We start from the raw sequence: 110,422 nt of genomic DNA, 5'->3' as shown, positions 1-110,422 counted from the left end.
GGTCGTCGGCGGCCGCGGCCGGTGCGGCGCCCAGAGCGATCAGGGCGACGGCACCGAACGCGCCCGCGCTCTGGCGCAGTGCACGGGGGCCGGGGGAGCTGAAGGGCATGGAATCCTCTGACGGGAGCGACGGCGGTGGACGAACTGACATGCGGGGAACGTGAGTTCCCCGCTCTGTGAGACGTCTGTGCCACCCGGACGGTTGTACCGGACATCCGTCGGCTTCCATGCCGTGCCACGCGGGCCGCCGGGAGGGCGACCCGCCGTGCCTCAGCCGGCCGGGTTGTCGGTGCGCAGGCGCACCTGTTCCTCCAGCCGGCGCAGGCTGCCCTCCAGCGCCTCGCTGACCGCGCGTTCGCCCGGGTCGTGGCCTTCGTCGAAGAAGGACAGGTGGACGGTCACCTCGCTGGCGCCGCTGCCGATGCCCGCCACCTGGAGCCAGCCGGCGTACTCGCCCTGCTCGCGGGTGCCCCACTCCAGACGCATCTGGTCGGGCTCGGCCCGCAGCAGGGCCGCGGTGTCCTGGTCGGTGCCGGCCTCGTGCACGGTGACGGCGGGCGGCTCCTCGGGGGCCACGTGCAGGGCGTCCGGGAGCCAGGTGTCCAGCTGGGTGACGTTGGCCGCCTGGTCGAAGACGTGCTCGGGCTGCGCGGGCATCGTGCGGGAACGTTCGTACTCGGCCATGGTGGCATCGCCCCTCCGGTCGGAAGTCGTACCCCCGTCGCGTGCCCCTTCCACGGCGGCCGAAAAGCGTCTTCCGCGTCGCCTTACGAGACGGCCTCGCGGGCGGTGCGCTCCACCAGGGAGACGCCCGCGTCCATGGAGGCGCTGCCGTCGGAGAGGACGGCGACGAGGCAGCGGTGGCCGTCGACGGTGACCGCGCCGACGCTGTTGACGTCCCACAGGCGGGTGGCGCTCCGCTCCAGCCAGCCGTTCTTCAGCTTCGTCCCGGCTCCGGACGCGTCCACCGCCGAGACGCCCCAGGACTGCTCGGGCAGCACCTCGCCCATCAGGGTGCGGATGTACGCCCGGGAGGCGGGGGTGAGCGCGGAGGGGGCGGTGTCGTCGAAGACCGCGCGCAGCAGCCGTATCTGATCGGTCGCGGTCGTGCGGGTCAGGCCCCACCTGCCGCCGGAGCCGCCCGTGGTCGAGGTCAGCCCGAGGCGCTTGTTGGCCGCCGCCAGACCGGGGGCGCGGCCGATCTCCCGCCACAGGGCGTCGGCCGAGGCGTTGTCGCTGCGCCGGATCATCGGCTCGGCGTGGCCGCGCTCCTCGTCGGTGAGGGAGCGGTGGGCGTCCTGGGCCTGGAGCAGCAGCGTGGCGAGGATGTCGACCTTGACGATGCTGGCGGTGTCGTAGGCGCGGTCCGGACCGTGTACCACGGGCGAGTCGCCGCCCGCGTCGAGGTCGAGGACCGCCGCCGTGGCGTGGGGGTCGGGCACCGGGGCGGGCGGCTCGGAAGGCTTGGGCGCCGGGTCGGCCGCCGGGGCGGCCTGCGACGGCGTGGGCTGGGACTGCTCGGTCTCGGACGTGGCCGGGGACGGCTTGGGCTGAGGCGTGGGCCGGGACGGCTTGGGCTGGGACGGCTTGGGTGCCGGAGCCGGGGTGGCGGCGGTCGCCGCCGGAACACCGGCGGCGAGCAGGGCGGTCACCGTGGCGAGGAGGACTCCGGCCGTGCGGCGTGCGGTGCGGGGCGGATGCGAGGACATGGTTCGTGAACGTAGACAAAATCCGACCGGAGCGAAGTGGCTGCCGTCACGCGCAGCCCCGTTTCGCCCGAATTGTGAGAAGAGCCACCGTGTCGGGTGCCGTGTGGCGCACGCGGCGGCGTGGGTGCGCGGCCGGGTCGTGGTCCTCGCATATCGTCGGCGAACCCGACATCCGGAGTGCTCATGGAGAAAACGGATGAACCGGTCGGTGTACGGGAGGGTGTGGCGGCCGTCCCCTTCCCCCCGGCCGTGCGCCGCGTCCGGCCCTGGCCGCTCGTCACGGCCGCGCTGGCGGCGGGCGTCGCGGTGGTGCTGCTGTTCGGCGGCGTCCGGTGGCCGGAGCAGCCCGCCGTTCAGGCCTGGCGCACCGTCTGTCTGGCCATCACCGTCCAGGCGCTCCCCTTCCTGATCCTCGGCACCGTGCTGTCCGGTGCGATCAACGCCTTCGTGCCCCCCGACCTGTTCACCCGGGTGCTGCCCAAGCGGCCCGCGCTCGCCGTGCCGGTCGCGGGCGTGGCCGGCGCGGTGCTGCCGGGCTGCGAGTGCGCCTCCGTGCCCGTCGCCAACAGCCTGATCCGCCGGGGCGTCACCCCCGCCGCCGCGTTCGCCTTCCTGCTCTCCGCGCCCGCCATCAACCCCGTGGTGCTCACCGCCACCGCGGTCGCCTTCCCGGGCGATCCCGCGATGGTCGCCGCCCGGCTGCTCGCCTCCCTCGGCACGGCCGCCGCGATGGGCTGGCTGTGGCTCTGGCGGGGCGACGAGAAGTGGCTGCGCCCCGTCCTGCGCCGCCGGCACACCGGACATGCGCACGGCCATGAGCACGGCCACGGCCGCTGGACCGAGTTCCGGCTCGGCTTCCAGCACGACTTCCTGCACGCCGGCGGCTTCCTCGTGCTGGGCGCCATGGCCGCCGCCACCTTCAACGTCGCCGTACCGCGCGCCGTCCTCGACGCCTTCTCCGGCACGCCCTGGCTGTCGGTGCTCTTCCTGGCCGCCCTCGCCGTGCTGCTCGCGGTCTGCTCGGAGGCCGACGCGTTCGTGGCCGCCTCGCTGACCGGGTTCCCGCCGACCGCCCGGCTCGTGTTCATGGTGGTCGGCCCCATGGTCGACCTGAAGCTGATCGCCCTCCAGGCGGGCACCTTCGGCCGCGCCTTCGCCTGGCGGTTCTGCACGGCGACCATGGTCGTGGCCGTCGCCGCCGGGGCCCTGATCGGAGGCGCCCTGCTGTGAGACGGCCCGTCCAGACCCTGCTGCCCGCCCTGACCGGCGCCGGACTGCTGCACATCACCCTGTTCACCGACACCTACCTGCGCTACGTCAAGGCCGGGCTGCGCCCCCTGCTCCTCGCCTCCGGCGCGGTCCTGCTGCTGCTCGGGCTCGTGGCGGCGCTCTCCCGGGACCCCGGCCAAGGGCACCACGGCCACGACCACCCCGGACCGCCGAGGATCGCCTGGCTGCTCCTGCTCCCGGCGCTGAGCCTGCTGCTGTGGACCCCGCCCGCACTCGGCGCCTACACCGCCGCCCGTTCCGACGCCCAGCCGCTCGCCGCCCGCAAGAAGGGGTTCGCGCCACTGCCCGCGACCTCCCCGCTGCCGCTGACCCTCACGGAGTTCACCAGACGGGTGCAGCAGGACGACAGCGGGGCCATCCGGGGCCGCACCGTCCGGCTGACCGGCTTCGTCACCCCGGCCCCGGCGGGCGACGGCTGGTATCTGACCCGCATCGTCTTCACGTGCTGCGCGGCCGATTCGCAGACCGTGAAGGTCCGCGTCCACGGCACACCGGCACCGCCCGCCGACACCTGGCTCGCCGTCATCGGCACCTGGCACCCCGGCGGCACCCTCGGCACCAGGACCGCGCCGGCCGCGCTCGACGTCCGCCGGACCAGCCGCATCGCCCCGCCGGTCAACGCCTACACCGACGACCTCCCGATCACCCCCGGCTGAGCGGCCTGACGCGAAAGCCGATCGCCCACCGTCCCGGCGGTGTCTAGGGTGGCCGGGTACGGGTGAGGGAGGGATCGTGATCGACCGGGTGGAAGTCAACGGTGCCGAAGCGGACGGCGAGGACCTGAAGGTGCTCGCGCGGGCGACCTACGCGCACTTCTCGTCGATGCAGGCGCGGGGCGGGGCGGTCCGGGGACTGGATCTGCATCTGAAGCGGCTGGCGGACAACACGCGGGAGCTGTTCGGAACGGGCCTGGACGCCGATCGGGTGCGGTCCTTCGTCCGGCACGCGCTGCGCGCCCGCCCGGACGCGGCGTCGGTGCGCGTGACCGTCTTCAGCCGCCGGCAGGACGCCGTGCTGCGCGGCGAGGAGGTGGCGCCGGACGTGGCCGTGACGACCGGCGATCCCCTCCCGGCGCGGACCGCGCCCGTGCGGTTGCGGACCGTGGCGTACGAGCGGGACCTCGCCCACGTCAAGCACGCGGGGACCTTCGGACTCGGTCTCCACCGGCGCCGGGCGGTGCTCGCCGGGTACGACGACGCGCTGTTCGTCGACCGCGACGGCCGGATCGGCGAAGCCTCGGTCTCGAACATCGGCTTCTTCGACGGCGAGCGGGTCGTCTGGCCCCGGGCCGCCGTGCTGCCGGGGATCACGATGCAGCTGCTGGAGCGAGGACTGGCGGCGAAGGGCGTTCCGTCCGAGCGGCGGGAGGTCCATCTGCGGGACCTCGGGACCTGGGCGGCCGGCACCCCGGGCCTCGCGGCCTTCCTCTCGAACTCCATCTCGCCGGCCGTCCCGGTCGCGGGCGTCGACGAGACGGCGCTGGCCGTCGATCCCGCCGTGACCGACCTGCTGGTCGGCTGCTACGAGACCAACCCCTGGCAGCCCGTGTAGGCATGTCGCGCCGCGACACCGACAAGGTCCCAAGGACAGGCGCCTATCCGAACAGGCCGCGCACCCGGATCGTCTCCACCCGCCGCCAGGTGCCGCCGGGCAGCAGCAGCCACTGGTTGCCGGCGCCGTGACCGCGCCAGTGCCCGGCGCCCGGGGTGCCGTGGGCGGTGCGGGGGCGGGCGCCGCGGCGGGCGGGCAGCGGGGCCCCGCAGTCGCGGCCGGCCCGGTTCTTGCCGTTCTTCTTGGTCCGACGTGCCATCCCTGGCTCACCTCCCGGTCCTCTTCTCGCAGGATGCACCCGCGGGGCGCCCGGCGGCAGGGCCGAACGGACGCTCTTTTCTGGCGCCCCGGCGGCGCGTCGCGCAGCGTGGAGGACAGGGGGCACGCAGAGAGGTGGACAGATGGACCAGGACGTTTCCAAGCCCCGGGTCGTGGTGGGGGTCGACGGCTCGCCGTCCTCCTTCGAAGCGGTGCGCTGGGCCGTACGTTACGCCGGTTTCGTCGGTGGCGCCGTGGAGGCCGTCGCGGCCTGGGAAGTGCCGCTGTACGGCTGGTCCGCGCCCGCCGTGGACATGTACATCGACGAGGAGGCCACCCGTGAGCAGATGCGGCAGGAGCTGACGGAGGTGCTCGGCGCCGAGGAGGCCGCCAAGGTGTCCACCCGCATGGCGCACGGCAACCCCGCCGAGGTCCTGCTGCGGGCCGCCGAGGGCGCGGAGGTGCTGGTCGTCGGCAACCGGGGCCGGGGCGGCTTCGCCCGCGTCATGCTGGGTTCGGTCAGCCAGCGGGTGGCGGCCCACGCGGCCTGCCCGGTGGTGATCGTCCGTACCGAGGAGACCTGAGCTGTCGGCCTACGGTGGTCCGGGCGGCTCGCGCAGCACGCTCCAGGCGACCGGCCCGAGCAGGTCGGCCAGCCGCCGGAAGACGTCCAGCAGCAGGTCGTCCAGCGTCAGCACGCCCACCGGCCGCCCGCCGTCCAGAACGGGCAGCCGGCGCACCCCGGTGCGGCGGAAGGCGCGGTAGGCAGCGTGGAGCTCGTCGCCCGCGTCGAGCGTGACCACCCGCGGCGACATCACCGCGTCGACGCGGCTGTCGAGCGGCAGACCCTCGCCCAGCCCGCGCAGCGCCAGATCGCGGTCGGTGACGATCCCGCGCAGCGCGCCGTCCTCGACGACGAGCAGGGAACCGACGGCGGCCTCGGCCATCCGCCGGGTGGCCTCCGCCAGGGAGACGTCCGGGGTGACGGTCACGGGCGGCGCGGACATCAGCCGGCCGACGCTCACCGGGCCTTCGGACGGCGGGACACGGGTCATGAGTGGCCTCCTTCGCACACCGGCAGGGGGCATCGGCACCGGGGACCGCGCCGGGCGCCGCCCCTCGGCCCGCGCCGGACGGGCCGCCGCCGGGCAGGGGCCGCCCGGTTCCGCAGGGGAGCCGGATGCCCCGGCAAGAGGACCGTGTACCCCTCCGTAGCCGGTCCGGCGGTGCGGCGTGGAACCGGACCCGTCGGCCGCGCGCCGCTCGCGCGGCCGAGGAAAGGCAGGTGAGGACGATGCCTCTGCCCCTGGTCGTGGGGGTCGACGGCTCCGAGGACGGTCTGCTGGCGGTGGACTGGGCGGCCGACGAGGCGGTCCGGCTCGGGCTGCCGCTGAGGATCGTGCACGCCTCGCTCTGGGAGCGGTACGAGGGCCGGCTTCCGTCGCCCGGCGGCGAGCGGCCCGCCCCGCGGGTGAGGGCCGAGCACATCGTGGCCTCGGCGGCCGAACGGGCGGGGCGGCGCGCCCCGGACCTCGAGATCCATGCCGCCGTCCTGGCCGAGGACCCGGTGGCCGCGTTGCTCGCGGAGGGCGACAACGCCACCGCGGTGGTCACCGGAAGCCGGGGCCGGGGCGGGCTGAAGAGCCTGCTCCTCGGGTCGGTCGCGCTGGCCGTGGCAGGGCGGGCCAACGGGCCGGTGATCGTGGTCCGCGGCGACACGGCCGGGATCGAGGGCGCGCACGACCGGGTGCTGCTCGGTGTCGGCGAGCCCGGCGCCGCCGCGACGGCCGCCCGCTTCGCGCTGCGCGAGGCCGCCGCCCGCCGGTGCGTCCTCGACGCCGTGCGCGCCTGGCGCCGGCCCGGGGCACCCGCGGCGGTGGGACGCGACGACGAGGACGAGGCCGCCGCGGCGATCGACGAACTGCTCCGCCCGGCGCTGGCCGAGCACCCGGACGCGCGGGTCTCCCGCACCGTCCTGGAGGGACCGCCCGGCAAGGTGCTGCTGCACCGGTCGGCCGCCGCCGACCTGCTGGTCCTCGGGGTGCGCCGGGACCACCGCCGCCACGGGCTCCGGCTGGGCCGCGTCACCCACCTGCTGCTGCACCACGCCCTGTGCCCGGTGGCCGTCGTCCCCCGACTTCCGTGACCGGACGGGGAGCGGGTCAGCGCGCGGAGCGTTCCTTCGGGTCCCGCGGCTCCAGGTGGGAGGCGAGCACGGCGGCCTGGACGCGGCGCTGCACCCCGAGCTTGGCCAGCAGCCGCGAGATGTGGTTCTTGACCGTCTTCTCCGACAGGTACAGCTTCCGGCCGATCTCACGGTTGGTCAGGCCGTCCCCGATCAGTGCCAGGATGTCCCGCTCCCGCGGCGACAGGCTCGCCAGCTCCGGCGGCAGCGACGGCGTCTCCTCGGGGTCGGCCCGCAGCGAACGCATCAGCCGGGCCGTCGTCTCCGGGTCCAGCATCGACTGGCCGGAGGCGACCGTGCGCACCGCGGAGACCAGGTCGGAGCCCTTGATCTGCTTGAGCACATAGCCGGAGGCACCGGCCATGATCGCGTCCAGCAGGGCGTCCTCGTCGTCGAACGAGGTCAGCATCAGACACGCCAGCTCCGGCATCCGGTCGCGCAGCTCGCGGCAGACCGAGATGCCGTCGCCGTCGGGCAGCCGGACGTCGAGCACGGCGACGTGCGGGCGCAGGGCGGGGCCCCGGACCAGTGCGTGCGCGGCGGTGTCGGCGTCGCCGACGACGGAGATGTCCGGTTCGGCGTCGAGCAGGTCGGCCAGGCCGCGCCGGACCACCTCGTGGTCGTCCAGGAGGAACACCCGGATCGGGTCCTGTGCCGTGAAGGTGCGTGTCTCGGTCATCCCGACCTCTCGTTGCGGAAGCGGCCGTGCTGCGGCCTGTCACCCGGCCGATCATCGTCGCAGGTGACCGCGGGCACCAGGGCCGATCGGCCCCATTTCGCACGGATGCGCCGACCTGGACCTGCCCGGCCCTCAAGGGGGCTCGCCCGGCCACTCCCGGGAGCGGCCCAGCCGTCAGGCGTGCGCCGCCCGCTGACCGGCCGCCAGGTCGAAGCGCACGTCCACGACCCCCTCGACCGCGCGCACCAGCCGGGCGGCCACGGGCACCAGAGAGGTGTCCCGGACCCGGCCGAGCACCGTCACCACACCGTCCTCCACCCGCAGCTCCACCGCCGAGTCCGGTGGCGGGAAGAGCGGCGCCACGATCTCGCGCCGTACCTCCTCCTGGATCTCCCGGTCCCCGCGCAGAAAGACCTTCAGCAGGTCGGCGCGGCTCACCACGCCCTCCAGCATGCCGTTCTCGTCCACCACGGGCAGCCGCTTGACCCGCGCCCGGGCCATGGTCCGCGCGGCCTCGGCGAGCGTCGCGTCCGCCCGGACGGTGACCGCGGGGGAGGACATCAGGTCTCCGGCGGTGATCGCCTCGCCCTTCGCCAGGTCGGACGGGGGCCGCAGCCGCCGGTAGTCGTCCGCCGGGTCGTCCCGCAGCTCCTCCTTGGGCAGCAGATCGGCCTCGGAGACCACCCCGACCACCCGCCCCTCGCCCTCGATCACGGGCACGGCGCTGACCTGCCAGTCCTGCATCATCTCCACGAGTTCCTTGAAGGGGGCCCGCCGTCCGACGGCGGCGACGGTGGTCGTCATGACATCGCTGACGGTGTGCGGGGTGCCGTACATGGTGACTCCGTGGCTGCTCGACGGACGTCCCGGCGGGACTCTCTGTCCCCAGCGTGCGCCGGACGCCGCCGGTCGGCACAGGGGCCGCCCGGCCCCGCGGCCGGCCGCTCGCGCGGGCCGGTCGGTCCCGGCCCCGGGACCAGCGGCCCCTGATCGGCTCGCCGTCCGCGCACAACGCTGGAATCGTCGCTCTTGTCCCCGAGCGGCGCGGCCCCGGCAGGCGGAGGACACCGCAGGTGGTGGACACCCCCCGGGGCGACAGGCGAGAGGTGGAGAGACATGACCCGAACCGTCACCGCGGGCCTCGACGGCTCACCCGAGAGCCGGGCCGCCGTCGAATGGGCGGCGCGCGAGGCGGCGCTGTGCGACCTGCCGTTGAAGATCCTGCACGTGCGGGAGCCGGAGACCGGCGCCGACGCGGACGAGCGCGCGGCCGCCGAGGCGTGGGCGCGGACCGTGCGCGACTCCGCGGAGGGCCTGCGGCTGCGCCACCCCGGCATCGAGGTGGTCACCGACCAGGTCACCGGCGAGCCGGCCCGCGCCCTGGCCGAGGCCGCCGACGGTTCGGAACTGCTGGCGCTGGGCTCCCGCGGCCTCGGCCGGTTCGGCGGCTTCCTGATCGGCTCGGCCGGACTGTCCGTCATCGCCCACACCATGCGCCCGGTGGTCCTGGTCCGAGCGGGTGAACAGGCCGCCGACGAGCACCGGCCGGACCCCTCGGGCGTCCCGTCCGCCGCGACCCCCTTCCTGCCGGTCGTCCTCGGCCTCGACATCGACGACCCCGAGGGCCCCGGCCGGCCGCTGCTGGAGTTCGCCTTCGACGCCGCCGCGCGCCGCGGTGCCGCGGTGCGGGTCGTGCACGCCTGGACCCCGCCGCCGTACGCCGCGTACGGCATCCCCGCCGAACCGCCCGTGGTGCCCTCCTACGGACGCCGGGCCTCGGCCCTGCTCACCGAGGTGCTGCGGCCCTGGCGGCAGAAGTACCCGGACGTCGAGGTGAGCGAGGCGAGCCGGGCCGGCAACGCCGCGCCGGTCCTGGTCGAGGCCGCCCGCGAGGCCTCCCTCGTGGTCGTCGGCCGTCGGGTGCGCGCCAGCCCCTTCGGCATCCACATCGGCCATGTCACCCACGCCGTCCTGCACCACGTCGGCGCCCCCGTGGCCGTCGTCGCGCACGCCTGACCGGCCCGAACACCCCGGGAGGCCCGCATGGGCGAGAAGCAGGCCGTACGGCTCGCATCCGCTTGCGACCGCGCCGACGATGGCCAGAGGTGTCGGGTGCGGGCCCGCCGCGTCGTCGGCCTACGCCAGGAAGGGTGAACACGATGGACCTGCCCGTCGTCGCCGGCGTGGACGGCTCCGAGGAGAGTCTGCGCGCCGTGGACCGGTCGGCCGACGAGGCCGCCCTGCGCGGGGCGCCGCTCCGCCTGGTCTACGCCTCGCTCTGGGAGCGCTACGAGGGTTCCCTGATCGCCCAGGAGGTCGGCAGACCCGTCGAGGAGGTGATCGCCCGGGACGTGATGGGCGCCGCCGAACGCCGGGCCCACCAGCGCCGGCCGGGGCTCGTGGTCACCGCCGCCGTGCTCGCCGAGGAGCCGGAGGTCGCACTGGTGAACGAGAGCAGCCTGGCCCGCCTGGTGGTCCTCGGCTGCCGGGGCCGCGGCGGTGTCGCCGAACTGCTGCTCGGCTCCGTCAGCCTGTCGGTCGCCGCGCACGCCCACTGCCCGGTCATCGTGCTGCGCGGCAGGCCCGAGGAACCGGCGGCCCCCGGACGCGTCGTCCTCGGCGTCACCGAGAAGGGGGCGTGCCCGGCCGCCGTGCGGTTCGCGGCCGAGGAGGCCGCGCTGCGGGGCGTGCCCCTGGAGGCCGTACGGGCCTGGCGGCGCCCCGCGCACACCACTGCCGGGCATCCACCGCTCTCCGGTGCACCCGTCCCGGCCCAGGAGGAGGCCGCCGAGGCGCTGGAGGAGGCACTGCGGGACCTCCCGGACGGCCTCCGGGCGCAGCGGCGCGCCGCCGAGGGGCCCGCCCGGGACGTCCTCGTCGGCGCCTCCGGGGACGCCGGGCTGCTGGTCGTCGGAGTCCGGCGCCGCAGCGGCCGCTTCGGCTCCCGGCTCGGCCGGGTCGCCCACGGAGTGCTGCACCACGCCCGCTGCCCGGTGGCCGTCGTACCGGAACCCGTCTGACACCCACCCGACGATGATCGGAGCCCCCATGACCCAGGACGCCGCAGGCCCCCTGACCGACGAGGAGCTGCGCACCCTGGACGCGCACTGGCGCGCCGCCAACTACCTGGCCGCCGGCCAGATCTATCTCATGGCCAACCCGCTGCTGACCGAGCCGCTGCGCCCCGAGCACATCAAGCCGCGGCTGCTCGGCCACTGGGGCACCTCGCCCGGACTCAACCTCGTCTACACCCACCTCAACCGCGTGATCAAGGCGCGCGACCTGGACGCGCTGTGCGTGTGGGGCCCCGGCCACGGCGGTCCCGCGGTCCTCGCGGGCTCCTGGCTGGAGGGCAGCTACAGCGAGACCTACCCGGACATCGGCCGGGACGCCCTCGGCATGGAGCGGCTGTTCAAGCAGTTCTCCTTCCCCGGCGGCGTGCCCAGCCACGTGGCCCCCGAGACACCCGGCTCGATCCACGAGGGCGGCGAACTCGGCTACTCCCTCGCCCACGCCTACGGCGCCGCCTTCGACAACCCCGGCCTGCTGGTGGCCTGCGTGGTCGGCGACGGCGAGGCGGAGACCGGGCCGCTCGCCACCTCCTGGCACTCCGACAAGTTCCTCGACCCGGTGCACGACGGGGCCGTGCTCCCGATCCTGCACCTCAACGGCTACAAGATCGCCAACCCCACCGTGCTCGCCCGGCTCCCCGAGGCCGAACTGGACGAACTGCTGCGCGGATACGGCCACGAACCCCTGTACGTCGGCGGTGACGACCCGGCCGAGGTGCACCGCGCCCTGGCCGCGGCGATGGACGACGCCCTGGACCGCATCGCACGGGCGCAGCGCGGTGCCCGCGAGGACGGGAGCACCGAGCGGGTGCACTGGCCGATGATCGTCCTGCGCACTCCCAAGGGCTGGACCGGCCCCGCCGAGGTGGACGGCGAACCCGTCGAGGGCACCTGGCGCGCCCACCAGGTCCCGCTGCCCGGCGTCCGCGAGAACCCCGCGCACCTGCGGCAACTGGAGCAGTGGCTGCGCTCGTACCGGCCCGGGGAGCTGTTCGGCGCGGACGGGCGGCCGTCCGCCGACGTCCTCGCCTGCGTCCCCGAGGGCACCCGGCGCCTCGGCTCGAACCCGCACGCCAACGGCGGCCTGCTGCTACGGGAACTGCCGTTGCCGCCCCTCGACACCTTCGCCGTCTCGGTGGAGAAGCCGGGCGCCGCACTGCACGAGCCCACCCGGGTCCTCGGCGACCTCCTGGCGAAGGTCATGGAGGACACCCGGGACCGCCGGGACTTCCGCCTCGTCGGCCCGGACGAGACCGCCTCCAACCGGCTCCAGGCCGTCTACTCGGCCAGCGGCAAGGCATGGCAGGCCGGGGTGCTCCCGGTGGACGAACACCTCGACCGGCACGGCCGCGTGCTGGAGGTCCTCTCCGAACACCTCTGCCAGGGCTGGCTCGAAGGCTATCTGCTCACCGGCCGGCACGGGCTGTTCTCCTGCTACGAGGCGTTCGTGCACATCGTCGACTCGATGGTCAACCAGCACATCAAGTGGCTGAAGACCTCCCGGCGGCTGGCCTGGCGGGCCCCCGTCGCCTCCCTCAACTACCTGCTCACCTCCCACGTCTGGCGCCAGGACCACAACGGGTTCTCGCATCAGGACCCCGGGTTCGTGGACCACGTCCTCAACAAGAGCCCCGAAGTGGTCCGCGTCTACCTGCCGCCGGACGCCAACACCCTGCTGTCGGTGGCCGACCACGTGCTGCGCAGCCGCGACTACGTCAATGTCGTCGTGGCCGGCAAGCAGCCCTGCTTCGACTGGCTGACCATGGAGCAGGCCAGCGCCCACTGCGCGCGCGGCGCCGGGATCTGGGAGTGGGCCGGCACCGAGAACGGCGGCGAACCCGATGTGGTGCTCGCCTGCGCCGGCGACGTGCCCACCCAGGAGGTGCTGGCCGCCGCCCAGTTGCTCCGCCGGCACCTGCCCGAGCTCGGGGTGCGGGTGGTCAACGTGGTCGACATGACCCGGCTGCTGCCCCACGACGAACACCCGCACGGCATGCCCGACTTCGAGTACGACGGCCTGTTCACCACCGACAAACCGGTGATCTTCGCCTACCACGGCTACCCCTGGCTGATCCACCGGCTCGCCTACCGGCGCACCGGGCACCAGAATCTGCATGTGCGCGGCTACAAGGAGTCGGGCACCACGACCACGCCGTTCGATATGGTCGTGCGCAACGACCTGGACCGCTACCGCCTGGTGATGGACGTCATCGACCGCGTCCCCGGCCTCGCCGTCCGCGCCGCGGGCGTCCGCCAGGCCATGGCCGACGCCCGCTCCCGCCACCACGACTGGATCCGCGAACACGGCACCGACCTGCCGGAGGTCGCGGAGTGGTCCTGGGGAGGGTGAGGTCCGGCCGGGACCCGGGGGCGCACGGCCCGAGCACGTCGGGGCATCCGGCCGGGGCCGGTCGGTCCCCGAAGATCCGGCCCGGGCACCCACCACCGCCCGGCAACCACGGCGCCTCGGCGCGATCGAGGCCGGCTCGGCGGCGGGGGGACCGCGTGAACGGAGCGACACCGCGGGGGATCGGTGCCGCTCCTGGTTCCAGTGTCCCACCCGGCCACGATCCCCGGCAGTGCCGTTCGGACCCCGCCCCGGGGCCGTACGGCCCGCGCGCCGCCGGTCCGCCCCGCGGAGGCGGACCGCGCCCTCCACGACCGCGCCGCGGCCGTCCGTGCGGCATGCGTCAGGGGCGCGAGGAGGTTTCGTGTCGCACGCGTGAAGGTCACGTGTCCCTCCCGACCTGCGAGCGGATACCGTGTCCTGAGAACCCGTCGGTTCGCCGGCATGTGCCGATGGGGAGTGGAGGGCGTGGTGACCGGAACGGAGGAGCCCGGCGTGCGGCTGCCGCAGCTGAAGCTGGACGAGCTGCTGGAGGAACTGCAGGCCAGGATCGACGCGGCCCGCGGTACCCGGGACCGGGTGCACAGCCTGCTGGAGGCGGTCCTCTCCGTCGGCCGCGAGCTGGAGCTGGAGCAGGTCCTGCACTCCATCGTGGAGGCGGCGGCCGCCCTGGTGGACGCCGAGTACGCGGCGCTCGGCGTCATCGGCCCGGACGGCACGACCCTCGCCGCGTTCCACACCGTCGGCCTGTCCGAGGAGCGGATCCACCGGATCGGCCCCTACCCGGAGGGCCACGGCATCCTCGGCGAACTGATCCGCCACCCCGAGCCGCTGCGCCTGCCGAAGATATCCGAGCACCCCGCCTCGTACGGCTTCCCGCCCGGGCACCCGCCGATGAACACCTTCCTCGGCGTCCCGATCCGCGTCCGCGACCAGGTCTTCGGCAATCTGTACCTCACCGAGAAGCGCGGCGGACTCGACTTCGACGAGGAGGACGAGTCGGTCCTCGCCACCCTCGCCGTCGCGGCTGGCGTCGCCATCGACAACGCCCGCCTGTACGAGGACTCCCGGCTGCGCGAGCGCTGGCTGCTGGCGAACGCGGAGATCAGCCACAGTCTGATGTCCGGCAGCGAGCGCGCCGAGGCGCTGGACCTGATCGCGGAACGGGCCCGGGAGAACACCGGATCGGCCCTCGCCGCGGTCGCGATGCCCATGCCGGACACCGAGTCGCTCGGCGTGGAGATCGCCGTGGGCGCCCAGGCGGAGGCCCACCGCGGCCTGGTACTGCCCCTGCACAACAGCCTCATGGGCCTGGCCTTCACCGCCGCCGCCCCCGTCACCAGCGACGACGTCGCCCATGACGAACGGATCTCGCAGCAGCCGCCGCGCTTCGACGGTCTCGGCCCCGCCGTCGCCGTACCCATCGGCACCGGCGAGGGCGGCGCCCGGGGCGTGGTGCTGCTGGCGCGGGAGAGCGACCAGCCGGTGTTCTCCGACAAGGAGACCGAGATGCTGCGGGGCTTCGCGGCGCAGGCCGCGATCGCCATGGAGCTGGCCCAGCGCCGGCAGGCCGCCCAGCAGATCGCGCTCCTCGAGGACCGCGACCGCATCGCCCGGGACCTGCACGACCTGGCCATCCAGCGGCTGTTCGCCACCGGCATGACGCTCCAGAGCGCGGGCCGCTTCATCGAGCATCCGGAGGCCTCCGAGCGGGTCCTGCGGGCCGTGGACGACCTGGACGAGACCATAAAGATCATCAGATCGACCATCTTCGGGCTGCGGGCCCGCGAGGGCGCCGCGGCCGGCGGACTGCGCGCCCGCGTGGTCAGGGTGGCCGGCGAGGCCTCCCCGGTGCTGGGCTTCGCGCCCAGCGTCCGCATGGAGGGCCTGCTCGACACCGACGTACCGGGCGAGGTCGCGGACCATGTGGTGGCCGTCCTCTCCGAGGCCCTCACCAACATCGCCCGGCACGCCCACGCCGACCGGGCCGAGGTGCTGCTGGTCGCCGACGGCCGCGAAGTGCGGCTCACGGTCCGGGACAACGGCGTCGGCATCCCCGACGGCGGGCGCCGCAGCGGGCTGCGCAACATGGCCGAGCGCGCCCAGCGGCTCGGCGGCCGGCTCGAAGTGGGCGAGGGGGAGCCGGGCGGGGCCACACTGGAATGGCGGGTTCCACTGCCCGGGGCATGACGGGGCGTCGGCACGGGCGCCGCGTGCGGGCGGGGGGACCGGTGGGCACCCGGAAGTGCCCGGTCGGCCCATGACACCGGCCGGCCGGCGACACACGCTGAAGGTGCCGCGCCGAGGCGGCAGAGTCCCCTGGAGGAAGCCATGGACGGCACCCCGACCGTCGTCGGCGACGTGATGACCCGCAGGGTGTTGGCCCTGCGCACGGGCGCCGGCTTCAAGGACATCGTGCAGGCCATGCGGGACTGGCGGGTCGGCGCGGTGCCGGTGCTGGACGACGCCGGGCAGGTCGTCGGTGTCGTCTCCGAGGCGGATCTGCTGCCCAAGGAGGAGTACCGCGACAGCGGCCTCGACCGGTACGCCCGGATGCGGCACCTCGCCGAGCTGACGAAGGCCGAGGCGGCGACCGCGGAACGGCTGATGACGACCCCGGCGGTCACCGTGGCGCCGGACGCCACCCTCGGCCAGGCCGCGCGCGTCATGGCGCGGGCCCAAATCAAACAGCTCCCGGTCGTCGGTCCGGACGGCACCCTGCTGGGCATCGTCAGCCGCTCGGACCTGCTGAAGGTGTTCCTGCGCGGCGACGCGGAGATCGCCGACGAGGTCCGCCGCGACGTCGTCGTGCATCTCTTCGGCCCCGAAGGGGCCGGGATCCGGGTGGAGGTGCACGATGGTGTCGTGACGCTCGGCGGCCGGGTCCGCGAGACCTCCCTGGTGCCCCTCGCAGCCCGCCTCGTCAGGGCCGTGCCCGGCGTGGTGGACGTGCGGTGCGCGCTGGCCGGGCCGCCGCGCCAACCCGACCTCGACCCGGACCTGCCGGACGCCGCATCGGCCCGCACCCGCTGACCACGGGCCGCCGGCGCACGAGAGGAGGCGGTGACGATGACACGGACACCTGCCGCGACGGTCAGCCGGGTACGGCTGTGGCGCTGGCGGCGCAATCCGCTGCGGCGGCACAGCGACGTGGTCGAGGCCTGGATCGTCCTCGCCACCTGGATCCTCGTCCTGGTCTGCGGTGTCGTCGCCGGCCTCCTGGCGGCCCGGGCCTCCGCCGCGTCGTACGCCGACCGGCTGGCGCGGGTCCACCCGGTCACGGCGGTGCTCACCGGCCCCGCGGCCCCGGCCCCGGCCGCCGGGACCGGCTACGACGACGGGCGGGTGTGGGCCACCGTGCGCTGGACGGACCCGGACGGCTCGGTGCACACCGATCGAGCCAAGGTCATGCCCGGCGCCCCCGCCGGAAGCAGCGTGACGGTCTGGGCCAACCGGGCGGACCGTGTCGTCGCCCCGCCGGTCACCGGCGCCTCGGCCGACCTCCAGGCCGCCCTCACCGGCGTGCTCGTCGGCCCCTCGGCCGGTGCGGCCGTGTGGTGCGCGGGGTGGCTGGTGCGCGGTCGGCTCATCCGGCGCCGCATGGCCGAGTGGGACGAGGAGTGGAAGCAGATAGGTCCCCGCTGGGGCAACCTCAGCGGCGGCCGCGGCTGATCCGCGCGGACCGCACGCGGCTCACGCCCCGGTCAGGTGGCAGTCCAGCCCCACCACGCCCTCGACCCCCCGGATCATCCGCACCGCCAGCGGGATCCGCGTGGCGTCCGGCACCTTCCCGGTCAGCGTCACCACGCCGTCGACCACCACCACGTGCAACGGCTCGACCGGCGCCGGGAACAGCACGTCCAGCACGTCGCGGCGGATCTCGTCGGCCAGTTCGGCGTCCTCGCGCAGGAACACCTTCAGCAGGTCACCGCGGCTGACCACGCCCTCCAGCACCCCCTCCGCGGTCACCACCGGCAGCCGCTTGACGCGCCCCAGCGCCATGATCCGCGCGGCCTCGGCGAGCGTGGCGTCGGCGTGCACGGTGACGGCGGGCGTGCTCATCACCTCCTCGGCGCTCACCGCCCCGGCCTTGGCCAGGTCCGCGAGCCGGCGCCGCTGGGTCATCCGGTCCGGGTCGCTGTCCCGGAACTCCTCCTTGGGCAGCAGATCCGCCTCGGAGACCACCCCGACCACCCGGCCGTCGCCCTCCAGCACCGGCAGCGCGCTGACCTTCCACCGCTCCATGCGTTCGACGATGTCCTTGAACCGGGTCGTACGCCCGACCGCCACGACCGCGCGCGTCATCACGTCGCTCACCCGGCTGGGGCCGCCGGGCCCCCGTTCCGGCGCCGTCACCGCGCGCTCCCGCTGCCGTAGGGGGCGTAGAGGTCGAGCAGCCGGACCCGGGAGGCGTGCAGCCGCTGGGCCACCACGCGGCCGACCCACACCGCGACGGCCCGCCCGAACTCCGGGTCGTCGTCGCACAGCGCGCGCACGGACGCGGCGTCGAACTCCCAGGCCCGCACCGGGCTCGTCGCCTCGCCGCCCAACTGCCAGATGTACGGCGGGAAGTGCCAGGACCAGCCGACCAGTTCGCCGTGGCCCAGGGTCTCGATGACGGCCGGCCGGCGGCCGGGCACCCGCAGGTCGAGGGCGACGGTGCCGGTACGCACGATCCAGAAGCGGTCGGCGTGCCGCCCCTCCTCGAACAGCCGCGTGCCGACCGTGAAGGAGACCTCGCGGGCGAGGCTCGTCAGCCGATCGCGCTGTGCGGGGGCGAGCGCCGTGGTCATGGTGGTGGCGGAGGTCATCGCACCGGCTCCCTTCCTGGGGTCGTGTTCCCAGCGTGCGGGCGCCCGCCCGGTGCCGCCACAGGTCGCCCGGACCCGGGCGGGGGCCCTTCGGCCCACGGCGCGGGCCGCCACGGCACCGGGGGTGAGGCGCGCTGCGGTACGGGACGGGGGAGCGGGAGGGAGGGCGGGGCGGGAAGGGCCATCCGCTTCTCGCGGATCCGGATTGCGCGGTGCGCGGCCGCCGGCCGCTTCCCCGCGTCTGCACGTCCTTCCCGCCGCTACCAGCACAGCACGAGAACCGCCGGCGCACCAGTGCCGCAGGGCACCGACGCGGCCCGCACCGGGGCCGTACGGCCCCACCCGCTCCGCGTCGCGCCGGGGCACCATGGGAGAAAGACAACACTGGACATACAACCCCAAACCCCTGCGAGGGGGCGGATACCCGAGAAGAGAGGCTGAGAGCATGGTCTGGGCATCATGGACCACCCCCGGGGTCTTCACCGGCCGGGGCGGCGCCCGCACCGTCGAGGCGGGCATCCTCACGGGCGACCTCACCGTCCACACCACCTGGGACGGCCGGGTGGCCGACGTGGCGGTGCAGTACAGCGGCACCTCCCAGTGGTACACGCTCAGCGGCAGCCCGGTGCCCTGTCGCAGCGAGCGGGGCAGCCGGGAGCTGCACCAGGCGGTGGTCGAGTCGATCAGGGAGGACGGCGAGGTCACCGTCCCCCTCACGCACTCCACCGCCGCGTCGTAGCTCAGGCGTCCAACGCGGCCCGCACGCTCGGGTAACAGGCGAGCAGACCGGTGAGGCCGACCATCTCCAGGGTGCGCAGCACGGGCCTGCGCACCCCGGCCAGCCGCAGCCAGCCGCCGGCCTCGTGCGCCTGATGGGCGGCTATCAGGACGTTGATGCCGCTGGAGTCCATGAACCCCACCCCGGACAGGTCGGCGACCGTGCGCGGTGCCGGGCCGGGATCCGCGGGCATCAGCGCGCGCCGGAGCGTACCCGCGGTCCGGTGGTCGACCTCGCCGGCCACCGTGACGACGGTGACCCCGCCGACCGGGTTCCGGTCGACCGACAGCCCGTCCGGTTCCACTGGTTCGTCGGTGCTCCCACTGCCTGCCACACTTACCTCACGCCTGTCCGAAGGTCCCCGGGCGGACCCGTTCACGAGCCGCCTGCCCCGGATCGCGCCGAGGATGCGGGCTCGTCGCCACCCGTCCCGGGAAGCGGCTCCCGGCGGTCCAGCCACACGCGCGGCACACCGCCGACGCCGGTGCGGGCCGCGACGATGCCGCCCGCGATGGCACAGGTGGTGTCCACGTCGCCGAACCCCTCCGCCGTGGTCCACAGGGCGCGGGCGAGGTCGCCGGGGTGGCGGGCGGCGCACCACACGGCGAACGGGACCGTGTCGTCGGCCCGGATCCGCTGTCCGTTGCCGAGGAGGTCCGCGGCCCGCCACGGCTCGGTGGTGAACGGCACCTCGGCGGCCCGGGCCAGCCCCTCGCGGACCGATCCCGCCGGGGTCAGCGCCACCACGTCGGCGATGCTCAGGTCGCCCCGCGCGGACAGCGCGGCCGCGACCGCCACCGCGACGGCGCCGGCCACACCCTCGGGATGGGCGTGGGTGACCTCCGCCGAGCGCGTCGCCTCGGCGACGACCCGCTCCGGGTCGGCGTGGAAGAACGCGCCCAGCGGCGCCACCCGCATGGCCGCGCCGTTGCCCAGGCTGCCCTCCCCGCCGAACAGCCCGCGCGCCAACTGCGGCCACTGCTCCGGCTCTTGCAGCAGCCTGGGCAGCAACTGGTGCATCCCGTGGCCGTATCCGCGGGCGGGGTCGGCGTCGTAGCCGAGCGCGAAGGCCAGCGCCAGTTCGCGCGGGCGTACCTCCCCGTGTGTGTCCAGCACCCGCAGCAGGGCCAGGGCCATCGCGGTGTCGTCGGTCCAGTGCCAGGGTTCTTCCTCGGGCATGCGCCGGGCGCGGATCTCGTGGAGGGCCTGCCGGGGTTCGCGGAACAGGGGGAACCAGCGTTCACCGAAGGCGTCGCCGAGCGCCAGCCCCTCCAGGCTGCGGCGGGCGGCGGCCCGGTCGGTGGTGACGGTCATGGCCGTGATTCTCCCCGGCGGCCCGCCCGGCTCACAGGGGGGTGGCCGCGTGCAGCACGAGGAGCAGCGTGAGCGCCGAGTTGGCGGAGAACATCGCGGACAGGGCGGCCCCGGTGGTCGCGGTCCACACCGCGAGACCGGCCGCCGTGAACAGGGACGGCCAGGCGCGCGTGGCCGGGGCCGGCGCCAGCAGGGCGGCGACCCGGCGGGGGAGCGGTCCGGGCGCGGCGAGCGCGGGCAGCGTCGGCGCGGGCGCCCCGCCGGTGCCGGCCAGCGCCGCCCTGCCGATCGCGCGGGCCACCACCCTGCGGCTGCCCACCGCCCGCGCGGCCTCCTCGTCCGCCCACCGCTCCGCCGTGTACGCCACCACCGTGCGCAGCGGCAGCAGGAACGGGTTGGCACAGGCGGCCAGTCGGACCAGCAGCAGATGGCGGTGGTGCCGGGCGGCGAGATGGGCCCGCTCGTGCGCGAACAGGGCGCGGCGCTCCCGTGACGTCAGGGACGCCAGCATGGCCGTGGACACCACGATCCGGTCCCGCCGGCCGCCCGGCAGGGCGTAGGCGTACGGCGCCGGGTCCGGCAGCACCGCCACCCGGGTGTCCGGCAGTCCCGCGAGCGCCCGGTGGGCCCGCCGGCGCACCCGGGCATGGCGGACCAGGACGCGGCCGCACGCGGCGACGACCGCGAGCAGCGCGGGGATCGCCGCCTTGCCCGTGATCTCGTGCCGGGGCACGCTCTCGCGCACCTCGGGGTCGGACCAGCCGTCCGGCAGCGGATTGCCGGGCAGTTGGGCGGTGCCGACCACCATCAGCAGGGCCAGGCACAGTGTGCTGCACAGCGCCATCACGGTGGCGACCGCGGTCAGCAGCACGGTCGCGGTGCGCGGGTGCAGCCGGGGTTCGGCGAGCCGCGCGATCGGCCAGGCCGTCAACGGCAGCACCAGGGGCAGGAAGACGAAGATTCCCATGCGCGTCTCAGCCGTCGTCCTCGCCGTGCTCCAGCAGTTCCCGCAGCAGTCGCTCGTCGCCCTCCGGCAGCGCGGTGATGAAACTGGCCAGCACCGCCCGCCGGTCCCGCTCGCCGTCCAGGACCCGGCGCATCTTCAGCGCGGCCAGCCCGGCCTCGTCCGCGGCCGGCAACCAGACGAAGGACCGCCCCTCACGCCTGCGGGTGACGGCCTTCTTCGCCAGCAGCCGGCCCAGCACCGTCATCACGGTCGTGTAGGCGAGGCCCGCGGCGAGGTGCTCCTGCACCCAGCCCGCGGTCACCGGGCCGCCGGCCTCGTGCAGCGCGGCGAGCACCCGTGTCTCCAACGCCCCGTGCGCCCTGCGCCGACGGTGCGCGTCCGGCTCCGTCACCCGCGCTCTCCCCTCTGTCACCCGTCCGCCCCGGCCCTGCCTCAACTCCTCGTGCCGAAGGAGCGTCACATCGTACAGAGAACACGTGCGTGGCCGGATCCCGCTCCTCGCGCGGGCGCCGTCCGTGCCGTACCCGCATCAACTTCTACAGTGTTGTAGATTCAAGATCGGATCCGGGGGCCGGATCCGTACCGACCGTGTGGGGAAGGACGAACCATGGGTGTATCCCTGTCCAAGGGTGGCAACGTGTCGCTGAGCAAGGAGGCGCCCGGTCTCAGCGCGGTGCTCGTCGGGCTGGGCTGGGACGTGCGCACCACCACGGGCACGGACTTCGACCTCGACGCCTCCGCGCTGCTGCTGGACGCCTCGGGCAAGGTCGTCTCCGACCGGCACTTCGTCTTCTACAACAACCTCACCAGCCCCGACGGTTCGGTCGAGCACACCGGCGACAACCTCACCGGTGAGGGCGAGGGCGACGACGAGACCATCAAGGTGAACCTCGCGGCCGTGCCCGCCGAGGTCGACCGGATCGTCTTCCCCGTCTCCATCCACGACGCCGAGAACCGCGGCCAGAGCTTCGGCCAGGTCCGCAACGCCTTCATCCGTGTCGTCAACCAGGCCGGCGGCGCCGAGATCGCCCGCTACGACCTGTCCGAGGACGCCTCCACCGAGACCGCGATGGTCTTCGGCGAGCTGTACCGCAACGGCGCGGAGTGGAAGTTCCGCGCGGTCGGCCAGGGCTACGCCTCCGGACTCGCGGGCATCGCCGGCGACTTCGGCGTCAACGTCTGACACCCGTACCACCCGGCGAGCGAGAGGGAGCACACCCGTGTCGGTCAATCTGAGCAAGGGCCAGCGGATCAGCCTCGACAAGGCGGACGGCGGCGCGCTGACCGCCGTCCGGATGGGCCTGGGCTGGCAGGCCGCACCGCGCAAGGGGTTCCTGGCCAAGCTGGCCGGCACCCGGGAGATCGACCTCGACGCCTCGGCGGTGCTGTTCGCGGGCGGGCAGCCCGTGGACGTCGTCTTCTTCCAGCATCTGGCCAGCGACGACGGCTCGGTGCGACACCTCGGCGACAACCTCGTCGGCGGTGCGGGCGCCGGGGACGACGACGAGGTCATCCTGGTCGACCTCGCCCGCGTCCCCGGTAACGTCGACCAGATCGTCTTCACGGTCAACTCCTTCACGGGGCAGACCTTCGGCGAGGTGCAGAACGCCTTCTGCCGGCTGGTCGACGAGCAGACCGGCGGGGAACTCGCCCGCTACACCCTCAGCGGCGGCGGCGCGTACACGGCGCAGATCATGGCCAAGCTGCACCGCGCAGGCAGCGGCTGGCAGTTGCAGGCCATCGGCGAACCTGCCTCGGGGCGGACCTTCCAGGACCTGCTCCCCGCGATCGCCGCGCATCTCTGAAATCCTTGATCGACTTCTTGCGTGCGACCTGGAACCGACGCGGGACGAGACCCGTTGACCATCATGAACGCGTTGTCCGGGGCAGCTGTGGAGGATGTGCATGAGCGCGACCCTGACCAAGGGCGGCAATGTGTCGCTGAGCAGACAGGCCCCCGGTCTGACTGCCGTGACGGTCGGGCTGGGCTGGCAGGCGGACACCGGCTATGAGCCGGACGCCAGTGCGTTGCTGTGCGACGGCTCGGGGAAGGTGCTGTCCGACGAGCACTTCGTGTTCTTCAACAACCCGGCCAGCCCCGACGGTTCGGTCCGGCACTTCGGCCAGGGTCACCCGGCCGACGGGGACGACCAGCGGATCCGGGTCGACCTCGCCCGGCTCCCGGACGCCGTGGAGAAGGTCGTCTTCCCGGTCTCCCTGTACGAGGCGGCGGCCCGCGGCCACACCTTCGAACGGGTCCACCGCGCCCACATCCGCGTCTTGGACGAGGACGGTGGCGCCGAACTGGCCCGCTACGAGCTGACCGGCGCCGCCCTGTCCGGCGAGACCGCACTCGTCCTCGGCGAGCTCTACCGGCACGGCGCGGAGTGGAAGTTCCGCGCGATCGGCCAGGGCTACGCGTCGGGGCTCGCGGGCATCGCCGCCGACTACGGCGTGGACGTGCTGCGGGAGGCGGCTCCGGCCCAGCCGGTGCCGGAACCGGCCCCGCTCGCGGCCCCGGACCCCGTCGCGACCGCCGCGCCAGCCCCGGCCCCGGACTTCGCGTCGAAGCCGCCCCAGGCCCCGGACCCGTACGCCGCACCCGCCGCCGTCCCGTCCGCCCCCGCCCCGTCCCCGTATCCCACCGGGAGTTCCTCCATGACCTGTTTCTTCGATCCCCAGCACGGCCCGGGCGTGACCACCGTGACCTGGTCCCCGCAGTGGGGCGTGCCCCGGCCCGTCCAGACCTGCGGCGCCTGCGCCCAGCGGGTGCAGACCACCGCGCCGCCCTTCTACACGCCGCCGCAGCAGGGCTACCCCCAGCCCGTGCCCCAGGGCTACCCGCAGCAGGGTTACCCCCAGCAGGGCTATCCGCAGCAGGGGTACGGGCAGCCGTACGACGACCACCACCACGAACAGCAGGGCGGCGGCCGCCGCTTCGGCGCGGGCGCGCTCATCGGCGCCGGTGCGGCCGGCCTGATCGGCGGCGCGCTGCTGAACGAGGCGTTCGACGACGACGAACCGGACGTCGTGGTCAACAACTTCTACGAGGACTGACGCGTCCCGTTCCCCGGCGGCCGTCCGGTCCCGGCCGACCGTCCGCGGTCGCCGGGACCGGACGCCTACACTGGGTCGGCGCATCCGCGTCGGCTGTGCGGAGGGCGGGGACGGGAGAGGGCTGTGACGGACAGGGCCGGAGGTCATGACGACCCGCCCGCCGAGGTGCTGGCCGAAGCCGCCGCCGCGTTCGGACTGCTCGCCTCCACCGCCCGGCTGCACCTGATGTGGGCCCTGTCACAGGGCGAGAGTGACGTCACCCACCTCGCCGACCGGGTCGGCGGCGCGCTGCCCGCGGTCAGCCAGCACCTGGCCAAGCTGAAGCTCGCCGGACTCGTGCGCTCCCGCCGCGAGGGCAGACGGCAGATCTACTACATCGACGACCCGGACGTGGTCACCCTCGTCCGTGTGATGGTCGGTCAGCTCACCGCGCGCACCCGGCACAGCGCTGCCCCGCTGCGCGCGACGGGCGGCTGAGGGAGCCGGTAGCGGCCCCGCCGCCGCGATCACCGGGCATCCGGGCCGGAGGAAGAAGGCCGCCCGTTCGCTTCGGTCACAGCGGGGGCGCGTAGACTCCCGCTGCCGTACCGCTCGGACCGGTCAGGTCGCAGCGCCGAGGTGCCTCACCTGTGAATCTCGTGTGCATCACTGCTGCTGCGGGCCAGGGATTTGTTAGATTGCGCAACTACGCAATCGATGCGGGGCGGCATGTCACCACCTCGTACGCCACCGCGCACGCCCGGCCGCACCGTCGACGGCCCGGCCCGACCGTTCAGGGGAGTGGGAGATGAGCGACCCGTGGGACGGGCAGGCAGGCCAGGCCACGCGCCGCCGGGACCGGCGGGTGCCGGGGCAGCGCGCGGCCGAGCCCGACGCGGGGCGGCCCCAGGGCGGCCGGGCCGCGGCCCGCGCGGCGGCCCGCTCACGCGGCGGCAAGCGCGCCCGCAGGGCCCGTCCGGCGAGCCGCGCCCAACGCGTGCTGAAGATCCTCGCCATATCCCTGTCGGCGCTGATCGTGGTCACGGCGGGCGCGGGCTGGTGGTTCTACGACCACCTGAACGGCAACATCCACAGCCTGTCCCTCGACGGCAAGGGCGGCACCGAGAAGGCCGACGCCTTCGGCCGCACCCCGATCAACATCCTGGTGATGGGCTCCGACGGGCGCACCAGCGCGGCGGACTGCAAGCTCGGCGGCGGCTGCGCGAAGACCGGGGTGCAGAGCGGCAGCAACGCGGACGTGGAGATGGTGCTCCACATATCCGCCGACCGCTCCAACGCCACCGTGATGAGCATCCCGCGCGACACCATGACCCAGGTGCCGGCCTGCAAGAACAACGAGAACGGCCAGTCGACGCCCGGCTACTACGGCCAGATCAACAGCGCGCTCCAGTACGGCCCCGCCTGCCAGGTGGCCACCGTCCACCAGCTCACCGGCATCACCATCGACCACTTCGTCAAGCTGGACTTCTCCGGTGTGGTCAAGATGTCCGACGCGGTCGGAGGTGTCCCGGTGTGCGTCAGCGACGACGTCTACGACACCTATTCGCACCTGAAGCTGTCCAAGGGCACCCACACCCTCAAGGGCGTCGCGGCGCTGGAGTTCGTGCGCTCCCGGCACGGCTTCGGCGACGGCAGCGACCTCGGCCGGACGATCTCGCAGCACATCTTCCTCAGCGCGATGATCCGCAAGTTCAAGAGCGCGGGCACGCTGACCGACCCCACGGCGGTCTACGGCCTCGCGGACGCCGCGACCAAGGCGCTCACCGTGGACGACGGCCTGGGCAGCGTGAAGAAGCTGATCGCCCTCGCCTCGGACGTGAACAAGGTGCCCACCAAGCGGATCACCTTCACCACCATGCAGACCGGTGCCGATCCGAACAACGGCAACCGCGTGGTGGTCGCCGCCGGCGCCAAGGCGCTCTTCGCCACCATCGCCAACGACCAGTCCCTGACCACCGGGTCCGGCGGCAAGTCCGCGGCGGCCGCGGCCACCAAGAAGCCGTCCGCGCCGAGCGTGCCGGCCGCGCAGATCGCGGTGACGGTGGAGAACGGCACCCCGGTGACCGGCCGCGCCTCGCAGATCGCCACCGCCCTGACCGACCAGGGCTTCAGCTCCGGAACGACGACGGCCAACGCGCCGAGCGCCGCGTCGACCACCACGCTCACCTACGGCAGCGGGCAGAAGGGCGAGGCCCAGACGGTCGCCAAGGCGCTCGGTCTGCCCTCCGGCCATCTGAAGCAGGGCAGCGGCACCGGACTGACCCTGGTCATCGGCGCCGACTGGAGCAGCGGCACCAGCTTCCCGGGCGGCGCCTCCGCCCCCGCCGACACCAAGTCCGCGGTGTCCGACGCCCATGCCTCCACCGCCGACCAGGCCAAGACCTGCGCCAAGGTCAGCCCGTACAAGACGGTCGAGCTGAACGGCGTCTCCATGACCCCCAGCCAGGCGTACGCACAGGCCCGGAGCAAGCCCGACTCCGACTCCTGAGCGCCCGGGAGCCGGGCGCCGTCAGACGGGCCGCTGGGAGGCCGCCGCGTCGGGGCGCAGGTCGGCCAGGGTGAGCGGATGCGCCGGCGGGTCCGGCAGGGCGATGCGGGACGTGGTGCCCAGCTCGGGTCCCACGTGCAGCAGTTCACCGGGGGCCAGCAGCCGCCAGTGCGGGTTCTCGTCCATGCGCTCGCTGGCCACGACGACGGACGGGGAGCCGGCCAGTGCCTCCGAGTACACCCGCAGTCTGCCGTGCCGGCCGGTGTGGTCGAGATGGCGTGCGCCGTGGTGGCCGCCGGCCGGCCGCTCCAGGACGTACAGCTCATGGGTGTCGGGATAGCGGAGGGCCCACAGCTCGCCGGGGGTGACGAGGATGACGTTCAGCGCGAACAGCGGCAGGTTCCCGGCGACCCAGCGCGCCGCGGCCACCAGCCCGGCGGACACGTCGCCGCCGTGTGCCTCGGTCTCCCGGGTGACGAGGGCGAAGAAGCGCTCGGAGTCGGTGTCGCCCCGCACCAGGGAGCGGTCCGCGCCCAGGTGACGGTCGAGCAGATCCAGTCCCTCGATCACCCCGTTGTGCGCGAACAGCCGACCACGCTGCTCGAACGGGTGCGTGTTGCGCACGTCCAGGCCACCGGTCGAGGCATAGCGGATGTGGGCGAGGAAGGTGGCCGACTCCACCTCCCGGGCCTCCTCGGCGAAGGAGCGGTCCGCGTAGGCGGCGATCGGGGCCTTGTGCACCTCGGGTGCGCCGTCGGCCGTGAAGTATCCGAGTCCGGTGCCGTCCGGCTCGCGGTGGCTCTGTGCGCTGAGGCTGTCGGGCGCCTCCAGCAGCCAGAAGGTGGCGTGCGTGCGCCGGGGGGAGCTGGTCAGGCCGAACAGTCGGCACACGGGGTCCTCCGAACAAAGGTCAATCTGTTCATATCTAAACCAACCGGTGGATACCGGAAGGAGTCATGGAAACGCGAAGGAACGGTAATGCGTTTCGTTTTCCCACCGGAATCCCCCGGAAAAACCGCAGAGTTCGGATGTGCGGCCACCCGGTCGTCACCAGCACCACACACCCTGCGAAAAGGGGGACCTCCGTGTCCGTATCCGTTCTCTCCGCCTTCCGCCGTCTGACCGCCGCCTGTGCCGTCGCGGCGGCCGTCGTCGGCGCCACCGCACTGCCGGCCTCGGCCGTCGGCCACCACCAGGGCCGTGCGCACGGCGTGGTGTACATCAGCGGTGTGCGCCACGACTCCACGGGCCGGGGCGCGCGTTCCAACGCCGCCCTGAACCGGCAGTGGGTGGCCGTCAGCAACGAGTCGCGCCGGGCGGTCGACCTGAACGGCTGGACGCTATCCGACGCCGCGGGCCGCACCTTCACCTTCCACCACTACGCGCTCGGCGCCCACGCCACCGTCCGCGTCCACACCGGGATCGGCCGCGACACCCGCTCCGACCTGTACCAGGACCGGCGGTCCGAGGTGTGGCGCACGGCGGACCGCGCCAAGCTGCGCAACGACCGGGGCCGTCTCGTCGACGAGATCTCCTGGGGGCAGCGCCGCGTGGTGACCCACCCGCGCCGGGGCGGCCACCACCACCGCTGAGCCCGATGACGCGGGCGGTGTGCGGCTTCCCGGGCGCGGCACACCGTCCGCCGCGCGGCCGGTGGGGGCTCAGTCGGTGTCGTGGAGCACGGACTGAAGCGCCTGCTCGAAGTACGGGTGCCGGAAGGTGAAACCCGCCTTCAGCAGGGCCGTCGGGACCACGCGCGCGCTGTTGGTGATGCCCGTGGCGAGCCCGCCCAGCGCGGCGCGCAGCGCGAACGAGGGGACGGGGGCGAGGGCCGGGCGATGCAGGGCGCGGCTCAGCGCCTGCGTCGCCGCCCGGTTCGTCAGCGGGTGCGGCGCCGTGAAGTCGACCGGCCCGGACAGTGTCCCGGTGCCGAGGACGAACCGCAGGGCGGCGACGTGGTCGGTCAGCGAGATGAACGGCCAGTACTGGTCGCCGGAGCCGAGCCGCCCGCCCAGGCCCAGGCGGAACAGCGGCAGCATCCGTCCGAAGGCACCGCCCCGGGCGGAGACCACCAGACCGGTGCGCGGGTGCACCACCCGGATGCCCGCCTCCCGGGCCGGGCCGGCGGCGGCCTCCCACTCGACGCAGACGGAGGCCAGGAAGTCGGTTCCGGCCGGAGCGCTCTCGTCGGTGATCCGCTCGCCGGTGTCGCCGTAGTAGCCGGTCGCGGACGCCGACACCAGCACCCGTGGGGGCACGGCCGAGGCGGCGCAGGCCCGGGCGATCGTATGGGTGCCGTGCACCCGGCTGTCCCGGATCTCCCGCCGGTACGCGGCCGTCCACCGCCGGTCCCCGATGCCCGCTCCGGCCAGGTGCACCACCGCGTCCGCGCCGTCCAGCGCCCCCTTCGCGATCACGCCCCCGGCGGGATCCCAGGGCGCCGACTCGCTGCCGTCGCGCGGCGCGTGGGCCGAGGAGGCGCGCACCAGCCGGACGACCTGATGGCCGTCGTCCAGCAGCGAGCGGACGAGGGCGGAACCGATGAGTCCGGTGGACCCGGTGATCACGACGCGCATGGCGTCCTCCAGGGGCGGGCGTCGGGACGACGCGGTGGCACCGCGGTCCGGACCGGACGCGGGGGACGGGGTGGGCGGGGGAGGGCGGGAGAGGGCAACCCGGATACCAGGAACCTCGTTTGTCCCGCCTTATCACACACCTCTGGGCCATGCGCGACCGACCCCCGCTCGACCGTGTCCGGACACCCTTTCGCCGGGTGACCGTGGGGTAGGGTACGAGCTGTTTGGTTTAACGTTCAGCTTGAGGAGGGTCCATGGCTCAGCAGGAGCGAGCTGTCCGGACCCGACGCGCCGTCCTCGAAGCCGCCGCCGCGGTCTTCGCCGAACGCGGCTACGCGGCGGCCACCATCGCCGAGATCCTCAACCGGGCCGGCGTCACCAAGGGCGCCCTGTACTTCCACTTCGACTCCAAGGCGGCCCTCGCCCGGGGCGTGCTCCAGGAACAGATATCGACGGAGTACCACGTCCCCCGCGAACTGAAGCTCCAGGAGTGGGTGGACGCGGGTATGACGCTGGCCGACCGGCTGCCCCGCGAACCCCTGCTGCTGGCCGGCGTCCGGCTGTCGGCCGACCTGCGGGGCCGGAACGTCTTCGGCAGCGCCTGGCCCGCCTGGGCCGAGTTCACCGCCACCCGGCTGGCGGAGGCCAAGTCCAGGGGCGAGGTGCTGGCTCACGTGGTGCCCGAGGAGTCCGCGCAGGTCTTCCTCGGCGCCTGGACGGGAGTGCAGCTGGTCTCCCAGGCGCTGGCCGACTGGGCCGATCTGGACGAGCGCATGGCGGCGCTCTTCGACCACCTGCTCCCGGCCATCGCCGTCCCGTCCGTCCTGGACCGGCTCGACACCGCCCCCGACCGGGGCGCACGGGTGATCGCCGAGGTGCGCGGCCAGTCCCGCACCGCCCTCGCCGGGATGCGGGCCTGATCCCGGCTCAACCGAAAGGCCGTCACATCGGCGTCGGCCGCGGGTGACACGAGCCCTTCTCCCGGAGGCGTTTGGTCCGTTTCATGTGCGGTACCGGGCAACGGGAATCCAGTACGAAGAACGTATCTTCGGTCACTACGATGTGACCGCTAAGACAACTATTCGACCGGCTCGTCATGCAACGGCCGGTCGGGGTCGCCGATGCCAGGGACCGCTCCCCGGGCTGCGGTGATCTTCCTTCCCAGGAGGACCCTCCCGCATGTTCCGACGTATTGGCGCTGCCGTCGTCCGGCACCCGGTCTGGACGATCGTGGCATGGCTGATCGCCGCGGTGGCGATCGTCGCCACCGCTCCGGGCCTGCCCTCGAACAGTGACGAGAGCAGTTTTCTGCCCAAGAGCTACGAGTCGATCAAAGCCGCGGATCTCCAGCAGAAGGCGTTCCCCAGCGCCTTCACGCCGTCCGCGATCGCGCTCTACCAACGCACCGACGGCGGCCGGCTGACCGCCGCCGACCAGAAGGACATCGCCCGGATCACCACCGAACTGGGCGAGAAGAAGATCGATCAGGTGCAGAAGGTGGTCCCCGGCCCGCCGTCGAAGGACGGCAGGTACGCCCTGACCCTGGTCCAGATGGACAGCAAGAACGCCGGCCAGCCCAAACAGGCCGACGCGGCCAAGACGTTGCGCGACGACGTCAAGCAACTGGCCAAGGGCACCCACCTCGACGTCAAACTGGGCGGATCGGCCGCACAGGCCCTCGACCAGCAGGACTCCTCCAAGCGCGGCCAGGCGCTGATCGGCTTCGGCACCTTCGCCATCATCCTGGTGACCCTGCTGATCATCTTCCGGGCGCCCATCCTGGCCGTCCTGCCCCTGATCCTGATCGGCCTGGTGTCGGCCGTCGCCAACGGGCTGATCGCCTACGCCACCAAGCTCTTCGGCCTCCAGGCCAACAGCTCCATCTCGTCCATCCTGATCGTGGTCCTCTTCGGTGTCGGAACGGACTACTTCCTGTTCCTGATGTTCCGTTACCGCGAACGGCTGCGGGCCGGCGACGAGCCCAAGGAGGCCATGGTCAACGCGGTCGGCCGGGTCGGCGAGGCCATCGCCTCCGCCGCCGGGGCGGTCATCATCGCCTTCCTCGCGCTGGTCCTGTCCACGCTGGGCTTCCTCAAGCAGATGGGCCCCGCGCTCGCCATCGCGGTGGCCGCCACCCTGGTCGCGGGCCTGACCCTGATCCCGGCCGTGGTCTCGCTGATCGGCCCCAAGGTCTTCTGGCCCTCCAAGTCCTGGCAGAAGGAGCCGGAGAACGCCCGGTTCGCCGCGCTCGGCCGCGCGGTACGGCGCCGTCCCGCGCTGACCGCCGTCGCCTCCGGGCTCGTCCTGCTCGCCCTGTCGGCCGGCACCCTCGGCTACAAGGCCACCTTCGACCTGGCCTCGGGCTCGATGCCCAAGACCAAGGAGTCGATGGTCGTCCAGGACCAGATGCAGAAGGCGTACTCGGCGGGCGCCGCCGCGCCCACCGACGTCTACCTCTCCAGCACCGACGGCAAGCCGCTGGACAAGAGCGGCTTCGCCGCGTACTCGCGCAGGCTCGGCTCGGTGGACGGCGTCGCGGCCGTCCGGATGAGCCAGCTCAACAAGGAGGGCACCACCGCCGACTTCACCGTCACCCTCAAGTACGAGGCGTCCACGGACCAGGCGATCGACGCCGTGCAGCGGGTGCGCGACGCCGCGCACGCGGGCGCGCCCGCCGGCACCGAGGCGCTGGTCGGCGGCATGTCCTCGATCTACAAGGACATCGACACGGCGGTCAACCACGACTACCGCACGGTGTTCCCCGTCGCCGCCGTCCTCATCATGGTCATCCTCGGCCTGTTGCTGCGCAGCGTGGTGGCCCCCTGGTACCTGATGGCCTCGGTGGGCCTCGGCTTCGGCGCCACGCTGGGCGCCACGGTGTGGATCTTCCAGAAGGGGGAGGGGCACTCCGGCCTGATGTTCATGCTCCCGGTGATCATGTATCTCTTCGTGGTCGCCATCGGCACGGACTACAACATCCTCATGATCGCCCGGCTGCGCGAGGAGGCCCGCGAGGGCCGCGAACCGCGCGAGGCGGCCGGCATGGCGCTGCGGCACGCCGGGCCGACGGTCGCCGCGGCCGGCTTCATCCTGGCGGCCACCTTCGCCACGATGATGCTGGCGGGCAACTCGCTGCTCACGGAGATGGGTTTCGCGGTCTCGTTCGGCATCGCGATCGCCGCGTTCGTCATGGCGATGTTCTTCACCCCGAGCCTCACCGCGCTCATCGGCCACGCGGCCTGGTGGCCGGGCCACGGCGACCGCGCGGAGCAGGACCCGGCCACGGCCGGCTCCGGGCAGCTCCCGGGTGCCCGTGACGCCTCCGCCCACGACCCGGCGGGCCACGGCCGCTGACACCGGTCCCCGGCCGACGAGGGGGCACACCAGGGCGTCCGGCCCCGGTGTGCCCCCTCCGCCTCGGGCGGAAAACGCGCCCGCGCCCCCCCGTTCACCGCCGGACGGCCACGTTTCGGGCGGTTCCCCCCGCGGTACCCGGAGTCGCATGTTCCGCAGCATCGCGCGTGGCTGCGCCGCCGGAGCCGCCGGTACCACCGCACTGGACGCGGCGACCTTTCTGGACATGGCGCTGCGCGGCCGGCCCACCAGCAGCGCACCCGAAGACGTGGTCGAGAAGGTCACCCGGAAGGCCGGTCACCCGGTCCCCGAGACGGAGGGCCGGGACAACCGGCTGTCCGGGATGGGCGCGCTCGCGGGCATCGCCGTCGGTGTCGGCACCGGCGTCGCCGTGTCGCTGCTGCACCGGCTCGGCGTACGCCCGCCCGTCTGGCTGGGCGGGCCGGCCACCGGCGCGCTGGCGATGGCCCTCGCCGACGTCCCGATGGCCGGGCTCGGGGTCAGCGACCCGCGCGGCTGGTCGGCCACCGACTGGGCCGCGGACGCCCTCCCGCACCTGGCCTACGGCCTGGTCACCTACGGGCTGGTCGACGCGGCCCACCGGCGCAGCTGAGCCCGCGGTCCCTCACCTCACACGAGCAGCAGCAGCGCCGCCAGCGCGGCGCAGCCCGCGCAGACGGCCAGCGTCCAGCCCACGCAGCGGCGCCGCAGTTCCTCGTAGCGGTGCTCGTACTCGGTGCGCAGCGACGTGCACCGGGCCGCGATCCGCTCCAGGTCCTTCCTCGCGCGCAGCAGGCTGTCCGCCACGTAGCACTGCTCGATCTCCGTGCGCTGCGCGCTGGTCAGCCACTCCATGGGCCGCACGAACTCCCGGGCACGCTGCTCGGCCTCCGCGATCCGCGCCTGCCAGAGCAGGTACCCCTCCACCTCGTTGCCCAGTTCCCCGCCGGTTCCCCCCTGCGTCAGTTCGCTCACCGCAGTCCTCGGTCGCTCAGTACGCGCTGTGGGCCTCGGCCTCGGCGAGCGCGATGTCGGGGTGGTGCAGGTCGAACGCCGGGGACTCGCTGCGGACCCGCGGCAAGGTCAGGAAGTTGTGGCGCGGCGGCGGGCAGGACGTCGCCCACTCCAGGGAGCGGCCGTAGCCCCACGGGTCGTCCACGCCGACCGGCACGCCGAACCGGGCGGTCTTCCAGACGTTGTAGAGGAACGGCAGCATCGACAGGCCCAGCAGGAACGAACCGATGGTGGACACCGTGTTCAGCGCGGTGAAGCCGTCGGCCGCCAGGTAGTCGGCGTAGCGGCGGGGCATGCCCTCGGCGCCCAGCCAGTGCTGGACCAGGAAGGTGGTGTGGAAGCCGACGAACAGCGTCCAGAAGGTGATCTTGCCGAGGCGTTCGTCCAGCATCTTGCCGGTGAACTTCGGCCACCAGTAGTGGAAGCCGGCGAACATGGCGAACACGACCGTGCCGAAGACCACGTAGTGGAAGTGGGCCACCACGAAGTACGAGTCGGACACGTGGAAGTCCATCGGCGGGGAGGCCAGGAGCACCCCGGTCAGGCCGCCGAAGAGGAAGGTGACGAGAAAGCCCGCCGACCACAGCATCGGCGTCTCGAAGGACAGCGAGCCCTTCCACATCGTGCCGATCCAGTTGAAGAACTTCACCCCGGTCGGTACCGCGATCAGGAAGGACATGAAGGAGAAGAACGGCAGCAGCACACCGCCGGTGACGAACATGTGGTGCGCCCACACGGTGATGGACAGCCCCGCGATGGAGATCGTCGCCGCGATCAGGCCCATGTAGCCGAACATCGGCTTGCGCGAGAAGACCGGGATGACCTCGGAGACGATGCCGAAGAACGGCAGCGCGATGATGTACACCTCGGGGTGGCCGAAGAACCAGAAGAGATGCTGCCACAGCAGGGCGCCGCCGTTGGCCGCGTCGAAGATGTGCGACCCGAAGATGCGGTCCACCTCGGCACCGAAGAGCGCGGCGGCCAGCACCGGGAAGGCGAACAGGACCAGGACGCTGGTCAGCAGCACGTTCCACACGAAGATCGGCATCCGGAACATCGTCATGCCCGGGGCGCGCATGCAGATGATCGTGGTGATGAAGTTGACCGAGCCGAGGATGGTCCCGAAGCCCGAGAAGGCCAGACCCATGAACCACACGCTCGCGCCGACACCGGGCGAGAACACCTCGTTGTGCAGCGGGGCATAGGCGAACCAGCCGAAGTCGGCTGCACCGTCCGGGGTGATGAAGCCGGCCACCGCGATCAGCGAGCCGAACAGGTACAGCCAGTAGGCGAACATGTTCAGCCGCGGGAACGCCACGTCGGGGGCGCCGATCTGCAGCGGCATGATCCAGTTGGTGAAGCCGGAGAACAGGGGCGTCGCGAACATCAGCAGCATGATCGTGCCGTGCATGGTGAACGCCTGGTTGAACTGCTCCTTGGAGACGATCTGCAGTCCGGGCCGGGCGAGTTCGGCGCGCATGATGAGCGCCAGCAGACCGCCGAGGAGGAAGAACGCGAACGACGTCGCCAGGTACAGCGTGCCGATCGTCTTGTGATCGGTGGTCGTCAGCCAGTTCACCACGACATGGCCCGGCTGCTTGCGCCTCACCGGTACTTCACTGTCGTAAGTGTCGGCCGGCCCCTTGGGCTCGTTCAGAATGCTCACAGCTCGTACGCCTCCCGGCGCTCTCAGGTTCGCCGACGTCAGTCACCCGACATCCTTGCGGCACCGGAGCGGCGCGGACGCCCTGAGCGGCCCGGACGCGGCCGATCGGCTGACGCTCGCACCCGAACGGAGCAGCCGCACGACCCGTTCGGCGCAACGGGCGCTCAGGGCGAGTGATTGGCGAAGGTCGCCACGTACGTGCCGTACAGCAGCGAGAAACCGGCGAGGGTCCAGCAGAGCCGCAGCGCGCCGTCGGGATTGGTGCGTCGCATCCGCACGAGGGCCTGGGCCGCCGGGATGAGCAGCGGGAAGGCGGGCAGCAGGAAACGCGGCTTGGACTCGAAGGGGCCCGACACCGCCACGACCGGCAGCAGCAGCGCGGCGGTGAACAGCACCAGGGCCAGCGGCGCCCGGTCCCGGCACAGCAGCGCGAACAGGAGGACGCCCGCCGCGACCACCGCCAGGGCCACCGGGTAGACGATCCCACCGTCGAACAGCGGCATCGTCGCGAGGAAGCGCAGCGTGCCCAGGCCCAGGTCGAACCGGGATTCCCAGGCGCTCTGCACCTGGAAGTAGCCGTGCAGCAGGTCGCCCGTGCGGTGCCCGACCAGCAGCAGGTACGCCGTCCAGCCGAGCGGCGCCGCGCAGGCGCCGGCCCACAGGCCGGGGGACACCCGGCCGCGCCGCCGCACCACCTCCAGGGCCGCGACGCCGAGCACCGCGGCGGCTGCCGCGTAACCGTTGGGCCGGGTCAGGCCCGCCAGCCCGGCCAGCACACCGGCCGCCGGCCAGCGGTGGTCCAGCAGGGCGTACAGGGACCACACGGCGAGCGCGATGAACAGGGGCTCGGTGTAGGCGAGGGTGAGGACGACCGAGTGCGGCAGGACCGCCCACAGGGCGACCATGGCGGTGGCCACCGCGCGGCCGTGCAGCCGGTACCCGATCGCGTAGACGCCGAGGGCGGCCAGCGCGGTCGCCGTCCAGGCGATCAGCAGCGCGGCCACACCCGGCGACAGCAGCGGGACGTGGTCGAGCACCCGGATGAGCGCCGGGTAGAGCGGGAAGAACGCCCAGTCGGTCTGCACCGCGCCCGAGTCGGTGATGTGCACCCGGGTCCCGTAGCCGTGCGTGGCGATGTGCAGGTACCAGACGGAGTCCCAGGAGTGCGCCAGGCCCTTGAGCACCGAACGGCCGGTGAGCACGTTCACCGCGACCACGAGCGCCGCCCCGGCCAGCCGGACCGCCGCGAACAGGGCGAGGGCCCGCCGGGCCCCGGGCGGGCAGGCCCACCGTCCGCGTTCCCCCGGGGCGGGAAGACCGGGCCGTTCGGGGACGGAGGGGTCGCGGCGCTGCGGGGAGAACGTACTCACCCTCCGACCTTGATCGGAGCCGCACGCCGGTGCAATGGGACCACGCCGATCACGCCACTTCTGTCTTGTTTTCCGCGCTGGTCAGAGCGCCGACGGCGGCGAAAATCAAGACCGTCTCGCCCTACCGGTCCCGGTTCGCGCGGGTCATCCTGGTACGTGGGCCCGACCCGGGCCGCACCCGCGGAAGGAGTCCCGCTGTGGACGGCTGGTACGTCGACGACCGCTGCACCAACTGCGACGTGGCCCGGCAACTGGCGCCGGACCTGATCGGCGAGGAGGACGGCAGATCGCGGATCCTGCGCCAGCCGCGCACCGAGGAGGAGGACCGGCGCCTGCACGCCGCCGTCTTCGCCTGTCCCACCCGCTCGATCCGCCCGGCCACCGGACAGGCCGACCAGCGCCTCGACCCGTTCCCGATGCGCCTGGACGACACCGTGCTGCTCTGCGGCCACAACTCGCGCCGGACCGCGGGCGCCAACTCCTATCTGCTGCGCCGCCCCTCCGGCGCCCTCATGATGATCGACACCCCGCGCTGGTCACCCGCCCTGGCCGACCGCTACGCGGCCCTCGGACGGATCACCGAGGTGCTGCTCACCCACCGCGACCACGTCGCCCACGGCCGCCGCTACGCCGACCGGTTCGGCGCCCGGCTGTGGATCCACGAGGGCGACCTCGACGCCGCGCCCGACGCGGACCGGGTGGTCCGCGGCCTCGACCCGGTGGAGGTGGGCGAGGGCGTCACCGTGCAGCCGCTGCCCGGACACACCCGGGGCAGCGTGCTGTATCTCGCGGACGACCGCTACTGCTTCAGCGGCGACAGCTTCTACTGGTCGCGCTCGCTCGCCGACCTGACCGTCGCGCACAGCGTGACCTGGTACTCCATCGAGGAACTGGCCGCCTCCCTGGCCCGCACCGCCGCCGGTCTGCGTTTCGAATGGGTGCTGCCGGGCCACGGCGACCGGATGCGGCTGCCCGCCGCCGAGATGTCCCGCCGCCTGCTCGCGCTGGCCGAGCGTACCCGCTCGCTGCGCCCTGAGCCCGTCGACTTCACGGCCGTACGGTGGTAGGGGGACCGGCGTACGACAGCGGGAGGTCACCGTGCGACTGGCGGAGTTTCTGACCCGGGTCCAGGACCGCGGGGAGTACCGGAGCCCCGAGGAGGCCGAGCACGTGAGCGAGGCCGTGCTGTGGACGCTCGCCACGCGGATCACCCCTGAGGAGGCCGACGAACTGGCGTCCCGGCTGCCCGCCCCGCTGGACGAGGCCCTGCACCGCGAGCGGGGATGCGCCGAGACCTTCGGCCGGGAGGAGTTCCTGCGGCGCGTGGCCCAGCAGACCGGCGCCCGACCGCGCACGGCGGAGTGGGACGTCGGCGCCGTACTGTCCACCGTCGCCGACGTGGTCTCCGGCGGCGAGCTGGACGATCTGCTGTCCCGGCTGCCGGACGGCTACGCGGAACTCTTCGGCAAGCCCGAACCCGGGTGAGCACCCGGGGCGGGGCGTCCGACGGACGGGGTTTCAGCTCTGCCCGTGCGTCTCCGGCTTGCGCAGCCGCTGGGCGCACCAGCGGCGGGTGACCTCGGCGACCTGGGCCAGCGCGCGCGGGTCCTCGAACAGATGGGTGGCCCGGGGGACCACGTGCAGATAGTGCGGGGCCCGCAGCCGCCGGGCGGCCTCCTCGTTCAGCCGCAGCATCTCGTGGTCGTCCCCGCCCACGATCAGCAGCACCGGGACCGCCACCCGCTCCAGCGCGTCACCCGCGAGCTCCGGCCGCCCGTCCCGCGAGACCACGGTCAGGACCTGCTCCGGGCGTTCGGTGGCGGCCGTCAGGGCCGCGGCGGTGCCCGTGCCGGCGCCGAACAGCACGACGGGCACCCCCCGGGTGTCGGGCTGCTCCGCGAGCCAGTCGATCGCCCCCACCAGCCGCCGGGTGAGCAGCGGGATGTCGTAGCGGTGCCCGGCGTTCAGCGCGTCGTGCCGCTCCTCGCGCTCGTTGAGCAGATCGAGCAGCAGGGTGCCGAACCCGGCGGTGCGCAGCTGGGCGGCGACGGTCCGGTTGCGGGTGCTGTGCCGGGAGCTGCCGTTGCCGTGTGCGAACAGCACCACCGCGCGCGACGGTGCCGGGACCACGAGGTCGCCGTGGAGCGCGGCGTCCTCCATGCGGACGAGAACCATCTCGGAGATCATCGGCATCAACCCTTCCCGGGGCGCCGGCCCTGCCGATCGATACGGCCCGGATGTCCACCTCCCATGATGCGCACGGGCTGCGTCTCCCGGCACCCGCAGGGCGGGGCCCCGGCCAACATCACCAGCCGGTCAGCAGCAGGTGGTTGAGGAGCAGGGCGAGCAGCACCTGGGCGACGAGCCAGGGGCGGGGACGGGGGAGCAGCGCGCAGGCGGGCAGCAGCCACAGGGCGAAGGGCAGCCAGATGCGCTCCGTCTCGGCCTTGCTCAGCCCGGACAGGTCGGCGAGCAGCAGCGCGAGCAGGGCGGCGGACACGAGGACCGCGAGCCGGGCCCGGGAGCCGGTGCGGCGGCGCAGCAGCGCGGCGCCCGCACGGTACAGGCCCGCCGCCGTGGCCGGTCCGGTGATCAGCACGGCACAGGCCAGGTCGGCCCACACCCAGTAGCCGTAGGGCCGGACACCGCCCACGCCCTGGTAGTAGCGGACCGTCAGCAGGCGGTAGCCCTCCCACCAGTCGAAGCCCGCGAGCGTGAACACCGCCGGGACGACGGCCAGTCCGGCGAGGAAGGGCGGCAGCAGCCGGCGGCGGTGCGGCAGCTCGCGCCGGGTGAGGACGAGGACCGCCGCGCCGAGGAGCGCGAAGAGCGTGAGACCGTACGAGAGATAGCAGGTCAGTCCGAACAGCAGACCCGACGCGGCGGCCGCCCAGGGGGAGGGGCGGGTGAGGGCGACGGCGAGCAGGGCCACGGACCAGGCGGCCACCGCCGCGAAGTAGCCGTCGGCGGAGGTGCCCTGCCACACCGCGGCGGGGGCCGCCACCAGGAACGGCGCGGCCCGCCGCGCCAGCGTCTCGTCGGCCAGGGCACGCAGCGCGACCAGCACCGCCGCGCATCCGCTCGCGCCGACGACCACGCACCACATCCCGGCCCAGCCGCCGCCCCGCAGCCCGATCCGGTCGAGCAGCACGAAGGTGAGGGTGGCGGCCGGGGGATGGCCGGCGACATGGGCGGGCCAGGGGGCCGGGGAACCGCTGACGATGTGCCGGGTGAAGTCGTGCAGCGTGGCCGGGATGTCGGAGAACCGGCCGATCACCCGCAGATACTCGTTGCGGGTGGTCAGCCGGCCGGCGATGCCCCGCTGCCAGCCGTCCACCAGCGCCAGGGAGACGATCCAGGCCACCGCGGCCGCCCAGCCGGCCGCGAGCAGCCACCGCCAGGGCAGCCGGGCGGCGAGCGGGGGACCGTACACCACCGCGGCGGCCGCGAGGACCAGGGCCGCGGGCGTGCCGGGGCCGAGGTGCGGATCCCAGTCGGCGAAGAGCGGGGGCCAGTGCACGAAGAGCGTGTGGTCGGCGTCCTGGACACGGCGGCCGACCAGCACGGCCACGGCGACGAGCAGGGCGGCGGCACCGGCGGCGTACAGGTCGCGGCGGGCGGCGGGGCGTGGGGTCACAGCGGAACGCTAGGCCGGGCGGAGGGCCAAGGGCCGCCGTCCGGGCCGGACGTCAGCGTTTCGTCACCGGTCCTGTCCCCGCGTCACCGGGCCGGTGCCCCGTCCAGCACCAGGATCCGCCGGGACGCGGGCGCCGCCGCCACCGCGCACAGGGTGTCGACGAGCGCCGCCTCGGCCGGCCCCGCCCCCTCGGCCGGGGTGAACGGCGGGGTCAGCCGCGTCTTGACCCGCCCCGCGCGCGGCTCCTTGGCGATCACCGGCAACGTGGTCACCGGGCCGCCCCGGCACCGGTCGGCGGCTCCGCCAGCACCCGGCGCATGTCCCGCACCGCACGCCAGGTACCGGTCCAGGTGCCCGTCACCTTGGACAGGCCGGTGCGCGGCAGATACGGCACGTCGCGTTCGACGACGCGCCACCCGGCGTCGGCGGCCCGCACCACCATCTGGAGCGGGTAGCCGCTGCGCCGGTCGGTCAGGTTCAGCGCCAGCAGCGCCTCGCGGCGGGCGGCCCGCAGCGGCCCCAGGTCGTGCAGCCGCAGCCCGGTGCGGTGGCGCAGCAGCCGTGCCAGCGCCAGGTTCCCGGCCCGGGCGTGCACGGGCCAGCTGCCCCGGCTCACCGGGCGGCGCCGGCCGAGCACCAGGTCCGCCGCGCCGCGCCGCACGTCCCGGACGAAGGGCACCAGCAGCGCGGGGTCCAGCGAGGCGTCGCAGTCGCAGAAGCAGACGATGCCCGCCGTGGCGGCGGTCAGCCCGGTGTGGCAGGCGGCGCCGAAGCCGCGCCGGGGTTCGTGCAGCACCGTCGCGCCCAGCGCGCGGGCGATCCGGGCCGAGCCGTCGGTGGAGCCGTTGTCGACGACGAGGGCGCGCCACCCGGCCGGGATCCGCCCGAGCACCCAGGGCAGCGCCTCGGCCTCGTCCAGACAGGGCAGCACCACATCGACGTCCGCGGAAGTGGTCGTCACGGCATTCACCCTACGAAGACAAACCGGGCGAAACGGGATACCGGACCTTACGAAACGCGGACGCCGCCCCGGCCGCCGCACCAGCCCCGGACGCGGGATGCCACGCTTGGCACATGCAACCGCCGTACGAGTCCCACCCGGCCGAAGCCCCCGACCGGGCGGCCCGGGGCCGCGTCCTGGTCGTGGACGACGATCCCACCGTCGCCGAGGTCGTCGCCGGATACCTGGACCGCGCCGGCTACGCGGTCGACCGCGCCGACGACGGCCCCACCGCCCTCGGCCGCGCCCTCGACCACCGGCCCGACCTGGTCGTCCTCGATCTGATGCTGCCCGGCATGGACGGCCTGGAGGTCTGCCGGCGGATGCGGGAGCGGGGGCCCGTGCCCGTCATCATGCTCACCGCCCGCGGCGACGAGGAGGACCGCGTCCTCGGCCTGGAGGTCGGCGCCGACGACTACGTCACCAAGCCCTTCAGCCCCCGCGAACTCGTGCTGCGCGTGGAGTCCGTGCTGCGCCGCAGCCGTCCGGCCGTCACCGGTCACCGGCTGACCGCGGCCGGTCTCACGCTCGACCCGGACGCCCGCCGCGCCACCAAGGACGGCCGCGAACTCGCCCTCACTCTGCGGGAGTTCGACCTGCTCGCGTTCTTCCTGCGGCACCCCGGCCGGGCCTGCTCCCGCGAGGACCTGATGCGGGAGGTCTGGGGCTGGGACTTCGGCGACCTGTCCACCGTCACCGTGCATGTGCGCCGGCTGCGCGGCAAGGTCGAGGACGACCCGGCCCGGCCGCGGCTGATCCGGACCGTGTGGGGCGTCGGGTACCGCTTCGAACCCGAGGGGGACTGACCGTGCGCGACGCCCTCCTCATCGCCCTCTACGCCTTCGCCGGCGCCGCCGTCACCGGCCTCGCCGGGGCGTGTGCCCTGCGGCTGATCCGGCGGCGCTCGCTCACCGCCTCGCTCGCCGTGGTCGCCGCGGTCGGCGTGGTCGCCATGCTCGCGGGCACGCTCGCTGTCGCCTGGGCCATGTTCCTGTCCCCGCACGACCTCAGCGTCGTCACCACCGTCGTCGCCATGGCGGCCGTGGTCTCCCTGGTCACCGCGCTGCTGCTGGGTCGCTGGGTGGTCGCCCGCAGCCGCGAACTCGCCGTCGCCGCGCGCGCGTTCGGCGACGGCGGTGCGTTCGCCGCGCCCGGCGGCCCCGCCACCGCCGAACTGGAGGACCTCAGCCGGGAGCTGGCGGCGACCAGCGCCCGGCTCGCCGAATCCCGCGACCGGGAGCGGGCGCTGGAGGCATCCCGGCGGGAGCTGGTCGCCTGGATCTCGCACGATCTGCGCACCCCGCTCGCCGGGCTGCGCGCCATGGCGGAGGCCCTGGAGGACGGGGTGGCCGCCGACCCCGCCCGCTATCTGAGGCAGATCCGCGCCGAGGTGGAACGCCTGGACGGCATGGTCGGGGACCTCTTCGAACTCTCCCGCATCCACGCGGGCACCCTGCCGCTGAGCCTGTCCCGCGTCTCCCTGTACGACCTGGTCGGCGACGCCCTGGCCGGCGCCGGTCCGCTGGCCCGGGAGCACGGGGTACGGCTGGTGGGCGAGCGGGTCGCACCGGTACCGGTGGAGGTGGACGGCCGGGAGATGAGCCGCGTGCTCGGCAACCTGCTGGTCAACGCCATCCGCCGCACCCCGCCCGACGGCACGGTGGCGGTCGCCGCGGAACGCACCGAGGACGGCGTGGTGGTGTCCGTCAGCGACGGCTGCGGCGGCATCCCGGACGCGGACCTGCCGCGCGTCTTCGACACCGGCTGGCGCGGCACCGACGCCCGCACACCGCCGGCGGGCGCGGGTCTCGGTCTCGCCATCGTCCGGGGCATCGTGGAGGCCCACCAGGGCCGGGCCACCGTGCGCAACATCCCCGGCGGCTGCCGCTTCGAGGTGACCTTGCCGACGGCGCCGTAGTCCGGCGCGGCCCCGGGCGGGCCGTGGCCCGGCTCAGTCCTCCCGGGCGAACTCCCGGGCCCGGTGACGTCACGGCTGCGCAAGACGGTTCAGCCCAGGCAGAGCACGAGCACGCACAGCTGGGTCCGCGTGGGGTCGGTGCCCGGGTCCTGGGTGCCGGTGGTGGGCGCGGGGGTGGCCGGGGGCGTGGGTGTGCCGGTGTGCGCGGGCGGGGCCGGCGGGGTGCTCCGGGGCGCCGGGGTTGACGGCGTGGCCGGGGCGGTGGGGGTGGCGGGGGTGGTGGAGGCCGGCCGGGCCTGCGACGGCGCCGGCCGGGGCCGGGTGGCCACGGCCTGGCGCACGGTGTCCGTGCTGACCGGGGTGCGCGCCGCCGGGGTGGGGCGGGTGGTGGAGGACGCGGACGGCCCGGGGGCGTGCTCGGGTGCCTGGTGCCGCGGTGTGCCGCCCATGCCGAAGACGTCCACGGCCTCGTCGTGCAGCGCGGAGGCGTCACCGTCGTGCACCAGGTAGTGGAAGCCGTCCTTGATGAACGACGTGTTGCACGAGACGGCGAAGGCCTGCGTCAGGTCGGAGCCCGGGTTGGGCTTCACCCCGGGATCGTTGTGGAACAGCTGGCTGTTGGCCATCAGCGAGTCGGTGCACGGCGCGGAGCCGGCCGGGGTCAGGCCCGCCTTGTCGAACAGGGCCGCGGCCGTGATGATCTTCATGGTGGAGCCGGGTGACTTGATGCCGTTGATGGCGATGTCCCCGTCGTCACCCGTGTGCGCGACCGCCAGGATGTGGCCGTTGCTCCAGTCGAGGGCCACGGTGCCCGCCGGCCGCCCCCCGAGGTGCGGGTCCTTCACCGCCGCCTCGGCGGCGGACTGGAGCCGGGCGTCGATGGTGGTCCTGATGACCGGGGCGCGGCCCTCGGTGAAGGTCTTCAGCGTCCTGACGCCCGTGCCGTCCGCGTCGACCACGGCGACGCCGGTGCCGGGGCGGCCGCCGGTGGCCTTGGCGTTCTGCCGGATCGTCGCGGCGATGTCCCGCAGGGAGGCGAACGAGGTGAGGTCCGTCTTCCCGTCGCCCGCCACCACCTTCGCGTCGCTCGTTCCGGCGGGCAGCGTGCCCGCGGTCAGCGACTGGTCGTCCCCGAGGCCCGGGTACAGCACGGAGTTGTTCCAGTGCACCGCCGCCGCGCCGTTGGTGCTCTTGCGTACGGCCACCGCGCTCGGGTAGCTCCAACTGCCGCCCGGCACCTGGGCGGTGACGGTGAAGGTGACCTTGGCCGCGCCCGGGGTCACGGGCGAGGCACCGGCCGAGCGGACCTGGGTGAAGGCCAGCTTCTCCAGGTGCAGGCCGTCCTTGTACTGGCGCAGCGCCTGGGCCGCGGTGTCCGGCGCGTCGGTGATCCGGGCCGCGCCGTCGAACTGCCGGCCGGACCAGTGGTCCAGGAACGTCCGGGTCAGCTTCACCGCCTCGGTCCCCGAGGGCGGTGTGGTCGACACCGTCGACGGGTCGAAGCCCGCCTCCTCGGTCCGGTCTCCGGCCGTGCCCCCCGTCAGCCCGTGCACGAGGTTGTAGGTGCCTATTCCCCCCGCGACGAGCAGCGCGGTGCACGTACCGGCTATGCCGATCTTCACAGCTCTGTTCATGTGCCGGATCGTATGGACGTTACATGAAGGCGCGGGGCACCTACTGCGTGATCGTTACCGGAATGTCAGTGCGCACCGCTCAAAAAAAGCGGCCGAGCCCCAAGTGGGCCGGGCGGACGGGGGCGGCCGCGGGTGCGCAGGAGTCCGATGGGCCGGGGCCGAGACCCCGCCCACCGAGGGGTTAAACCAGTCAATACTGGTGTAAAAGTGAGACTGATGGAACCAGCGCGCAAGAGCGACACCGCGGGCACGTCCGTGGGGTCGGCGGATCTGTTCGACGCGTCTGCCGACGCGGCCGCGGTGATCCGTGACGACGGCACCGTGGCCGGCTGGACCCGTGCCGCCGAGGCACTGCTCGGCTACCCCGCGGCGGAGGTGGTCGACGGCTCCGCCGCCCGGCTGCTCGCCATGCCCGCGGACCCGGCGCGGACCGCGGCGATCGCGGAGCGCTGCCGCGGCGGGAACGGCTGGAGCGGTCAGATCCGGGTACGGCACCGCGACGGCCACCTCCTCGACGTACGGCTGCGCGTCTCGGCCGCCTTCCGCATGGCCGGACGCGTCTGCTTCCTGGTCTCGGCCGGCGCGGAGCGCCCGCAGTGGACGATGGCCCAGTCCGTCCTCGACGGGTTCCTGGTCCGCTCGCCGGTCGGCATGGCCGTGCTCGACCGCGAACTGCGCTACGTCTGGCTGAACGACACCCTGGAGCGGATCGGCGGGGTGCCTCGCCCGGAGCGGCTGGGGCGGCGGCTCGGCGACCTGCTGCCCGGCCTGGAGGGCGAGGGACTGGAAGAGCTGATGCGCAAGGTGATCGCCACCGGCGTGCCGGTCACCGACTACGAGTACGCGGGCTGGAGCTGGGCCGACCCGCACCGCAGGCACGCCTACTCGACGTCGTTCTTCCCCCTGGTCGACGCCGACGACACCGTCATCGGCGTGTGCAGCATGGTCCTGGACGTCACCGAGCGCTGGGCCGCCCGGCGGCTGCTGACGATGGTCAACGAGGCCGGCGCCTGCATCGGCACGACCCTCGACGTACCGCGGACGGCCCAGGAGCTGGCCGACTTCGCCGTCCCCCGCTTCGCCGACTTCGTCGCCGTGGACCTGCTCGAACCGGTGCTCAGCGGAGAGTGCCTCGGAGCCTGGCCGGTCGGAGCGGGCCCGGCCCCCGCCCGGCCCGCGATGCGCCGCGCCGCGCTGTCCTCGGTGCGCGAGGGCTGCCCGGAGGCCGTCCACCGGATCGGCGAGCGGGTCGGCTTCCTCGCCGCGCCCTACGACGCCCGGACCCTGATCCAGGGCGACCCGCTGTTCCTGCCGGTCCTCGACCCGGAACAGGGCCCCTGGGTCACCGCGGAGCCGCGGCGCGCCGACCGCGTCCGCACATACGGCCTGCACTCCCTGATCGCGGTCCCGCTGCGGGCCCGCAACACCGCCCTCGGCCTCGTCACCTTCGCCCGTTCGACCAACGCGGTGCCCTTCGGCTCCGACGACGTCCTGCTGGCCCGGGAACTGGCGGCGCGGGCGGCGGTCTGCCTCGACAACGCCCGCCGCTACACCCGGGAGCACACGGCGGCCCTCACCCTCCAGCGCAGTCTGCTGCCCCCGGCGCTGACCGGCGGTACCGCGCTGGAGGTGGCCTCCTCCTACCTCCCGGCCGACCCGGCGGGCGGTGTCGGCGGCGACTGGTTCGACGTGATCCCGCTGTCCGGGGCGCGGGTCGGGCTGGTCGTCGGGGACGTGGTGGGCCACGGCATCGGCGCCGCGGCGAGCATGGGCCGGCTGCGCACCGCCGTACAGACCCTCGCCGACATGGAGCTGCCCCCCGACGAACTCCTCGCCCACCTCGACGACCTGGTGCTCCGCCTGGGTGCCGAGGACAACGGGTCCGGGGCCGCCGCGCAGAGCACGGCCGCCTTCACCGGGGCGACCTGCCTGTACGCCGTCTACGACCCGGTCACCCGGCGCTGCACCATGGCCCGGGCCGGCCACCCGCCGCCGATCGTCGTGCCCCCGGACGGGCCCGCCCACTTCCCGGAGATCGCCGCCGGGCCCCCGCTGGGCCTGGGCGGTCTGGCCTTCGAGACCACCGAGATCGAGCTGCCCGAGCACAGCCTGCTGGGCCTGTACACCAACGGCCTCATCCAGGCCTGCGACGACGTGGAACGCGGCATGTCCCGGCTCGCGCGGGCCCTCACCCGCGCCGAGCCGGACCTGGAGACGCTGTGCGCCGAGGCCGTGAGCGAACTCGTCCCGAGGCCCCAGCCCGACGACATCGCCCTGCTGCTGACCCGCACCCGCGCCCTGGGCGCCGACCACGCCGTCTCCTGGGAAGTCCCCGACGATCCGGCGGCCGTCGGCGAGATCCGCGCGCTGGCCGCCCGGCAGGTGATGGAGTGGGGCCTGGCCGAGCTGGTGATGACGACGGAACTCCTGGTGAGCGAGCTGGTCACCAACGCGATCCGGTACGCCGCCCCGCCGATCCGGGTACGGCTGCTGCGCGACTCCCGGCTGACCTGCGAGGTCGCCGACGCCAGCAGCACCGCACCGCGCCTGCGGCACGCCCGCAGCACGGACGAGGGCGGCCGCGGCCTGTTCCTGGTCGCCCAGCTCTCCCACCGCTGGGGCGCCCGCTACACGGGGGAGGGGAAGATCATCTGGGCCGAGCAGGAGATCCCCTAGGGGGAGCTGATGGCATGGCTGGGGTCTTTCGCTTGGGTCAGGCCGGATCAGGGCGCGGTGCCAGGGCCCGCGAGCCCGGCGAGACCCAAACGAGAGGTCCTAGGGTTCGGACGAGTCGTCCACGGACCGCGGGCCGCCGTCGAGCAGGCAGGCGGCGAGGGCGGCCGTGTCGTCCTGGAGGCGGTCGCCGCTGTAGTCGAGCAGGTCGTGATGGAGCCGGTCCAGCAGCGTGCGGGGCTCCAGCGGGCCCCACGAGCGCAGCCGCCGCGCCAGCGGGTAGAAGACGCCGTTCGCGTCCCTGGTCTCGGTCACGCCGTCGGTGTACAGCAGCAGCTGCTCGCCGGGCCGGAAGGGATAGCTGTCGATGTGGTGCGCCTCCGTGAGCAGCATCCCGAGGTTCAGTGGTGGGCCCGACCGCCCGCTGTCCAGCTCCCGTACCTCGTCGGGGCGGATGAGCAGCGGCGGCGGATGACCGCAGTTGACGACCCGGACGACCCGGCCGTCGGCCGGGATCTCGACGAAGACCGCGGTGACGAACCGCTCGCCGGTCTCGCTGCCCCCGATGTGCGCGGCCCGGCGGGACACGCTCTGTTCCATGCGCCGGGCGAGGGCGGCGAGGTCGGGCTCCTCGTGCGCGGCCTCGCGGAACGCGCCGAGCACCGCGGCGGCCGTCTCGACCGCGAGCAGGCCCTTGCCGCGCACGTCGCCGATGAGCAGCCGGACGCCGAAGGCGGTGGGGACGGCCTCGTACAGGTCGCCGCCGATGCGCGCCTCGGCGGCGGCCGAGAGGTAGAAGCTCTCCAGGCGCAGATTGCCGATCCGCCGCGGCAGCGGGCGCAGCAGGACGCGCTGCGCGATGTCGGCCACGAACCGCACGTCGGCCAGGGTGCGTTCACGGTGGATCCGGTGGGCGGCGAGGATCGTGCCGAGGGCACCGACCAGGACGGTGCACACGTAGTCGGCGACGTAGTGGCGGTCCCACAGATAGCCGACCGAGCGGCCCGCGCAGCACGGGGTGCCGGCCAGGACGCCCTCCAGGACCACGGCGAGGGCCGTGGCGCCGGCGACGACGAGGGGGCCGTGGGCGAAGGCGGTCACCAGGGGGAGGGCGACCAGCAGAAAGCTCACCGGCCAGTCGACGGGGGTGAGCGGTTCGAGGATCAGGACGACCGCGACGTAGCAGACCGGGAGCCAGCGCATCCAGGCCGGGGACACCGGCGGTCCGGTGCGCGTGGCGGCACCGGCCACCGGCTGGCGACGTGGACTACGCACACGGGACTCCTGTCACGGGCCGGACGAGCATCCAGCCTGGTGTGCGGGTCCACGCCGCACCGGTCATTGCTCCACTCAGCGGCATGTTCCGCCGCGGGGTCCCCCGGCACGGGCCGGGGGACCGGTTCACCAGTAGTGCCGCCGGTTCACCAGTAATGCCGCCGGCCGCCGACCGCGTGACCCATCGACCCCAGGATCCACAGGATCGCGCCGACCACCAGAAGGATGATCCCGATGGTCCACAGAATGGATATCCCGGTAAGGAATCCGACGATGAGCAAGATGATGCCTAGGGCGATCATGGCCCGCCTCCTGTCGACGAACGTTCCTGGTCACCGAGTGCCCCGAAGTGCGCGAAGTCATCACGCGGGCGCCGAAATTCTGGTCGGACGCGCCGGGCGGGGGCGCCGCGGTCCGGGCGCGGCGCGGTGGTCACCGCCCGGGCGCGCCGCGGCGCAGGCCGTCCATGACGAGGTCGAAGAGCCGGGTGGCGCGGGGCCGCCAGTTCTCGTGCGGGTCGAGCTGCCACAGGCCCGCTATGGCGAGCAGCAAGTCCTCGGCGGTGACGCCGGGCCGGATGGTGCCGGCCGCCTCGCCGGCCCGCAGCAGGAGCTCGGCCGCGTCGGACACCGGGGTGTGCGCGGGCTTGGCCGGGCCGCCAGGGGTGCTGGTGGCCTGCCGGATCGCGTCGGCCAGGCCGGCCTTGGTCATCGCGAACTCGGAGAGCCGGTCCATCCAGGCGCGCAGGGCCTGTTCGGGGGGCATCGTCTCCAGCAGCCGGGTCGCGCTGTCGGCCACGTTCCCCATCTCGTGGCGGTAGATCTCCAGGACCAGTGCCTCCCGGCTGGGGAAGTTGCGGTAGAAGGTGCCCTGGCCGACGCCCGCCTTGCGGGCGATGGCGCTCAGCGGGGCCTCGGCGCAGCGCGACAGCTCGGCGAGGGCCACCTCCAGGATGCGCTCGCGGTTGCGCTGCGCGTCCGAGCGCCGTGGTGAGTCCTGCATGTGCGGCACCCGTCCTCCCCGAGGGTCGTGGCCGAACCTCGCCCTTGCTAAGCGGACAACTGTCCATTACGTTTCCGTAGTAACGGACACCTGTCCGGTTGAAGTCCACGATAGCTGCCGGACCCGCCCCAGTGGCAGACACCGGCCCCCGTTCATCCTTCCGATTACCCGCACCCGCGCCCCGCGCGGTCCCGCCCCCCAGCACGCTCGCACCGCCCGGCGGCCCGTCCGCCGGTCCGTCCGCTCCCGTACAAGCTGCCCGTCGGCCGCTCCGGAAATGCGAAAGAAGCTGCCATGGCCACCTCGACGTCCAGTGTCGTCACCCTGCACATCAACGGCGAGAAGTTCACACTGCCCGTCGACCACCGCACCACCCTGCTCGACGCCCTGCGTGAACGCCTCACCCTGACCGGCACCAAGAAGGGCTGTGATCAAGGCCAATGCGGTGCCTGCACCGTCCTGTTGGACGGGCGCCGGACCGTCGCCTGCCTGCAACTGGCCGTGGCGGCCGAGGGACGGGAGATCACCACCATCGAGGGCGTCGCGGAGGGCGACCGGCTGCACCCGGTGCAGCAGGCCTTCCTCGACCTCGACGGCTTCCAGTGCGGCTACTGCACGCCGGGGCAGATCTGTTCCGCGATCGGGGTGCTCCGGGAGCACGCGGAGGGGCGGCCGAGCGCCGTCACCGACGACATCCGGCCCGAAGCCGGGCCCCCACCGCTGACCGCCGAGGAGATCCGGGAGCGCATGAGCGGCAACCTGTGCCGGTGCGGCGCCTACGTCGCCATCGTGGACGCCGTGGCCAAGGCGGCGGCGGACCCGCGGACCGACGGTGCCGCGCTCGTGTCCGAGGAGGGTGTGGCATGAGGGAGTTCGACTACCAGCGGGCCGCCGACGTCGCCGGTGCCGTCGCCCTGCTCGGCGCCGACCCGGACGGCCGCTATCTCGGCGGCGGCACCAATCTGGTCGACCTGATGAAGGCGGGCGTCGAGCGCCCCGGCCGACTGGTCGACATCCGTGAACTGCCCCTCGACCGCGTCGAGCCGACGCCCGAGGGCGGGCTGCTCATCGGTGCCACCGTCACCAACGCGGACCTCGCCGCCCACCCCGAGGTGCGGCGCCGTTACCCGGCGCTGGCCCACGCCCTGCTGGCGGGCGCCTCCGGGCAGCTGCGCAACATGGCGACGGTCGGCGGCAACCTGCTCCAGCGCACCCGCTGCGGCTACTTCACCGATGCCACCGGGCCCTGCAACAAGCGCGTGCCCGGCAGCGGCTGCCCCGCGCTGGAGGGCGAGCACCACAATCACGCCATCCTGGGCGCCTCCGAGCACTGTGTGGCCGTCCACCCCTCGGACATGGCCGTCCCGCTCACCGCCTTCGACGCCGTCGTACGGTTCGAAACCGCCGACGGGCCGGGCGAGTTGCCGCTCACGGAGTTCTACCTCCCCGTCGGCGACACCCCGCAGCACGAGACCGCGCTGCCGGCCGGCGCGCTGATCACCGGCGTCGTCCTGCCGCCCGCGCCGGTCGCCGCCCGCTCCCGCTACCGCAAGGTGCGCGAGCGCGCCTCCTACGCCTTCGCCGTCGGCTCCCTCGCCGCCGCGCTCGACGTCCGCGACGGCGTCGTCCACGAGGCGCGTCTGGCCTTCGGCGCGGTCGCCTCCCGGCCCTGGCGGGCCCGTGCGGCCGAAGACGTGCTGACGGGGGCGCCGGCCACCCCCGAGACCTACGCCGCCGCCGCGGACGCCGAACTGGCCGCGGCGCGCCCGCTGCCGCACAACGGATACAAGGTGACCCTGATGCGCAACCTGGTCGTGGCCGTGCTGACCGAACTCGCCGAGGAGGCCGCCCGATGACCACCGCCCCCACCCGCGAGACCGACACCCGCGCACCCTCCGTCGGCACCGCCCGCACCCGCGTGGAAGGCAGGGAGAAGGTCACCGGCGCCGCCCGGTACGCGGGCGAGATCCCCTTCACCGGCCTCGTCCACGGCTGGCTGGTCCTCTCCACGGTCGCCCACGGCCGCATCCGCGACCTGGACACCGACCCGGTCCTCGCCATGCCGGGCGTGCTCGCCGTCCTGGACCACCGCAACGCCCCGCGCCTGAACACCGACTTCGCCAGCCTGCTGGGCATGCGCCCCGACCCGACCTGTGCCGTCTTCCAGCACGACCGGGTGCCGCACCGCGGCTGGCCGGTGGCGCTGGTGGTGGCCGAGACCTCCGAACAGGCCCGGGAGGCCGCGGAGTCGCTGGTGGTGCACTACGAGGAGGAGCCCCACGACACCGACTTCGGCGCGGACCGCCCCGACGCCTACCGGGCGGACGGCATCATGCCCGCGGTCACGGAGAAGGGCGACCTGGAGGCACGGCTCGCCGAGTCCGCCGTCGTGCTGGACGCCGAGTACACCACCCCCGAAGAGCACCACAACCCGATGGAACCGCACGCGGCCACCGCCCACTGGGACGGCGACCGGCTGGAGGTGTTCGACTCCAACCAGGGTGCCACCTGGGTCGTCGGCGACCTCGCCAACCTCTTCTCGATCGATCCGGCCAGTGTGCGGGTGCGCTCCGAACACGTCGGCGGCGGCTTCGGCAGCAAGGGCGTGCGCGCCCACCAGGTGGCCGCCGTGATGGCCGCGAGCGTGCTGCGCCGCCCGGTGCGCGTGGTGATGACGCGCCGGCAGATGTTCACGCTGATCGGCTACCGCAGCCCCACCGTCCAGCGGATCAGGATCGGCGCCGACGCCGACGGCCGGATCCGCGCCCTGGAACACCGCTCGCTGAGCGCCACCTCCACCGTGTTCGAGTTCGTGGAGCCCAGCTCCGGGGTGACACGGGTGATGTACGACGCCGACGCCCACCGCACCGAGAACCGCGTGGTGCGCCTCGACGTGCCGTCCCCGACGTTCATGCGGGCCCCCGGCGAGGCACCGGGGTCGTTCGCGCTGGAGTCGGCGATGGACGAACTCGCAACGGCGTGCGGGCAGGACCCGGTCGCCCTGCGGCTGCGCAACGACGCCGCGCGGGGGCCGGTCTCGGGGCTGCCGTTCGCGAGCCGCCGGCTGTCCGACTGCTTCCGGGAGGGCGCCCGCAGGTTCGGCTGGGCCGACCGCGACCCGCGCCCCGGACTGCGCCGCGACGGCCGCTGGCTGCTCGGCACCGGCACCGCGGCGGCCTCCTTCCCGGCGGGCGTGGCACCCTCCACGGCGACCGTGACCGCCCACCCGGACGGCCGCTTCACCGTGCGGATCGCCGCCGCCGACATCGGCACCGGGGCCCGTACCGCGCTCACCCTGGTCGCCGCGGACGCGCTGCACGTCGACCCGGAGCGGGTCCAGGTGCGCATCGGCGACAGCGACTTCGGTCCGGCGATGATCGCCGGCGGTTCCATGGGCACCCGCTCCTGGTCCTGGGCCGTGCAGACCGCGGCCCGGGAGGTGCGCGAACGGCTCGCCCTCGGCACCGACATCCCGGCCGAGGGGATCACGGTCCGCGCCAACACCGCCGAGGCCATCGGCGCGCTCACCCCGGCCGAACGGCACTCGTTCGGCGCCCAGTTCGCCGAGGTGGCGGTGGACCCCGGCACCGGCGAGGTGCGCGTGCGCCGGATGCTGGGCATCTTCGCGGCGGGCCGGATCGTCAACCCGCTCACCGCACGCAACCAGCTGCTCGGCGGCATGATCTGGGGCATCTCCATGGCCCTGCACGAGGAGGCGGTGCGCGACCGCGCCTCGGGCGGCCTCGTCGGCGCCGATCTCGCCGGCTACCACGTGCCCACCCACGCCGACGTGCCGCGCATCGAGGCCGACTGGATCGACGACCCGGACCCGAACGACCCGGTCGGCATCAAGGGCATCGGCGAGATCGGCGTCGTGGGTGCCGCGGCCGCCGTCGCCAACGCCGTCTGGCACGCGACCGGCGTACGCCACCGCACCCTGCCCATCCGGCCGGACCGTGTCCTGTCGGCGGCCGCGGGGGAGGGAGCCCCGGATGCTTGACCTGGCCGCGGAGCTGACCGGGTGGCTGGGCGAGGGCCGGGAGTTCGCCGTCGCCACCGTGGTCTCCGTCGGCGGCAGCGCCCCGCGCGACCCCGGCGCCGCGCTCGCCGTGGACCGCGCGGGCACCGTGATCGGCTCGGTCTCCGGCGGCTGCGTGGAGGGCGCGGTCTACGACCTGTGCCAGGAGGCGCTGGAGACCGGGCGGAGCGTGGTCGAGCGGTTCGGCTACAGCGACGAGGACGCCTTCGCCGTGGGGCTGACCTGCGGCGGGGTGATCGAGGTCCTGGTCACCCCGGTGGGCGCGCAGGCGCCCGCCCGGGCGGTCCTCGCGCAGGCCCTCGCGCTCGCCGCCGAGGGCGGTCCCACGGCCCTCGTCCGGGTCGCCCGCGGCCCGGACGGCCTGCTCGGCCAGGCCCTGCTGGTGCGGCCCGACGGCCCGTACGAGGGCACCCTCGGCGGGCACGCCGACCTGGACCGGACCGCGGCGGCCGAGGCCCGCGCCCTGCTGGAGGCGGGGCGCACCGGCACGGTGGAGGTCTCCGAGGACGGCTCGCACTGCCCCGGCGGCCTCACCCTGCTGGTCGAGTCGGACGTGCCGCCCCCACGCATGATCATCTTCGGGGCGGTGGACTTCGCCGCGGCGCTGGCCCGGGCCGGGAAGTTCCTCGGCCACCACGTGACCGTCTGCGACGCCCGGCCCGTCTTCGCCACTCCGGCCCGCTTCCCGGACGCCGACGAGGTGGTGGTCGACTGGCCGCACCGCTATCTGCGGCGCACCGCGACCGACGCCCGCACGGTGCTGTGCGTGCTCACCCACGACGCGAAGTTCGACGTACCGCTGCTCAAGGTGGCCCTCGGCATGCCGGTGGCCTTCATCGGTGCGATGGGCTCGCGGCGCACCCACGAGGACCGTGCGCGGCGGCTGCGCGCGGAGGGCGTGAGCGAGGCGGAACTGGCCCGGCTGCGCTCGCCGATCGGCCTCGACCTGGGCGCCCGCACGCCCGAGGAGACCGCCCTGTCGATCGCGGCGGAGATCGTCGCGGCCCGGCGGGGCGGCACCGGGGTCCCGCTGACCGGCGGGCGGGCCCCGATCCACCGGGACCGGCCGCCGGCCGTCGCGGCGGGGGTGTGAGCGGGCGCCCGCGGGGGTAGTTATTCATCGCCGGATGAATTACTGCTCGAGCGAAGGGCAGGAGCGATGGACACACGGGACAGGACCACGTGCTGCGTGGTGGGCGGCGGCCCCGCGGGCATGGTGCTCGCACTGCTGCTGGCCCGCTCCGGCGTCGAGGTCACGGTGCTGGAGAAACACGCGGACTTCCTGCGGGACTTCCGCGGCGACACCGTCCACCCCTCCACCCTGGCGCTGCTGGACGAGCTGGGCCTGGCCGAGCGCTTCGCCCGGCTGCCGCAGCGCCGGGTGCGCACCGTGCGGCTGCCGGTCGACCCCGGCCGCCCGGAGGTGAAGGTCGCCGATCTGTCGGTGCTGCGCGGTCCCTACGACTACGTCGCGATGGTGCCCCAGTGGGACCTGCTCGACCTCCTCGCGGACGAGGCCCGCCGCGACCCCGCCTTCGAGCTGCGGATGAACACCGAGGCGACCGGCTTCCTGACCGAGGGCGGGCGGGTGACCGGCGTGCGCTACCGCACCGCCGACGGCCGCACCGGCGAGCTGCGCGCCCTGCTCACCGTGGCCTGCGACGGCCGCGGCTCGCTCGCCCGCAGCCGGCCGGAACTGGGACTGCGCCGGTTCGCCTGCCCGATGGACGCCTGGTGGTTCCGGCTACCGCGCCGCGCGGACGACCCGGGCGGACTGGTCGGCCGCGCGGGCGACCGCTTCCTCACCGCGATGATCGACCGCGGTGACTACTGGCAGTGCGCCGTCCTCATCCCCAAGGGCACCGACCAGGCCCGCCGCGCCGCCGGACTCGACCGGTTCCGGGCCGAGTTCACCGCCGCCGTCCCCTGGCTCGCCGACCGGGCCGGCGTCCTGCGCTCCTGGGACGAGGTCAAGCTCCTCGACGTACGCCTGGACCGGCTCCGCCGCTGGCACCGCCCCGGCCTGCTGTGCATCGGCGACGCGGCCCACGCCATGTCCCCGGTCTTCGGCATCGGCATCAACCTCGCGGTGCAGGACGCCGTGGCCACCGCCCGCCTCCTCGTCACACCGCTGCGCCGCGGCATCGTGCGCCCCCGGGACCTGCGCGCGCTCCAGCGCCGCCGCATGCCCACCACGGTCGTCACCCAGGCCCTCCAGCGGGCCGCCCACGCCCGGATCGTCCGCCCCGTGCTCGAGGGCCGGCCGCCCCTCGGCGGCGCGGACCGGGCGCGCCGCGTCGCCCGGCTGCTCGCCGGTTCCCCCCGGCTGCGCCGGCTGCCCGCCTACTTCATCGCGTACGGCGCCCGGCGCGAGCGCCCGCCCGCCGCGGCCGTCCGCGCGGGGCGCCGCACGGACGGCCGGCAGCCGGGAAACCCGCGGGCGGCGGCCGGTGAGCCGGATCATCCATAACGATCTTGGCGAAAACCTTGTGCAATGCCCGGGCGCCCCTAGCCTCCCTGCATGGCTTTTCTTTCAGGTCGCCGCCGAAGAACGCGGCTGGCTCCCGAACTTGACGACCAGGAGCTGGGCAGACTGCTCAAGTCCCTGCGGGCGACCACACGGACGGGGACGATCGCCACGACCGACCTGTGCGCGGCGCAGATCACCCGCGTGCTGGAGCACGAACCGGGCGAGTGGGACCGTCGTACCCACCGCCTGGACGTCCTGGCCGCCTTCATGACGGACTCGCACCTGCCCGGTGCCTGGGCCACGCGGGAGCCGCGCAACCCGGACGCGCTGGTGCTGCATGCCTGGTCACTGGTGCTGCGCGCCCGCTCCGAGGGGCGACCGGACGACGCCTCGGCGGCCGCCGACCTCTGCGTCAAGGCCGCCGACCTCGCCCCCGAGGACCCGGCCCCCTGGGTCGTCCTGCTGGCGGTGGCGCGGCTGCAACGCTGGGCGCAGCCAGAGGCGTTCGGGGTGTGGAACGAGGTGCTCGCCCGCGACCGCTGGAACCGCGAGGCCTACCTCACCATGCTCGGCTACCTCAGCCCCGAGGAGGGCGGCTCGCGCATCCAGGTGCTGGAGTTCGTGGACACGCTGAACGCCCGGATGCCGGCCAACGCCCCCTGCGCGGCCGTCGAACTCACCGCCCAGGTGCTCCAGTACCACTCGGTCCTCGGCCGGGGCGGGTTCGAGGCGCTGGTGGCGCGCAACCACTGGTCCCACGCCATGGCCGTACGGGCCCTCGACCGGGTGGCCCACACCTGGAACCAGCCCGGCTTCCTCCGGCACGCCCGGGCCCTGGCCGACCTCAATCTGCTGGCCTACGCGCTGATGGCCGCCGACCGCCGCCGCGATGCCGCCGCGCTCTTCGAGACCATCGGCGGCATCGTCACGCCCTGGCCGTGGAACACCGGCGGCGATCCGCTCACCGAGTTCGACCAGGCGCGGCGCAGGGCCACCGTCGGTCTGTGACGGCGGTCAGCTCCCGGACGCCGAAGGGGGGTCCCCGGGGTGCGCGCCCGCCGCGGGGGCGCGGTCCGGAAGCGGCAGCAGCACCCGGAACGTGCAGCCCTCGCCCGGCGCGGTGCGCAGTTCGATGCGCCCGCCGTGCGCCGCGACCAGGGCGTGCGCGATGGCCAGGCCCAGTCCCGAGCCCCCGCCGCAGGCGCGGGTGCGGGAGTCGTCGGCGCGGTAGAACCGGTCGAAGACACGGGCGCGTTGCTCCTCGGTCAGCCCCGGGCCCCGGTCGGCGACCTCCAGCACGGCCGCGCCGTCCGCCGTGCCGACCCCGATCCGGACGGGGGTGCCGGCGGGGGTGTGCGCGACGGCGTTGCCGACGAGGTTGGTGACCACCTGACGCAGCCGTGCCTCGTCGGCCAGGGCCGGTGCGGTGCCGGGCCGCCCGCCGCCCGGGCCGGTGAGCGTGACCGGCCGGTCGGCATCCAGGGCCCCCAGGTCGTGCAGCGCGTCGGCAGCGAGGGTGCGCAGGTCCATCGGCGCCAGATCGAGCGGGAAGACCGGGTTGCCGGCCGGGCCGTGCACGGTGTCCTCGTCCAGCCGGGCCAGGAGCAGCATGTCCTCCACCAGCCGGGTGAGGCGTTCGGACTCCCGGGCGATCCGGGCCATGGTCTGGTCGATGTCGCCTCGTCCGGCCAGGGCGCCCATGCGGTACAGGTCGGTGTAGCCCTTGATGCCGACCAACGGGGTGCGCAGTTCATGGCTGGCGTCGGCGAAGAACCGCCGCATCCTCGACTCGGCCTCGGCGCGGGCCTGGAAGGCGGTGTCGATCTGGGCGAGCATCTGGTTCAGGCAGGCGGTCAGCCGCCCCACCTCGGTGCGGGGATCGGCGAGTTCGGGCACCCGGTGGGCGAGGTCCCCGGCCGCGATCCGGTTGGCGGCCTCCTCGATCCGGGTCAGGGGGCGCAGCCCGGAGCGCACCGCGAACCGGCCGGCCACCGCGAGCACCGCCACCAGCACGAGCCCCGCGGTCAGCGACAGGCGCCGGGTCTTGGCGACGGTCCTGTCGACCTCGTCCAGCGAGGTGGCCACGACGACACTGCCCGGCGTGGCGGGGGCCCCGGCCGGGATGCGCTGGTCCGGCTGGACCACGGCGAGGACCCGCCAGGCGCGGCCGCCGTTGTGCGAGGTCATCGTGAACGGACGACCGCCGTGCGCCAGGACGGCCTCGCGATCCAGCCGGGGCAGTTCCGGCCCGCCGGACGGGGCCGCGTTCGTGTCGAAGGCCCGTCGGACGGTGCCGCGGTCGTCCACGTAGCTCACGGACGTCTCCCGCAGCAGGGACACCGCCTTCGCCACCCGGGCGGCGTCGTCGCCGGACGGCGGGGTCAGCCGGGCGGCGATCTGCGCGGTCAGCGAGAGCCGGTCGTCCACCCGGTCCTGGAGGTAGCCGTGCAGCGAGGTGGTGACGATCACGCCCGTCGCGGTCAGCCCCACCGCGACCAGCGCCGTGGCCAGGCACAGCAGCCGGGTGCGCAGCGAGGTGCGGTGCAGCAGCCGGCCGGGCAGGGCCAGCGGGTGCCGCCTCACGACCGGGGCCCGCGAACAACGTAGCCGATGCCCCGCACGGTGTGGATGAGTTTGGGCTCCTCGGCGTCGATCTTGCGCCGCAGATAGCTGATGTAGGTGTCGACGATGCTCGGGTCGCCCCCGAAGTCGTACTCCCACACGCTCTGCAGGATCTGCCCCTTGCTCATCGTGCGCCCGGCGTTCGCCATCAGGAAGTGCAGCAGTCGGAACTCGGTCGGGGACAGCCGTACGGTCCGCCCGGCACGGGTGACGTGATGCCCCTCGGGCACGAGCTCCAGATCGCCCACGACCAGCCGGGCCGGCGCCTCGCCCCTGGTACGGCGCAGCACCGCGTTGATCCGTGCGATCAGCTCCTCCAGGTCGAAGGGCTTGGTGACGTAGTCGTCGGCGCCGAGCCGCAGTCCGTCGAGACGGTCCTGACGGGTCTCGCGCGCGGTGACGAACAGCACCGGCACGTCGCCGCCCCGCCCGGGCAGGGACCGGGGCAGGGCGCGCAGACGGCGGATGACCTCGAAACCGTCCATGTCGGGCAGCATGACGTCGAGCAGGACCAGGTCCGGCGGGCACTGGACGGCCAGGTCGAGGGCCTGCTGCCCGGTCGCCGCCGCGTCGACGTCGAAGCCCGCGTAGCACAACGCCGTGCGCAGCAGCTCCCGGACGGTGGGCTCGTCGTCCACCACGAGCAGATGGTCCCGGCCTGTCGTGGAACGCCCTGTGGAAGTCGGTGTCGCCATGTGCGGAGTGCTGCCTCGCAGACGTCGGAGGAGGGGAGCCCGGGTGCGGGCCCCGGAGCACCGGGGCCCGCATTCATGAGACCACACCGGCCCGGGGGGACGATTCGGATGCCGTCGTGCGACGGCGGGGGCCCGGCCGGGGCGGGCCCGGCACCGGGGGCCGGCGGGCGGCCCGCAGTCCGTGCAGCCGGCTGCCCGTGTACGACGCGGCGGTGGCCGCCACGAATCCGGTGAGACCGCTCAGCCGCACCGCCGCGTCCAGACCGGCCGTCACCGCGCCCATCTCGCCGCCCATCACCTCGATGCCCATCCGCAGCGAGACCTGGGCCGTCACACAGCACAGCAGGACGGCCGCGGCCACCGCGACGCCCGTCCGCAGCGCCGACTCCAGATGCCGGCCGAGCAGGGCGTCCGCCTCCTCGCGCGCGGAGCGGGCCGGTGTGCGGGCCGCGACCAGATATCCGGCGAGCACCAGCAGGACCAGCAGCAGCACCAGCCCGATCAGCCACAGCGGCGCACCGGCGCCGGACCAGTCGCCCACGGCGAGGGACCTGTCCTTCCCCGCGCCACCGGCACCGGTCCCGCCGCCGAGCATCCCGAGCATCCCGCCGCCGTCGCCCTGCTCGCGCCGGAAGGCGGCCTCCCAGGAGGCACCGAGCCCGGAGGTGAGCAGGACGGCGAGCAGACCGGGCCCGGCCAGCAGCAGCACACCGGCGGCCCGGGCCGCCTGCTCCCGGCCGCCCGGCGCCGTCGCCCCGGTGAGCACCGCCAGCGCGAGGACCAGGCAGCACGCCACGGCGGCCATCCCGGTCAGCGTGGAGGCCACGGGATGCCACTTCAGGCGCATCCGGCTCAGCACCACCGGCCGGGGCAGGCTCGTACGCCGTGCCGCCACACAGCCGATCCCCAGCACGGCGCACACCCCCAGCACCCCGAGGAAGGCGGTGGTCACGACGTCGGAGTGGAAGACCACCGAGGAGAGGGCGCCAGCCAGGCCCTTGCCGGAGCCGCCCGTGCCCGCGCCGAGGGCCCCGAGGCCGCCCATGCCCCCACCGGCGCCGCCCGCCCTGGCGCCGAGCCGTTCCGTCACCGAGCGGGGCAGCCGCGCCGTCCCCCGGCCGACCAGCGCGAGGACCGGCAGCAGCACGGCGGCGGTGCTCAGTGCCCCGCCCGCGCGGGCCCACAGCAGTGCCGGGACCGGGCGCGCCCGGCGGCGCAGCGGCCGGAAGAACACCGTCGCCAGCACGGCCGTGCCCAGGAACGTCAGCATCAACGGCAGGGCCCGCACCTCCCCGTGGACGCCGAGGCCGAGACCACCGCCCGAGCCGCCCAGCGCGCCGAGCAGCCCGCCCCCGGCCGCCGGGGCGGCCGAAGGAGCGGACTCCAGGCCGACCGCGCCGCCGAAGGCCATGCTCAGCACGGTGGGCACGAGCCGGGACAGCGGCGCGATCGCGTCGGCCCCCAGGGCCAGCAGCCCCGCCCACGCCGTGACGGCCATCACCGCGATCGCGGCCAGGACGGCGAGGGCTCCTTCCAGGGCATGGCGCCACGGTCCACGCGGCGGGGCGGTGCCGGGCTGTGGTGAGGCGGGCATGGGCGGACTCCTCTGCGGGTGAGTGACGGGCGGGACGGTGCGAAGGGGCGGGTACCGCGGGCGGTCAGGCGCCGGGACCGGGCCGGCCTGCCTCGGCGGTCTCGTCGCGGTGGGCGGCCGGTTCCTCGGGGGCCGGCGCGGCGGGCACCGTGGCCGCTGCCAGCCGCTCGCCCTCCACGTCCAGGTTCGGCACCAAGCGGTCCAGCAGCCGCGGCAGCCGCCAGGCACGGTCGCCGAGCAGGGCGAGCACCGCCGGCACGATCGCCATCCGGACGACGAACGCGTCGAAGAACACCGCGATCGCGAGGCCGAACCCGATGGTCTTGAGCATCTGCTCGTCCGAGCCCATGAAGGCGGCGAACACCGAGATCATGATCACCGCCGCCGCGACGACGACCCGCGCGCTGTGCCGGAACCCGTCCGCGATCGCCTCCAGCGGCGTCCTGCCGTGGACGTACGCCTCGCGCATCCGCGTCACCAGGAAGACCTCGTAGTCCATGGCCAGACCGAAGACCACACCGACCATGAAGATCGGCATCATCGAGATCACCGGGCCCGGCTGGGCGACTCCGAGGAACTGTGCCAGCCAGCCCCACTGGAACACGGCGACGACCGCGCCCAGTCCGGCCAGGACCGACAGCAGGAAGCCGAGCGCCGCCTTGAGCGGGACGAGCAGGGACCGGAAGACGGCGATCAGCAGCAGGAACGCCAGGCCCACCACGAGGGCGAGATAGGGCAGCAGGGCGTCGGACAGCTTCTGGGAGACATCGGCGTTCATGGCGGTGCTGCCGCCGACCAGGATCCGGGCGTCCGCCGTGTGCGCCAGGCCCGGGTCGCGCAGGGCGTTCAGCAGATCGGAGGTCTGCTCGCTGCCGGGCGGGCTCGCCGGTACGACGTTGAGGACGGCGGTGTCACCGGACTCGCTGAGCCGGGGCCGGCCCACCGAGGCGACGTCGTCCAGGCCGCTCACCTGGTGGGCGGTCTTCTCGGCGGCGGCCTTGGCGGGGCCGCCGGAGGCGGCCTGGACGACCACGGTCAGCGGACCGTTGAAGCCGGGTCCGAAGCCCTCGGTGACCAGGTCGTAGGCCCTGCGCTGGGTGGTCGACACCGGCTGGCTCGCGTCACCGGGCAACCCCAGCTGGAGCGAGGCGACCGGAACGGCCACCGCGGCCAGCGCGGCCACCCCGGTCAGCAGCACGGCGACCGGCCGGCGGACGACGAAGCGCGCCCAGCGCACCCCGAGGCCGTCACCGGCCCTACGGCCCTTGCGGCGGCGCGGCGGACGCGGCGGACCGATGCGCCGGCCCGCGATGCCGAGGAGCGCCGGGATCAGGGTGAGGGCGATCAGCACCGCGAGCACCACCGTGCCCGCCGCGGCGAAGCCCATCTGCGTGAGCAGCGGGATGTTCACCACCAGCAGTCCGACCAGCGCGATCACCACGGTCGTGCCGGCGAAGACCACGGCCGACCCGGCCGTGCCCACCGCATGTGCGGCGGCGTCCTCGCGGTCGCGGCCCCGGGCGAGTTCGGCGCGGTAGCGGGAGACCACGAACAGCGCGTAGTCGATGCCCACGGCCAGGCCGATCATGGTGGCCAGACCGGTGGTCGTGGTGCCGAGACCGAGCGGGGCGGACAGGGCCTTGATCACGCAGGAGCCGGTGCCGACCCCCAGCAGGGCCGTCAGCAGCGGCAGCCCCGCCGCCACGAGCGAACCGAAGGTGAGCACCAGGACCACCGCGGCGACCGCGAGGCCGATCGCCTCCTTGGAGTGGCCGCCGGCCGTCACCGCCGAGACGGCATTGCCGCCCGCCTCCACGGTCAGTGTGGCGGACCGGGCGTCCGCCACGGTCTTCAGCAGCGCCGACCGCGAGGAGTCCTTGAGATGAGAGGAGGAGACCTCGTAGGAGACCTGGCTGTAGGCGGTCGAGCCGTCCTTGCTCACCGAACCCGTCCGGAACGGATCGGTCGCCTGGCTCACCTGGGGGTCCGCGCCCAGCGCGCGGACGGTCGCCTCCACTTCCCGCCTGACCTCGGGATCGGAGATCTTCCCGTCCTCGACCCGGAACACCACCCGGGCGGTGGCGCCGTCGGCGTGCAGCCCGGGGAAACCGTCCCCCAGCAGGTCGGAGGCGCGCTGTGCCTCCGTGCCCGGCATGGAGAAGTCGTTGGGGGGTGCGGGGGCGGCCCGGGCGGCGAGCAGGCCGGCCAGCACCAGCAGGCCGGTCCACACCACCACCACGAACCAGCGTTTCCGGAAGGAGAACCGGCCCAGCTTGCAAAGGAACGAGGCCACGGGGGCGACTCCAGATCACGTCGTGCTCTTCGGGGAGCGCCGAGCCTGGCAGCGCCCGCTGTCCGGTTCCGGAGAGATCCTGGGAGTTTCCGCAGAGCGAGGCCCCGATGCCGCCTCTACCGGCCGTCCACCGCACGGATCCCACAGAAAACTCCCAGTGGGAGGGGACCGCCGGGCGGACCCGGCGACGGAATATCCCGGCCACCGGCCCGGTTGACGACCGTGATTGGCATGCCCGGGACATAGCCCGAGGAGGGCGGAAGCCGGGCGGAAAGGTAGCGAGCACATGGCACGCAGCACCGCGCGTCCCGTCGTCAAGCTGAAGTCGACCGCCGGGACCGGCGTCACCTACGTGACGCGAAAGAACCGTCTCAACGACCCCGACCGGCTCGTTCTGCGCAAGTACGACCCGGTCGTCGGGGAGCACGTCCCCTTCCGCGAGGAGCGTTGACGTCCCGCGAGGAGCACTGAGCCCTTCGCGAGGAGCACCGCGCTCCGGGGGAGGGCGTCGGCCCCGCTCACCCGGTGATCGAACGGCCCGGTACCGCGCACGTGCGGCACCGGGCCGTTCGCCGTCCATGCCGCCGGCCCGCTGTGAGGTCCCCCACCCGGCCTTGCCGGAGCGGAGAAGGGCTCCCTAAGTTCGTACGTATGTCCGCGTATGACCCCACCCCCGCCGCCGCACCGGTCGAGTTCTCCGTCGACCTCACCGCCCACGAGATGCTTCGCCGGGCCCACGTCATGGACGCCGTCGCTCCCGGCTGGGATCCCGTCAAGGCGCTGCGCGACGAGGACGCCGCCCGCGATCTGCTCTACTCCGGCCTCGACGAGGACCAGCAGCGCATCTACGACGAACTGGTCGCCGCCGGTGTCCTGCCCGAGCGCGGAGACGGCCGTGCTGCCGCTTGATCCGCACGCCGACATCGGCCGCCGCGCCTGGGTGACCTGCCCCAACTGCGCGGACCACCGCGGCTGCGCCACCTGCGAGGAACGCCGCAGGTGCGGCAGGCACTGGCGCTATCTGCTGTCCAACACCGGCAGCGTGCTCCACCTCCAGTGCCCCACCTGCACCCACGTCTGGGACCACGAGACCGGCTTCGGCGCCACCCGCGGCCGTCCCCGCCGCCCCTTCGGCGACCGCTGACGGCGGTGCCCCGCCCCGGCCGGCTCAGGCCGTGCGCGTGAACAGGGGCAGATAGCCGAGGGACTGGCCCGAGGCCGTGGGGTGGTACGACTCCGTCAGGTCCAGCAGCTCGACGCTGTGCATCCAGGGGCCGGCCGAGCAGATCTCGTGCCCGCTGAACGCCGTGCGGGCGTCGGCGAACGTGAAGCCGTGCCGGGTGGCGCGCTGGGCGATCAGGCTGTCGAGGTGGTCGATGGCCGCGTTGAGCGCGGCCCGCTCGCTGTCGTCGAGCCCGCGCGCACAGGTGCCGTGCAGCTGGTAGAAGTGCGGATACCCGAGCACCACGACATGGGCGGACGGCGCCTTGGCCCGGATCGCCGAGTAGAGCCGGTCCAGGTTGGCCGGGAGGTTCTTGTCGACGTAGTCGCGCGCGTTGGCGACGGCGGACATGCACGTGGTGGTGCCGGGCAGGGCGCAGATTCCCATGACCTTCGCCCAGCTCGCGTCACTGCCGCCGGCGGTGACGCTGACCAGGTCGGTCCGGGCGTCGAGGGGCCCCAGCTGCTTGGCCAGGACGTCGCCGGTCCTGGCGCCGTTGCAGGCCACGAAGGCGAAGGACGAGGCGTGGGTCGAGGCCCACAGCGCGGGGTACGCCTTGCTGCTGCGCAGGCACTCCGCGCCCGAGCCGAGATAGCTGCCGGCGCCCACCCCGGCCGAGTACGAGTCCCCGAGCGCCACATAGGCCACGGCCGTCCTGTTTGGCGCTCCCTGCGCGGCCGGAACGGTCGCCGGGCCGGTGAGGGCGCAGGCGCCCGCGAGGAGCACGGCGGTGGCCCAGGACTGGATGCGGAACGGTCTCATGCCTCCCGTTTATCGCGGACTCCCGCCACCCCCGCCTCGTCACCGTCCGCAATCTTGACAACGCGCTGCGTCAATGCGTTCACGGTGACCGCTCGGCGGCAAAGGGCCCCCGGGGACGCCGTCCGCAGGCCGTGCCCCGCCCGGCGTTCACCCGAAGGGAGGTCACCCGTCCGGCCCAACGAACACCGGAGGGGCGAACAGGAAAGGCAAGGAGCGCGTACTCCTTGCCACTCTCAACGTATAGCGGGTGGGGGGCCTTGCGGCAAGCCCCCCTCGGGGGCGCACAATCACCAGCCTGAACGACGGGCCGCCGGTGACTGTGCGGCCCGTGACCTGGGCACATGGGGGGAATTCCTTGATCGACGTGATCATCGCGGGCGGCGGACCGACCGGGCTGATGCTCGCCGCCGAGCTGCGGCTGCACGGCGTGCGCACGGTCGTGCTGGAGAAGGAGACGGAGCCGACCGGGATCGTCCGGGCGCTCGGCCTGCACGTGCGCAGCATCGAGGTGCTGGACCAGCGCGGTCTGCTGGACCGGTTCCTGGCGCTCGGCCGGCGGCATCCGCTCGGCGGCTTCTTCGCGGGCATCCGCAAGCCGGAGCCGCAGGGCCTGGACACCGCGCACGGGTACGTCCTCGGCATCCCGCAGCCCGTGACCGACCGCCTGCTGGCCGAGCACGCCGTCGAACTGGGCGCCGAACTGCGCCGCGGCAGCGAACTGACCGGACTGAGCCAGGACGCGGACGGGGTGAGCGCCGAACTGGCCGACGGCACCCGGCTGCGTGCGCGCTATCTCGTCGGCTGCGACGGCGGTCGCAGCACGGTGCGCAAACTGCTCGGCATCGGGTTTCCGGGCGAGCCCTCGCGGGTCGACACCCTCCTGGGCGAGATGCGGCTGACGGCGTCCCCGGAGGAGGTGGCCGCCGTGGTCGCCGACGTCCGCAGGACACAGCTGCGCTTCGGCGCCATGCCCATCGGCGAGGGCGTGTACCGCGTCGTCGTACCCGCCGAGGGGGTGGCCGAGGACCGTTCGGTCCCGCCGACGCCCGAGGAGGTGCGACGGCAGCTGCGGGCCGTCGCCGGCACCGACTTCGGCATGCACGAGCCGCGCCGGCTCGCTCGCTTCGGCGACGGCACCCGGCTGGCCGAGCGCTACCGGGACGGCCGGGTCCTGCTGGCCGGCGACGCGGCGCACGTCCACCCGCCGATGGGCGGTCAGGGGCTCAACCTCGGCCTCCAGGACGCCTTCAACCTCGGCTGGAAACTGGCCGCCGAGATCGCCGGCTGGGCGCCCGCCGGCCTGCTGGACACCTACCACCGCGAACGGCACCCCGTGGCCGCCGACGTGCTGGAGAACACCCGGGCGCAGATGGAGCTGGTCTCCCTCGAACCGGGCGCCCGGGCGGTGCGCCGGCTGGTGACGGAGCTGATGGACTTCGAGGAGGTGAACCGCCACCTCACCGAGAAGATCATCGCGACCGGGATCTGCTACGACGTCGGCGAGGGCCACGACCTGCTCGGCCGGCGGCTGCCCGACATGCCACTGAAGCACGGCCGCCTCTACGAGCTGATGCGCCACGGCCGCGGCCTGCTGCTCGACGGCACCGGCCGTCTCTCGGTGACCGGCTGGGCGGACCGGATCGACCATGTCGTCGACTCCAGCGAGCGGCTGGACGTCCCCGCGGTGCTGCTGCGCCCGGACGGCCATGTGGTCTGGGCCGGAGAGGACCCGGCGGACCTGGCCCGCCGGCTGCCGAGGTGGTTCGGCGCGCCGCACGTCTAGAAGCGCCGGAGGCCGGTACGCCCGGCCCGCCCCCGGTGACTGCTGCCACCCGGGGGCGGGCCGACCGGATGCGCAGCCCGGCCGCGGCGCGAGGCCCCACGGATCGCGGGGCCTCGCGCCGCGGCCTTGGACGGGTCAGGCGGTGCTGCCCGCCGGGGCGCGGAAGTAGTGCCCCTCCGCCAGGTCGGCGAGCAGACCGGGCCGGGTCGGCTCCCAGCCGAGCAGCTTGCGGGTGAGGTCGTTCGACGAGGGGGCGTCGATCGCCACGAAGCCGCTCATCCAGCCGAAGTGCGCGGCCGCGTCCTCGGCGCTCACCGAGACCGCCGGTACACCGAGCTGGCGGCCGATCGCCTCGGCCACCTCACGGATCGGCACGCCCTCCTCGGCGATGCCGTGGAGCACGCTGCCCGCCGGGGCCTGCTCGACCGCGAGCCGGAACAGCCGCGCCGCGTCGAGCCGGTGCACGGCCGGCCAGCGGTTGGCGCCGTCGCCCACGTACCCGGAGACGCCCTTCTCCCGCGCTATGCCGATCAGGCCGGCGACGAACCCCTGGTCCCCCTCGCCGTGGCAGGTGGGGGCGAGCCGCACCACGCTGGAGCGCACTCCCCGCTCAGCGCATGCCAGTACGGCCTCCGCGGTGATCGCCCGGATCAGGACCGGCGAGTCGCCTTCCACCCTGGGCATGTCCCGCTCCGTCGACACCTGGCCCGGCTTCAGCCCGGCGACCCCGGAGGCGATGACGAAGGGGCGGTCGCTCCCGGCGAGCGCGCCGGTGAGCGTGTCGACGGCCCTGCGGTCGGCCTCCGCCGCGCCCCGGAAATCACCGGAGAAGGCGATGTCGTGCTTGAAGGCGAGGTGGATCACCCCGTCCGAGTCGGCGGCGGCGGACGCGAGGACGTCGAGGTCGTCCAGGCCGCCGCGGACGACCTCGGCGCCTGCCGCGGTGAGGGCGGCGGCGGAGGCCTCTGAGCGGGCCAGGCCGACCACCTGATGGCCCGCGTCGAGGAGTTCCGGAACGACGGCGGAACCGATCCAGCCGGACGCACCGGTCACGAAAACGCGCATGGGTATTCTCCCGGACAGTTGATGTCAGTGGCTGTCATCGACGCTAGCACTGATGTCGGTGACTGTCATCGCGTAGGATTCGCGCCATGGGCAGATGGGAGCCGAACGGGCGGGAGCGGCTGGCGAAGGCGGCGCTGGAGCTGTACGGCGAGCGCGGATTCGAGCAGACCACCGTGGCGGAGATCGCCAAACGCGCCGGGCTCACCGAGCGCACGTTCTTCCGGCACTACGCCGACAAGCGCGAAGTCCTGTTCGCCGGATCCGGTGAACTGGAGCGGCGGTTCACCGAGGCCGTCGCCGACGCCCCGCTCGCCGCGGCCCCCCTCGACGCGCTGGCAGCCGGCCTGGACGCGGTCTGCGAGACGTTCGAGGAGTTGCGCGAGTTCGCGGGCAAGCGGCACGCCGTGATCTCCGCGACCGCCGAGCTACGCGAACGCGAACTGATCAAGCTCGCCTCGCTCGCGGCAGCCCTCGCCGACACCCTGCGCCGCCGGGGCGTCCCGGAACCCGCCGCGAGCCTGACCGCCGAGACGGGCGTCGCCGTCTTCAAGGTCGCCTTCGAACGCTGGATCACCGCGGACGAGCGGCGGCCCCTGGTCCAGCTGGCACGGGACTCGCTGGAGCAGCTCAAAACCGTGGCCATGGGAGGCGCGCCGACGGGCGCGGCCGGCGGGGCCGCGCCCGCGCCTGCCGAGGCGTCGCCGGGCGGCTGAGCCGGCGGCGGCTCCTTCCGCCCGCGGATGCGGACGCGGACGAGTGCGAGTGAGGCGTGAGTGGCGGGGTAGGCGCCCCCACCGGCCGGTCGTGCACCGACGGGGTGAGCCACCGCAGGGCGCCCCGGGCCCGTCCGGCCGCGCAGGAAGGAGAACGTCATGATCAAGCTGATTCGGCACACCGCAGTGGTGGGAGCCTCGGCCGCACTGGTCGGTGGCGCGCTGCTCGCCGGCGCCGGCTCCGCGTCGGCCGCGCCCCAGCACGCCCCGGCTGCCGCCGCCCGTTCCGCGGCGGCGCAGGCCACCTCCGTCTGCTCCCGGCAGCACCACCGCCTCGACCCCTGGATCGAGGGGCAGCTGGCCCGGTTCGACCCCGCTGCCCAGCGCAAGCTGGCGATCTACGACCCGTGGGTCAAGGACCAGCTGGCGCTCTATGCGCCGACCGCCTGCTGACGCCTCCGCCGCGGCCGTTGCCGCCGCACCCGCACGGGCCGGGTCAGTCCACGAACTCCATGGCCGGGTACCTCGGCGACGGCCCCTCCAGCAGCCGCCCGCTGCCGCCGCGCAGCCAGTGGTCGAAGTAGGCGGCCACGTACGCCTCGCTCGTACGGATCGCCGTGGCGGGGTCGAGGGTGCCGAGGGCGGCGGTCTGCACGGGCGGTGACAGGTGCAGCTGAGGCAGGAGGGCCTCCGCGTCCGTGGTCGAGGCGTGGTCCGAGCCGCGCAGGGTCAGTTGGCGCGTCCAGCCCGGTGTGTGGGCGCGGAACGCCTGCCAGCCGGGGCCGGTGTCCGTCTCGCCGTCCTTGCCCAGCAGCAGGAACGGCCGGTCCAGGCCGTGCCGGGCGACCGGCATCGGCGAACCGTCGACGTAGGTCAGGTTGCCGTCCATGTCGATGCCCGCGGTGATCCTGTGGTCGGCGTCCATCGCCAGGGCGGCGGCGCTGCCGCCCATCGAGTGGCCTAACATGCCCACCCTCGACAGATCCAGCGCGCCGGTCAGCCCTTTCGGCAGGCGCTGCCCGTCCGCGTCGGGGTCGTGACCGCCGTCGAGCAGCCGCAGCCGGTCGAGGACGAACCGGATGTCCGCGACCCGGACGGCCAACGACTTGCGGATGAAGGCGTCGGGATCGCCGGGCGGCACCATGGTGGCGAGCGAGCCGTCCGGGAACTGGACCTCGGGCGCCTCATAGGTGTGGTCGACGGTCACGACGGCGTAGCCGCGGCTGGCCAGGTCCGTCACCAACGTGGTGCCCCAGGTGCGGGGTTCGCCCAGCCCCGGGGAGTAGAGGACCACCGGAAGCCGCCCTCTTCGGCCCGGGGCCACCGGAGCGCCGAGTGCCACGTGTGTGGCCACGCCGGCCCAGTCGGTCCGGCCGGTGGGGACGCCGAGCTGGAGGTAGTCGTCGGCGGTGACACGGTCGAAGTGGGCCGCCGCGGCGGGCAGCATGTACGGGGCCTGCGGGCGGCCGGCCGCGCGTGCCGCCGGGTAGAACACGCTGACCATCAACTCGCGGTGTATCGGCCCCTGTCGCCAGGGATCGGGGCGTGCGGTGTCCACCAGGTGCAACGACACCTTGCCGACAGGATGCGGCCCGGTCGGAAAGGGCAGCGCCAGGCGGCGGGGCGGCGGCGCGCCGGTGGTCGCGGCGGTGGTCGCGGCGGCGGGCAGGGACACCGCGAGGGTGCAGAAGGCGGCGACCACAGAGGCGAGGAGGGTCCGTAACCCCACGCCCCTGCGGCGTCCGCGCGGATGTTCGTCGGTCATGGCTCAAGGGTGACGACTCGTCACCCCCGGGTCATCAGGGATCAACCCTGGTCTTTCCGCTCGGGGTCTTCCGTAGGGGTCGGGTCCGCGGGCGGCGCTCCGGTGGTGGCGGCGTGGTACAGGGCGCGGGTGGCGGTGCCGAAGTAGGCGCTGTAGGAGACCTGCGCGGTGTCGCCGCCGGTGTGGTAGCCGCCGATCACGCCGACGACCGCCCAGCCGTCGAACCACGGGACCAGCATGGGGCCGCCGCTGGTGCCGCCGACGAAGGCGTCACAGGCGATGCGCGGGAAGACGCCCGGCTCGGCCGGGTCGTCGCTGACCCACGCCGTGGTCCGGCTCCAGCACTCCAGCGGCTGCGCCGCCCCCGCCGGATAGCCGATCATCCGCACCGGTGCGTGCAGATAGCCCGTCCCGGTGAGCAGCCGCACCCCGCCGACCGCGTCCTCGAGGGCCGTGCCGTCCTCGTTGGGGCCGGTGACCGCGAAGGCGAAGTCGTAGCCGGCGCCCGCGTGTTCGCCGAGGTCGTAGTACTGCTGCGGGACGTAGACGCCGTTCGTCACGACCGGGAAGATCCCGAAGGGTTTGAGCCCGTCGTGGTACTGGGGGACGAAGGCCAGAGCGCGCCGCGGGGCGGTGCCGGAGTAGCCCTTTAGGCAATGCCCCGCGCTGAGCACCAGGTCCCGCCCGGGGCTGCGGACGACCGAGCCGCTGCAGGTGCGGCCGGTGCCCTTGGCGTCGGTCCAGAAGAACGTACCGGCCTGCGGGATGCCCGCGAAGCTGTGGCTGGGCGGGATGTACTCGCCTGGTCGGGGGCCGTCCACCGCGGGAGCGGCGCCGGCGCCCGCCTCGGCGCCCTTCGCGGGAGCCGCGGGCAGGGCGGCCGCCATACGGGCCGGTGTCCAGTAGGCGTCGAGCCGGGCGGCGACCGGGTCCGGCCCGGGTGCCGCGGCCGTCGCGGAGGCCGCGAAGGCCGGACCGCCCGACAGCAGCACGGCGGCCGCGCAGAGCGCGGCGTGGCGGAGCAACCCGATCCCGCGCACCATCATTTCCCCTCCCGGCGGCGCCCGACGGCGGGCTCACCCTAGGACCGCGACCGGCACCCGCGGAAGGGCGCGCCCCGGCCACCACGACGTTCGCCGAGCCGCGCCGAACCGACGTGCGCACCCGGCCCGGCAGGGCACGGACGGACGGAGCCCGGGGCACGGCCCGGGAGGGGGTGGCGGGATCGGTGAGGGATGCGAGGGCTGAGAACTGGTGCGAATGGGTACTTTCCGTACAGGTGTATCTAGGTGGCACGCGAGTGTCACAGCCCGCCTCGGGGGCACTGACCAGCATGTTTGCGGGCTAGGCGCGCCAGGGCCGTCGGCCCTGCTGACCACTGGCCGAAGGGAATGCCGGTTATGCACGAGGACACGAGGAGCCCCCTTTCGGAGCGGCCGCCCGAGGCGGCCCCGTGCGCGGCCTGGGCCGATCCCGCCCCGCTGGGACTGGCCGGCTTCGCCCTGTCGACGCTGCTGCTGTCGATCGTCAACACCAACCTGCTGAAGGAGCCCGCCGCGATCCTGCCGGTCCTGGGTGTCGCCGCGTTCTACGGCGGTCTCGCCCAGTTCGCCGCGGGTCTCTTCGAGTTCCGCAGGGGCAACACCTTCGCCGCGACGGCGTTCGTCTCGTTCGCCGCCTTCTGGCTGTCGTACTGGTGGATAGCGCCGCGCGTGGCGCTCGCCGGGGACGCGCACAACGCGCTGGGGCTGTACCTGCTCGGGTGGGCCGTCTTCACCGCCTACATGACCGTGGGCGCCCTGCGCGTCAGCCTCCCCGTGCTGGCGGTGTTCGTGCTGCTGACCCTGACCTTCCTCTTCCTGGCCATCGGGTCGTTCCAGACGGGCGTCCCGCCGCACGTCATGACCCAGGTGGGCGGCTGGTTCGGCATCCTCACCGGCCTCGCCGCCTGGTACGCGTCGGCGGCCGGCGTCATCAACGAGGCCCACGGTCGCGAGGTGCTCCCCGCCTGGCGGCGCGAGCCCGGCCGGAGCGAGCCGGGGGCGCGTGAGGAGCGGTCCGTCTGACGGACACGCGTCGGGCGTGCCGTCCCGGCCGCTTCCGCGGGGCGCGGGCCCGGGACAATGACCGGCATGACCGACGACAGGGACGACGCCGACAGCCGGCTGGCCAGGATCGAGCGGCTGCTGCGCAGCGGCGAGCGTGAACTGGTCCCGGCGTGGCGCCGGGCGACACGGGGCGAGACGCGCTGGGCCGTGACGGCCGTGATGCTGGCCGCGATCGCCCTGCAACTCGTGCTGCCGCACCGGCTCACACTGCTGCGGCCGGTCTGGGTGCTGCCGGTGCTGGAGTTCGCGCTGCTGCTGGCGCTGGTGGCCGGCAACCCCCGGCGGGTCGAGCCGCGGACGCGGTGGCTGCGCTGGCTGGGACTGCTCCTGATCGGGGTCATCAGCCTGGCCAACGGGTGGTCGGCGGCCCGGCTGGTGGTGGACCTGCTGCACGGCGGCGGGGGTCAGGGCGGGGTGCCGCTGCTGCGGGCCGGCGCCGTCATCTGGTTCACCAATGTGATCGTCTTCGCGCTGTGGTACTGGGAATCCGACCGCGGCGGCCCGATGGCCCGGGTCCGCGGGGAGCGGCAGTACGCCGACTTCCTCTTCGTGCAGATGCAGAACCCCGAGCTGGCGCCCGCGGACTGGGAGCCGGAGTTCCTCGACTACCTGTATCTCTCGTTCACCAACGCAACGGCCTTCAGCCCGACCGACGTGATGCCCCTGTCGCGCTGGTCCAAGATGCTGATGCTGCTGCAGTCCTCGGTGTCCCTGGTGACCGTGGCCCTCGTGGTGGCGCGCGCCGTCAACATCCTGAAGTAGCGGGCGAGCCGGCCGTCCGTCCCCTCTCACCCGATCGGTGGACGGTTCGGCTTGCCGCGGCCGGGGAGAGTGGGGTGGGGCCACATGATGCGTGCATGTCCCCGGGCGAGGCCACGCGGAGGTGAACGCCGTACACCGGCGGGCGACCGGAATTGCATGGTTCGTTTTCTTGAACCCCTCGTGTTTCTGAGAGTAGGTTCGGCCCCATGACCGCCTCCCCGACTCCGACCACCGCCGAGGAGCTCCGCGGTGCCGGCCTGCGCGTGACGGCGACTCGCGTCGCGCTGCTGGAAACGGTCCGGGACGGCGACCACCTCGGCGCCGAGGCGATCGCCTCCGGGGTCCGCGACCGCGTAGGCCACATCTCCCTGCAAGCCGTCTACGAAGCCCTGCACGCCCTGACCGCGGCGGGGCTCGTGCGCCGCATCGAGCCCGCCGGCCACCCGGCCCGGTTCGAGGGGCGCGTCGGCGACAACCACCACCACATCGTGTGCCGGTCCTGCGGCGCCGTCGTCGACGTCGACTGCGCCGTCGGCGACGCGCCCTGCCTGACCGCCGCGGACGACCGGGGCTTCGCCATCGACGAAGCCGAGGTCGTCTACTGGGGCGTGTGCCCCGACTGTTCCACCGGCCGCAGTTCCTGAGCACCTGGTTCCGCTTAGTTCGGAAGGATTGCCATGACTGAGAACCACGACGCGATCGTCACAGACGCGAAGTCGGAGGAGGGGAGCGGCGGCTGCCCCGTCGCTCACGACCGGGCCCCGCATCCGACCCAGGGCGGCGGCAACCGCCAGTGGTGGCCGGACCGGCTCAATTTGAAGATCCTCGCGAAGAACCCGCCCGCGGCCAACCCGCTGGGCGAGGAATTCGACTACGCCGCGGCCTTCCAGAGCCTCGACCTGCCCGCCGTGAAGCGGGACATCGAGGAACTGCTCACCACCTCGCAGGACTGGTGGCCCGCCGACTTCGGCCACTACGGGCCGCTGATGGTCCGGATGGCCTGGCACAGCGCCGGTACCTACCGCATCAGCGACGGCCGCGGCGGCGGCGGCCGCGGCCAGCAGCGCTTCGCCCCGCTGAACAGCTGGCCGGACAACGTCCTGCTGGACCGGGCCCGCCGGCTGCTGTGGCCGATCAAGAAGAAGTACGGCCAGAAGATCTCCTGGGGCGACCTGATGATCCTCGCCGGCAACGTGGCGCTGGAGTCCATGGGCTTCCAGACCTTCGGTTTCGGCGGCGGCCGCAAGGACGTGTGGGAGCCGGAGGAGGACGTCTACTGGGGTCCCGAGACCACCTGGCTGGACGACAAGCGCTACACGGGCGACCGTGAGCTGGAGAACCCGCTCGGCGCCGTCCAGATGGGCCTGATCTACGTCAATCCCGAGGGCCCCAACGGCAACCCGGACCCGCTGGCCGCGGCCCGCGACATCCGCGAGACCTTCCGCCGCATGGCCATGAACGACGAGGAGACCGTCGCCCTGATCGCGGGCGGCCACACCTTCGGCAAGACCCACGGCGCCGGCCCCGCCGACCACGTCGGCCTCGACCCCGAGGCCGCCGGCCTGGAGGAGCAGGGCCTCGGCTGGAAGAGCACCTACCGCTCCGGCAAGGGCAGGGACGCCATCGGCTCCGGCCTGGAGGTCACCTGGACCTCCACCCCGACCCGGTGGGGCAACGGCTTCTTCGACAACCTCTTCCGCTACGAATGGGAACTGACCGAGTCCCCGGCCGGTGCCAAGCAGTGGGTCGCCAAGGATGCCGAGGCCACGATCCCCGACCCGCAGGACCCGACCCAGAAGCGTCTGCCCACGATGCTCACCACGGACCTCGCCCTGCGCTTCGACCCGATCTACGAGCCGATCTCCCGCCGCTTCCACGAGAACCCGCAGGAGTTCGCCGACGCCTTCGCCCGCGCCTGGTACAAGCTCACCCACCGCGACATGGGCCCGAAGTCCCTCTACCTCGGCCCGGAGGTCCCGGAGGAGACCCTCATCTGGCAGGACCCGCTGCCGGAGCGCGAGGGCGAGCTGATCGACGACGCGGACATCGCGGCGCTGAAGGCCAAGCTGCTCGAATCGGGCCTGAGCGTGTCCCAGCTGGTCACCACCGCCTGGGCCTCCGCGTCCACCTTCCGCGGCAGCGACAAGCGCGGCGGCGCCAACGGCGCCCGCATCCGCCTCGCCCCGCAGCGCGAGTGGGAGGTCAACGAGCCCGACGAGCTGGCCCAGGTGCTGCGCACCCTGGAGGGCATCCAGCGGGACTTCAACGCCTCCTCCGGCGCCAAGCAGGTCTCGCTCGCCGACCTGATCGTCCTCGGCGGTGTCGCCGCCGTCGAGAAGGCGGCCAAGGAAGGCGGCTTCGAGGTCCGGGTGCCGTTCACGCCGGGCCGGGTGGACGCCACCGAGGAGCAGACCGACACCGAGTCCTTCGAGGCGCTGGAGCCGACCGCGGACGGCTTCCGCAACTACCTCGGCAAGGGCAACCGGCTGCCGGCCGAGTACCTGCTGCTGGACCGGGCCAACCTGCTCACCCTCAGCGCCCCCGAGCTGACCGTCCTCATCGGCGGCCTGCGCGTGCTCGGCGCCAACTACCAGCGGTCGCAGCTCGGCGTCTTCACCAAGACGCCCGGCGTCCTCACCAACGACTTCTTCGTCAACCTGCTCGACATGGGCACCACGTGGAAGTCGACCTCCGAGGACCAGACCACCTTCGAGGGCCGGGACGCGGCCACGGGCGAGCTGAAGTGGGCCGGCAGCCGCGCCGACCTCGTCTTCGGCTCCAACTCGGAGCTGCGCGCCGTCGCCGAGGTCTACGCCAGCGACGACGCGAAGGAGAAGTTCGTCAAGGACTTCGTCGCCGCGTTCGACAAGGTGATGAACCTGGACCGGTTCGACCTCGCCTGATCCGGCCGGTTCGCCGGCCCGACGTCCGGGCTCCCCACCGGGGGCCCGGACGTCGTCGTGCGTCAACGGCCCACCGCCGCCGCGCCCGCCCGGGCGTACGTCTCGTCCAGGCCCCCGGACCGCGCGCCCGCGACGCCGACGCACGCGACCGGGGCGCCCTGGGCGGTCACCGGGGTGCCGCCCGCGAGGAAGCGTGCCGGGAATGTCCTTCAGAGCCGGTGCCTGTGCCGGCCGCCGCGGGCACCGACGGCATCGAGACCACCCGCCGGCTGCGCGCCGCGGACCCCGCCCCGCACGTCCCGGCCCTCACCACCTACGGCACGGACGACGACGTCACCCGGGCCGTCGACGCGGGCGCCACCGGCTGTCTGCTCAAGACCGAGCGCGAGGACCTGTTCACCGCGCTCCACGCCGCCGCCCAGGGCGGCCCCGCGCTCTCACCGCCGGTCGCCGGCCGGGTGCTGTCCCGGCTGCGCAACCCGCGCCCGGCCCTCACCCCGCGCGAGCGCGACATCCTGGCGCAGCTCGCCCAGGGCCTGCCGCACCACGCCGTCGCCCGCGTCCCGCACATCGGCGAGGCCACCGTCAAGACCCGTCTGCGCCGCATCCACGACAAGCTCGGCGTGAACACCCGGGCGGGCGCGGTCGCCGTGGCGGAGGAACAGCGCCTGCTGCCCTGACCCCCGCAGCTCAGCGGCGCAGCGCCTCGAAGGCGGCACGGGCCGCCGCCCCGAGCGCCAGCTCGATGTCCGGGGCGAGGCCGGCCCGCCGGTCGGCGCGGGTCAGCGCGGCCATGGCCACCCGGTCCCCGGACTCCGCCTCCACCACGCCGATCTCGTGCCGCAGATGCAGGAAGGTGCCCGTCTTCCCGCTCCACCGCAGCGTGTCCGCGCGCAGCTCGCCCGCCAGCCGGTGGGTGAAGAGCTGGAGCCCCATCAGCCGCCGCAGCCCGGCCGTCGCCTCCGGTACGGCGATCTCGTCGCACCACACCCGCCGCAACAGGCCGACGAGCGCCCTGGCCGAGCCGGTGTTGGCGTGGGCCGGGTCCAGCGTCGCGATGGTGGGTCGGCCCGCCTGCTCGTCCCGCACGGCGAGCTCCAGCGCGAGGGAGAAGTCGTCGCCCGCCGCCCCGGCCGCGCACTCGTACATGTGGTTCATCCGGTGCCGCATCCGGATGCCGTCGCACCCCCACGCGCGCAGCCGCGCGTCCACCTCCGCCGCGGGCACCAGGTCGAACAGCGCGTCCGCGGCCGCGTTGTCGCTCACCGACAGCATCATCATCAGCAGATCGCCGACGGCCGCGGTGACCGGGTGCCGGAACGCCGCGAAACCGGTGGATCCGACGCTGCTGCGGGCCGGGTCGAGGGTCACCGGCTGCGCCGCGTCCAGTTCCCCGGCCGCGATCCGGTCCAGTACGACCAGGGCGAGCGGGACCTTCGCCACCGACGCGAGCGGCACCGGCTCGTCGACGCCGAAGCCGAGCCGGTCGCCGGTGTCCAGGTTCAGGGCCAGGAAGGAACCGCGCACGCCCAGCGCCGCCCAGTCCGTCGCGATCTCCTCCGCGACGTCCAGCAGCGCGCCGTCGTCACCCACGCAGCCGGGCTGGTACGTCTGCGCTCCGCTCGTCTGCGCCGGGCTCATCCGCGGGCCGCCAGCCGGGCGGAGGGCTCGTCGGCGGCACCGGACCGCGCCGGCGGCCGCGCGGCACCGGACGCGCCGACCGACGCCGCCAGCAACCGGGCCAGTCGGCCCGGCACGCCCGGCGTGCCGCGGGGACCCGGCGGTGCGCCCACGTCGTACCCCCGGTGCAGGGCGGGGTCGCCCAGTGGCGCCCAGGCGGCGCCGTACCGGCGGGCGTACGGCTCGGTGCACAGCAGCAGGGCGCGCCCGGCCAGGGTCCCGGCGAACGCGTCGGACGGCGGGCCGGCCGGCCGGATCCGTCCCTCGGGCAGCCCGGCGCGCGCGACCGCCCGCGCGAACCTGTCCTCGAAGTACGGGACCCGGTCCTCCGCGAGGACCAGGATCGGCGGCGGCGCGGGCGCGGGCGGCTCGCCGGTGCGGCGGCGACGCGGCCGCAGGTCCTCCAGGTGGACCGCGCGCGGTGGCTCCGGGTCCGCGTCGCCCGGCGCGGACGCCAGTCCCAACGGCACCCGGAAGGCGGCGCGTTCCGGCGCGGTCCGCACGAGCGCGTACGCGAGCGTGCCGTCGGCCAGCCCGGACTCCCTTTCCCGCGGTGGGAGTTCACGCATGCCGAGGGTGATCCCGTGCTCGCCGGCGGCGCGCAGGGCGCGGGCCAGCGCGGCCGGCGCGCAGTCCGCGGGCACCCCGACGGCACGCACCTGCGAGTGCCGGGCCGAGCGGGCGGCCTGCCGCAGCCGCTGGGCGCGGTCCAGGACGTCCCGCGCGTAGGGGAGGAGCAGCACGCCCAGTTCGGTCGTCGTGACCTGCCGCCGGGAGCGGTCGAACAGCGGCCCGCCGAAGTGGCTCTCCAGCGTCTTGACGCGACGGCTGAGCAGCGGCTGCGCGATGCCGAGCCGGTCGGCGGCGCGGGAGAAGCTCGCCTCGTCGGCCGTCGCCACGTAGGCCTCCAGGTGCGCCAGCAGGTCCATCGTGCAGTCATATCAAAAAGGCATGAACTGTGCCCAGTTCGCTCTTGGACATGAGCGCACTCCTGCTGTTTCGCTGTGCCACGGAGATCCACACCCCCCAATGGGCGACAAAACAGGAGGACTTCACCATGACCGCTTCCGGACCGCTCGCACGTCGTGGCCTGCTCAGGGCGGGCCTCGCGCTCGCGTCCGCCGCCGTCGTGGCGTCGACCGGCACGGCCGCGGCCGCCGCGAGCGCCCCGGCCACCGGTGAACCGGGCGAACTGGGCGACCTGGAACGCGACTACGGCGCCCGGCTCGGCGTGTACGCGCGCAACGTGCGCACCGGACAGGTGCTGGCCCACCGGGCGGGGGAGCGGTTCGCGCACTGCTCGGTCTTCAAGGCGTTCGCGGCGGCCGCCGTCCTGCGCGAGCGGTCCGGCTGCGTGCCGCTGGACAAGGTGATCCACTACCCGCCGCACGACATCCTGCCCAACTCGCCGCGCACCGAGGAGCACCAGGAGACCGGCATGACGGTGGCCGATCTGTGCGCGGCGGCGATCCAGTACAGCGACAACACGGCGGGCAACCTGCTGTTGCGGCAGCTGGGCGGCCCGGCCGGGCTCACCGGGTTCTTCCGCTCGCTCGGCGACCGGGTGAGCCGCCAGGACCGGTGGGAGCCGGAGCTGAACACGGCGGTCCCGGGCGACCTCCGCGACACCACGACCCCCGAGGCCGTCGCCACGAGCCTGGAGCGGCTGACCCTGGGCCGGGCACTGCCCGCCGTCGACCGCGAGCGGCTGGTCACCTGGATGAAGGGCAACACCACCAGCGGCGCGCGGTTCCGCGCCGGGCTGCCCGAGGGCTGGACCCTCGCGGACAAGACCGGCACCGGCTCCTACGCGAGCGCCCACGACATCGGCGTCGCCTGGACCACCCGGCGCACCCCCGTCGTCCTGGCCGTGCTGTCGGCCAAGGACGAGAAGGACGCGCCGGTCGACGAGGCGCTCATCAGGGAGGCGGCCCGCATCGTCGCGCGCACCGTGGCGCCCGGCGAATGAGCTTCGGCCCCGCTCGGGGACGCGGCCTCTTCCCTGCGTCCGGTCCGGCCGGTCGCGGGGAAGCCGGGCCCTACGCGGTGGGCCACCCGCCGTAGGGGACGGTGAGCAGTTCCATGGCGTGCCCCACCGGATCCATGAAGTACACGCCCTTGCCGCCGTCATTGCGGTTGATGGTGCCGGGGTGCTTCTTGTGCGGGTCGGCGTAGTGCTCTATGCCGCGTTCGGTGATCCGGGCGTACGCGGCGTCGAACTCCTCCTCGGAGACCAGGAACGCGTAGTGCTGCGGGGTGATGGTGTCCTCGGGGACGGTGGCGAAGTCCAGCGTGACGCCGTTGCCCAGGGCCACGGCGACGAACGGGCCCCACTCGGCGGTGATGTCCAGGCCCACTATCTCCGTGAAGAAACGGGCGGACTCCCGGTTGTCACGGGAATGGACGATGGTGTGGTTCAACTCGACCGGCAAGGAATGCCTCCAGGGCATCTCCTGGCACCTCCATGCCTCACCCGGTCGGTGACCGGCACGCGATGCCGCCGTCCATTTTAGTCAGCCGTTCGGCGTAGCGGAGAGGGCAGGATTTGAACCTGCGTGGGCCCCGTGGGGCCCGACCGTGAGGCGTGCTCGTGGTCCCCGATAAGCCACTCCGGGCACCTCTCCCCGTGACCGGTTCCGGTTTCCCGTGCCGGTCACAGGAAGAACAGTGCCGCAAGGCGCTGACCGCGCCCTGACGCACGGCTGACCTCAGCCGGCCGCCCGTACGGCGCGCACGGGGACGGCGACGGCCAGGGCGACGGCGACCAGCGCCCCGCTCGCCCACAGCGGGCCGGTGTCGCCCAGCGTGCCGGTGAGGGCGGTCGCGGCGACGAGGGGACCCGCGGCGGCGCCCACGTTGAGCGCCGCGGTCGCGTAGGAACCGGCCATGGTCGGGGCCCCGGCGGCCTCGTAGAGGACCCGGGTGATCAGGGTGCCGCCCAGCGCGAAGGACAGCGCGCCCTGCGTGAACACCAGGGCGAGCAGCGCGACCGGCCGGTGGGCCAGCAGCGCCAGCGCCGGCCAGCCGACGAGCAGCAGCGGGCCGCCGGCCGCGAGCACCAGGCCGGGCCGCCGGTCCGCCAGGCGCCCGGCGACGCCCACCCCGACGAAGGAACCGGCGCCGAACAGCACCAGGGCGACGGAGACCCACAGCTCGCCCAGCCCGGCGACGGCGGTCACCACGGGCGCGAGGAAGGTGAAGCTCGCGAACGTCGCCGCGTTCACCAGCGCGCCGAGCAGCATGACCAGCAGCAGCCGTGGGCGGCGCAGCTGCGCCAGTTCCGGCCGCAGCGCACCGGTCGCGCCGCCCGCCGCCGCAGGCGCCGGGATCCCCCTGAGGATGCCGACGGCCGCGGGCAGGCAGAGCACGGCCACGGCCCAGAACGTGGCCCGCCAGCCGAGCAGGGTGCCGAGCAGCGCCCCCGCCGGAACACCGGCGACGGTGGCCACCGTCGTGCCCGACAGCAGTACGGCGAGCGCCCGGCCCTTACGGTCGGGCGGCACCAGCGTGCCGGCCGTCGTCAGCGCCACGGCGAGGAACCCGGCGTTCGCGAGCGCCGCCACCACCCGGGTCGCGCACAGCACCGGGAAGCCGGAGGCGGTGGCGCCCACCGCGTGGGCCGCCGCGAACAGCAGCAGGAAGCCGAGCAGGCTGGAGCGTCCGGGCCGGTTGCGGGCGAGCGCGGCCATCAGCGGCGCGCCGATGGCCATCCCCAGCGCGAACGCCGAGGTGAGCAGGCCGGCGGTGCCGACGGTGACGCCGAGGTCCGAGGCGATGTCCGGCACCAGACCGGCGAGCATGAACTCCGAGGTGCCCATGGCGAAGACGGCCAGGGCGAGCAGATAGAGCGCGAGAGGCATCGAGGAGGCTCCGGGGTGAGGAGAAGCACGAGAGGGTCATCTCGTCACCGCGGTCAGCACCCGAGGGCGCACTCGTCCGGCCGTGGCCCACGCGGGCACGGCGGACGGTGGTGAAGCCGGTGGTTCAGGGGCTGACGGCGTGACCGAAAGCCCCCACCTCAACCGACTCGGGACTCGACATGACCGGCAGGCTACACGGGCGACGGTCCGCCCGGCGGCGGGAGCCCGTTCGGCCCACGGCGCGCGGGCCCGCTCGCTCCCGAAGCCGGTGTCCGCACGGCCCGGCCGCCGGTGCACGGCGCAGCGAAGTGGTGGGCGCCCCGCACCGGTGGTAGACGTGGTACGAGCCAGGGCCCCGGCGGCCCGAGGGCGAGGAGTGAGCGAGCATGACAGAACGCCCCACACCACGGCACGGCGCGCCGGACCCGGAGGACCGCCCCCCGCGGGGCGACCTCGGACGGCGGGTGCGGCGGCGCCGCGAGGAACTCGGGCTCACCCGGGAAGAGGTGGCCGCCCGCGCCGGCATGGCCGAGGCCTACGTCGCCCACCTGGAGCAGCACAGCACCGCGGCGCCCGACTCCGGCGCCCTGCTGCGGCTGGCCGGGGCACTGCGCACCAGCCCCCAGGAACTCGGCGGCGGACACGCCGACTTGCCCGCCGGTCTCGGACGGGCCTCTCGCCACCCGCGCCTGGGCGAGCTGAGCGAACAGGAGTGCAGGGAATTGCTGTCGACGCACGGGGTCGGCCGGTTCTCGGTGAGCACCGAGGGCGCGCCCGTCGTCCTGCCCGTGAACTACACCGTCGTGGACGGCGCGATCGTGTTCCGCACCCGTGAGGGCTCCGTGCTCGGCGAGGGGTTCGGCCGTGAGGTGGCCTTCGAGGTGGACCGGGTGGACGACGCGCTGAGCGAGGGCTGGAGCGTCCTGGTGCGCGGCACCGCCCAGCCGGTGACCGACCGGGCGGAGGCGGCGCGGCTCGCCGAGCGCGCGTACAGCGAACCCTGGGCGGGCGGGGAACGCGATCTGTGGGTGCGGATCGAGCCCACGGTGCTCACCGGACGCCGTATCGAAGCGGGCTGAGGGCCTCGTCAAGGCAGGCCGGGGCGCCGGAGCGGGCCGCGGGCGCCGGTGCGGCTGCCGCGTTCCGGGCTCCCGACGGCACCGGTCCCGGGCGCGTCACGGCGGTCCGCCGGCCGCACGGCGTCACCCCGGCCGCGCCACCTCCTGCGGGGGTACGGGCGGCACCAGGTTGACGACCCCGACGACCCCGTCCAGCCGCCAGGCCGCGAAGCCGGCCCGGGCGATGGCGCCGCGCAGTTCCGCGTCGCCCGCCAGTGTCACCACACCGTCCCGCACGGACACGCCGACGGCCCCGGGCGGCAGCCCCAGCTCGCCCGCCACGATCTCCTCGGACACCTGGCGGCGGATCTCGTCGTCGCCGCGCAGAAACACCCGCAGCAGGTCCCGGCGGGTGACGATGCCGATCAGCCGGTCCTCCTCGTCCACCACGGGCAGACGCTCCACGCCGCGCCGCTCCATCAGCCGGGCCGCGTCCGGCACCCGCTGCTCGGGGTGGACGGTGACGGCGGGCGTCGACATCACCTCGCGTACCGGCGTCTCGCCCGGGCCGTCCGGGTGCCGCGCGGCCCGCTCGCGTACCAGGTCGGAGGCCGAGACCACGCCGAGCACCTTGTCGTCGCGGTCGATCACCGGCAGCCCGCTGATGCCGTGCCGGTCCAGCAAGCGGGCCACGTCCGCGGCCGGCGTCGTCTCCGACACGGTGACGACATCGTCGGTCATCACCTCGCCGATCGTGCTGTGGTTCACGGCTTCCTCCTTCTCCGGTGCGCCTGGCCGGTGCGCGCACGGCGCTCGCCCGCGTTCCCCGGCCCGCTCGGCGCCCCGGCCGCGCGCGTCCCCGCCGGCCGAGCCGGTGCCCCCAGCCTGCCCGCCTGCGCGGCCCCGAGCCGAGGGCCGGGTGCCCCCGTCAAGGGGACCTTTGGTCCCGGCCTCACCGGCCCCACGGCTTTGCCGCCCGCCGTGGCCATCGCGCGTGTGCGGTACGTCGGGGTGCCGTGCCCGTACGACGGCCTCGATCCCCTGCGGCACGACCCGGCGCGGCCCCCGGAAGGCCCACGCGGCCCACGGGCGGGAGGGCGCTCCAGGGGGCACGCTTGAGCTACGGAAGGACGTCTGGCGTACGGCGGCGGCAAGTCTCGGCCCGGATCCGGAGGACGCATCATGGCTGGTCACATCGCGGCGGGGGTCGACGGGTCCCCGCAGAGCGTCGCCGCCGCCCACTGGGCCGCGCAGGAGGCGGTGCGCCGGGGCACGGAACTGGTCGTGGTCCACGCCTGGCTGCCGAACGTGCGTCCGGCGCCGCTCGCCGCCCGGGACGGCACCGAGCGCGGCTGGGCGGAGCGCGTGCTGCGGGAGGCGGTGGACAGCGTGCGGGCGGCACATCCCACGCTGCCCGTGACCGGCCGGCTGATCGGCGACTCGCCGGTCCCCGCGCTGCTGTCGGCGGCCGAGGAGGCGGACACGCTGGTGCTGGGCTCGCTCGGGCTCAGCCGGGCGGCCGGGGTCCTCGTCGGCTCGGTCTCGCTGCGCGTCACGGGCCGCTCCTCCTGCCCGGTGGTGCTGGTGCGGGCCGGCCGCAGCGCCGCCGACGAGCATCTGCCGACCGCCCCCGGACTCGCGCCCGACGAGATCCCGACCATCCCGTACCGCGCCGTCGTGCTGGGCCTGGACGCCCGCAGCCCGTGCGACGAGCCGATCGGGTTCGCCTTCGAGGCCGCCCGGCGGCGCGCCACCGAACTGCGCGTGTGCCACGTCCACGAGCCGGTCGCAGGCGAAGACACGGCCGAGGGAGCGGCCGCCGCCGAGCATGCGGTCATCGCGCTGCTGCGGCCGTGGCGCGAGAAGTACCCGGACCTGTCCGTCGCGACGACCGTCACCGAGGGCCGGCCCGGCGAGGAACTCGTGCGGGCCACGTCCGAGGCCGGACTGGTCGTGGTGGGCCGCCGCATCACCGGCAGCCGGTTCGGGGAGCGTCTCGGCCGCGTCGCCCACGCGGTCGTCCAGCACGCCGAGTGCCCGGTCGCGGTCGTACCGCACGCATGAGGCGGAGGCGGGGCAGGGGGCTCAGGGGGTGGGCGGTACGGGCACCTCGCCGCCGGCCCGCTTCTCCTCGGCCCTCGCCAGGAAGGCCGCGAAGAGGCCGTCGAGCGGAGAGGGCAGGATTTGAACCTGCGTGGGCCCCGTGGGGCCCGACCGTGAGGCGTGCTCGTGGTCCCCGATAAGCCACTCCGGGCACCTCTCCCCGTGACCGGTTCCGGTTTCCCGTGCCGGTCACAGGAAGAACGGTGCCACCAGGCGCTGACGCCGCGCTGACGTCAGACGGCGTCCCGGTGCACCACATGGCCGCCCGTCACCGTCAACACCACCGGCGCGGCCAGGAGTTCGTCCGCGCTCGCACGCACCGGGTCCACGCCGAGGGCGGTGAGGTCGGCGCGGTGGCCGGGGGCGACGCGGCCGGCGACGGCGGACTCGCCCGCCGCCGTGGCGGCGTGGGTGGTGCAGCCCTCCAGGGCCTGGAGCGGCGTCAGGCCGGCGCGGTGCGCGGCGGCGCCCTTGGGGCGCTGCGCGGTCGCGAGCACGGCACGGGCGTCGTAGTGCGCGATGGGCCAGTCCGAGCCGAGCGCGACCGTGGCGCCCGCCTCCCGCAGATCCCGCAACCGCCAGGCGCGAGCCGCCCGTTCGCCGCCGAGCCGGCGCGACCACTCGTCGGAGCCGTCGTCGCGGGTGTACCCGGTGTGCGGCGGCTGCATGGACGCCGCCACGCCCAACTCGGCGAAGCGGGGCAGGAGTTCGTCCGGGGCGGTCTCGATGTGCTCGATCCGGTGCGCCCCGCGGCCGCTCGGTCCGAGCGAGGCCACGGTGTCCAGGGCGTGCCGCACGGCGGCGTCCCCGATGGCGTGGGTGGCGGTGCGGACCCCGGCCGCGTGCAGGGTGCGCACGGCCTTCGCGTAGGCGTGCGGGTCCGGCCAGAACGCGTCGGTGCCCCGGCCGTGGCAGTCGGGGTGGTCCAGCCAGGCGGTGCCGCCCTCCACGGTGCCGTCCATGAAGAACTTCACCCCGCCGACCAGCCAGTGCCGCCCGCCCCGGCCCTGGAGCGCGATCAGCTCGTCCAGCGTCTCGGCGTCCGCGCCCGGCATGCACCAGGGCGCGAACCGCAGCCGCACCGGCAGGACCGTCTCCTCCGCCACCGCCGTCACCAGTTCCAGGTCGCCGCCGTCCATCACATGGGCGCCGGTGAGCCCGGTGGCGGCCATGGCGGACAGCAACTCCAGCAGCCGCGCCCGGCGTTCGGCGGGGGACGGGCTGGGCGCGACGGCCGTCACCAGGTCCATCGCGGCATGCTCGACCAGGTGTCCCGTGGGCCGCCCGGAGGCGTCGCACACCACCTCGGCGCGCTGCTCGAAGGAGCGCGGCCCGCTCACCCCGGCGGCGGCCAGCGCGGCGGCGTTGGCGAGGGCGGAGTGGCCGTCGTAGAGGCGCAGCAGGGCGGGGGTGTCGCCGAGGACGTCGGCCACCAGGTCGTGGTGGACCGGACGGCCCTCGAAGGCGTTGTGGTCCAGGCCGTGCCCGAGCACCCAGCCCCCGACGCGCTCGGCCCCGGCGAGGGCCGCGCGCAGTCCGGCCAGGTCGCGCACGCCCGACAGATCCGCGCCGGTCGCCATCTCCAGCCCCCACACCGGATGGCTGTGGGAGTCGACCAGGCCGGGCACCAGATGCGCCCCGCGCAGGTCGACGACCTCGGTGCCGGGGCCGCTCCAGTCCCGTATGTCGGCCGCCTCCCCGACCGCGCAGATCACCCCGTCGCGTACGGCGACCGCGGTGGCGGTGGGACGGGCGGGGTCGAGGGTGCGGACGTGGGCACCGGTGAGGACGAGATCGGCGGCGGGCATGCCGGCTCCTTCGCGGACGAGGTGGAACGGAAATCCGGGTGGTCTAAGCGGGCTGAACGGAGGGTTCGGCGGTGTCGGCCGGTTCGGCGGCGAAGGACGCGTAGACCTCCGGGCGCCTGCGGCGCAGCCACCACGCCACCGGCAGGCCGAGGAGGAAGACGGCCGGCGCGGCGAGGACGAGCAGGGTGTTCACCGTTCGCGAGGCGCCGGTGAACAGGTCGATGTGGCCGACCACCAGGACGATCGCGGTGGCGAGCAGCACCGTGGCCAGGACCGGCGCCACCACCGTGCGCAGCGTGCCCTCGCCGTGCCGCACCCGCCGGAAGTAGCAGGGCACGGCGATCGCGGCGAGCAGCTGGAGCAGCATCAGGCCGATCATGCCGGGGGTGTTCACCCACAGCAGCAACTGCTGGTACGGGTCGGCGTGCGCCGCCCGGAAGGCGAGGACGACGACGGTGCCGAGGACGGTCTGCGCGACGCCCGCGACGTAGGGGGAGCGGTGGCGCGGATGGATCCGGCCGAGCCGGCGCGGCAGCACCCTCTCCTCGGCCAGCGCGAGGGCGTAGCGGTTGATGGCGTTGTGGAAGGCGAGCAGGGAGGCGATGACGCTGGTGACGATGAAGACGTGCATCAGGTCCGCGGCCCAGCCGCCCACATAGGTGGTGATCGCGGTGAAGAACAGCCCGGCCGGGTCCTTCCCGGCGGCGCGCACCACCTGGTCGTCGCCGAACGCCTGGATGGCGATCCACACGACGAACGCGTAGAACAGGCCGAGGAATCCGACGGCCAGATAGGTGGCGCGGGGCACCGTGCGGCCCGGGTCGCGGGCCTCGCGGCGGTAGATGACGGTCGACTCGAAACCGGTGAACGCGGCGAAGGCGAAGGCGAGGACGGCGGCGGTGCCGGGCACGAACACATGGGCGGGGGCGAGGGAGGACAGGGACAGCCCGTGCGCGCCGCCCTTCAGCAGCACCCCGCCGGCCAGCAGGACGAGTATCCCCGTCTCGGCGACGAGCAGGAGGCCGAGCAGCTTGGCGCCGAAGTCGATCGAGCGGAACCCGCCGTAGCCGATCAGGAGCAGCCCGGCCAGTGAGACGGGCAGCCAGGGGACGTCGGCGCCGAACAGCGCGTGCAGGGTGTCGCGGCTGGCGGAGGCCAGCAGGCCGTAGACGCCGATCTCCATGCCGTTGTAGCCGATCAGCGCGAGCAGCGCGGCCCCGATGCCGACCGGGCGGCCGAGGCCCCGGGTGATGAAGGCGTAGAAGGCGCCGCCGTGGGTGACGTGGCGGCTCATGGTGGTGAAGCCGACCGCGAAGACGGCGAGGGTGAGCCCGGCGAGGAGGTAGCCGGCCGGGGCGCCGATGCCGCCCAGCAGTATCGCGAGCGGGGCGACGCCCGCCATGACGGTCAGCGGCGCGGCGGCGGAGACGACGAAGAAGGCGATGTCGGCGGTGCCGAGGGTGCCGGTGCGAAGGCCGGCCGGGGCGGCCGGGGCCTTCTCCTTCGGTGGTTCGGAGGTGGTGGCGGACATGCGGGGGAGCCCTTCTGGCGGCGGACGGGAGGGGGTCCCGGAGACGGGTGCGGACGCGCGGGCGGGCCGAGGGGGTGGGCCCGCGTGGACGCGTCCGGGCATACGGCTCCACGGGCGCACGGAAGGGATGGCGGACGCCCGGGGCCGTAAACCTAAAGGCTTTCGGTTTCCGCAATGTAGCCTGCGGTTGGGCAACCGGGAAGACCTCAGGGAGAAGACTGACCATGGGACGGCCGCGCACTCCGCTCCTCGACCGCGAGCGCATCACCACCACCGCGCTCCAACTCATCGACGAGACCGGCGACTTCAGCGTCCCGCAGATAGCCAGACGGCTCGGCGTGCAGACCGGGTCCGTCTACCACCACGTGGACGGCCGCGACGGCATCGTGGAACTGCTGCGCGAACGCGTGGCCTCCGCGATCGAGACGGCCACCCTCGACCTCGCCCCCTGGGACGCGGCCGTCGAGGCGTGGGCCCGCTCCTACCGCGCCGCCTTCGCCGCGCACCCCCGGGCGATCCCGCTGCTCATGACCTCCCCGGTGCGCGCGCCCCGGGTCCTGGACCAGTACGAGCGGGCGGTGACCCGGCTGCTGGAGGCCGGGTTCGAACCGGCCGGGATCATGACGCTGATCACCGCGCTGGAGAACCTGGTGCTGGGCTCGGCTCTCGACCTCGCCGCCCCCGAGGCCATGTGGGAACCGGCGGACCGCGCCTCGACGCCCCATCTCGCCGCCGCCCTCGCCGCCGTGGGCGACCACCGGGCCGACCGCGCCTTCGAGGTGGGCCTGACCGCCTTCCTGAACCACGCCCGGGCGCTGCGCGAGTCCAGCCGGCCCTGAGCCCCCCCGAATTTCCCTGTACCGGCAGTAACGTGATCACCTTTGGGCTTGGCTGTACCAGTCAGTCAAGTCGGCGCGCCGTTCGGTGCGAACCTGTCCGGAGATGTCCATGTCTGCTGTCAGCGATGCCTTGGAAGACGCACGTACCGAGTACGAACAGCACCTTGGCGCCTGCCGTCAGTGCCGTGCCGACGCCGCGCCGTGCGCCGTGGCCAAGCACCTGTGGCGCCTGTACAACAAGGCCCGCCGCGACCGGCTGCGGGCGGAGAGCGCCTGACCCCGGACGCTCAGCCCCCGTCCACCGCACGGGTGTCGGCACGCGGCGGCGGCGCGTGCCGGCCCGCCGGGCCCCGCGCGAACATCCGCAGCAGGTTCTCGGTGGTGCGGGTGACGAACGCGCGGGTACGGCCGTCCATCCCGTGGTCCCGGCCGAGTTCGCCGGTGCCGGCCAGCAGTCCCTCCACCCAGCGCATGGTGCCGGTCGCGAACACCCCGGCACCGCTCGGGGCGGTGTAGTACGCCGAGTCGCTGTGGCTCGGCCGGCCCTCCCACACCAGCGGGGAGTGCGCGGTGATCTCCAGCGGGCCGGGCGTGGGGGCGCCGGGCGTGACCCGGTCGTACTCCACGCCCACCAGATGCGCGAAGGCGTCCCCGGCGCGCACGCCCGTGCCCTCGTACACCCAGTGGTCGGCCGCCCGCACGACGTACGGCGCGTCCACCGGGTAGCCCTCGTACAGCACGCCGGTCAGCGAGGACTCGGGGTCGGCGCCGGGCGGCAGCCGGTAGTCGGTGGTCACCCGTGCCGGAGCGGAGGGGTAGCAGGGATCGGCGCGGTAGGAGGTCTTGTAGCAGACCACCGTGCGGTCCCCCGCGTCCGGCCCGTCCTCCAGACGGACCCGGCGGAAGCAGGTGTTCGCGCCGAGGAAGGCGAGGTTCGTGCCGGCGTCCCGCGCGGCGGTCACATGCGCCCGCTGCTCGGGCGTCCAGTACTCGTCGTGCCCCAGGCAGACCACGGCGTGCGCGCCCCGCAGCACCCCCGGGTCCCGGTGGACGTCGGTGCCGGTGCTGTAGGCGAGGGGGATGCCGAGGCGCTCGGCGAGCACCACCAGGGCCCGCTCGTAGGTCAGGAACTTCTCCGCGCCCACGCCCTCGTAGGGCCGGTCGAAGCTCACCGCGAGGGAACGGGTGGCGTACGCGCCGTTCGCGCCGGCGTACAGGCTCGCGCCGCCCCAGCGGTTGTACGCCTGCCAGGTAGCCGGGGCGTGCAGCAGGACGGTGCGGCCCGCGCCGTCCGCGGAGCGGACGACGAACGGGACGTACCTCTGGTGCCCGGTGTCCGCCTCCAGCCGCAGCAGATAGGCGCCCTCCGGCCAGCCGGTCGTGTCCACGGGCAGGCTGACCGGCCAGTCGGCGCGCACGGTCCGGGTGGCGGCGAGCACCCGCGGGGCCGGTCGGGCACGCCCGGGTATCCGCGGCGAGGTCCAGATCCGGCGGGCCTGGCGGCCGTCGTACCAGCCGATGCGGAACGCGGAGACCCGGAAGGACGCCGCCGTGGTCGACACGCGCAGCCCGAAACTCTCGCCCGGAAGCACGCTCACCCGGTCCGGATAGCCGGTCACCGCGTCCGGCGGGCCGGTGGCACCGAGCCGCCAGTCGGCGCTGCCCGGCGCGTCCCGCTCCGACTCCGGTCGGCGGACGCCGTGCCCCGGGCGCGACGGCGACGCCGTGCAGGCGGCGATCGTCCCCAGGCCCGCACCGGCGCACAGCACGAGGAAACGCCGCCGGCCGAGCCCGGGGGCGTCCCGCGCCGTCGTCTCGCGCGTCACCGCTCCAGCGTCGCGGCGCCCCGGGCCCGGCCGCAACCCGGACGGGCGGGGTCAGGCGCGAAAACCCAGGTGGACGTGGTCGTGACGGGTGGCGTCGCGGAAGAAGAGGCCGGTCCCGCCACCGGCCGGCAGCACCGGCCCGCCGACGTGGTACGACCCCGCGGCCGCCCCGTCCCGCACGAACCGCTCGCTCAGTGCGCGTGGCGTCGCCGGGTCCGCGACCGCGTGCCCGGCGATCCGCCACACGTCGAAGGCCCGCCCCCGCTGGTGGTCGCTCGGCCGGCTGTGCCGGTGTGCACCCGGCCGCCGCGCAGATCGGCGTCGGTGGCGGGCGGCAGTGTGATCCTCGCCCGGGAACGGCCGCCAGGGCGTGGTGCGCGGCAGGGCGGGGGAGGGGGTGGCGCGGGCGGTCGGGCCGTGCCGGCGGAGCCGCCCGCGGCGCCGAGCGCGGCACCGGCGAGCGCCCGGCACGGCACGGCGGCCCGGCGGAGGAGCGACGCACGCGCGGCTACGGCTCATACCGCCGGTGTCCGCCGCCCGCGCCGCCCCGGCCACTTCGGGCGAAGCGTCGCCAACCGGCCTAGAACGGCGGCTCGTTGAGAAGGTCCAGCAGCCACTCGGCGCTCTCCCGGGCACCCGGTGCGGGGCGGTCCGGGTCGGGGAACATACGGCCCCAGGAGGCGGCGCGGCCCAGGGAGCTGAGCCGCCAGGCGAGGCTCGCGGCCCGCCGCAGTCCGGCCGGCGTGGGCCCGGTGCCGGTCCAGGGCTCCAGGTAGGCGTCGCGCAGCCGGGGCAGTACCCCGGGCCCGTGGTGGTCGCGGGCTCGTTCGGCGGTGACCCGCAGGCTGCAGAACGGGTGGGAGACGGCCGCGTCGCCCCAGTCGAAGAACGTGAACCGGCCGGGCTCCGGGCGGAACAGCTGCCCGTCGTGCAGATCGGCGTGGTCGAGGCTGTCCTCGACGCCGACGGCGGCGAGTTCGTCGCACCAGTCCACCAGGCGGGGCCGTACGGCGGTCAGCCGGGCGCGGGCGTCCGGGCCGAGGGCGGTGTTCGAGGCGAGCAGCCGGTCGAAGACGGCGGGCAGGTCGCGGGTGCGGGCCGTGGGCACCCCGAGCCGTTCGAGGTCGCGGGCGTACGGGGTCAGGGTCCGTTGCAGGATGGCGTACTGCCGCAGCAGGTCCTCCCAGGCGCCGGGTCCGACCGTCTCGCGCGCGAGCACCTGCCGGAACAGGTCGCCGCCGTCCGGCAGCAGCGACCAGCCGCGCGGCCCGTCCACCGCCAGCGGCGTGAGCACGTGTTCGGGCACCCAGCGGGCCAGCGCGGCGGTCAGCGGGCCCTCGAAGGCGCTGGGGCGCGGGTTCGCCTTGAACCAGACCGGCTCCCGCCCCTCGACGGGCACCCGCACCAGCACCGACCACGGCCGCAGCCGCACCTGGAGTTCGCCGCCCGGCCGCAGCCCGTGGGCGTCCAGCTGTTCCCGGATCCAGCCGAGGGCTGCGGTCCGCCAGGACTCCCGCTCCCACGGTGTCACCGCGTCCGGGAAGCGGCCCCGGTCCACGGTCAGGGTGATCTCGTCGCGCATCGCGCCATCCCAGCATCCCCGACACGGCTTTGACCACCGGTTTTCCCCGGACACGGGGATGCCCCCGGCCCGACGGCCGGGGGCATCCGCAAGGGGTTGTCGTCAGGCCTGCTGACGGCGGCGCAGCGTGAAGTACGTGCCCGTGGCACCGGCGGCCAGCAGGGCGCCGACGCCCAGGCCGACCGGCAGGGCCGGGAAGGACGCGTCCGTGGTGGCGGCCGTGTTCTGCATGGCCGGGCCGGGGGTGATCCTGGTGGACACCGGGGCGACATGCTTGATCGGGCCGACCGACTTCACCGAGCCGTCGGTGTTCAGCAGCACCTGCTTGTCGTTCGGGTGCCGGAAGTCGAACATCCCGCGCAGCGAACCCGCCTTGGCGTCGAAGGAGGCGTCACCGATGCGGCCGGTGTGCCAGTTGTCCTCGATGAAGCGGGTGATGGACGCCTGGTCGGTCAGCGTGTGGTCGACCTTGTTGACCTTGCTGTAGGGCGAGATGACCAGCAGCGGCTGGCGGGTGCCGGGGCCGCAGCGGTCCGCGTAGCCGCCGGCCGCCTTCGGGCCGTGCTGGCAGGCGGGGCTGTCGGTGGCCTTGCCGTTGGAGCCGATCGAGGTGTCCTGCGAGCCGTTGCGCGGGGCGACGAACGCGTGGTCGTACCAGCCGTCGGAGTCGTCGTAGGCGACCACGATCGCGGTGGACTTCCACTGCGGCGAACTCTGGATCGCGTTGATCTCGTCGACCAGGAAGTGCTGCTCGTCGATCGGGTCCGAGTAACCGGCGTGGCCGTCCTGGTACTCGCCCGCCTTCAGGAAGCTGACGGACGGCAGCTTGCCCGCCTTGAGGGCGGCGGAGAAGTCGGTCAGGTCGTAGTTGTGGTTGGCCTGGCCGCGGTGGCCGATCTCCGAGACGGACTTCGGCGGCAGGTGGTGCGGGTTGGCCGTCGACTTGTAGTACGAGAACGGGTTGTGGTGCGGGCTGTAGTCCACCACGCTCGCGCCGCCCACGTTGGTGTGCGTGGTGTCGCACTTGGCGTAGGAACCGGACTGGCCGTTCCACGCGGTCGACGGGCGGAACCCGCCCTGGAACCAGCCCCAGCTCACGTTCTTGGCGTTGAGCAGGTCGCCGATGTTCCTGCCCTGCATCGACGCCAGCGCGTTGGAGCTGGTGTGGTCCTTGCCGGAGCAGTCGTCCCAGGCCGGGTCCGGGTCGTTGACGACGGTGCCGACACCGTTCTTGTCCGGCGACTGGACCGTGTACGAGTCCGGCTTCGAGGTCTGCTTGCCGGTGGCCGGGTCGACGGAGACCACGCCGTGCGTGTTGCCGGAGACCAGGTTGAGCGCGCCGGGCGTGGACGGGCCGTAGTTGGAGCTGTAGGCGCGGTCGCTCAGCGTGTACTGCTGGGCGTAGTTCCACAGCGCGGTGACGGTGTTGCCGTCGTAGTAGTCCATCGCCAGGCCCGGCTCGCCGAACAGGCCGCCGCTGCACTTGTCGACCTCGGTGTTCTGCACGAACTGGTCGGCCTTGCCGCCGTTGTAGGCGTACTGCTCCGGGCCGTAGGAGTGGTTCTGGTCGCAGGTCATCGCCTGGGACGGGGACAGCCGCTTCGGCGCGTACTGGTTCGGGTTGTTCTTCAGCAGCCCGGCGTGCGCGAGGGTGTCGATGTCCTTCGGGGTGTTCTTCGACGCGGTGAACTTCGTGCCGTCCGTGTTGGCGGCCTTCGGGTACGTGGCGAAGTAGTGGTCGAAGGAGATGTTCTCGTCGAAGAGCACGACGACGTGCTGGATCGGCGTCGCGGTCGACGAGGGCCTGCCGTGCGCGTGGACGGGCGTCGCGGCCCAGCCGGGCGCGGTGCTGCCCAGTGCGGTGAGCGCCGCGACTCCCGCGAGCGCGCCCAGGCTGCGCATCGCGGCTCGTCTTCCTCTGCTGGCCATGGTGGTCTACCCCTTTGGACAGAACGTCTGTGCGGTGTACGAGCAGGGATGTTGCGCGCCCCTCGGGGCGCGTTGGCGGAGCCATGATGGCGCGCGGGTGAACACCGGGTCAGGGAACCTGGGGGAATTCTTGACGGTGTGTTGACCAAGCGGGCCGCCGAGTCGTCCGGACCGGATCATCCCAACAGGGAGCGTCCGTACCAGTCCTGGGCATCGCGGACCCCGGGCAGCGCGAAGAAGTAGCCGCCGCCGAACGGACTGATGTAGTCGGTCAGCGGCTCACCGGCCAGCCGGTGCTGCACGGTCTCGAACTGCCGGACCACGTCCTGCTGGTAGCAGCAGAACAGCAGGCCCATGTCGAGGTTGCCGTTGGCGTCCATGCCCCGGTCGTAGTTGTAGGCGCGGCGCAGCAGGCGCTGGCGGGCCGTGGCCGGGGTGCGCGGGTTGGCCAGCCGGATGTGCGCGTCCAGGGGGATGACGTCGCCCTTGGGGTCGTCCGCGTACCGGGGCGTGTCGTGTTCACGGTCGCCGTCCAGCGGGGCGCCGGAGGAGCGGGAGCGGCCGATCATCCGTTCCTGCTCGGCCAGCGACACCCGGTCCCAGAACTCCACGAGCATCCGGATCAGCCGGACGACCTGGTAGCTGCCGCCGACGGCCCACTCCGGCTCGCCCTGGCCGCGGCCCACCCAGATCAACCGGTCCATCTCGCGGGCGCTGTCCGGGTCTGGGTTGGCGGTGCCGTCCTTGAACCCCAGCAGGTTGCGCGGGGTGCCGGCCGGCCGCGGCGGGCTGGAGAAGCCGTCGAGGCGCCAGCGGACCTGCGCGGCGCCCCGGGTGTGCCGGGTGATGTCGCGCAGCGCGTGCAGGGCGGTGTCCGGGTCGTCGGCGTGCAGTTGGAGACTGAGATCGCCGTGGCACCAGGCGGGGTCGAGGTCGTCGTCGGGGAAGGCGGGCATGGCGGTCAGCCGGTCGGGCCTGAGCGCGGAGAGTCCGAACCGGTCGTCGAACAGCGAGGCGCCGACGCCGACCGTCACCGCCAGTTCTCCTCCGGGCAACCGGTCACCCAGGATGCCCGAGTCGGCGGGCGGCCCGGTGATGCCCAGCGGGGCCGGGGTGCCGCCGGTGGTCAGCAGCCGGGCCCGGTCGGTCAACGTGCGCAGCAGATCGGTGAGTTCGGCGCGGCTTTCGGCGGTCACGTCCAGTGCGGCGAACACACAGGAGCGGCGTGGGGCCGCGATCGCCGAGGCCTGGTGGGGGCCGTGGAAGGGGGCGACGGCGTTCGCCGCCCCGGACTCGGCCGCGCCGGGGGCCGCGGCACTGGCGGCGAGGCCCGCGCCCGCGAGGGCGGCGCCGCGCAGAAAGCCGCGCCGGGCGAGGCCATGGGTTCGGTCGGTGCTCACACGGTCCTCCGGGGGTCGCACAGGGTCGCCACCGACGCCAGTCGCTCCACGAGGCCGCCGAGCACGGAGTCGGTCCGCTCCCGCCGGGCGCGGGTCAGTCGGTCCAGCGGGGTCCACTCGCCGCGCTGCCGGAACCCGTCCAGGATGTGCCCGGCACGCGTCAACTCCTGGTCCAAGCCCGGCAGATCGGCGTACCTGCCGGTGAGCAGCGGGCGCAGCCGGGACAGCACCTCGCGGGTGCCGTCGAGGTTGGCGCGGGCGGTGGCGAGATTGCTGCCGCTGCCGTAGTCGGTGCGGCCGGTCAGCTCGAACTGCACGGTGTTCTCCAGGATCTCGTGCGCGCGCAGCCCCAGCTGGGCGGGGTCCATCCGGGTCTGCGCCCAGTCGTCCCGCAGCCCGGACAGGGCCTTGACCAGCGCGGTGGCCGGGGCCCGCAGACCGTCGGCCGGCTCGCCGTGCCACAGCCCGTACTCGATGCGGTGGAACCCGGTGAAGCCCGGGTCGCGCACGCCCCGGGGCAGACCGGCGTCGGTGCCGTTGATCTTCGCGTCCGCGTCGCCGAAGGCGTCGTACGCCGCCCCGAGCCGCTCGTACTGGAGATGGGCCGGCAGCCAGGCGGAGCGGGCGGCGGCGAGGTCCCCGCGGTCGATCGCGTCCCGGAGCACCGTCGTCAGCCGTACCGCCTCGGCCAGCCCGCCGCCCACCCACTTCTGGTAGTCGAGCGCGGGCGGGATCAGATCGTGCTCGGTGACCGGCGCGGCGCCCGGACCGCGCCGCCCGCCGGTGACGTGGACGGTGGGCCCGGTGACGGCGTCGGCGTCGTCGGGCACGCACATGAACGCGTACGCGCCCTGGCCCACCCGGACGGTCAACTGCCGTGTGGTGCCGGGGCCGATGCCCTCCACCTCGCCGTACACCACCTTGGTGCCCGGGTCCTCCAGATACACCTCGGCGGCGCCGTCGGAGGTGTTGTGCAGGTCGAAGGTGCGCACCCCGGGCTCGGGGCGGGTCCAGCCCCGGCCGCAGCGGCTCTCGGAGACCTCCACGACGATGTGCCCGGAACCGGTGGTCCGGGCGGGCTCGGCGTCCGCGTGGAAGAGGGCCGCCACGGCGAGGACCACGGCGAGGACGAGGAACAGGGCCGGTGCCGTCCGGAGACGTTCCGACCGCGTGCCGAGGCGGGGCAACGGCATGCTGAGCCTTTCCGGACGACGTACGCAGCTGCCCGCGCGCAGTCGCTCGCCCGCGGGACGGCCTCATCGTAGACACCCGGAGGGAACCGAACACCCGTCCGGGGCGTTCGGTGGCCGAGAATTCTCCCTGGGTTCACCGGCCCGTGGCCTCGGCCGGTGAAGTCCCGTTCAGCGCACCGGGAAACCGAAGGCGTACCCCTGCTGCTTCAGCCACGGCAGCAGGATGCGCAGCGCGGCCACGGTCTGGGAGCGGTCGCCGCCCGCGTCGTGGAAGAGCAGGGTGGGACCGTTGGCCAGCTCGCTCTTGACGGTGGCGACGATGGCTTCGGTGCCCGGCCGTTCGAAGTCCTTGGAGTCGGCGTTCCAGCCCAGCGGCCGCATCCCGTGCGAGGCCGCGAGCGTCCGGCTGTACGGCGTGAACGCCCCGCCCGGCGCCCGGTAGTACATCGGCCGCACACCCCCGGACGCCTCGGTGATCTGCTTCTCGGCGTCCAGGATCTGCTGCGACTGGTACGACTCGGACTTGTGGTCCATCCCGGTGTCGTGCGAGACCGTGTGGTCGCACAGCCGGTGCCCGGCCGCCACGACCTGCTTGACCATGTCCGGGTGCGCCTGCGCCTGCGGGCCGACCATGCAGAACGTCGCCTTCACGCCGTTCTCCCGCAGCACCTGGAGCACCTGCGGGGTCCAGGTCGGGTCGGGGCCGTCGTCGATGGTGATGTTGACCGCGTGCGCGCCCGCGTCGGAGGAGTGGGCGATGACCGGGGACACCGCCACCGTCTTCGGCGCCGTGTGGTGGGCCGGGGCGCTCGTGGTCTGGCCCGCCTGCGCGGTCCACACCGAGGCGGCGGCCGTCACCGCCGTGACCCCGACCGCCGCTCCGATCACCCGGCCGTACCAACCCCGCCCCGCGTGCCGCGCCATGTCCGCCCCCAGCTTTCTCGCCGTGTTCGATTCCCCGTGCATCTGGCAGGACGGCGGGCAGGAGGCGGGGGATCCCGCTGTTACCGATCAAGGACAATTCCGGGTCGGCCCCGCGACAGAACCCCGACGCGGCCCCCGGCGACGCGGAGGAACACCCCGGCCCGCAGCGGGTACTCCGGGGTGTACACGCCCGGCACGAGGCCCGAGGACGGGGTGATCCGGATGCCGCCACCAGCAGCGGGGACGTACGACGCGACCAGTGGGCGACCCCGGCCCGAGGCCCTGGCGCGGATCATGCTCAGGCCGCTCGCCAGCAGCCTGCCGCTGGGCTTCTTCGCCTTCGGCACCGGCAGCGTCCTGCTGTCCGCGCAGCAGCTGCACTGGGTGCCGCTCGCCCAGACACCGGCGCTGATGCTGCTGACCCTGGTCTTCGTGGTGCCGCTGGAACTGCTCGCCGGCGTCTTCGCCTTCCTCGCCCGCGACGGCGGAGCCGCCTGCGCCCTGTGCGTGCTGGGCGCCACCTGGGCGGGCACCTCGCTGGTCACCCTGCTCGGGCCGCCGGGCCGGCCCAGTGCGAGCCTCGCGGTGTTCGAGCTGTGCGTGGTCCCGCTGATGGTGCTCCTCTTCCTCGCGGCGCTCCCCGGCAAGCCGCTGCTCGGGGTGCTGCTGCTGATCGGCGCGGGCCGCTTCACGCTGACCGGCATCCACCAGGCCGGCGCCGGGCCCGGCGTGGAGACCGCGGCCGGCTGGGTCGGCGTCCTGCTCGCCGCCTTCGCCTTGTACGGCGGCTTCGCGCTGCTCCTGGAGGACACCACGCAGCGCACCGTCCTTCCCCTCGGCCGCCGCGGCAGGGCCCGCACCTCCCTCCAGGGCGACCTCGGCCACCAGCTGGAACAGGCGGAGCGCGAGGCGGGGGTACGACGGCAGCTGTGAGCGGCCGGGCGGTCCCGCGGGGGAGGCCGCCCGGCCGGTCGGACGGGCCAGGCCGGGTCAGACCACGCCGACGCCGTTCGAGTACGACTTCATGTTGTAGGTTCCGAAGCCGTTCTCGACGGGATCGCCCGTGTCGTTGACACAGTGCAGGATGCCGCCGCCGCCCGCGCCGTTGAGGCAGACGGTCATCAGCGAGGTGAGGACGACGCCCGGGGTGTCGGGCACCTCGTAGGCGCGGTCGGTGTAGATGTTCGCGCCGAGGTCGAAGTAGGCGTAGCTGCCCAGGCCCCACGCGTGGTGGCGGGTCACGTGGTCGCCGACCTTGTAGGCGGCGAAGCCGTTGGTGCCGCCGTGCTTCCAGGCCGACTGCGCGGGGACGTCGTACGGGTGCTCGTTCTGGAAGAAGTAGGTGCGGCCCTGCTCGCCGTTCCAGAGCACCTCGTAGTTCTGGTGGTGCTCGACGAACAGGCCGTAGGCGGTGACCCGGTCGCCGTTGACCAGGAAGCCGACGCCCGCGGGGTTGACCGACCAGCCGACCGTGCCGTCGAGGCCGTGGTCGGCACGCCAGGCCCAGACGTGGTCGACGAGCACGTCGTTGCTGTCGATCCGGATGCTGACCTCGGTGCCGCCGGGGACGGCGCCGCCGATGCGCGGGAAGACGTCGAAGAGCGCGGTGGGCCGGTCCGCGTGGCTCTTGCGGGAGCGGCCGTCGCCGACCCGCAGCAGCACGGGGGAGTGCGCGGAGGCGGCCTCCAGGATCACGCCGGCCACGGAGACGTCACCGACGTCGGCGACCTCGATCAGCGAGTTGCCCTGGACGGCCTGGAGGGTGGCCAGACCGAGGCCGAGGACGACGGTGCCGGGCCGGGACACCCGCAGCGGCGCGGACAGTGGGTAGATGCCCGGGGTGAGCAGGAGGTGCTTGCCGCGGGCGAGCGCCGCGTTGATGCTCGCGGCGGAGTCGCCCGGCCGTGCGACGTGGAACGCGGTCAGCGGGACGCTGTGTCCGGCGGCCGGTCCGCCGGCCCAGGAGGTGCCGGTGCTGTCGCGGCGCAGCGCGGGCACGAAGACGTGGTACGCCCCGTGCCGGTCCACGGTCAGGAAGGGCTTCTCGCGGACCACCGGGGTACGGTCCACGGTCGTGTAGGGCGGGGTCGGGAAGGAGGTGGCCGGGGCGCCCTGGACGCCGACGAAGACCATGTTCCAGTTGGCGCCGGTCCAGCTGCCGATGGTGTCGTTGCGCGACAGCCACTGCTGCTGCGAGCCCGAGTCGATCCGGCCGTCCACCACGCTGTCGGCCAGGAAGCCGCCGCTGGACCACCCGTTGCCGGGCGGGCTCGGCATCAGGATCATGTCGCCCTTGACGTGGACGCGGCGCATCGGCCCGGCCTGGGCGACGGCCCAGCGGTCCAGGCCGTCCGGCGGCACGATGGTCAGGTTCTCCGCGGCCCGCCAGAAGTCCTGGGTGCCGTTGCCGCCGAACCACTGGGCGTCGACGGTGACATGACCGTGGATCACGACGTCCTCGGGGCTGTCGCCGAGCCCGAGGACATGGGTGTAGAAGCCGACGTTGACCTCGACGCGGTACGTGCCCGGCTTGAACGCCAGGGCGTACCGCTCGGTGCCGAACTGGTTGGACTGCTGGACGGCGAACACGGCGTCGATCTGCGCCTGGATCGCCGCGTCGCCCATCGACGGGTCGAAGACCAGGACGTTCGGTCCCAGACCGGCCGTCCCGTGGCCTGCGGCGCCGGGGCCGGCCGGGCCGGCGGCGGGGGCGGCGGACGAGGCGAAGGCGGATCCTGCGGTCGCACCGGCCAGCGGCACCGCCGCGGCAGCCGCGGCGGCCCCACGGAGCACGGCACGACGAGAGGGAATCACGGACACGGCTCTCCCTGAACATGGTGGGCAAACGGACCGCGGCTGGTCCCCAACCGCGAGAGAGCGCTCTCAGCCACGGAGTGAATCATCGCCGGTATGCAGCGTCAATAAGTCTGCCGCCGTCGGCAACGGGCCGCTCCGCCCGCGGGGTTGCGGCCCGGCTGGGCGGAACGGTCACGCGCGTCGCGTCGGGTGGCGGGGCAGGGGACGGCGGGGCGGTCGGTCGCCGTGGACGAGATCCGCCGGTTCGTCGCGGAGAACCCGTTGCCGGGGGAGGGCGGCGGGTGCCCCGTCACTCTTCGAGCGTCAGATACAGGCGGTTTCCGCCGGGCCGGAAGCCCACGCGTTCGTACACCCGGTGCGAACCCTCGCCCGAGTACTCCAGCCACACGGACCGGGCGCCGCGGGCGAACAGCGCCTCGGCGAGGCTCGCGGTGACCGCCGCCGCGATGCCCCGGCCGCGGTGGGCGGGCAGGGTTTTGACGCCCGTTCAGTTCCGCGGTGCCCTCGGCGGGCGCCGAACACAGGGCGCCGCCCGCGCAGCCGCCGTCCGGCACGCGGACGAGGCGGACGGCGCCGCCGCCCTCGGCGGTGCGCCGCAGCCGGGCCGCGCCCTTTGGGGACGGCGCCCAGGCGCCGCCGAAGGCCTCCGCCGGCGCGGTGTCGAGCGCGATGTAGTCCGCCTCGGCGACCGGCGCCTCCACCCGGACCCGGGGCCGCGGCATCGGCTCCGGGCCCGGCTTCGGCTCGGCCGCCGGCTCCGGTGAGGAGTGCGGGACGGTGAGCGTCGCGGGGGGCAGACCAGGTACTCGTGCTCCGCCTCGGTGGCGAAACCCGCGCGGCGGAGCGCGGGCTCCACGCCCGGGGCGGCGTCGGGAGCGCATTCCAGGCGGGGCTTGAGCCCGCGGGCACGGAACGCGGCGATCAGTTCGGCCACGTCCCGGGCGGTCGGCTCGGCGCCGGGGACGGGGGTGGCGTAGTTGACGTACGGACTGGTCGAGGCCGGGTCGGACCCGGCGACGAAGGGGCCGACCCGGTGAGCCGCGGGGCGGCGCAGGAGATGGGCGACGGCAAAGCTCCGGACATCGGTGCGCACGGTGGGAAGGGCCTCACGATGAAGGCGGCCCGCACCCCCCGGCGGCGAATCGGGCCGCGGGGACCGGGTGGCCGGACAGACGGGTGAACGCCTCGGTGAGCGAGGCGGCGGTGTGCGGGACACCGCGTTGTCGGGCCGCCGTGAGAAGAGGCGAACGACACGGGAGCGCGCTGCCGTGCGGGCAGGGCTCAGTGCCGACGGCGGCCGCTGCGGGACGCCGTGACCGTGGACCTCGGTCCTTCGTGGAGAAGCGATGGGTGGGACTCCGCTGTTCGAGTCGAAGGGACCCTGCCACCGGCAGGCGGTGTGGGCAAGCCCTATCCGTCGCCCGGCTGCCGGGTGGACCCGGTGACGGGCTCGGTGCCGTAACGGCGCATCACCTGGGCGTCCGCCTCGGGGGTGGGCTCCTGGCCGGCGGCGATCATGTCCCGCAGGTCCCGGAAGTACTGCATGTACAGATCGGGGGTGAACGTGCTGACCATGACGGCCGGTTCGGCGGTCGGGTTGGCGAAGGTGTGCGGGGCGCCGGGCGGGACCATCACGAGCGTGCCCGCGCCCGCGTCGTGCGTGCGGTCCCCGACCGTGAACCGCACGGTGCCCGAGACGACGTAGAAGCCCTCGTCGTGCTGGGCGTGCCGGTGCTGCGGCGGTCCCTCGCAGTGCGGCGCGAGGGTGGTCTCGGCGAGCCCGAGCCGGTGCCCGGTGGTGCTGCCGTCCTCCAGGATGCGCAGCCGGATGGTGCCCAGCGTGATCGTCTCGCCTTCGCCCGGTCCGACCACCGAGACGGCGGGTCCGGCGGCGCTCTCCGGAGCAGCGGTGTGCGACTTGTCTGTCATGACCCGATTCCACCGCCGGACGGCGCGGCAGTCCACCACCGAGCCGGGGGTGTCGACATCCCTTCCCGAACGGGTGAGTTGACGGCCGTGTCGTGTGCGCGATTCAAGAATTTCTGTCAATAAGGTTGACGCGCCGCTCGGGTGACCCCACATTACCTAGCGGTAACCCCCTGTTCACACACTTCGACGGCCGACCCACCCCCACCGCTCCGAGCCGCCGCGTCCTCGCGCACCAGCACGCTTCGGGTTCCGCCCTGTCCGCCGCGCCGGGTCCTCCACCGGGGCGGCACCAGAGAAGAGGGAGCACGCCCCATGATCAGACCTGCCCTGCGCCGTGTCGTCGCCGCGGCGTCCGCCCTCGCCGGCGCCCTGGCCCTCGGCCTCACCGCCGCCCCCGCCCAGGCCTCGGCGTCCCTCGACTACGCGGCCCTGGGGGACAGTTACAGCGCCGGCTCGGGCGTGCTGCCCGTCGACGCGAGCAATCTGCTCTGTATGCGGTCGACCGTGAACTATCCCCATGTCATTGCCGCCGCCACGGGCGCCCGGCTGACGGACGTCACCTGCGGCGGCGCGCAGACCAAGGACTTCACCCAGTCCCAGTACCCGGGTGTCGCGCCGCAGGCGGACGCGGTGAACTCCGGCACCGACCTGGTGACCCTGACCATCGGCGGCAACGACAACAGCACCTTCGTCAACGCCATCGTGGACTGCGGCACCGTGGGGGTGCTCAGCGCCGGCCAGGGCAGCCCCTGCAAGGACAAGTACGGCAGTTCCTTCGACGACGCGATCGACGCCAACACCTACCCGGCGCTCAAGAGCGCGCTGCTCGCCGTCAAGGCCAAGGCGCCCAACGCCCGGGTGGCGGTGCTGGGTTACCCGTGGATCGTGCCGGCCGCCGCCGACCCCTCCTGCTTCCTCAAGCTCCCGATCGCCTCCGGCGACGTGCCCTACCTGCGCGCGCTCCAGGCCCACCTCAACTCCGTCGTCCAGCGCGCCGCCACCGAGACCGGGGCCACCTTCGTGGACTTCTCCCAGGCGTCCGACGGGCACGACGCCTGCCGGCCCGCGGGCACCCGGTGGATCGAGCCGCTGCTGTTCGGGACGAACATCGTGCCCGTCCACCCCAACGCGCTCGGTGAGCAGCGCATGGCCGAGCGCACCATGAGCGCCCTCGGCCTCGGCTGACACGGGAGCCCGGTCGCCCCGGCCCGGACACGGTTCAGGCCAGGGCGCCGCCGTCGACCCGCAGCACCGTGCCGGTCACGAAGGAGGACCGGTCGCTCAGCAGCCACGCCGCCGCCTCGGCCACCTCCTCCGGGGCGGCCGCCCGGCGCAGCGGGCTCCCCGCCGTGATCCGCTCCCGGATGCCCGGCGACTCCGTCTCCCACTCCCGGGTCATCTCCGTCAGCGTGAAGCCGGGGGCGATCGCGTTCACCCGGATGCCCTCCGGGCCATAGGTCGCGGCGGCCGACGCGGTCAGGCTGTTGACCGCCCGCTTCATGGCACCGTAGACGGGCAGTTCGGCGTTGGCCCGCAGGCTGCCCACCGACGAGTTGTTGACGATGGCGCCGGTCTTGGCGGTGGCCCGGATGGCCGCGACCTCGGCGGCCATGGCCAGCCAGACGCCCTTCAGGTTCACCGCGTAGACCTGGTCGAAGTCGTCCTCCGGAACCTGGTCCAGGGGGCCGGGGCGCTGGAGCGTCGCACCGTTGTTGAAGGCGATGTCGAGACGGCCGTACCGGTCCACGACGCGGTCCACGGCGGCGCGCACGCTCGCCGCGTCCGCCAGGTCGCACACCACGTGGTCCGCGGTGCCGCCCGCCGCCCGGATCTCCTCGCTCACCGCCCTCAGCTGCTCCTCCGTCCGGGCCGCGAGCAGCACCTTGGCCCCCTCCCGGGCGAACAGCCGCGCCGCCGCGGCCCCGATGCCCCGCCCGGCGCCGGTGACGAAGGCGACCTTCCCGGCCAGCAGCCCGGCCGGAGCGGTCCGGTATGCGGCGGTTTCATATGCGTTGTTCATGGACAACAGCCTGCGCCTGCCGGCGCGGCCGATCCAGGTACCAGGTGTACCTGGATCGGCCGCCCGCGGCAGCGGCACACTGGTGGGGTGGACAGAGTGGAACTGGGCGCCTTCCTGCGCAGCAGGCGCGAGCGGATCGGACCGGCCGACGTCGGTCTGCCCGTCGGACCGCGCCGCCGCACCCCGGGGCTGCGACGCGAGGAGGTGGCGGCGCTGGCGTTCATCTCGGCCGAGTACTACACCCGCCTCGAACAGGCCCGCGGCCCGCGCCCCTCGCGCGAGGTGCTGTCCGGGCTGGCCCGGGCCCTGCGGCTGACCGACGCCGAACGCGACCATCTGCACGAGCTGGCGGGTGCCCCGCGGAGCGCCGCGCCCGGACCCCCGCGCGAGGTGCGGCAGAGCATCCTCGACCTGGTGCACCGGCTGCCGGGATCCGCCGCCTTCGTCACCTCGGCCACCCTGGAGGTGCTCGCCTGGAACGACCTGGCCGCCGCCCTCATGGAGGACTTCTCGGCCCTGTCACGCCGCGACCGCAACCTGGCGCGCCGTGCCTTCCTCGGGCCCCGGGACGAGGGCCCGAGCCTGTACGGGGTGTCCGACGCCACCGCCTTCGCACGGCACGCGGTGTGCCGTCTGCGCGGTGCCGCCGCCCGCTACCCGGACGACCCCGAGGTGTCAGCCCTGATCCGCGAACTGCACTGCGGCAGCGAGGAGTTCGCCCGGCTGTGGGCCTCCCACGAGGTGGACGCCGAGCCGACGCTGAGCAAGACCTTCCGGCATCCGCTGGTCGGACCGGTCACCGTCGCCTGCGACGCGCTGGAACTGACCGACCGCGACCAGCAGGTCGTCATCTACACCGCCGTTCCCGGCTCGTCCTCCGAACAGGCCCTGCGGCTGCTGGCGGTCGTCGGCACCCAGCGGATGACCGCGCCCGGCTGAGCGCGGTTGGACGCGGCGGTGCCCGGCCGCCTAGCGTTCCGGCCATGACGGAGCGACGCGCGATCCTCGGTGGTTCCGCCTTCGAGGAACAGATCGGTTACGCCCGGGCCGTGGTCGACGGTGATCGGGTGCATGTGTCCGGGACCACCGGGTTCGACTACACCACCATGACGATCTCGGACGACGTGGTGGAACAGGCCGAGCAGTGCCTGCGCAACATCGGGGCGGCGCTGGCCGAGGCGGAGTGCGGTTTCGCCGATGTGGTGCGGGTGCGCTATCTGCTGCCCGACCGCGCGGACTTCGAGCCCTGCTGGCCGGTGCTGCGCGCCTGCTTCGGCGAGATCCGCCCGGCCGCCACCATGATGGAGTGCGGCCTCGCCGACCCGCGGATGAAGATCGAGATCGAGGTGTACGCGCGCCGCCCGGCGAAGTGACGCCCGCTCAGCCCCGCTTGGCCGGGCGCAGGAACGAACTCCAGCCGCCCGCCGGCTTCTCGCCGACCTCCAGGGTGCGCAGCAGCGCGAGGATCGCCGGGTCCTGGACGTCGAGCCAGTCGGTGAACTGGCGGAAGGAGACCAGCCGGACCTCCGGCCGCCCGGCGATCTGCCGCAGCGCGTCCTCGGCCGCGTCCATGTAGATGCCGCCGTTCCACTGCTCGAAGTGGTTGCCGATGAACAGCGGCGCCCGGTTCGTCTCGTAGGCCCGGTCGAAGCCCGCCATGTACGCCTGGGACGTCTGGGCGCGCCAGTAGGGGTAGTTGTACGAAGGGGCCCGCGTCGAGTTCCGCGACTGGTTGGCCAGCATGTTCCAGTCCATGGACAGCACCTCGAAGCCGCGCCCGGGGAACGGGATGCTCTGCAGCGGCAGATCCCACAGCCCGTCCCGTTTGCGCGGCCAGCGCTGCACCCCGCCCGGCGACGAGGCGTCGTAGCGCCAGCCCAGTTCGCGCGCGGCGGGCAGCAGGTTCTCCTGGCCGAGCAGACAGGGGGTGCGGCCGCCCACGAGTTCCTTGTCGTAGTCGAAGGGCAGTGGCGGCTCGTCGCGCCAACCGGTGTTCGTGCGCCAGGACTTGACGAACGACCGGGCCTGCTCGATCTCCGAGCGCCACTGGGCCGGCGTCCAGTCGCCCACCGATCCGGAGCCCTCGCAGAAGTGCCCGTTGAAGTGCGTGCCGATCTCGTGCCCGTCGAGCCATGCCTGGCGGACGTACTTCAGGGTCAGCCGGATGTGCTCGTCGGTGAGGTAGCCGATGTCCGAGGCGCCGACCGGGTTGTTCGGCGGCCGGTACAGCCGCTTCTTGTCCTCCGGCAGCAGGTACAGGCCGGACAGGAAGAAGGTCATCCGGGCGTCGTGGGCGCGGGCCAGTTCCAGGAAGCGGGGGAAGAGCCCGGTGCCGAGTTCGCCCGCGCCGTCCCAGGAGAACACCACGAACTGCGGCGGTGTCTCGCCCGGTTCGAGCGCGGTGGGCGCTTCCGGCTGGTTCGGCTGGCGTCCGGTGTACGAGGTCGAGCCGTCGCCGATCAGCCGGGGCGCCTGCCGCTGCCCGCCGGGGCCCGACGAGCCGAACCAGCCGTCCCCGCCGCATCCGCTCAGCGTGCCGACGGCCACGCCGAGACCGGCGCCGAGGCCGAGGCGCGCCATGCTCCGGCGGCTGATTCCCTGGGCCGTCACACCATCGCCTCCTTGATCGTCGTGAACGACACCTCGCACGATAAGGACGATAAGCCTATGAAACGGGACATTGAGTGCGGCGTGGTGAGTAAAAGGGCGTCAGAAGATGAATGGGTGCCGTCGTCCGCCTGCTCGGCATGTGCACATCCGGCCATTCTGTCGACGGCGAACCTCGCGGCGACCTGCCGCCGTGCGTCCGCCCTCGCTGTCACGCCGTCCGGCATCCGAACGATCGGCACGGCCTGCGATCAGTACGGAAAGAGTGGTGACCGGGTCGGCGCTCGCTTGTTGCGATATCCAGTCAAGATGGATCGCCACTGACGGAAGAATGACCGAAAGTGACTACCTGGCAAGTTCGTTGTGTTCGGCCGGGATTATTCGGTGGATGGGTGAGGGAAGTTTCCGGGAGTCGCCGACACGTGATCTTCATGGGTTCGCCCCGGGAGGACGCGCGTCACCCGCCCATCCCGAAAGGAGGTGCAGAGATGAAGCTTCTCTTCTCCATCCGCAACAAGGTCGCGGCCGGCAAGAGCCTCAAGGCGAGCGCCTGGTACATCTGGTACTGACGGCGCATCGCAGCCACGTACCGCGCTTGACATCGTTGTCCGGCCGTGCTCCGTGCGAGCCGGCCGGGCAGCGCTGTCCCACCGCCGCGCGGTCTCCCCTCGCCCCCCCGTTTCGTCGCATCGGAGCGCCAGCCATGCCGCCGTCGCCGTCGTCCGCAGCGCTCAAGCGCACCACCGTGCTCCACCCGCGGCTCGCCGCGCTCATCCGCGACCACCTGGGCCAGGACCTCTTCCGGCTGGAACCCGACACCATCGGCGTCGCCGGACCCGAGGTCGCCGACCGCATCCTCGCCGCGCGCCGGGCCACCGAGACCGAGCGCCCCACGTTCAAGCCGCTCCAGGGCCGGTCCATCACCCGCGCCGAGGCCTCCCAGATCACCCGCACCATCGGCAACGACGTGCGCGAGGCCCTGGCCGGACCGGTGCCCGAGAACGTCGACCTCACCGGCTCCTGGCCGCTGACCGGCCACCTCTTCCTGCGCGACCTCATCCTCGGCCGGGATCCCCGGCGGCTGCGCATGCTGATGAGCCGGACCCTCGAACTCACCCCCAAGCTCACCTGGTCGGTCATCGCGGTCGGCGCCGCCCTGCCCGGCTGGCCCCGCCCCGGCGACCGGCTCACCGGACTCGCCGAGCGCACCGCGCGGGCCGAGGGCTACCAGGAACGCCGGTACGCGATGGGCATGTACCGCAGGGCCGCCGCCCCGGTCTGCTTCACCGTCTCCACCCTGGTGGCCAACGCGCTCTGGCTGGGCTCGCCCTTCGCCGAGGGCACGCCGAACCGCAACATCATCCTGGAGTCGCTGCGCCTGCTGCCGCCCTCCTGGAACCTGCTGCGCAACGCCTCCCCCGAGTACCCGGCGATCGACGACCGGATCGGCACCGGGGACGACGTCCTGCTGCTGCCCCTGCTCTCCCACCGCGACCCGGCCCTGTGGGACGACCCCGACACCTTCCGTCCCGAGCGCTGGGACCATCTGGACCCCGAGGACACGCCCGGCTATCTCCCCTTCGGCCACTCCTCGGAGCGCTGCTGGGGCCGGCACATGGTCATGCCGCTCGCCGAACTGCTCCTCGACCTGATCAGGGGCGCCGGGCTGGTCGTCGATCCCGGACAGCGGGTCGCCAAGGTGCCCCTGCTCGGGCTGCTCGGCGTGGACGACATACGGCTGGTGCGCCCGAGCTGACCCGGCGCGCGACCCCGTCCCCGCTCAGCCGGCGGCCTCCTCGCCCTTGGCCGTGGCATCCGGGACGACCGCGATGTGCTGCACGGCCCGGCTCAGCACCAGCACGCCCGCCACGATCAGCAGCGCTCCGCACGCCTGCGGCACCAGCCACCAGCCCGTGCGCACCTGCTCCCGGAGCAGGGCGATGCCCAGCACGAGGCTCACCATCGCGTCGCCGATGGTCAGCGCCGGCTGGGCCGCGACCAGCGGGCCCGCCTGGAGCGCGTTCTCCAGCAGCAGCACCGCGGCCACCCCGGCGAGCGCGAAACCGTACGTCTGCCAGGACCGCAGGAACGCCAGGAAGCCCTCGTCGGCGAACGTGCCCGAGGCCGACTTCAGCAGCGCGGCGGTCAACGCGTTGCCGGTGGCGGAGGCGGCCGCCAGCAGCGCGGCACGCCGCGCCGCCGGGCGCCCGGGGGTGGCCAGCAGCACACAGCCCGCCATGGCGCCGACGCACAGGGACAGTGCCGGGATCCACCGGCTGAGCGGGGCCTGGTCGAGCGCCCCGTGCGGCGCGGCCGCGGCCAGCAGCATCGCCAGGCCCAGCACACAGCCCGCCACGCCCCACCAGCCCCAGTGCGGCAGCCGCCGGTGCATCAGCGGGGCGGCGACCAGCAGCGCGAAGGGCAGTTCCAGGATGAACAGCGGCTGGACCAGCGCCAGCGGGCCGTTGACCAGGGCCAGGCTCTGGAACAGGGCCGCGCCGACCACGCCGATCATGCCCAGCACCCAGAAGGGCCGGCGCACCAGCTCCGCGAGCAGCCGGATCCCGCCGCGGCTGCTCGCGGCGGCGGCCTTGCGCTGGAACGCGGTGCCGACGGCGTTGCTCGCCGCGCCCGCCACCGCGAACGCCGCGGCCAGTTCGATCACGACCTGTCTCCCGCCTGCACCGAAGGGGCCTCGGGCTCCTTCAGCCTACGGAAGCGGGCGGGACGGCCGCCGCACGAGCCGCTCCTACGGCGACCGAGCCCACCCGGTTCGGTCACACCGGGTGGGCTCGGCCGCGGGAACGGGTCAGGAGAGGGCGAGGTCGTCGGCGTAGACGGTGCCCTGGCCGTACCAGCCGTGCACGTACACGGTGACCGTGCCGGAGGAGCCGGT

The 110,422-nt window shown here is 73.9% G+C and carries 107 protein-coding genes and 6 pseudogenes (2 of these 113 only partly in view); 55 read left to right on the top strand and 58 right to left on the bottom strand.

The window, feature by feature from the left end:
• The 3 genes from ACSP97_RS02925 to ACSP97_RS02915 form a co-directional block, all read right to left on the bottom strand.
• Nucleotides 1-109, bottom strand: partial view of a hypothetical protein gene (locus ACSP97_RS02925; protein ID WP_440556243.1) — the start only. The gene continues 1,226 nt to the left of window position 1, outside the view; 109 of the gene's 1,335 nt are visible here — the first part of the coding sequence; its start codon is at nt 107-109; its stop codon lies off the left edge, out of view.
• A gap of 161 nt (nt 110-270) precedes the next feature.
• Nucleotides 271-684 (bottom strand): SRPBCC family protein, encoded by a 414-nt coding sequence (locus ACSP97_RS02920; RefSeq protein ID WP_355328807.1) that lies wholly within the window; start codon nt 682-684, stop codon nt 271-273.
• Nucleotides 685-767: 83 nt separating this feature from the next.
• Nucleotides 768-1,709, bottom strand: a complete 942-nt coding sequence (locus ACSP97_RS02915; RefSeq protein ID WP_364725546.1) for a serine hydrolase — start codon at nt 1,707-1,709, stop codon at nt 768-770.
• 183 nt (nt 1,710-1,892) lie between these two features.
• Here ACSP97_RS02915 and ACSP97_RS02910 point away from each other — a divergent pair, with 183 nt between their 5' ends.
• From ACSP97_RS02910 to ACSP97_RS02900, 3 genes are all read left to right on the top strand, one after another.
• Nucleotides 1,893-2,939 carry a permease gene (locus tag ACSP97_RS02910; protein ID WP_440556242.1) on the top strand — a complete coding sequence of 349 codons (1,047 nt, stop codon included), beginning with the start codon at nt 1,893-1,895 and terminating at the stop codon, nt 2,937-2,939.
• Entirely contained in the window at nt 2,936-3,655 is a 720-nt protein-coding gene (locus ACSP97_RS02905; protein ID WP_440556241.1) for a TIGR03943 family putative permease subunit, read from the top strand. The genes ACSP97_RS02910 and ACSP97_RS02905 overlap by 4 nt, the downstream gene beginning before the upstream one ends.
• A 76-nt stretch (nt 3,656-3,731) precedes the next feature.
• A complete protein-coding gene (locus ACSP97_RS02900; protein ID WP_355328812.1) occupies nt 3,732-4,550 on the top strand; it encodes an aminotransferase class IV in 819 nt (272 codons plus the stop codon).
• Between the two features lie 43 nt (nt 4,551-4,593).
• On the opposite strand, the gene ACSP97_RS02895 is transcribed toward ACSP97_RS02900, so the two are convergent.
• Nucleotides 4,594-4,809 carry a hypothetical protein gene (locus ACSP97_RS02895; RefSeq protein ID WP_355151396.1) on the bottom strand — a complete coding sequence of 72 codons (216 nt, stop codon included), beginning with the start codon at nt 4,807-4,809 and terminating at the stop codon, nt 4,594-4,596.
• A gap of 142 nt (nt 4,810-4,951) precedes the next feature.
• Between ACSP97_RS02895 and ACSP97_RS02890 the strand changes: the two genes are divergently transcribed.
• The gene (locus ACSP97_RS02890) at nt 4,952-5,392 is read left to right on the top strand and encodes a universal stress protein (RefSeq protein ID WP_355151398.1); all 441 of its coding nucleotides are present in this window, start codon (nt 4,952-4,954) and stop codon (nt 5,390-5,392) included.
• Between the two features lie 9 nt (nt 5,393-5,401).
• On the opposite strand, the gene ACSP97_RS02885 is transcribed toward ACSP97_RS02890, so the two are convergent.
• Nucleotides 5,402-5,863: a CBS domain-containing protein gene (locus ACSP97_RS02885; RefSeq protein WP_440556240.1), complete on the bottom strand. Its 462-nt coding sequence runs from the start codon at nt 5,861-5,863 to the stop codon at nt 5,402-5,404.
• A 239-nt stretch (nt 5,864-6,102) separates the two neighbouring features.
• Here ACSP97_RS02885 and ACSP97_RS02880 point away from each other — a divergent pair, with 239 nt between their 5' ends.
• Nucleotides 6,103-6,954 (top strand): universal stress protein, encoded by an 852-nt coding sequence (locus tag ACSP97_RS02880; RefSeq protein ID WP_440558544.1) that lies wholly within the window; start codon nt 6,103-6,105, stop codon nt 6,952-6,954.
• Nucleotides 6,955-6,970: 16 nt separating this feature from the next.
• Here the strand turns inward: ACSP97_RS02880 and ACSP97_RS02875 are convergent, their stop codons facing one another.
• Both ACSP97_RS02875 and ACSP97_RS02870 read right to left on the bottom strand, forming a co-directional pair.
• Nucleotides 6,971-7,672: a response regulator transcription factor gene (locus ACSP97_RS02875; RefSeq protein ID WP_355151402.1), complete on the bottom strand. Its 702-nt coding sequence runs from the start codon at nt 7,670-7,672 to the stop codon at nt 6,971-6,973.
• A gap of 174 nt (nt 7,673-7,846) precedes the next feature.
• Nucleotides 7,847-8,509, bottom strand: coding sequence for a CBS domain-containing protein (locus ACSP97_RS02870; protein ID WP_355151404.1), 663 nt, complete (start codon nt 8,507-8,509; stop codon nt 7,847-7,849).
• 279 nt (nt 8,510-8,788) lie between these two features.
• Here ACSP97_RS02870 and ACSP97_RS02865 point away from each other — a divergent pair, with 279 nt between their 5' ends.
• From ACSP97_RS02865 to ACSP97_RS02840, 6 genes are all read left to right on the top strand, one after another.
• A complete protein-coding gene (locus ACSP97_RS02865; protein WP_440556239.1) occupies nt 8,789-9,688 on the top strand; it encodes a universal stress protein in 900 nt (299 codons plus the stop codon).
• A gap of 143 nt (nt 9,689-9,831) precedes the next feature.
• The gene (locus ACSP97_RS02860; RefSeq protein WP_440558543.1) at nt 9,832-10,692 is read left to right on the top strand and encodes a universal stress protein; all 861 of its coding nucleotides are present in this window, start codon (nt 9,832-9,834) and stop codon (nt 10,690-10,692) included.
• 28 nt (nt 10,693-10,720) lie between these two features.
• On the top strand, nt 10,721-13,093 hold the full coding sequence (locus ACSP97_RS02855; RefSeq protein WP_388289993.1) for a phosphoketolase family protein: 2,373 nt from the start codon (nt 10,721-10,723) through the stop codon (nt 13,091-13,093).
• A 468-nt stretch (nt 13,094-13,561) separates the two neighbouring features.
• Entirely contained in the window at nt 13,562-15,280 is a 1,719-nt protein-coding gene (locus ACSP97_RS02850) for a sensor histidine kinase (RefSeq protein WP_355151528.1), read from the top strand.
• Between the two features lie 141 nt (nt 15,281-15,421).
• Nucleotides 15,422-16,123 (top strand): CBS domain-containing protein, encoded by a 702-nt coding sequence (locus ACSP97_RS02845; protein WP_358272980.1) that lies wholly within the window; start codon nt 15,422-15,424, stop codon nt 16,121-16,123.
• 36 nt (nt 16,124-16,159) lie between these two features.
• On the top strand, nt 16,160-16,762 hold the full coding sequence (locus ACSP97_RS02840) for an Rv1733c family protein (RefSeq protein ID WP_355151412.1): 603 nt from the start codon (nt 16,160-16,162) through the stop codon (nt 16,760-16,762).
• 21 nt (nt 16,763-16,783) lie between these two features.
• On the opposite strand, the gene ACSP97_RS02835 is transcribed toward ACSP97_RS02840, so the two are convergent.
• Together ACSP97_RS02835 and ACSP97_RS02830 are read right to left on the bottom strand one after the other, a co-directional pair.
• Nucleotides 16,784-17,395: a CBS domain-containing protein gene (locus tag ACSP97_RS02835; RefSeq protein WP_355531124.1), complete on the bottom strand. Its 612-nt coding sequence runs from the start codon at nt 17,393-17,395 to the stop codon at nt 16,784-16,786.
• Nucleotides 17,396-17,442: 47 nt separating this feature from the next.
• Nucleotides 17,443-17,901: a cyclic nucleotide-binding domain-containing protein gene (locus ACSP97_RS02830; protein WP_440556238.1), complete on the bottom strand. Its 459-nt coding sequence runs from the start codon at nt 17,899-17,901 to the stop codon at nt 17,443-17,445.
• A 445-nt stretch (nt 17,902-18,346) separates the two neighbouring features.
• Here ACSP97_RS02830 and ACSP97_RS02825 point away from each other — a divergent pair, with 445 nt between their 5' ends.
• Nucleotides 18,347-18,640, top strand: coding sequence for a hypothetical protein (locus ACSP97_RS02825; protein ID WP_358272985.1), 294 nt, complete (start codon nt 18,347-18,349; stop codon nt 18,638-18,640).
• 1 nt (nt 18,641) lies between these two features.
• Here the strand turns inward: ACSP97_RS02825 and ACSP97_RS02820 are convergent, their stop codons facing one another.
• The 4 genes from ACSP97_RS02820 to ACSP97_RS02805 are packed head-to-tail and all read right to left on the bottom strand — an operon-like array spanning nt 18,642 to nt 21,351.
• Nucleotides 18,642-19,013, bottom strand: a complete 372-nt coding sequence (locus ACSP97_RS02820) for an STAS domain-containing protein (RefSeq protein ID WP_358676965.1) — start codon at nt 19,011-19,013, stop codon at nt 18,642-18,644.
• 41 nt (nt 19,014-19,054) lie between these two features.
• Entirely contained in the window at nt 19,055-19,993 is a 939-nt protein-coding gene (locus tag ACSP97_RS02815; RefSeq protein WP_440556237.1) for an ADP-ribosylglycohydrolase family protein, read from the bottom strand.
• A 31-nt stretch (nt 19,994-20,024) separates the two neighbouring features.
• Nucleotides 20,025-20,960, bottom strand: coding sequence for a M56 family metallopeptidase (locus ACSP97_RS02810; protein ID WP_440556236.1), 936 nt, complete (start codon nt 20,958-20,960; stop codon nt 20,025-20,027).
• A 7-nt stretch (nt 20,961-20,967) separates the two neighbouring features.
• Entirely contained in the window at nt 20,968-21,351 is a 384-nt protein-coding gene (locus tag ACSP97_RS02805) for a BlaI/MecI/CopY family transcriptional regulator (protein ID WP_355531104.1), read from the bottom strand.
• A 216-nt stretch (nt 21,352-21,567) separates the two neighbouring features.
• Between ACSP97_RS02805 and ACSP97_RS02800 the strand changes: the two genes are divergently transcribed.
• The 5 genes from ACSP97_RS02800 (at nt 21,568) to ACSP97_RS02780 (ending at nt 26,505) form a co-directional block, all read left to right on the top strand.
• Nucleotides 21,568-22,143, top strand: coding sequence for a TerD family protein (locus ACSP97_RS02800; RefSeq protein WP_355151426.1), 576 nt, complete (start codon nt 21,568-21,570; stop codon nt 22,141-22,143).
• Between the two features lie 37 nt (nt 22,144-22,180).
• Entirely contained in the window at nt 22,181-22,765 is a 585-nt protein-coding gene (locus ACSP97_RS02795; protein WP_355151428.1) for a TerD family protein, read from the top strand.
• Nucleotides 22,766-22,865: 100 nt separating this feature from the next.
• Nucleotides 22,866-24,017 carry a TerD family protein gene (locus tag ACSP97_RS02790; protein WP_440556235.1) on the top strand — a complete coding sequence of 384 codons (1,152 nt, stop codon included), beginning with the start codon at nt 22,866-22,868 and terminating at the stop codon, nt 24,015-24,017.
• Between the two features lie 123 nt (nt 24,018-24,140).
• Entirely contained in the window at nt 24,141-24,494 is a 354-nt protein-coding gene (locus ACSP97_RS02785; protein ID WP_355151432.1) for an ArsR/SmtB family transcription factor, read from the top strand.
• A 310-nt stretch (nt 24,495-24,804) separates the two neighbouring features.
• Nucleotides 24,805-26,505 carry an LCP family protein gene (locus ACSP97_RS02780; RefSeq protein ID WP_382014488.1) on the top strand — a complete coding sequence of 567 codons (1,701 nt, stop codon included), beginning with the start codon at nt 24,805-24,807 and terminating at the stop codon, nt 26,503-26,505.
• 21 nt (nt 26,506-26,526) lie between these two features.
• Here ACSP97_RS02780 and ACSP97_RS02775 read toward each other — a convergent pair whose 3' ends face one another.
• Nucleotides 26,527-27,396: a class II glutamine amidotransferase gene (locus ACSP97_RS02775; protein WP_440556234.1), complete on the bottom strand. Its 870-nt coding sequence runs from the start codon at nt 27,394-27,396 to the stop codon at nt 26,527-26,529.
• A 194-nt stretch (nt 27,397-27,590) separates the two neighbouring features.
• On the opposite strand from ACSP97_RS02775, the gene ACSP97_RS02770 reads away from it, so the two are divergent.
• Nucleotides 27,591-28,097 carry a lamin tail domain-containing protein gene (locus tag ACSP97_RS02770; RefSeq protein ID WP_355151438.1) on the top strand — a complete coding sequence of 169 codons (507 nt, stop codon included), beginning with the start codon at nt 27,591-27,593 and terminating at the stop codon, nt 28,095-28,097.
• 69 nt (nt 28,098-28,166) lie between these two features.
• Here ACSP97_RS02770 and ACSP97_RS02765 read toward each other — a convergent pair whose 3' ends face one another.
• A complete protein-coding gene (locus tag ACSP97_RS02765) occupies nt 28,167-29,081 on the bottom strand; it encodes a TIGR01777 family oxidoreductase (RefSeq protein ID WP_355151440.1) in 915 nt (304 codons plus the stop codon).
• 254 nt (nt 29,082-29,335) lie between these two features.
• Here ACSP97_RS02765 and ACSP97_RS02760 point away from each other — a divergent pair, with 254 nt between their 5' ends.
• The 3 genes from ACSP97_RS02760 to ACSP97_RS02750 all read left to right on the top strand — a co-directional run bounded on the left by ACSP97_RS02760 (nt 29,336) and on the right by ACSP97_RS02750 (nt 33,048).
• Nucleotides 29,336-30,001 (top strand): ScbR family autoregulator-binding transcription factor, encoded by a 666-nt coding sequence (locus ACSP97_RS02760; RefSeq protein WP_355151442.1) that lies wholly within the window; start codon nt 29,336-29,338, stop codon nt 29,999-30,001.
• A gap of 259 nt (nt 30,002-30,260) precedes the next feature.
• Nucleotides 30,261-32,435, top strand: coding sequence for an MMPL family transporter (locus ACSP97_RS02755; protein ID WP_355151444.1), 2,175 nt, complete (start codon nt 30,261-30,263; stop codon nt 32,433-32,435).
• 148 nt (nt 32,436-32,583) lie between these two features.
• The gene (locus tag ACSP97_RS02750; protein WP_355530628.1) at nt 32,584-33,048 is read left to right on the top strand and encodes a hypothetical protein; all 465 of its coding nucleotides are present in this window, start codon (nt 32,584-32,586) and stop codon (nt 33,046-33,048) included.
• Nucleotides 33,049-33,065: 17 nt separating this feature from the next.
• Here the strand turns inward: ACSP97_RS02750 and ACSP97_RS02745 are convergent, their stop codons facing one another.
• From ACSP97_RS02745 to ACSP97_RS02735, 3 genes are all read right to left on the bottom strand, one after another.
• Nucleotides 33,066-33,410 (bottom strand): cytochrome C oxidase subunit I, encoded by a 345-nt coding sequence (locus tag ACSP97_RS02745; RefSeq protein WP_440556233.1) that lies wholly within the window; start codon nt 33,408-33,410, stop codon nt 33,066-33,068.
• Nucleotides 33,411-33,426: 16 nt separating this feature from the next.
• The gene (gene ctaD / locus ACSP97_RS02740) at nt 33,427-35,115 is read right to left on the bottom strand and encodes an aa3-type cytochrome oxidase subunit I (RefSeq protein WP_355151450.1); all 1,689 of its coding nucleotides are present in this window, start codon (nt 35,113-35,115) and stop codon (nt 33,427-33,429) included.
• Nucleotides 35,116-35,279: 164 nt separating this feature from the next.
• Nucleotides 35,280-36,485, bottom strand: coding sequence for a mannosyltransferase family protein (locus ACSP97_RS02735; protein WP_358676939.1), 1,206 nt, complete (start codon nt 36,483-36,485; stop codon nt 35,280-35,282).
• A 197-nt stretch (nt 36,486-36,682) separates the two neighbouring features.
• Between ACSP97_RS02735 and ACSP97_RS02730 the strand changes: the two genes are divergently transcribed.
• Nucleotides 36,683-37,552 (top strand): MBL fold metallo-hydrolase, encoded by an 870-nt coding sequence (locus ACSP97_RS02730; protein ID WP_358676936.1) that lies wholly within the window; start codon nt 36,683-36,685, stop codon nt 37,550-37,552.
• A gap of 31 nt (nt 37,553-37,583) precedes the next feature.
• Entirely contained in the window at nt 37,584-37,970 is a 387-nt protein-coding gene (locus tag ACSP97_RS02725) for a DUF2267 domain-containing protein (RefSeq protein WP_382013963.1), read from the top strand.
• A gap of 33 nt (nt 37,971-38,003) precedes the next feature.
• Here ACSP97_RS02725 and ACSP97_RS02720 read toward each other — a convergent pair whose 3' ends face one another.
• The 4 genes and pseudogenes from ACSP97_RS02720 to ACSP97_RS02705 form a co-directional block, all read right to left on the bottom strand.
• Nucleotides 38,004-38,672, bottom strand: coding sequence for a dienelactone hydrolase family protein (locus ACSP97_RS02720; RefSeq protein WP_382013961.1), 669 nt, complete (start codon nt 38,670-38,672; stop codon nt 38,004-38,006).
• Nucleotides 38,673-38,790: 118 nt separating this feature from the next.
• Nucleotides 38,791-40,122, bottom strand: coding sequence for a hypothetical protein (locus ACSP97_RS02715; protein WP_440556232.1), 1,332 nt, complete (start codon nt 40,120-40,122; stop codon nt 38,791-38,793).
• A gap of 92 nt (nt 40,123-40,214) precedes the next feature.
• Nucleotides 40,215-40,394: pseudogene (locus ACSP97_RS02710) on the bottom strand (glycosyltransferase); the annotation flags it as partial.
• On the bottom strand, nt 40,391-41,092 hold the full coding sequence (locus ACSP97_RS02705; protein ID WP_355151460.1) for a glycosyltransferase family 2 protein: 702 nt from the start codon (nt 41,090-41,092) through the stop codon (nt 40,391-40,393). The gene ACSP97_RS02705 and the pseudogene ACSP97_RS02710, both read right to left, overlap by 4 nt.
• A gap of 104 nt (nt 41,093-41,196) precedes the next feature.
• Here ACSP97_RS02705 and ACSP97_RS02700 point away from each other — a divergent pair, with 104 nt between their 5' ends.
• Nucleotides 41,197-41,928, top strand: a complete 732-nt coding sequence (locus ACSP97_RS02700) for a response regulator transcription factor (RefSeq protein WP_355151462.1) — start codon at nt 41,197-41,199, stop codon at nt 41,926-41,928.
• A gap of 2 nt (nt 41,929-41,930) precedes the next feature.
• On the top strand, nt 41,931-43,040 hold the full coding sequence (locus ACSP97_RS02695; protein WP_355530610.1) for a sensor histidine kinase: 1,110 nt from the start codon (nt 41,931-41,933) through the stop codon (nt 43,038-43,040).
• Between the two features lie 89 nt (nt 43,041-43,129).
• Here ACSP97_RS02695 and ACSP97_RS02690 read toward each other — a convergent pair whose 3' ends face one another.
• A complete protein-coding gene (locus ACSP97_RS02690; RefSeq protein ID WP_440556231.1) occupies nt 43,130-44,674 on the bottom strand; it encodes a penicillin-binding transpeptidase domain-containing protein in 1,545 nt (514 codons plus the stop codon).
• A 216-nt stretch (nt 44,675-44,890) separates the two neighbouring features.
• On the opposite strand from ACSP97_RS02690, the pseudogene ACSP97_RS02685 reads away from it, so the two are divergent.
• Nucleotides 44,891-47,347: pseudogene (locus ACSP97_RS02685) on the top strand (SpoIIE family protein phosphatase); the annotation flags it as partial.
• Between the two features lie 102 nt (nt 47,348-47,449).
• On the opposite strand, the gene ACSP97_RS02680 reads toward ACSP97_RS02685, so the two are convergent.
• From ACSP97_RS02680 to ACSP97_RS02670, 3 genes are all read right to left on the bottom strand, one after another.
• Nucleotides 47,450-48,622: a PP2C family protein-serine/threonine phosphatase gene (locus tag ACSP97_RS02680; RefSeq protein ID WP_440556230.1), complete on the bottom strand. Its 1,173-nt coding sequence runs from the start codon at nt 48,620-48,622 to the stop codon at nt 47,450-47,452.
• A gap of 146 nt (nt 48,623-48,768) precedes the next feature.
• Nucleotides 48,769-48,924: a DUF6131 family protein gene (locus ACSP97_RS02675; RefSeq protein WP_355151474.1), complete on the bottom strand. Its 156-nt coding sequence runs from the start codon at nt 48,922-48,924 to the stop codon at nt 48,769-48,771.
• 130 nt (nt 48,925-49,054) lie between these two features.
• Complete coding sequence (locus ACSP97_RS02670) at nt 49,055-49,624, bottom strand: TetR/AcrR family transcriptional regulator (RefSeq protein ID WP_440556229.1); 570 nt, start codon at nt 49,622-49,624, stop codon at nt 49,055-49,057.
• A gap of 294 nt (nt 49,625-49,918) precedes the next feature.
• On the opposite strand from ACSP97_RS02670, the gene ACSP97_RS02665 reads away from it, so the two are divergent.
• From ACSP97_RS02665 to ACSP97_RS02640, 6 genes are all read left to right on the top strand, one after another.
• Entirely contained in the window at nt 49,919-50,491 is a 573-nt protein-coding gene (locus tag ACSP97_RS02665; RefSeq protein ID WP_355151478.1) for a 2Fe-2S iron-sulfur cluster-binding protein, read from the top strand.
• Nucleotides 50,488-51,480, top strand: a complete 993-nt coding sequence (locus ACSP97_RS02660) for an FAD binding domain-containing protein (protein WP_355151480.1) — start codon at nt 50,488-50,490, stop codon at nt 51,478-51,480. The genes ACSP97_RS02665 and ACSP97_RS02660 overlap by 4 nt, the downstream gene beginning before the upstream one ends.
• A complete protein-coding gene (locus tag ACSP97_RS02655; protein WP_440556228.1) occupies nt 51,477-53,624 on the top strand; it encodes a xanthine dehydrogenase family protein molybdopterin-binding subunit in 2,148 nt (715 codons plus the stop codon). The genes ACSP97_RS02660 and ACSP97_RS02655 overlap by 4 nt, the downstream gene beginning before the upstream one ends.
• On the top strand, nt 53,617-54,756 hold the full coding sequence (locus ACSP97_RS02650; RefSeq protein ID WP_355151484.1) for an XdhC family protein: 1,140 nt from the start codon (nt 53,617-53,619) through the stop codon (nt 54,754-54,756). The genes ACSP97_RS02655 and ACSP97_RS02650 overlap by 8 nt, the downstream gene beginning before the upstream one ends.
• A gap of 66 nt (nt 54,757-54,822) precedes the next feature.
• Entirely contained in the window at nt 54,823-56,133 is a 1,311-nt protein-coding gene (locus ACSP97_RS02645) for an FAD-dependent oxidoreductase (protein ID WP_440556227.1), read from the top strand.
• Between the two features lie 51 nt (nt 56,134-56,184).
• Nucleotides 56,185-57,141, top strand: coding sequence for a hypothetical protein (locus ACSP97_RS02640; protein WP_440556226.1), 957 nt, complete (start codon nt 56,185-56,187; stop codon nt 57,139-57,141).
• A gap of 6 nt (nt 57,142-57,147) precedes the next feature.
• On the opposite strand, the gene ACSP97_RS02635 is transcribed toward ACSP97_RS02640, so the two are convergent.
• The 4 genes from ACSP97_RS02635 to ACSP97_RS02620 all read right to left on the bottom strand — a co-directional run bounded on the left by ACSP97_RS02635 (nt 57,148) and on the right by ACSP97_RS02620 (nt 63,337).
• Nucleotides 57,148-58,716 (bottom strand): HAMP domain-containing sensor histidine kinase, encoded by a 1,569-nt coding sequence (locus ACSP97_RS02635; RefSeq protein WP_440556225.1) that lies wholly within the window; start codon nt 58,714-58,716, stop codon nt 57,148-57,150.
• Nucleotides 58,713-59,450, bottom strand: coding sequence for a response regulator transcription factor (locus ACSP97_RS02630; RefSeq protein WP_422129235.1), 738 nt, complete (start codon nt 59,448-59,450; stop codon nt 58,713-58,715). Before ACSP97_RS02630 ends, ACSP97_RS02635 begins: the two co-directional genes overlap by 4 nt.
• A 73-nt stretch (nt 59,451-59,523) precedes the next feature.
• A complete protein-coding gene (locus ACSP97_RS02625; RefSeq protein WP_440556224.1) occupies nt 59,524-61,044 on the bottom strand; it encodes a streptophobe family protein in 1,521 nt (506 codons plus the stop codon).
• Between the two features lie 64 nt (nt 61,045-61,108).
• Nucleotides 61,109-63,337, bottom strand: coding sequence for an MMPL family transporter (locus ACSP97_RS02620; protein WP_440556223.1), 2,229 nt, complete (start codon nt 63,335-63,337; stop codon nt 61,109-61,111).
• 286 nt (nt 63,338-63,623) lie between these two features.
• Between ACSP97_RS02620 and rpmG the strand changes: the two genes are divergently transcribed.
• The 3 genes from rpmG to ACSP97_RS02605 all read left to right on the top strand — a co-directional run bounded on the left by rpmG (nt 63,624) and on the right by ACSP97_RS02605 (nt 64,481).
• Nucleotides 63,624-63,788, top strand: coding sequence for a 50S ribosomal protein L33 (rpmG, locus tag ACSP97_RS02615; RefSeq protein WP_070024896.1), 165 nt, complete (start codon nt 63,624-63,626; stop codon nt 63,786-63,788).
• 200 nt (nt 63,789-63,988) lie between these two features.
• Nucleotides 63,989-64,246 carry a DUF6400 family protein gene (locus ACSP97_RS02610; RefSeq protein WP_388289942.1) on the top strand — a complete coding sequence of 86 codons (258 nt, stop codon included), beginning with the start codon at nt 63,989-63,991 and terminating at the stop codon, nt 64,244-64,246.
• The gene (locus ACSP97_RS02605) at nt 64,233-64,481 is read left to right on the top strand and encodes a hypothetical protein (RefSeq protein ID WP_355329652.1); all 249 of its coding nucleotides are present in this window, start codon (nt 64,233-64,235) and stop codon (nt 64,479-64,481) included. Before ACSP97_RS02610 ends, ACSP97_RS02605 begins: the two co-directional genes overlap by 14 nt.
• Before the next feature lie 24 nt (nt 64,482-64,505).
• On the opposite strand, the gene ACSP97_RS02600 is transcribed toward ACSP97_RS02605, so the two are convergent.
• Nucleotides 64,506-65,321: an SGNH/GDSL hydrolase family protein gene (locus tag ACSP97_RS02600; RefSeq protein ID WP_440556222.1), complete on the bottom strand. Its 816-nt coding sequence runs from the start codon at nt 65,319-65,321 to the stop codon at nt 64,506-64,508.
• A gap of 355 nt (nt 65,322-65,676) precedes the next feature.
• Between ACSP97_RS02600 and rox the strand changes: the two genes are divergently transcribed.
• A complete protein-coding gene (gene rox / locus ACSP97_RS02595; protein ID WP_440556221.1) occupies nt 65,677-67,104 on the top strand; it encodes a rifampin monooxygenase in 1,428 nt (475 codons plus the stop codon).
• Between the two features lie 135 nt (nt 67,105-67,239).
• Here the strand turns inward: rox and ACSP97_RS02590 are convergent, their stop codons facing one another.
• Nucleotides 67,240-68,169: an SDR family oxidoreductase gene (locus ACSP97_RS02590; protein WP_355152193.1), complete on the bottom strand. Its 930-nt coding sequence runs from the start codon at nt 68,167-68,169 to the stop codon at nt 67,240-67,242.
• An 86-nt stretch (nt 68,170-68,255) separates the two neighbouring features.
• On the opposite strand from ACSP97_RS02590, the gene ACSP97_RS02585 reads away from it, so the two are divergent.
• Nucleotides 68,256-68,882: a TetR/AcrR family transcriptional regulator gene (locus tag ACSP97_RS02585; RefSeq protein WP_355329660.1), complete on the top strand. Its 627-nt coding sequence runs from the start codon at nt 68,256-68,258 to the stop codon at nt 68,880-68,882.
• A 159-nt stretch (nt 68,883-69,041) separates the two neighbouring features.
• A complete protein-coding gene (locus ACSP97_RS02580) occupies nt 69,042-69,335 on the top strand; it encodes a hypothetical protein (RefSeq protein WP_355152195.1) in 294 nt (97 codons plus the stop codon).
• Nucleotides 69,336-69,378: 43 nt separating this feature from the next.
• Here the strand turns inward: ACSP97_RS02580 and ACSP97_RS02575 are convergent, their stop codons facing one another.
• Both ACSP97_RS02575 and ACSP97_RS02570 read right to left on the bottom strand, forming a co-directional pair.
• The gene (locus tag ACSP97_RS02575) at nt 69,379-70,647 is read right to left on the bottom strand and encodes an alpha/beta hydrolase family protein (protein ID WP_440556220.1); all 1,269 of its coding nucleotides are present in this window, start codon (nt 70,645-70,647) and stop codon (nt 69,379-69,381) included.
• 41 nt (nt 70,648-70,688) lie between these two features.
• Nucleotides 70,689-71,693, bottom strand: a complete 1,005-nt coding sequence (locus tag ACSP97_RS02570) for a trypsin-like serine peptidase (protein ID WP_440556219.1) — start codon at nt 71,691-71,693, stop codon at nt 70,689-70,691.
• Nucleotides 71,694-72,047: 354 nt separating this feature from the next.
• Between ACSP97_RS02570 and ACSP97_RS02565 the strand changes: the two genes are divergently transcribed.
• From ACSP97_RS02565 to katG, 4 genes are all read left to right on the top strand, one after another.
• Nucleotides 72,048-72,713 (top strand): acetate uptake transporter, encoded by a 666-nt coding sequence (locus ACSP97_RS02565; protein WP_440556218.1) that lies wholly within the window; start codon nt 72,048-72,050, stop codon nt 72,711-72,713.
• Between the two features lie 66 nt (nt 72,714-72,779).
• Nucleotides 72,780-73,517, top strand: a complete 738-nt coding sequence (locus tag ACSP97_RS02560) for a hypothetical protein (RefSeq protein WP_355152199.1) — start codon at nt 72,780-72,782, stop codon at nt 73,515-73,517.
• Nucleotides 73,518-73,723: 206 nt separating this feature from the next.
• Nucleotides 73,724-74,161, top strand: a complete 438-nt coding sequence (locus ACSP97_RS02555) for a Fur family transcriptional regulator (protein WP_355152200.1) — start codon at nt 73,724-73,726, stop codon at nt 74,159-74,161.
• Nucleotides 74,162-74,194: 33 nt separating this feature from the next.
• Nucleotides 74,195-76,420: a catalase/peroxidase HPI gene (katG, locus tag ACSP97_RS02550; protein WP_440556217.1), complete on the top strand. Its 2,226-nt coding sequence runs from the start codon at nt 74,195-74,197 to the stop codon at nt 76,418-76,420.
• Between the two features lie 62 nt (nt 76,421-76,482).
• Here katG and ACSP97_RS02545 read toward each other — a convergent pair.
• Nucleotides 76,483-76,657 (bottom strand): annotated as a pseudogene (locus ACSP97_RS02545) (heme-binding protein); the annotation flags it as partial.
• On the opposite strand from ACSP97_RS02545, the pseudogene ACSP97_RS02540 reads away from it, so the two are divergent.
• Nucleotides 76,657-77,100: pseudogene (locus tag ACSP97_RS02540) on the top strand (LuxR C-terminal-related transcriptional regulator); the annotation flags it as partial. The pseudogenes ACSP97_RS02545 and ACSP97_RS02540 overlap by 1 nt on opposite strands.
• A gap of 10 nt (nt 77,101-77,110) precedes the next feature.
• Here ACSP97_RS02540 and ACSP97_RS02535 read toward each other — a convergent pair.
• The gene (locus ACSP97_RS02535) at nt 77,111-78,061 is read right to left on the bottom strand and encodes a serine hydrolase (protein ID WP_440556216.1); all 951 of its coding nucleotides are present in this window, start codon (nt 78,059-78,061) and stop codon (nt 77,111-77,113) included.
• Entirely contained in the window at nt 78,058-79,029 is a 972-nt protein-coding gene (locus ACSP97_RS02530; RefSeq protein ID WP_440556215.1) for a LysR family transcriptional regulator, read from the bottom strand. Before ACSP97_RS02530 ends, ACSP97_RS02535 begins: the two co-directional genes overlap by 4 nt.
• A gap of 128 nt (nt 79,030-79,157) precedes the next feature.
• Here ACSP97_RS02530 and bla point away from each other — a divergent pair, with 128 nt between their 5' ends.
• Nucleotides 79,158-80,069, top strand: coding sequence for a class A beta-lactamase (gene bla / locus ACSP97_RS02525; RefSeq protein ID WP_440556214.1), 912 nt, complete (start codon nt 79,158-79,160; stop codon nt 80,067-80,069).
• 70 nt (nt 80,070-80,139) lie between these two features.
• Here bla and ACSP97_RS02520 read toward each other — a convergent pair whose 3' ends face one another.
• From ACSP97_RS02520 to ACSP97_RS02510, 3 genes and pseudogenes are all read right to left on the bottom strand, one after another.
• Entirely contained in the window at nt 80,140-80,532 is a 393-nt protein-coding gene (locus tag ACSP97_RS02520; protein ID WP_355530561.1) for a VOC family protein, read from the bottom strand.
• 98 nt (nt 80,533-80,630) lie between these two features.
• Nucleotides 80,631-80,724, bottom strand: a pseudogene (locus tag ACSP97_RS02515).
• A gap of 84 nt (nt 80,725-80,808) precedes the next feature.
• A complete protein-coding gene (locus ACSP97_RS02510; protein ID WP_440556213.1) occupies nt 80,809-81,960 on the bottom strand; it encodes a Cmx/CmrA family chloramphenicol efflux MFS transporter in 1,152 nt (383 codons plus the stop codon).
• Nucleotides 81,961-82,346: 386 nt separating this feature from the next.
• On the opposite strand from ACSP97_RS02510, the gene ACSP97_RS02505 reads away from it, so the two are divergent.
• Nucleotides 82,347-83,039, top strand: coding sequence for a helix-turn-helix domain-containing protein (locus ACSP97_RS02505; protein ID WP_440556212.1), 693 nt, complete (start codon nt 82,347-82,349; stop codon nt 83,037-83,039).
• Between the two features lie 123 nt (nt 83,040-83,162).
• Here ACSP97_RS02505 and ACSP97_RS02500 read toward each other — a convergent pair whose 3' ends face one another.
• Nucleotides 83,163-83,759: a CBS domain-containing protein gene (locus tag ACSP97_RS02500; protein WP_440558542.1), complete on the bottom strand. Its 597-nt coding sequence runs from the start codon at nt 83,757-83,759 to the stop codon at nt 83,163-83,165.
• A 441-nt stretch (nt 83,760-84,200) separates the two neighbouring features.
• On the opposite strand from ACSP97_RS02500, the gene ACSP97_RS02495 reads away from it, so the two are divergent.
• On the top strand, nt 84,201-85,082 hold the full coding sequence (locus ACSP97_RS02495; RefSeq protein WP_355329679.1) for a universal stress protein: 882 nt from the start codon (nt 84,201-84,203) through the stop codon (nt 85,080-85,082).
• A 105-nt stretch (nt 85,083-85,187) separates the two neighbouring features.
• Here ACSP97_RS02495 and ACSP97_RS02490 read toward each other — a convergent pair.
• From ACSP97_RS02490 to ACSP97_RS02480, 3 genes and pseudogenes are all read right to left on the bottom strand, one after another.
• A pseudogene (locus ACSP97_RS02490) lies at nt 85,188-85,281 on the bottom strand.
• A 73-nt stretch (nt 85,282-85,354) separates the two neighbouring features.
• Nucleotides 85,355-86,929, bottom strand: coding sequence for an amidohydrolase (locus ACSP97_RS02485; protein ID WP_440556211.1), 1,575 nt, complete (start codon nt 86,927-86,929; stop codon nt 85,355-85,357).
• Nucleotides 86,930-86,972: 43 nt separating this feature from the next.
• Nucleotides 86,973-88,460, bottom strand: coding sequence for an APC family permease (locus tag ACSP97_RS02480; protein ID WP_440556210.1), 1,488 nt, complete (start codon nt 88,458-88,460; stop codon nt 86,973-86,975).
• A 224-nt stretch (nt 88,461-88,684) separates the two neighbouring features.
• Here ACSP97_RS02480 and ACSP97_RS02475 point away from each other — a divergent pair, with 224 nt between their 5' ends.
• Together ACSP97_RS02475 and ACSP97_RS02470 are read left to right on the top strand one after the other, a co-directional pair.
• Nucleotides 88,685-89,299, top strand: coding sequence for a TetR/AcrR family transcriptional regulator (locus ACSP97_RS02475; protein ID WP_355152211.1), 615 nt, complete (start codon nt 88,685-88,687; stop codon nt 89,297-89,299).
• A 109-nt stretch (nt 89,300-89,408) separates the two neighbouring features.
• The gene (locus tag ACSP97_RS02470) at nt 89,409-89,576 is read left to right on the top strand and encodes a hypothetical protein (protein WP_167381369.1); all 168 of its coding nucleotides are present in this window, start codon (nt 89,409-89,411) and stop codon (nt 89,574-89,576) included.
• 10 nt (nt 89,577-89,586) lie between these two features.
• On the opposite strand, the gene ACSP97_RS02465 is transcribed toward ACSP97_RS02470, so the two are convergent.
• From ACSP97_RS02465 to ACSP97_RS02435, 7 genes are all read right to left on the bottom strand, one after another.
• On the bottom strand, nt 89,587-91,125 hold the full coding sequence (locus ACSP97_RS02465) for a N,N-dimethylformamidase beta subunit family domain-containing protein (RefSeq protein ID WP_440556209.1): 1,539 nt from the start codon (nt 91,123-91,125) through the stop codon (nt 89,587-89,589).
• A 51-nt stretch (nt 91,126-91,176) separates the two neighbouring features.
• On the bottom strand, nt 91,177-91,371 hold the full coding sequence (locus ACSP97_RS02460) for a hypothetical protein (protein WP_440556208.1): 195 nt from the start codon (nt 91,369-91,371) through the stop codon (nt 91,177-91,179).
• A 334-nt stretch (nt 91,372-91,705) separates the two neighbouring features.
• Nucleotides 91,706-92,707: an aminoglycoside phosphotransferase family protein gene (locus ACSP97_RS02455; protein ID WP_440556207.1), complete on the bottom strand. Its 1,002-nt coding sequence runs from the start codon at nt 92,705-92,707 to the stop codon at nt 91,706-91,708.
• Between the two features lie 102 nt (nt 92,708-92,809).
• Nucleotides 92,810-94,636, bottom strand: coding sequence for a phospholipase C (locus tag ACSP97_RS02450; RefSeq protein ID WP_358273051.1), 1,827 nt, complete (start codon nt 94,634-94,636; stop codon nt 92,810-92,812).
• 176 nt (nt 94,637-94,812) lie between these two features.
• Nucleotides 94,813-96,036: an iron uptake transporter deferrochelatase/peroxidase subunit gene (gene efeB / locus ACSP97_RS02445; protein ID WP_440556206.1), complete on the bottom strand. Its 1,224-nt coding sequence runs from the start codon at nt 96,034-96,036 to the stop codon at nt 94,813-94,815.
• On the bottom strand, nt 96,033-97,229 hold the full coding sequence (locus tag ACSP97_RS02440) for an EfeM/EfeO family lipoprotein (RefSeq protein ID WP_440556205.1): 1,197 nt from the start codon (nt 97,227-97,229) through the stop codon (nt 96,033-96,035). Before ACSP97_RS02440 ends, efeB begins: the two co-directional genes overlap by 4 nt.
• Before the next feature lie 168 nt (nt 97,230-97,397).
• Nucleotides 97,398-98,153: a polysaccharide deacetylase family protein gene (locus tag ACSP97_RS02435; RefSeq protein ID WP_355530526.1), complete on the bottom strand. Its 756-nt coding sequence runs from the start codon at nt 98,151-98,153 to the stop codon at nt 97,398-97,400.
• 222 nt (nt 98,154-98,375) lie between these two features.
• Between ACSP97_RS02435 and ACSP97_RS02430 the strand changes: the two genes are divergently transcribed.
• Nucleotides 98,376-99,086 (top strand): acetate uptake transporter family protein, encoded by a 711-nt coding sequence (locus tag ACSP97_RS02430; protein ID WP_355152219.1) that lies wholly within the window; start codon nt 98,376-98,378, stop codon nt 99,084-99,086.
• Nucleotides 99,087-99,143: 57 nt separating this feature from the next.
• Here the strand turns inward: ACSP97_RS02430 and ACSP97_RS02425 are convergent, their stop codons facing one another.
• The 3 genes from ACSP97_RS02425 to ACSP97_RS02415 all read right to left on the bottom strand — a co-directional run bounded on the left by ACSP97_RS02425 (nt 99,144) and on the right by ACSP97_RS02415 (nt 102,899).
• Nucleotides 99,144-100,946 (bottom strand): adenylyl cyclase, encoded by a 1,803-nt coding sequence (locus ACSP97_RS02425; RefSeq protein ID WP_440556204.1) that lies wholly within the window; start codon nt 100,944-100,946, stop codon nt 99,144-99,146.
• Nucleotides 100,947-101,259: 313 nt separating this feature from the next.
• Nucleotides 101,260-101,418, bottom strand: a complete 159-nt coding sequence (locus ACSP97_RS02420; protein ID WP_440558541.1) for a GNAT family N-acetyltransferase — start codon at nt 101,416-101,418, stop codon at nt 101,260-101,262.
• A 962-nt stretch (nt 101,419-102,380) separates the two neighbouring features.
• Nucleotides 102,381-102,899 (bottom strand): cupin domain-containing protein, encoded by a 519-nt coding sequence (locus ACSP97_RS02415; protein WP_355152221.1) that lies wholly within the window; start codon nt 102,897-102,899, stop codon nt 102,381-102,383.
• A gap of 312 nt (nt 102,900-103,211) precedes the next feature.
• On the opposite strand from ACSP97_RS02415, the gene ACSP97_RS02410 reads away from it, so the two are divergent.
• Complete coding sequence (locus ACSP97_RS02410; protein WP_440556203.1) at nt 103,212-104,084, top strand: SGNH/GDSL hydrolase family protein; 873 nt, start codon at nt 103,212-103,214, stop codon at nt 104,082-104,084.
• 34 nt (nt 104,085-104,118) lie between these two features.
• Here the strand turns inward: ACSP97_RS02410 and ACSP97_RS02405 are convergent, their stop codons facing one another.
• Entirely contained in the window at nt 104,119-104,919 is an 801-nt protein-coding gene (locus ACSP97_RS02405) for an SDR family NAD(P)-dependent oxidoreductase (protein ID WP_382015242.1), read from the bottom strand.
• Nucleotides 104,920-105,006: 87 nt separating this feature from the next.
• On the opposite strand from ACSP97_RS02405, the gene ACSP97_RS02400 reads away from it, so the two are divergent.
• On the top strand, nt 105,007-105,858 hold the full coding sequence (locus ACSP97_RS02400) for a helix-turn-helix transcriptional regulator (protein ID WP_440556202.1): 852 nt from the start codon (nt 105,007-105,009) through the stop codon (nt 105,856-105,858).
• A gap of 44 nt (nt 105,859-105,902) precedes the next feature.
• Nucleotides 105,903-106,292 carry a RidA family protein gene (locus tag ACSP97_RS02395; protein WP_355152225.1) on the top strand — a complete coding sequence of 130 codons (390 nt, stop codon included), beginning with the start codon at nt 105,903-105,905 and terminating at the stop codon, nt 106,290-106,292.
• Nucleotides 106,293-106,299: 7 nt separating this feature from the next.
• Here ACSP97_RS02395 and ACSP97_RS02390 read toward each other — a convergent pair whose 3' ends face one another.
• Nucleotides 106,300-107,499 carry a hypothetical protein gene (locus ACSP97_RS02390; protein ID WP_358273230.1) on the bottom strand — a complete coding sequence of 400 codons (1,200 nt, stop codon included), beginning with the start codon at nt 107,497-107,499 and terminating at the stop codon, nt 106,300-106,302.
• Nucleotides 107,500-107,541: 42 nt separating this feature from the next.
• On the opposite strand from ACSP97_RS02390, the gene ACSP97_RS02385 reads away from it, so the two are divergent.
• The 3 genes from ACSP97_RS02385 (at nt 107,542) to ACSP97_RS02375 (ending at nt 109,282) form a co-directional block, all read left to right on the top strand.
• Nucleotides 107,542-107,850 (top strand): hypothetical protein, encoded by a 309-nt coding sequence (locus ACSP97_RS02385; protein WP_440556201.1) that lies wholly within the window; start codon nt 107,542-107,544, stop codon nt 107,848-107,850.
• Nucleotides 107,851-107,957: 107 nt separating this feature from the next.
• Nucleotides 107,958-108,095 (top strand): tryptorubin family RiPP precursor, encoded by a 138-nt coding sequence (locus tag ACSP97_RS02380; RefSeq protein ID WP_257585950.1) that lies wholly within the window; start codon nt 107,958-107,960, stop codon nt 108,093-108,095.
• 134 nt (nt 108,096-108,229) lie between these two features.
• Nucleotides 108,230-109,282, top strand: coding sequence for a cytochrome P450 (locus ACSP97_RS02375; protein ID WP_355152226.1), 1,053 nt, complete (start codon nt 108,230-108,232; stop codon nt 109,280-109,282).
• A 24-nt stretch (nt 109,283-109,306) separates the two neighbouring features.
• Here ACSP97_RS02375 and ACSP97_RS02370 read toward each other — a convergent pair whose 3' ends face one another.
• Together ACSP97_RS02370 and ACSP97_RS02365 are read right to left on the bottom strand one after the other, a co-directional pair.
• On the bottom strand, nt 109,307-110,191 hold the full coding sequence (locus tag ACSP97_RS02370; protein ID WP_355152227.1) for a DMT family transporter: 885 nt from the start codon (nt 110,189-110,191) through the stop codon (nt 109,307-109,309).
• A gap of 144 nt (nt 110,192-110,335) precedes the next feature.
• On the bottom strand, nt 110,336-110,422 hold the final stretch of the coding sequence (locus ACSP97_RS02365) for a carbohydrate binding domain-containing protein (protein ID WP_355152228.1). The gene runs 1,668 nt beyond the window's last position; 87 of the gene's 1,755 nt are visible here — the last part of the coding sequence; its start codon lies off the right edge, out of view — the gene reads right to left on this strand; the stop codon is at nt 110,336-110,338.

This window comes from Streptomyces sp. SCPE 10 (genome assembly GCF_051980735.1).
Classification (GTDB): domain Bacteria; phylum Actinomycetota; class Actinomycetes; order Streptomycetales; family Streptomycetaceae; genus Streptomyces; species Streptomyces misionensis.
Note: the sequence above shows the minus strand (reverse complement) of the source record. Positions and strands in the feature narration are given on the sequence as shown.

Excerpts from the sequence above, each read along its gene's own strand:
- ACSP97_RS02845 (WP_358272980.1), top strand. The coding sequence starts at position 15,422 with ATGGACGGCACCCCGACCGTCGTCGGCGACGTGATGACCCGCAGGGTG.
- ACSP97_RS02405 (WP_382015242.1), bottom strand. The coding sequence starts at position 104,919 with ATGAACAACGCATATGAAACCGCCGCATACCGGACCGCTCCGGCCGGG.
- ACSP97_RS02375 (WP_355152226.1), top strand. The coding sequence starts at position 108,230 with ATGCCGCCGTCGCCGTCGTCCGCAGCGCTCAAGCGCACCACCGTGCTC.
- ACSP97_RS02440 (WP_440556205.1), bottom strand. The coding sequence starts at position 97,229 with ATGCCGTTGCCCCGCCTCGGCACGCGGTCGGAACGTCTCCGGACGGCA.
- ACSP97_RS02655 (WP_440556228.1), top strand. The coding sequence starts at position 51,477 with ATGACCACCGCCCCCACCCGCGAGACCGACACCCGCGCACCCTCCGTC.
- ACSP97_RS02610 (WP_388289942.1), top strand. The coding sequence starts at position 63,989 with ATGTCCGCGTATGACCCCACCCCCGCCGCCGCACCGGTCGAGTTCTCC.
- ACSP97_RS02535 (WP_440556216.1), bottom strand. The coding sequence starts at position 78,061 with ATGAGCCCGGCGCAGACGAGCGGAGCGCAGACGTACCAGCCCGGCTGC.
- ACSP97_RS02640 (WP_440556226.1), top strand. The coding sequence starts at position 56,185 with ATGGCTTTTCTTTCAGGTCGCCGCCGAAGAACGCGGCTGGCTCCCGAA.
- ACSP97_RS02585 (WP_355329660.1), top strand. The coding sequence starts at position 68,256 with ATGGGCAGATGGGAGCCGAACGGGCGGGAGCGGCTGGCGAAGGCGGCG.
- ACSP97_RS02835 (WP_355531124.1), bottom strand. The coding sequence starts at position 17,395 with ATGACGCGCGCGGTCGTGGCGGTCGGGCGTACGACCCGGTTCAAGGAC.
- ACSP97_RS02580 (WP_355152195.1), top strand. The coding sequence starts at position 69,042 with ATGATCAAGCTGATTCGGCACACCGCAGTGGTGGGAGCCTCGGCCGCA.
- ACSP97_RS02690 (WP_440556231.1), bottom strand. The coding sequence starts at position 44,674 with ATGAACAGAGCTGTGAAGATCGGCATAGCCGGTACGTGCACCGCGCTG.
- ACSP97_RS02480 (WP_440556210.1), bottom strand. The coding sequence starts at position 88,460 with ATGTCCGCCACCACCTCCGAACCACCGAAGGAGAAGGCCCCGGCCGCC.
- ACSP97_RS02895 (WP_355151396.1), bottom strand. The coding sequence starts at position 4,809 with ATGGCACGTCGGACCAAGAAGAACGGCAAGAACCGGGCCGGCCGCGAC.
- ACSP97_RS02700 (WP_355151462.1), top strand. The coding sequence starts at position 41,197 with ATGCAACCGCCGTACGAGTCCCACCCGGCCGAAGCCCCCGACCGGGCG.
- ACSP97_RS02650 (WP_355151484.1), top strand. The coding sequence starts at position 53,617 with ATGCTTGACCTGGCCGCGGAGCTGACCGGGTGGCTGGGCGAGGGCCGG.
- ACSP97_RS02555 (WP_355152200.1), top strand. The coding sequence starts at position 73,724 with ATGACCGCCTCCCCGACTCCGACCACCGCCGAGGAGCTCCGCGGTGCC.
- ACSP97_RS02750 (WP_355530628.1), top strand. The coding sequence starts at position 32,584 with ATGTTCCGCAGCATCGCGCGTGGCTGCGCCGCCGGAGCCGCCGGTACC.
- ACSP97_RS02530 (WP_440556215.1), bottom strand. The coding sequence starts at position 79,029 with ATGGACCTGCTGGCGCACCTGGAGGCCTACGTGGCGACGGCCGACGAG.
- ACSP97_RS02890 (WP_355151398.1), top strand. The coding sequence starts at position 4,952 with ATGGACCAGGACGTTTCCAAGCCCCGGGTCGTGGTGGGGGTCGACGGC.
- ACSP97_RS02660 (WP_355151480.1), top strand. The coding sequence starts at position 50,488 with ATGAGGGAGTTCGACTACCAGCGGGCCGCCGACGTCGCCGGTGCCGTC.
- ACSP97_RS02560 (WP_355152199.1), top strand. The coding sequence starts at position 72,780 with ATGACCGACGACAGGGACGACGCCGACAGCCGGCTGGCCAGGATCGAG.
- ACSP97_RS02665 (WP_355151478.1), top strand. The coding sequence starts at position 49,919 with ATGGCCACCTCGACGTCCAGTGTCGTCACCCTGCACATCAACGGCGAG.
- ACSP97_RS02915 (WP_364725546.1), bottom strand. The coding sequence starts at position 1,709 with ATGTCCTCGCATCCGCCCCGCACCGCACGCCGCACGGCCGGAGTCCTC.
- ACSP97_RS02920 (WP_355328807.1), bottom strand. The coding sequence starts at position 684 with ATGGCCGAGTACGAACGTTCCCGCACGATGCCCGCGCAGCCCGAGCAC.
- ACSP97_RS02885 (WP_440556240.1), bottom strand. The coding sequence starts at position 5,863 with ATGACCCGTGTCCCGCCGTCCGAAGGCCCGGTGAGCGTCGGCCGGCTG.
- ACSP97_RS02760 (WP_355151442.1), top strand. The coding sequence starts at position 29,336 with ATGGCTCAGCAGGAGCGAGCTGTCCGGACCCGACGCGCCGTCCTCGAA.
- ACSP97_RS02495 (WP_355329679.1), top strand. The coding sequence starts at position 84,201 with ATGGCTGGTCACATCGCGGCGGGGGTCGACGGGTCCCCGCAGAGCGTC.
- ACSP97_RS02630 (WP_422129235.1), bottom strand. The coding sequence starts at position 59,450 with ATGGCGACACCGACTTCCACAGGGCGTTCCACGACAGGCCGGGACCAT.
- ACSP97_RS02720 (WP_382013961.1), bottom strand. The coding sequence starts at position 38,672 with ATGATCTCCGAGATGGTTCTCGTCCGCATGGAGGACGCCGCGCTCCAC.
- ACSP97_RS02830 (WP_440556238.1), bottom strand. The coding sequence starts at position 17,901 with ATGACCTCCGCCACCACCATGACCACGGCGCTCGCCCCCGCACAGCGC.
- ACSP97_RS02825 (WP_358272985.1), top strand. The coding sequence starts at position 18,347 with ATGGTCTGGGCATCATGGACCACCCCCGGGGTCTTCACCGGCCGGGGC.
- ACSP97_RS02450 (WP_358273051.1), bottom strand. The coding sequence starts at position 94,636 with ATGGCCAGCAGAGGAAGACGAGCCGCGATGCGCAGCCTGGGCGCGCTC.
- ACSP97_RS02840 (WP_355151412.1), top strand. The coding sequence starts at position 16,160 with ATGACACGGACACCTGCCGCGACGGTCAGCCGGGTACGGCTGTGGCGC.
- ACSP97_RS02455 (WP_440556207.1), bottom strand. The coding sequence starts at position 92,707 with ATGCGCGACGAGATCACCCTGACCGTGGACCGGGGCCGCTTCCCGGAC.
- ACSP97_RS02600 (WP_440556222.1), bottom strand. The coding sequence starts at position 65,321 with ATGAGACCGTTCCGCATCCAGTCCTGGGCCACCGCCGTGCTCCTCGCG.
- ACSP97_RS02855 (WP_388289993.1), top strand. The coding sequence starts at position 10,721 with ATGACCCAGGACGCCGCAGGCCCCCTGACCGACGAGGAGCTGCGCACC.
- ACSP97_RS02875 (WP_355151402.1), bottom strand. The coding sequence starts at position 7,672 with ATGACCGAGACACGCACCTTCACGGCACAGGACCCGATCCGGGTGTTC.
- ACSP97_RS02865 (WP_440556239.1), top strand. The coding sequence starts at position 8,789 with ATGACCCGAACCGTCACCGCGGGCCTCGACGGCTCACCCGAGAGCCGG.
- ACSP97_RS02870 (WP_355151404.1), bottom strand. The coding sequence starts at position 8,509 with ATGTACGGCACCCCGCACACCGTCAGCGATGTCATGACGACCACCGTC.
- ACSP97_RS02500 (WP_440558542.1), bottom strand. The coding sequence starts at position 83,759 with ATGACCGACGATGTCGTCACCGTGTCGGAGACGACGCCGGCCGCGGAC.
- ACSP97_RS02765 (WP_355151440.1), bottom strand. The coding sequence starts at position 29,081 with ATGCGCGTCGTGATCACCGGGTCCACCGGACTCATCGGTTCCGCCCTC.
- ACSP97_RS02430 (WP_355152219.1), top strand. The coding sequence starts at position 98,376 with ATGCCGCCACCAGCAGCGGGGACGTACGACGCGACCAGTGGGCGACCC.
- ACSP97_RS02675 (WP_355151474.1), bottom strand. The coding sequence starts at position 48,924 with ATGATCGCCCTAGGCATCATCTTGCTCATCGTCGGATTCCTTACCGGG.
- ACSP97_RS02485 (WP_440556211.1), bottom strand. The coding sequence starts at position 86,929 with ATGCCCGCCGCCGATCTCGTCCTCACCGGTGCCCACGTCCGCACCCTC.
- ACSP97_RS02570 (WP_440556219.1), bottom strand. The coding sequence starts at position 71,693 with ATGATGGTGCGCGGGATCGGGTTGCTCCGCCACGCCGCGCTCTGCGCG.
- ACSP97_RS02475 (WP_355152211.1), top strand. The coding sequence starts at position 88,685 with ATGGGACGGCCGCGCACTCCGCTCCTCGACCGCGAGCGCATCACCACC.
- rpmG (WP_070024896.1), top strand. The coding sequence starts at position 63,624 with ATGGCACGCAGCACCGCGCGTCCCGTCGTCAAGCTGAAGTCGACCGCC.
- ACSP97_RS02590 (WP_355152193.1), bottom strand. The coding sequence starts at position 68,169 with ATGCGCGTTTTCGTGACCGGTGCGTCCGGCTGGATCGGTTCCGCCGTC.
- ACSP97_RS02860 (WP_440558543.1), top strand. The coding sequence starts at position 9,832 with ATGGACCTGCCCGTCGTCGCCGGCGTGGACGGCTCCGAGGAGAGTCTG.
- katG (WP_440556217.1), top strand. The coding sequence starts at position 74,195 with ATGACTGAGAACCACGACGCGATCGTCACAGACGCGAAGTCGGAGGAG.
- ACSP97_RS02505 (WP_440556212.1), top strand. The coding sequence starts at position 82,347 with ATGACAGAACGCCCCACACCACGGCACGGCGCGCCGGACCCGGAGGAC.
- ACSP97_RS02575 (WP_440556220.1), bottom strand. The coding sequence starts at position 70,647 with ATGACCGACGAACATCCGCGCGGACGCCGCAGGGGCGTGGGGTTACGG.
- ACSP97_RS02880 (WP_440558544.1), top strand. The coding sequence starts at position 6,103 with ATGCCTCTGCCCCTGGTCGTGGGGGTCGACGGCTCCGAGGACGGTCTG.
- ACSP97_RS02780 (WP_382014488.1), top strand. The coding sequence starts at position 24,805 with ATGAGCGACCCGTGGGACGGGCAGGCAGGCCAGGCCACGCGCCGCCGG.
- ACSP97_RS02510 (WP_440556213.1), bottom strand. The coding sequence starts at position 81,960 with ATGCCTCTCGCGCTCTATCTGCTCGCCCTGGCCGTCTTCGCCATGGGC.
- ACSP97_RS02410 (WP_440556203.1), top strand. The coding sequence starts at position 103,212 with ATGATCAGACCTGCCCTGCGCCGTGTCGTCGCCGCGGCGTCCGCCCTC.
- ACSP97_RS02625 (WP_440556224.1), bottom strand. The coding sequence starts at position 61,044 with ATGCCCGCCTCACCACAGCCCGGCACCGCCCCGCCGCGTGGACCGTGG.
- ACSP97_RS02815 (WP_440556237.1), bottom strand. The coding sequence starts at position 19,993 with ATGACCGTCACCACCGACCGGGCCGCCGCCCGCCGCAGCCTGGAGGGG.
- ACSP97_RS02395 (WP_355152225.1), top strand. The coding sequence starts at position 105,903 with ATGACGGAGCGACGCGCGATCCTCGGTGGTTCCGCCTTCGAGGAACAG.
- ACSP97_RS02755 (WP_355151444.1), top strand. The coding sequence starts at position 30,261 with ATGTTCCGACGTATTGGCGCTGCCGTCGTCCGGCACCCGGTCTGGACG.
- ACSP97_RS02390 (WP_358273230.1), bottom strand. The coding sequence starts at position 107,499 with ATGGCGCGCCTCGGCCTCGGCGCCGGTCTCGGCGTGGCCGTCGGCACG.
- ACSP97_RS02800 (WP_355151426.1), top strand. The coding sequence starts at position 21,568 with ATGGGTGTATCCCTGTCCAAGGGTGGCAACGTGTCGCTGAGCAAGGAG.
- ACSP97_RS02415 (WP_355152221.1), bottom strand. The coding sequence starts at position 102,899 with ATGACAGACAAGTCGCACACCGCTGCTCCGGAGAGCGCCGCCGGACCC.
- bla (WP_440556214.1), top strand. The coding sequence starts at position 79,158 with ATGACCGCTTCCGGACCGCTCGCACGTCGTGGCCTGCTCAGGGCGGGC.
- ACSP97_RS02790 (WP_440556235.1), top strand. The coding sequence starts at position 22,866 with ATGAGCGCGACCCTGACCAAGGGCGGCAATGTGTCGCTGAGCAGACAG.
- ACSP97_RS02380 (WP_257585950.1), top strand. The coding sequence starts at position 107,958 with ATGGGTTCGCCCCGGGAGGACGCGCGTCACCCGCCCATCCCGAAAGGA.
- ACSP97_RS02435 (WP_355530526.1), bottom strand. The coding sequence starts at position 98,153 with ATGGCGCGGCACGCGGGGCGGGGTTGGTACGGCCGGGTGATCGGAGCG.
- ACSP97_RS02470 (WP_167381369.1), top strand. The coding sequence starts at position 89,409 with ATGTCTGCTGTCAGCGATGCCTTGGAAGACGCACGTACCGAGTACGAA.
- ACSP97_RS02670 (WP_440556229.1), bottom strand. The coding sequence starts at position 49,624 with ATGCAGGACTCACCACGGCGCTCGGACGCGCAGCGCAACCGCGAGCGC.
- ACSP97_RS02810 (WP_440556236.1), bottom strand. The coding sequence starts at position 20,960 with ATGGGAATCTTCGTCTTCCTGCCCCTGGTGCTGCCGTTGACGGCCTGG.
- ACSP97_RS02910 (WP_440556242.1), top strand. The coding sequence starts at position 1,893 with ATGGAGAAAACGGATGAACCGGTCGGTGTACGGGAGGGTGTGGCGGCC.
- ACSP97_RS02645 (WP_440556227.1), top strand. The coding sequence starts at position 54,823 with ATGGACACACGGGACAGGACCACGTGCTGCGTGGTGGGCGGCGGCCCC.
- ACSP97_RS02565 (WP_440556218.1), top strand. The coding sequence starts at position 72,048 with ATGCACGAGGACACGAGGAGCCCCCTTTCGGAGCGGCCGCCCGAGGCG.